At 62.0% G+C, this 110,368-nt stretch carries 114 protein-coding genes, 2 tRNA genes and 3 pseudogenes (1 of these 119 cut by a window edge); 61 read left to right on the top strand and 58 right to left on the bottom strand.

Features of this window, described 5'->3' with window-relative positions; all coding sequences use genetic code 11:
• The 4 genes from FJW03_RS10485 to FJW03_RS10470 form a co-directional block, all read left to right on the top strand.
• Positions 1-2,610 carry the 3' portion of a valine--tRNA ligase gene (locus FJW03_RS10485; RefSeq protein ID WP_140763184.1) on the top strand. The gene continues 174 nt to the left of window position 1, outside the view, so the window shows 2,610 of its 2,784 coding nt (coding positions 175-2,784); its start codon lies off the left edge, out of view; its stop codon occupies positions 2,608-2,610.
• Positions 2,611-2,967: 357 nt separating this feature from the next.
• Positions 2,968-4,134, top strand: coding sequence for an outer membrane protein transport protein (locus FJW03_RS10480; RefSeq protein ID WP_140763181.1), 1,167 nt, complete (start codon positions 2,968-2,970; stop codon positions 4,132-4,134).
• A gap of 377 nt (positions 4,135-4,511) precedes the next feature.
• A complete protein-coding gene (gene ilvD / locus FJW03_RS10475; protein ID WP_140763178.1) occupies positions 4,512-6,236 on the top strand; it encodes a dihydroxy-acid dehydratase in 1,725 nt (574 codons plus the stop codon).
• Positions 6,223-7,050 carry a tetratricopeptide repeat protein gene (locus tag FJW03_RS10470; RefSeq protein WP_140607568.1) on the top strand — a complete coding sequence of 276 codons (828 nt, stop codon included), beginning with the start codon at positions 6,223-6,225 and terminating at the stop codon, positions 7,048-7,050. Before ilvD ends, FJW03_RS10470 begins: the two co-directional genes overlap by 14 nt.
• A 61-nt stretch (positions 7,051-7,111) precedes the next feature.
• Here FJW03_RS10470 and FJW03_RS10465 read toward each other — a convergent pair whose 3' ends face one another.
• From FJW03_RS10465 to erpA, 4 genes are all read right to left on the bottom strand, one after another.
• Positions 7,112-7,429: a hypothetical protein gene (locus FJW03_RS10465; RefSeq protein WP_181173234.1), complete on the bottom strand. Its 318-nt coding sequence runs from the start codon at positions 7,427-7,429 to the stop codon at positions 7,112-7,114.
• A 73-nt stretch (positions 7,430-7,502) separates the two neighbouring features.
• A complete protein-coding gene (gene xth, locus FJW03_RS10460) occupies positions 7,503-8,297 on the bottom strand; it encodes an exodeoxyribonuclease III (RefSeq protein ID WP_140763172.1) in 795 nt (264 codons plus the stop codon).
• 7 nt (positions 8,298-8,304) lie between these two features.
• A complete protein-coding gene (locus FJW03_RS10455) occupies positions 8,305-8,697 on the bottom strand; it encodes a VOC family protein (protein WP_140763169.1) in 393 nt (130 codons plus the stop codon).
• A gap of 4 nt (positions 8,698-8,701) precedes the next feature.
• Positions 8,702-9,049 carry an iron-sulfur cluster insertion protein ErpA gene (gene erpA / locus FJW03_RS10450; RefSeq protein WP_027024881.1) on the bottom strand — a complete coding sequence of 116 codons (348 nt, stop codon included), beginning with the start codon at positions 9,047-9,049 and terminating at the stop codon, positions 8,702-8,704.
• Positions 9,050-9,152: 103 nt separating this feature from the next.
• Between erpA and FJW03_RS10445 the strand changes: the two genes are divergently transcribed.
• The 13 genes from FJW03_RS10445 to FJW03_RS10385 all read left to right on the top strand — a co-directional run bounded on the left by FJW03_RS10445 (position 9,153) and on the right by FJW03_RS10385 (position 25,298).
• The gene (locus tag FJW03_RS10445; RefSeq protein WP_140763166.1) at positions 9,153-10,367 is read left to right on the top strand and encodes a deoxyguanosinetriphosphate triphosphohydrolase; all 1,215 of its coding nucleotides are present in this window, start codon (positions 9,153-9,155) and stop codon (positions 10,365-10,367) included.
• Positions 10,368-10,429: 62 nt separating this feature from the next.
• Entirely contained in the window at positions 10,430-12,187 is a 1,758-nt protein-coding gene (argS, locus tag FJW03_RS10440) for an arginine--tRNA ligase (RefSeq protein ID WP_140763164.1), read from the top strand.
• A gap of 103 nt (positions 12,188-12,290) precedes the next feature.
• Positions 12,291-15,749, top strand: a complete 3,459-nt coding sequence (locus FJW03_RS10435; RefSeq protein ID WP_140763161.1) for an SPOR domain-containing protein — start codon at positions 12,291-12,293, stop codon at positions 15,747-15,749.
• Between the two features lie 177 nt (positions 15,750-15,926).
• Entirely contained in the window at positions 15,927-16,946 is a 1,020-nt protein-coding gene (gene nagZ / locus FJW03_RS10430; RefSeq protein ID WP_140694341.1) for a beta-N-acetylhexosaminidase, read from the top strand.
• A 51-nt stretch (positions 16,947-16,997) separates the two neighbouring features.
• Positions 16,998-17,801: a segregation and condensation protein A gene (locus FJW03_RS10425; RefSeq protein WP_140763158.1), complete on the top strand. Its 804-nt coding sequence runs from the start codon at positions 16,998-17,000 to the stop codon at positions 17,799-17,801.
• Positions 17,798-18,565 carry an SMC-Scp complex subunit ScpB gene (gene scpB / locus FJW03_RS10420; RefSeq protein WP_140763155.1) on the top strand — a complete coding sequence of 256 codons (768 nt, stop codon included), beginning with the start codon at positions 17,798-17,800 and terminating at the stop codon, positions 18,563-18,565. Before FJW03_RS10425 ends, scpB begins: the two co-directional genes overlap by 4 nt.
• 179 nt (positions 18,566-18,744) lie before the next feature.
• Positions 18,745-18,966 carry a twin-arginine translocase TatA/TatE family subunit gene (locus tag FJW03_RS10415; protein ID WP_140607559.1) on the top strand — a complete coding sequence of 74 codons (222 nt, stop codon included), beginning with the start codon at positions 18,745-18,747 and terminating at the stop codon, positions 18,964-18,966.
• A gap of 85 nt (positions 18,967-19,051) precedes the next feature.
• Complete coding sequence (gene tatB / locus FJW03_RS10410) at positions 19,052-19,822, top strand: Sec-independent protein translocase protein TatB (RefSeq protein ID WP_140763152.1); 771 nt, start codon at positions 19,052-19,054, stop codon at positions 19,820-19,822.
• A complete protein-coding gene (gene tatC / locus FJW03_RS10405; protein WP_140607557.1) occupies positions 19,819-20,694 on the top strand; it encodes a twin-arginine translocase subunit TatC in 876 nt (291 codons plus the stop codon). Before tatB ends, tatC begins: the two co-directional genes overlap by 4 nt.
• A 202-nt stretch (positions 20,695-20,896) precedes the next feature.
• Positions 20,897-22,201, top strand: a complete 1,305-nt coding sequence (serS, locus tag FJW03_RS10400; protein WP_140763149.1) for a serine--tRNA ligase — start codon at positions 20,897-20,899, stop codon at positions 22,199-22,201.
• Positions 22,201-22,959: a 5'/3'-nucleotidase SurE gene (gene surE / locus FJW03_RS10395; protein ID WP_127281111.1), complete on the top strand. Its 759-nt coding sequence runs from the start codon at positions 22,201-22,203 to the stop codon at positions 22,957-22,959. Before serS ends, surE begins: the two co-directional genes overlap by 1 nt.
• The gene (locus FJW03_RS10390) at positions 22,956-23,609 is read left to right on the top strand and encodes a protein-L-isoaspartate(D-aspartate) O-methyltransferase (RefSeq protein WP_140763146.1); all 654 of its coding nucleotides are present in this window, start codon (positions 22,956-22,958) and stop codon (positions 23,607-23,609) included. Before surE ends, FJW03_RS10390 begins: the two co-directional genes overlap by 4 nt.
• Positions 23,610-23,774: 165 nt before the next feature.
• Complete coding sequence (locus FJW03_RS10385) at positions 23,775-25,298, top strand: peptidoglycan DD-metalloendopeptidase family protein (protein WP_140763143.1); 1,524 nt, start codon at positions 23,775-23,777, stop codon at positions 25,296-25,298.
• Between the two features lie 158 nt (positions 25,299-25,456).
• Here the strand turns inward: FJW03_RS10385 and FJW03_RS10380 are convergent, their stop codons facing one another.
• Positions 25,457-26,332 (bottom strand): ATP-binding protein, encoded by an 876-nt coding sequence (locus FJW03_RS10380; RefSeq protein ID WP_140763140.1) that lies wholly within the window; start codon positions 26,330-26,332, stop codon positions 25,457-25,459.
• 295 nt (positions 26,333-26,627) lie between these two features.
• On the opposite strand from FJW03_RS10380, the gene yajC reads away from it, so the two are divergent.
• From yajC to FJW03_RS10355, 5 genes and pseudogenes are all read left to right on the top strand, one after another.
• Complete coding sequence (gene yajC / locus FJW03_RS10375) at positions 26,628-26,969, top strand: preprotein translocase subunit YajC (RefSeq protein ID WP_010909882.1); 342 nt, start codon at positions 26,628-26,630, stop codon at positions 26,967-26,969.
• A gap of 51 nt (positions 26,970-27,020) precedes the next feature.
• The gene (gene secDF, locus FJW03_RS10370) at positions 27,021-29,570 is read left to right on the top strand and encodes a protein translocase subunit SecDF (RefSeq protein ID WP_140763137.1); all 2,550 of its coding nucleotides are present in this window, start codon (positions 27,021-27,023) and stop codon (positions 29,568-29,570) included.
• 25 nt (positions 29,571-29,595) lie between these two features.
• Positions 29,596-29,991: an Mth938-like domain-containing protein gene (locus FJW03_RS10365; protein WP_181173233.1), complete on the top strand. Its 396-nt coding sequence runs from the start codon at positions 29,596-29,598 to the stop codon at positions 29,989-29,991.
• Position 29,992: 1 nt separating this feature from the next.
• Positions 29,993-30,841 carry a phytoene/squalene synthase family protein gene (locus tag FJW03_RS10360; protein ID WP_181173232.1) on the top strand — a complete coding sequence of 283 codons (849 nt, stop codon included), beginning with the start codon at positions 29,993-29,995 and terminating at the stop codon, positions 30,839-30,841.
• A gap of 39 nt (positions 30,842-30,880) precedes the next feature.
• Positions 30,881-31,537, top strand: a pseudogene (locus FJW03_RS10355) (sterol desaturase family protein); the annotation flags it as partial.
• 8 nt (positions 31,538-31,545) lie between these two features.
• Here FJW03_RS10355 and FJW03_RS10350 read toward each other — a convergent pair.
• The 5 genes from FJW03_RS10350 to FJW03_RS10330 form a co-directional block, all read right to left on the bottom strand.
• Entirely contained in the window at positions 31,546-32,028 is a 483-nt protein-coding gene (locus FJW03_RS10350; RefSeq protein ID WP_181165521.1) for a T6SS immunity protein Tdi1 domain-containing protein, read from the bottom strand.
• A gap of 29 nt (positions 32,029-32,057) precedes the next feature.
• Positions 32,058-32,348 carry a type II toxin-antitoxin system ParD family antitoxin gene (locus FJW03_RS10345; RefSeq protein WP_140607549.1) on the bottom strand — a complete coding sequence of 97 codons (291 nt, stop codon included), beginning with the start codon at positions 32,346-32,348 and terminating at the stop codon, positions 32,058-32,060.
• Positions 32,349-32,417: 69 nt separating this feature from the next.
• Positions 32,418-33,827, bottom strand: coding sequence for a methylenetetrahydrofolate--tRNA-(uracil(54)-C(5))-methyltransferase (FADH(2)-oxidizing) TrmFO (gene trmFO, locus FJW03_RS10340; protein ID WP_140763131.1), 1,410 nt, complete (start codon positions 33,825-33,827; stop codon positions 32,418-32,420).
• A gap of 570 nt (positions 33,828-34,397) precedes the next feature.
• Positions 34,398-34,538 (bottom strand): DUF1127 domain-containing protein, encoded by a 141-nt coding sequence (locus FJW03_RS10335; protein ID WP_065005581.1) that lies wholly within the window; start codon positions 34,536-34,538, stop codon positions 34,398-34,400.
• A gap of 49 nt (positions 34,539-34,587) precedes the next feature.
• Entirely contained in the window at positions 34,588-34,728 is a 141-nt protein-coding gene (locus FJW03_RS10330; protein ID WP_013531315.1) for a DUF1127 domain-containing protein, read from the bottom strand.
• Between the two features lie 237 nt (positions 34,729-34,965).
• Here FJW03_RS10330 and FJW03_RS10325 point away from each other — a divergent pair, with 237 nt between their 5' ends.
• Both FJW03_RS10325 and FJW03_RS10320 read left to right on the top strand, forming a co-directional pair.
• Positions 34,966-36,084, top strand: coding sequence for a DUF2157 domain-containing protein (locus FJW03_RS10325; protein WP_140763128.1), 1,119 nt, complete (start codon positions 34,966-34,968; stop codon positions 36,082-36,084).
• On the top strand, positions 36,081-36,665 hold the full coding sequence (locus FJW03_RS10320; protein WP_140763125.1) for a GDYXXLXY domain-containing protein: 585 nt from the start codon (positions 36,081-36,083) through the stop codon (positions 36,663-36,665). The genes FJW03_RS10325 and FJW03_RS10320 overlap by 4 nt, the downstream gene beginning before the upstream one ends.
• A gap of 19 nt (positions 36,666-36,684) precedes the next feature.
• Here the strand turns inward: FJW03_RS10320 and FJW03_RS10315 are convergent.
• Positions 36,685-36,769: transfer RNA gene (locus FJW03_RS10315), tRNA-Leu, on the bottom strand.
• 342 nt (positions 36,770-37,111) lie between these two features.
• Here FJW03_RS10315 and tig point away from each other — a divergent pair.
• From tig to FJW03_RS10290, 5 genes are all read left to right on the top strand, one after another.
• Positions 37,112-38,602 (top strand): trigger factor, encoded by a 1,491-nt coding sequence (gene tig / locus FJW03_RS10310; protein WP_140763122.1) that lies wholly within the window; start codon positions 37,112-37,114, stop codon positions 38,600-38,602.
• Between the two features lie 165 nt (positions 38,603-38,767).
• The gene (locus FJW03_RS10305) at positions 38,768-39,292 is read left to right on the top strand and encodes a hypothetical protein (RefSeq protein WP_140607544.1); all 525 of its coding nucleotides are present in this window, start codon (positions 38,768-38,770) and stop codon (positions 39,290-39,292) included.
• Between the two features lie 154 nt (positions 39,293-39,446).
• A complete protein-coding gene (locus FJW03_RS10300) occupies positions 39,447-39,827 on the top strand; it encodes a c-type cytochrome (protein ID WP_140763380.1) in 381 nt (126 codons plus the stop codon).
• A 150-nt stretch (positions 39,828-39,977) separates the two neighbouring features.
• Positions 39,978-40,913 carry a heme o synthase gene (locus FJW03_RS10295; protein ID WP_140763120.1) on the top strand — a complete coding sequence of 312 codons (936 nt, stop codon included), beginning with the start codon at positions 39,978-39,980 and terminating at the stop codon, positions 40,911-40,913.
• A 378-nt stretch (positions 40,914-41,291) separates the two neighbouring features.
• Positions 41,292-42,104 (top strand): DUF2189 domain-containing protein, encoded by an 813-nt coding sequence (locus FJW03_RS10290; RefSeq protein ID WP_140607542.1) that lies wholly within the window; start codon positions 41,292-41,294, stop codon positions 42,102-42,104.
• A gap of 53 nt (positions 42,105-42,157) precedes the next feature.
• Here FJW03_RS10290 and FJW03_RS10285 read toward each other — a convergent pair whose 3' ends face one another.
• From FJW03_RS10285 to map, 9 genes are all read right to left on the bottom strand, one after another.
• Positions 42,158-42,631 (bottom strand): aminoacyl-tRNA deacylase, encoded by a 474-nt coding sequence (locus tag FJW03_RS10285; RefSeq protein ID WP_140694380.1) that lies wholly within the window; start codon positions 42,629-42,631, stop codon positions 42,158-42,160.
• Between the two features lie 105 nt (positions 42,632-42,736).
• Positions 42,737-43,135: a cytochrome C oxidase subunit IV family protein gene (locus tag FJW03_RS10280; RefSeq protein WP_140607540.1), complete on the bottom strand. Its 399-nt coding sequence runs from the start codon at positions 43,133-43,135 to the stop codon at positions 42,737-42,739.
• Positions 43,136-43,144: 9 nt separating this feature from the next.
• Complete coding sequence (locus tag FJW03_RS10275) at positions 43,145-43,864, bottom strand: heme-copper oxidase subunit III family protein (protein ID WP_140763117.1); 720 nt, start codon at positions 43,862-43,864, stop codon at positions 43,145-43,147.
• Between the two features lie 13 nt (positions 43,865-43,877).
• A complete protein-coding gene (locus FJW03_RS10270) occupies positions 43,878-44,582 on the bottom strand; it encodes a cytochrome c oxidase subunit 3 (protein ID WP_140694386.1) in 705 nt (234 codons plus the stop codon).
• A complete protein-coding gene (ctaD, locus tag FJW03_RS10265; protein WP_140763114.1) occupies positions 44,579-46,348 on the bottom strand; it encodes a cytochrome c oxidase subunit I in 1,770 nt (589 codons plus the stop codon). Before ctaD ends, FJW03_RS10270 begins: the two co-directional genes overlap by 4 nt.
• Positions 46,349-46,368: 20 nt before the next feature.
• Positions 46,369-47,250 carry a cytochrome c oxidase subunit II gene (locus tag FJW03_RS10260; RefSeq protein WP_140694391.1) on the bottom strand — a complete coding sequence of 294 codons (882 nt, stop codon included), beginning with the start codon at positions 47,248-47,250 and terminating at the stop codon, positions 46,369-46,371.
• Positions 47,251-47,790: 540 nt separating this feature from the next.
• Positions 47,791-48,561: a hypothetical protein gene (locus tag FJW03_RS10255; RefSeq protein WP_140763111.1), complete on the bottom strand. Its 771-nt coding sequence runs from the start codon at positions 48,559-48,561 to the stop codon at positions 47,791-47,793.
• A 319-nt stretch (positions 48,562-48,880) separates the two neighbouring features.
• Entirely contained in the window at positions 48,881-49,642 is a 762-nt protein-coding gene (gene radC / locus FJW03_RS10250) for a RadC family protein (RefSeq protein WP_140763108.1), read from the bottom strand.
• Positions 49,643-49,697: 55 nt separating this feature from the next.
• On the bottom strand, positions 49,698-50,525 hold the full coding sequence (gene map, locus FJW03_RS10245; protein WP_140694396.1) for a type I methionyl aminopeptidase: 828 nt from the start codon (positions 50,523-50,525) through the stop codon (positions 49,698-49,700).
• A gap of 307 nt (positions 50,526-50,832) precedes the next feature.
• On the opposite strand from map, the gene FJW03_RS10240 reads away from it, so the two are divergent.
• The 7 genes from FJW03_RS10240 (at position 50,833) to FJW03_RS10210 (ending at position 55,227) form a co-directional block, all read left to right on the top strand.
• Positions 50,833-51,084 (top strand): hypothetical protein, encoded by a 252-nt coding sequence (locus FJW03_RS10240; protein ID WP_140763105.1) that lies wholly within the window; start codon positions 50,833-50,835, stop codon positions 51,082-51,084.
• Between the two features lie 123 nt (positions 51,085-51,207).
• Entirely contained in the window at positions 51,208-51,492 is a 285-nt protein-coding gene (locus FJW03_RS10235) for a hypothetical protein (protein ID WP_226890628.1), read from the top strand.
• Positions 51,493-51,631: 139 nt separating this feature from the next.
• Positions 51,632-51,928 carry a DUF982 domain-containing protein gene (locus FJW03_RS10230; RefSeq protein ID WP_140607530.1) on the top strand — a complete coding sequence of 99 codons (297 nt, stop codon included), beginning with the start codon at positions 51,632-51,634 and terminating at the stop codon, positions 51,926-51,928.
• Positions 51,929-52,045: 117 nt separating this feature from the next.
• Positions 52,046-52,360 (top strand): DUF6074 family protein, encoded by a 315-nt coding sequence (locus FJW03_RS10225; protein WP_226890627.1) that lies wholly within the window; start codon positions 52,046-52,048, stop codon positions 52,358-52,360.
• 30 nt (positions 52,361-52,390) lie between these two features.
• Positions 52,391-53,125 (top strand): autotransporter domain-containing protein, encoded by a 735-nt coding sequence (locus FJW03_RS10220; protein WP_140763102.1) that lies wholly within the window; start codon positions 52,391-52,393, stop codon positions 53,123-53,125.
• 416 nt (positions 53,126-53,541) lie between these two features.
• Complete coding sequence (locus FJW03_RS10215) at positions 53,542-54,780, top strand: TadE/TadG family type IV pilus assembly protein (protein WP_181173231.1); 1,239 nt, start codon at positions 53,542-53,544, stop codon at positions 54,778-54,780.
• Between the two features lie 6 nt (positions 54,781-54,786).
• Positions 54,787-55,227, top strand: coding sequence for a TadE/TadG family type IV pilus assembly protein (locus FJW03_RS10210; RefSeq protein WP_181165519.1), 441 nt, complete (start codon positions 54,787-54,789; stop codon positions 55,225-55,227).
• A gap of 108 nt (positions 55,228-55,335) precedes the next feature.
• Here FJW03_RS10210 and FJW03_RS10205 read toward each other — a convergent pair whose 3' ends face one another.
• Entirely contained in the window at positions 55,336-55,551 is a 216-nt protein-coding gene (locus tag FJW03_RS10205) for a hypothetical protein (protein ID WP_226890748.1), read from the bottom strand.
• Between FJW03_RS10205 and FJW03_RS10200 the strand changes: the two genes are divergently transcribed.
• Positions 55,505-55,825: a pilus assembly protein gene (locus FJW03_RS10200; protein WP_264296526.1), complete on the top strand. Its 321-nt coding sequence runs from the start codon at positions 55,505-55,507 to the stop codon at positions 55,823-55,825. The genes FJW03_RS10205 and FJW03_RS10200 overlap by 47 nt on opposite strands.
• A 68-nt stretch (positions 55,826-55,893) precedes the next feature.
• On the opposite strand, the gene FJW03_RS10195 is transcribed toward FJW03_RS10200, so the two are convergent.
• Positions 55,894-56,145, bottom strand: a complete 252-nt coding sequence (locus tag FJW03_RS10195) for a hypothetical protein (protein WP_140763096.1) — start codon at positions 56,143-56,145, stop codon at positions 55,894-55,896.
• A 139-nt stretch (positions 56,146-56,284) separates the two neighbouring features.
• Positions 56,285-56,830 (bottom strand): DnaJ domain-containing protein, encoded by a 546-nt coding sequence (locus FJW03_RS10190; RefSeq protein ID WP_140607525.1) that lies wholly within the window; start codon positions 56,828-56,830, stop codon positions 56,285-56,287.
• A gap of 360 nt (positions 56,831-57,190) precedes the next feature.
• Between FJW03_RS10190 and FJW03_RS10185 the strand changes: the two are divergent.
• A pseudogene (locus FJW03_RS10185) lies at positions 57,191-57,334 on the top strand (transposase); the annotation flags it as partial.
• Positions 57,335-57,739: 405 nt separating this feature from the next.
• Here FJW03_RS10185 and FJW03_RS10180 read toward each other — a convergent pair.
• From FJW03_RS10180 to FJW03_RS10155, 6 genes are all read right to left on the bottom strand, one after another.
• A complete protein-coding gene (locus FJW03_RS10180; protein WP_140763093.1) occupies positions 57,740-61,525 on the bottom strand; it encodes a vitamin B12-dependent ribonucleotide reductase in 3,786 nt (1,261 codons plus the stop codon).
• Positions 61,526-62,154: 629 nt separating this feature from the next.
• Positions 62,155-62,463 (bottom strand): PilZ domain-containing protein, encoded by a 309-nt coding sequence (locus FJW03_RS10175; protein ID WP_140607523.1) that lies wholly within the window; start codon positions 62,461-62,463, stop codon positions 62,155-62,157.
• Positions 62,464-62,578: 115 nt separating this feature from the next.
• A complete protein-coding gene (locus FJW03_RS10170) occupies positions 62,579-63,067 on the bottom strand; it encodes an NUDIX hydrolase (protein WP_140607522.1) in 489 nt (162 codons plus the stop codon).
• Positions 63,068-63,277: 210 nt separating this feature from the next.
• Positions 63,278-63,778, bottom strand: coding sequence for a xanthine phosphoribosyltransferase (gpt, locus tag FJW03_RS10165; RefSeq protein ID WP_140763090.1), 501 nt, complete (start codon positions 63,776-63,778; stop codon positions 63,278-63,280).
• 116 nt (positions 63,779-63,894) lie between these two features.
• Complete coding sequence (locus tag FJW03_RS10160; protein WP_140763087.1) at positions 63,895-64,728, bottom strand: universal stress protein; 834 nt, start codon at positions 64,726-64,728, stop codon at positions 63,895-63,897.
• An 82-nt stretch (positions 64,729-64,810) separates the two neighbouring features.
• Positions 64,811-65,554, bottom strand: a complete 744-nt coding sequence (locus tag FJW03_RS10155; RefSeq protein WP_140607519.1) for a competence/damage-inducible protein A — start codon at positions 65,552-65,554, stop codon at positions 64,811-64,813.
• 322 nt (positions 65,555-65,876) lie between these two features.
• On the opposite strand from FJW03_RS10155, the gene FJW03_RS10150 reads away from it, so the two are divergent.
• Entirely contained in the window at positions 65,877-66,161 is a 285-nt protein-coding gene (locus FJW03_RS10150) for a hypothetical protein (RefSeq protein ID WP_140607518.1), read from the top strand.
• A 98-nt stretch (positions 66,162-66,259) separates the two neighbouring features.
• Here FJW03_RS10150 and FJW03_RS10145 read toward each other — a convergent pair whose 3' ends face one another.
• The 3 genes from FJW03_RS10145 to FJW03_RS10135 all read right to left on the bottom strand — a co-directional run bounded on the left by FJW03_RS10145 (position 66,260) and on the right by FJW03_RS10135 (position 68,055).
• Positions 66,260-66,499 carry a DUF2188 domain-containing protein gene (locus FJW03_RS10145; protein WP_140607517.1) on the bottom strand — a complete coding sequence of 80 codons (240 nt, stop codon included), beginning with the start codon at positions 66,497-66,499 and terminating at the stop codon, positions 66,260-66,262.
• Between the two features lie 30 nt (positions 66,500-66,529).
• Positions 66,530-66,808, bottom strand: coding sequence for a DUF982 domain-containing protein (locus FJW03_RS10140; protein WP_032925336.1), 279 nt, complete (start codon positions 66,806-66,808; stop codon positions 66,530-66,532).
• Between the two features lie 143 nt (positions 66,809-66,951).
• Positions 66,952-68,055, bottom strand: a complete 1,104-nt coding sequence (locus FJW03_RS10135; protein ID WP_140763084.1) for an NADH:flavin oxidoreductase/NADH oxidase — start codon at positions 68,053-68,055, stop codon at positions 66,952-66,954.
• Positions 68,056-68,213: 158 nt separating this feature from the next.
• Between FJW03_RS10135 and FJW03_RS10130 the strand changes: the two genes are divergently transcribed.
• Together FJW03_RS10130 and FJW03_RS10125 are read left to right on the top strand one after the other, a co-directional pair.
• A complete protein-coding gene (locus tag FJW03_RS10130) occupies positions 68,214-68,792 on the top strand; it encodes an NUDIX domain-containing protein (RefSeq protein ID WP_140763082.1) in 579 nt (192 codons plus the stop codon).
• Between the two features lie 503 nt (positions 68,793-69,295).
• Positions 69,296-69,607: a hypothetical protein gene (locus FJW03_RS10125; protein WP_140763079.1), complete on the top strand. Its 312-nt coding sequence runs from the start codon at positions 69,296-69,298 to the stop codon at positions 69,605-69,607.
• Between the two features lie 507 nt (positions 69,608-70,114).
• Here the strand turns inward: FJW03_RS10125 and FJW03_RS10120 are convergent.
• The 4 genes from FJW03_RS10120 to FJW03_RS10105 form a co-directional block, all read right to left on the bottom strand.
• Positions 70,115-70,200: transfer RNA gene (locus FJW03_RS10120), tRNA-Leu, on the bottom strand.
• Positions 70,201-70,533: 333 nt separating this feature from the next.
• Positions 70,534-71,196: an outer membrane protein gene (locus FJW03_RS10115; protein WP_140767280.1), complete on the bottom strand. Its 663-nt coding sequence runs from the start codon at positions 71,194-71,196 to the stop codon at positions 70,534-70,536.
• 90 nt (positions 71,197-71,286) lie between these two features.
• On the bottom strand, positions 71,287-71,499 hold the full coding sequence (locus FJW03_RS10110) for a hypothetical protein (protein WP_140767279.1): 213 nt from the start codon (positions 71,497-71,499) through the stop codon (positions 71,287-71,289).
• Between the two features lie 19 nt (positions 71,500-71,518).
• Positions 71,519-72,370: an alpha/beta fold hydrolase gene (locus FJW03_RS10105; protein ID WP_140767278.1), complete on the bottom strand. Its 852-nt coding sequence runs from the start codon at positions 72,368-72,370 to the stop codon at positions 71,519-71,521.
• A 147-nt stretch (positions 72,371-72,517) separates the two neighbouring features.
• On the opposite strand from FJW03_RS10105, the gene ade reads away from it, so the two are divergent.
• On the top strand, positions 72,518-74,335 hold the full coding sequence (gene ade, locus FJW03_RS10100) for an adenine deaminase (RefSeq protein WP_140767277.1): 1,818 nt from the start codon (positions 72,518-72,520) through the stop codon (positions 74,333-74,335).
• Between the two features lie 23 nt (positions 74,336-74,358).
• Here ade and FJW03_RS10095 read toward each other — a convergent pair whose 3' ends face one another.
• Together FJW03_RS10095 and FJW03_RS10090 are read right to left on the bottom strand one after the other, a co-directional pair.
• Positions 74,359-75,513: an alpha/beta hydrolase gene (locus FJW03_RS10095; protein ID WP_140767276.1), complete on the bottom strand. Its 1,155-nt coding sequence runs from the start codon at positions 75,511-75,513 to the stop codon at positions 74,359-74,361.
• 143 nt (positions 75,514-75,656) lie between these two features.
• Entirely contained in the window at positions 75,657-76,781 is a 1,125-nt protein-coding gene (locus FJW03_RS10090; RefSeq protein ID WP_181165517.1) for an alpha/beta hydrolase, read from the bottom strand.
• 345 nt (positions 76,782-77,126) lie between these two features.
• On the opposite strand from FJW03_RS10090, the gene ilvA reads away from it, so the two are divergent.
• Both ilvA and FJW03_RS10080 read left to right on the top strand, forming a co-directional pair.
• A complete protein-coding gene (ilvA, locus tag FJW03_RS10085; protein ID WP_140767275.1) occupies positions 77,127-78,383 on the top strand; it encodes a threonine ammonia-lyase IlvA in 1,257 nt (418 codons plus the stop codon).
• Positions 78,380-78,937, top strand: coding sequence for a DUF1697 domain-containing protein (locus FJW03_RS10080; protein ID WP_140767274.1), 558 nt, complete (start codon positions 78,380-78,382; stop codon positions 78,935-78,937). The genes ilvA and FJW03_RS10080 overlap by 4 nt, the downstream gene beginning before the upstream one ends.
• Positions 78,938-78,949: 12 nt before the next feature.
• Here the strand turns inward: FJW03_RS10080 and FJW03_RS10075 are convergent, their stop codons facing one another.
• Positions 78,950-79,243, bottom strand: a complete 294-nt coding sequence (locus FJW03_RS10075; RefSeq protein WP_140607498.1) for a DUF2218 domain-containing protein — start codon at positions 79,241-79,243, stop codon at positions 78,950-78,952.
• A gap of 139 nt (positions 79,244-79,382) precedes the next feature.
• Positions 79,383-79,823 (bottom strand): VOC family protein, encoded by a 441-nt coding sequence (locus tag FJW03_RS10070; RefSeq protein ID WP_140607497.1) that lies wholly within the window; start codon positions 79,821-79,823, stop codon positions 79,383-79,385.
• A 217-nt stretch (positions 79,824-80,040) separates the two neighbouring features.
• Between FJW03_RS10070 and FJW03_RS10065 the strand changes: the two genes are divergently transcribed.
• From FJW03_RS10065 to FJW03_RS10055, 3 genes are read left to right on the top strand one after another with little or no spacing between them, the layout of a single operon-like run.
• The gene (locus tag FJW03_RS10065) at positions 80,041-80,637 is read left to right on the top strand and encodes a cold-shock protein (protein ID WP_140607632.1); all 597 of its coding nucleotides are present in this window, start codon (positions 80,041-80,043) and stop codon (positions 80,635-80,637) included.
• A gap of 24 nt (positions 80,638-80,661) precedes the next feature.
• Complete coding sequence (locus FJW03_RS10060) at positions 80,662-81,225, top strand: DUF192 domain-containing protein (RefSeq protein ID WP_140767273.1); 564 nt, start codon at positions 80,662-80,664, stop codon at positions 81,223-81,225.
• Positions 81,226-81,245: 20 nt separating this feature from the next.
• Positions 81,246-82,013: an alpha/beta fold hydrolase gene (locus tag FJW03_RS10055; RefSeq protein ID WP_181173383.1), complete on the top strand. Its 768-nt coding sequence runs from the start codon at positions 81,246-81,248 to the stop codon at positions 82,011-82,013.
• Positions 82,014-82,035: 22 nt separating this feature from the next.
• Here FJW03_RS10055 and speB read toward each other — a convergent pair whose 3' ends face one another.
• A complete protein-coding gene (gene speB / locus FJW03_RS10050) occupies positions 82,036-83,001 on the bottom strand; it encodes an agmatinase (RefSeq protein WP_140767271.1) in 966 nt (321 codons plus the stop codon).
• Between the two features lie 137 nt (positions 83,002-83,138).
• A complete protein-coding gene (locus tag FJW03_RS10045) occupies positions 83,139-83,744 on the bottom strand; it encodes a hypothetical protein (protein WP_140767270.1) in 606 nt (201 codons plus the stop codon).
• Positions 83,745-83,877: 133 nt separating this feature from the next.
• Between FJW03_RS10045 and cysE the strand changes: the two genes are divergently transcribed.
• Both cysE and FJW03_RS10035 read left to right on the top strand, forming a co-directional pair.
• Positions 83,878-84,726: a serine O-acetyltransferase gene (gene cysE, locus FJW03_RS10040; RefSeq protein WP_140607492.1), complete on the top strand. Its 849-nt coding sequence runs from the start codon at positions 83,878-83,880 to the stop codon at positions 84,724-84,726.
• A 153-nt stretch (positions 84,727-84,879) separates the two neighbouring features.
• Entirely contained in the window at positions 84,880-85,083 is a 204-nt protein-coding gene (locus FJW03_RS10035) for a DUF3126 family protein (RefSeq protein WP_140607491.1), read from the top strand.
• Positions 85,084-85,135: 52 nt separating this feature from the next.
• Here FJW03_RS10035 and FJW03_RS10030 read toward each other — a convergent pair whose 3' ends face one another.
• Positions 85,136-85,867: a hypothetical protein gene (locus FJW03_RS10030; RefSeq protein WP_140767269.1), complete on the bottom strand. Its 732-nt coding sequence runs from the start codon at positions 85,865-85,867 to the stop codon at positions 85,136-85,138.
• 122 nt (positions 85,868-85,989) lie between these two features.
• Here FJW03_RS10030 and FJW03_RS10025 point away from each other — a divergent pair, with 122 nt between their 5' ends.
• Both FJW03_RS10025 and FJW03_RS10020 read left to right on the top strand, forming a co-directional pair.
• Entirely contained in the window at positions 85,990-86,331 is a 342-nt protein-coding gene (locus FJW03_RS10025; protein WP_140767268.1) for a DUF6949 family protein, read from the top strand.
• A gap of 19 nt (positions 86,332-86,350) precedes the next feature.
• Complete coding sequence (locus tag FJW03_RS10020; protein ID WP_140767267.1) at positions 86,351-86,878, top strand: gamma carbonic anhydrase family protein; 528 nt, start codon at positions 86,351-86,353, stop codon at positions 86,876-86,878.
• 3 nt (positions 86,879-86,881) lie between these two features.
• Here FJW03_RS10020 and FJW03_RS10015 read toward each other — a convergent pair whose 3' ends face one another.
• From FJW03_RS10015 to FJW03_RS09990, 6 genes and pseudogenes are all read right to left on the bottom strand, one after another.
• Positions 86,882-87,448 carry an ankyrin repeat domain-containing protein gene (locus tag FJW03_RS10015; RefSeq protein ID WP_181173384.1) on the bottom strand — a complete coding sequence of 189 codons (567 nt, stop codon included), beginning with the start codon at positions 87,446-87,448 and terminating at the stop codon, positions 86,882-86,884.
• An 85-nt stretch (positions 87,449-87,533) separates the two neighbouring features.
• Positions 87,534-88,286, bottom strand: a pseudogene (locus FJW03_RS10010) (NYN domain-containing protein).
• A gap of 354 nt (positions 88,287-88,640) precedes the next feature.
• On the bottom strand, positions 88,641-89,249 hold the full coding sequence (locus FJW03_RS10005; protein WP_140607486.1) for a transglutaminase-like cysteine peptidase: 609 nt from the start codon (positions 89,247-89,249) through the stop codon (positions 88,641-88,643).
• Between the two features lie 297 nt (positions 89,250-89,546).
• Positions 89,547-89,792, bottom strand: a complete 246-nt coding sequence (locus FJW03_RS10000; protein ID WP_413466502.1) for a PilZ domain-containing protein — start codon at positions 89,790-89,792, stop codon at positions 89,547-89,549.
• A gap of 98 nt (positions 89,793-89,890) precedes the next feature.
• Positions 89,891-90,508 (bottom strand): PilZ domain-containing protein, encoded by a 618-nt coding sequence (locus FJW03_RS09995; protein ID WP_140766875.1) that lies wholly within the window; start codon positions 90,506-90,508, stop codon positions 89,891-89,893.
• A gap of 118 nt (positions 90,509-90,626) precedes the next feature.
• Positions 90,627-91,259 carry a PAS domain-containing protein gene (locus FJW03_RS09990; RefSeq protein ID WP_140766876.1) on the bottom strand — a complete coding sequence of 211 codons (633 nt, stop codon included), beginning with the start codon at positions 91,257-91,259 and terminating at the stop codon, positions 90,627-90,629.
• Positions 91,260-91,649: 390 nt separating this feature from the next.
• On the opposite strand from FJW03_RS09990, the gene FJW03_RS09985 reads away from it, so the two are divergent.
• The 5 genes from FJW03_RS09985 (at position 91,650) to FJW03_RS09965 (ending at position 96,034) form a co-directional block, all read left to right on the top strand.
• On the top strand, positions 91,650-92,405 hold the full coding sequence (locus tag FJW03_RS09985) for a rhomboid family intramembrane serine protease (RefSeq protein WP_140766877.1): 756 nt from the start codon (positions 91,650-91,652) through the stop codon (positions 92,403-92,405).
• A gap of 87 nt (positions 92,406-92,492) precedes the next feature.
• Positions 92,493-92,924 carry a CBS domain-containing protein gene (locus FJW03_RS09980; protein ID WP_140607483.1) on the top strand — a complete coding sequence of 144 codons (432 nt, stop codon included), beginning with the start codon at positions 92,493-92,495 and terminating at the stop codon, positions 92,922-92,924.
• Positions 92,925-93,185: 261 nt separating this feature from the next.
• Positions 93,186-94,685: an Asp-tRNA(Asn)/Glu-tRNA(Gln) amidotransferase subunit GatB gene (gene gatB / locus FJW03_RS09975; RefSeq protein WP_140607482.1), complete on the top strand. Its 1,500-nt coding sequence runs from the start codon at positions 93,186-93,188 to the stop codon at positions 94,683-94,685.
• A gap of 5 nt (positions 94,686-94,690) precedes the next feature.
• A complete protein-coding gene (locus FJW03_RS09970) occupies positions 94,691-95,191 on the top strand; it encodes a GNAT family N-acetyltransferase (RefSeq protein WP_140766878.1) in 501 nt (166 codons plus the stop codon).
• Positions 95,192-95,335: 144 nt separating this feature from the next.
• A complete protein-coding gene (locus tag FJW03_RS09965) occupies positions 95,336-96,034 on the top strand; it encodes an AIM24 family protein (protein ID WP_140699055.1) in 699 nt (232 codons plus the stop codon).
• A 136-nt stretch (positions 96,035-96,170) separates the two neighbouring features.
• Here FJW03_RS09965 and panC read toward each other — a convergent pair whose 3' ends face one another.
• Complete coding sequence (panC, locus tag FJW03_RS09960; protein ID WP_140766879.1) at positions 96,171-97,028, bottom strand: pantoate--beta-alanine ligase; 858 nt, start codon at positions 97,026-97,028, stop codon at positions 96,171-96,173.
• A complete protein-coding gene (gene panB / locus FJW03_RS09955) occupies positions 97,025-97,867 on the bottom strand; it encodes a 3-methyl-2-oxobutanoate hydroxymethyltransferase (RefSeq protein ID WP_140766880.1) in 843 nt (280 codons plus the stop codon). Before panB ends, panC begins: the two co-directional genes overlap by 4 nt.
• A gap of 227 nt (positions 97,868-98,094) precedes the next feature.
• On the opposite strand from panB, the gene FJW03_RS09950 reads away from it, so the two are divergent.
• The 3 genes from FJW03_RS09950 (at position 98,095) to FJW03_RS09940 (ending at position 99,696) form a co-directional block, all read left to right on the top strand.
• Positions 98,095-98,493: an NADH:ubiquinone oxidoreductase subunit NDUFA12 gene (locus tag FJW03_RS09950; RefSeq protein ID WP_140766881.1), complete on the top strand. Its 399-nt coding sequence runs from the start codon at positions 98,095-98,097 to the stop codon at positions 98,491-98,493.
• Positions 98,494-98,635: 142 nt separating this feature from the next.
• Entirely contained in the window at positions 98,636-99,235 is a 600-nt protein-coding gene (locus FJW03_RS09945) for a DUF2155 domain-containing protein (protein ID WP_140766882.1), read from the top strand.
• A 74-nt stretch (positions 99,236-99,309) separates the two neighbouring features.
• On the top strand, positions 99,310-99,696 hold the full coding sequence (locus FJW03_RS09940; RefSeq protein WP_140607475.1) for a hypothetical protein: 387 nt from the start codon (positions 99,310-99,312) through the stop codon (positions 99,694-99,696).
• Between the two features lie 10 nt (positions 99,697-99,706).
• Here FJW03_RS09940 and aat read toward each other — a convergent pair whose 3' ends face one another.
• From aat to FJW03_RS09910, 6 genes are all read right to left on the bottom strand, one after another.
• Positions 99,707-100,324 carry a leucyl/phenylalanyl-tRNA--protein transferase gene (aat, locus tag FJW03_RS09935; protein ID WP_140699067.1) on the bottom strand — a complete coding sequence of 206 codons (618 nt, stop codon included), beginning with the start codon at positions 100,322-100,324 and terminating at the stop codon, positions 99,707-99,709.
• Between the two features lie 12 nt (positions 100,325-100,336).
• Complete coding sequence (accC, locus tag FJW03_RS09930; protein WP_140607473.1) at positions 100,337-101,680, bottom strand: acetyl-CoA carboxylase biotin carboxylase subunit; 1,344 nt, start codon at positions 101,678-101,680, stop codon at positions 100,337-100,339.
• Positions 101,681-101,690: 10 nt separating this feature from the next.
• Positions 101,691-102,155, bottom strand: coding sequence for an acetyl-CoA carboxylase biotin carboxyl carrier protein (gene accB / locus FJW03_RS09925; protein WP_140766883.1), 465 nt, complete (start codon positions 102,153-102,155; stop codon positions 101,691-101,693).
• A gap of 26 nt (positions 102,156-102,181) precedes the next feature.
• Entirely contained in the window at positions 102,182-102,616 is a 435-nt protein-coding gene (aroQ, locus tag FJW03_RS09920) for a type II 3-dehydroquinate dehydratase (protein WP_056566522.1), read from the bottom strand.
• A gap of 145 nt (positions 102,617-102,761) precedes the next feature.
• Positions 102,762-103,565: a DsbA family protein gene (locus FJW03_RS09915; RefSeq protein ID WP_140766884.1), complete on the bottom strand. Its 804-nt coding sequence runs from the start codon at positions 103,563-103,565 to the stop codon at positions 102,762-102,764.
• Between the two features lie 73 nt (positions 103,566-103,638).
• Positions 103,639-105,030 carry a tetratricopeptide repeat protein gene (locus FJW03_RS09910; RefSeq protein WP_140766885.1) on the bottom strand — a complete coding sequence of 464 codons (1,392 nt, stop codon included), beginning with the start codon at positions 105,028-105,030 and terminating at the stop codon, positions 103,639-103,641.
• Between the two features lie 146 nt (positions 105,031-105,176).
• On the opposite strand from FJW03_RS09910, the gene FJW03_RS09905 reads away from it, so the two are divergent.
• Together FJW03_RS09905 and FJW03_RS09900 are read left to right on the top strand one after the other, a co-directional pair.
• Positions 105,177-106,325 (top strand): pyridoxal phosphate-dependent aminotransferase, encoded by a 1,149-nt coding sequence (locus FJW03_RS09905; protein WP_140766886.1) that lies wholly within the window; start codon positions 105,177-105,179, stop codon positions 106,323-106,325.
• Between the two features lie 4 nt (positions 106,326-106,329).
• Positions 106,330-107,259 (top strand): glutaminase, encoded by a 930-nt coding sequence (locus FJW03_RS09900; RefSeq protein ID WP_140766887.1) that lies wholly within the window; start codon positions 106,330-106,332, stop codon positions 107,257-107,259.
• Positions 107,260-107,362: 103 nt separating this feature from the next.
• On the opposite strand, the gene FJW03_RS09895 is transcribed toward FJW03_RS09900, so the two are convergent.
• A complete protein-coding gene (locus FJW03_RS09895) occupies positions 107,363-110,356 on the bottom strand; it encodes a ribonuclease E/G (RefSeq protein ID WP_140766888.1) in 2,994 nt (997 codons plus the stop codon).
• Positions 110,357-110,368 lie beyond the last annotated feature (12 nt).

Below are 110,368 nucleotides of genomic sequence, written 5' to 3'. Positions count from 1 at the left end.
AACACGCTGCAAGACATCCTCGTGCGCTTCGAGCGCATGCGCGGCAAGAATGTGCTGTGGCAGCCCGGCATGGACCATGCCGGCATCGCCACGCAGATGGTGGTCGAACGCCGGCTGATGGAAAAGCAGATCCACCGCCGCGACCTGACGCGTGAGCAGTTCATCGAGAAAGTGTGGGAGTGGAAGGCCGAATCCGGCGGCGCGATCTTCAACCAGTTGAAGCGGCTCGGCGCCTCCGCCGACTGGAGCAGGGAACGCTTCACCATGGATGAAGGCCTGTCCAAGGCCGTGCTCGAAGTCTTCGTCACCCTCTACAAGGAAGGGCTTATCTACAAGGACAAGCGCCTGGTGAACTGGGACCCGAAACTGTTGACGGCGATCTCAGATCTCGAGGTCGAGCAGCAGGAGGTCAACGGCAACCTCTGGCACTTCCGCTATCCGATCGAGGGCGTCACCTTCGATCCGGAGCACTCGAAGACCTTCATCACGGTTGCGACGACGCGCCCCGAGACGATGCTCGGCGACACGGCGGTCGCGGTCAATCCCGAGGACGATCGGTTCCGGCATCTGGTCGGCAAGAATCTCGTCCTGCCGATCGTCGGTCGTAAGATTCCGGTGATCGCGGATGAATATTCCGATCCTGAAAAAGGCTCTGGCGCGGTCAAGATCACGCCGGCGCACGATTTCAATGACTTTGAGGTCGGCAGGCGCCACAAATTGCCGGCGATTAACATCCTGTCCGTCGAGGCTGCCATAAAGCTGAAAGACAATGAGGACTTCCTCGCCGGGCTCGATGTGACGCCGGAGCGCCAGGCTGTCTGGGACGAGCTCGACGGCCTCGATCGTTTCGTGGCGCGCAAGAAGATCGTCGAGCTGATGGAAGCCGGCGGCTTCCTCGACAAGGTCGAGCCGCATCGCCACGCCGTGCCGCATGGCGACCGCGGCGATGTGCCGATCGAGCCGTTCCTGACCGAGCAGTGGTATGCCAACGCGGCCGAACTCGCCAAGCCGGCGATCGCCTCGGTGCGCGAAGGCCGCACCAATTTCGTGCCGAAGAACTGGGAGAAGACTTATTTCGACTGGATGGAAAACATTCAGCCCTGGTGCATTTCGCGCCAGTTGTGGTGGGGGCATCAGATCCCGGCCTGGTACGGGCCGGATGGACGCGTCTTCGTCGAGAAGTCCGAGGAAGAGGCGCTGAGTGCCGCGATCGAATATTATCTGGCGCTCGAAGGGCCGTGGAAGGCCTGGGTCGAGGACAAGCTGGAGAACTTCCAGCCGGGCGAGATCCTGACCCGCGACGAGGATGTGCTCGACACCTGGTTCTCGTCGGCGCTGTGGCCATTCTCGACGCTGGGCTGGCCGGATGAGACCCCGGAGTTGAAGACCTATTACCAGACCGACGTGCTGGTCACCGGCTTCGACATCATCTTCTTCTGGGTTGCCCGCATGATGATGATGGGCCTGCATTTCATGGACGAGGAGCCATTCCACACGGTCTATGTCCATGCGCTGGTGCGCGACAAGAACGGGCAGAAGATGTCGAAGTCGAAAGGCAACGTCATCGACCCACTCGATCTGATCGACGAATATGGGGCGGACGCGCTGCGCTTCACGCTGGCGGTGATGGCGGCGCAAGGCCGCGACGTGAAGCTCGATCCGGCGCGCATCGCCGGCTATCGCAATTTCGGCACCAAGTTGTGGAACGCCACGCGCTTCGCCGAAATGAATGAAGTCGCGCGCAATGATGATTTCTGGCTGAACGACGCCAAACTGGCGGTCAACCGCTGGATCCTGACCGAACTGACACGCGCTGCGCGCGAGATCACTGACGGTATCACCTCATACCGCTTCAACGAGGCGGCCGGTGCGGCCTACCGGTTCGTCTGGAACCTGTTCTGCGACTGGTATCTGGAACTGCTGAAGCCGGTGTTCATGGGCACGGACGAGGCCGCCAAGGCCGAAAGCCGCGCCTGCGTCGCCTTCGTGCTGGATGAGATATACAAGCTGCTGCACCCGATGATGCCGTTCATGACGGAAGAATTGTGGGCGCAGACGGCGGGCGAGGGCAAGGAACGTGACTCGCTGCTCTGCCATGCCGTCTGGCCGTCGCCGGATTTCGAGGATGCTGAAGCGGCCGCCGACATCAACTGGCTGGTCGATCTCGTGTCGGGCATCCGCTCGGTGCGTTCGGAGATGAACGTGCCGCCTGGGGCGATAGCGCCGCTGGTCGTGGTCGGCGCCAACGGCGTGACGCGTGAACGGCTGGTTCGCGAGGAGTCGGCGATCAAGCGGCTGGCGCGCGTCGGCGACATCTCGCTGGCTGACGTCGCGCCCAAGGGCTCGGCGCAGATCGTGCTGAACGAAGCGACGATCTGTCTGCCGCTCGGCAGCCTGATCGACCTTGCCGCCGAGGCCGGCCGGCTGCAGAAGGAACTGGCCAAGGTGACCGAAGAGATCGCGCGCCTGCACAAGAAGCTGTCCAACGAACGGTTCGTCGCCAGCGCGCCGACCGAGATCGTCGAAGCCGAGCGCGAAAAGCTCGCTGAATATCGCGACGCGCAGGACAAGCTTTCGGTGGCGCTGACCCGCGTCCGGGACGCCGGTTGAAGGGCAGATTCGTGACGCTTCGGCCAAGCCCCGGAGCAGGTGTTTTGCCTCGAAAACAGGCATTTCGTTGCGTTAAATTGACGTAAACGGAAACTTTTAGCCCCATTGTTGCCATAATGTAACAATGGGGCTCCTAGCCCCTGAAACCGTCGTTTTTGGGCCTTTTCGGCTGATTTTTCGTCCTTTCAACGTCCGTTGGACGCTCCAGATGCCGGTTTTCAGCATACTGGTCTGGGCTGGCACTTTCTCGAAAATGCATTCGGCGAACATGTACATGTACGCTCCAGGAATTCGTTGTTGCGGCGTTAACCTGAATTGGTTCTAGCTTGACGCACTAGTTATTCGGGGAGGACATCCATGAACAATTTGCGTCTGAAAGCACTGCTGGGGGTAGGGTGCTTTTCGCTGGCTTTGGCAGGCTCGGCGCACGCTGGCGGCTTTTCGCGCGGCACGGCCGATACCGACATCCTTTTTGAGGACGGCAATTTCAACATGCGCACCAGCGTGACCTATGTCGCGCCGACCAGAAAATATTCGGTGAACCCGATGAATCCCTATCTGGTCGGGGAGAACTATTCCGACAGCTACGCGGTCCCATCGGCTGCGGTTAAATTCAAGCTGACGGACAGTCTCTCCTGTGCCGGTACTCTTACGGAATCATTCGGTGGCGGTGCGACGTGGTCGCGTTCGAGTGGAACGCTCGGCAAGTTGAATGAAGACTTCACCATGTATGAATATGGCGCGACTTGCGGGTTGAAATTCGACCTCAGCAAGGGGCGTATCTGGCTTATTGGCGGCGTCTACAATGAAGTTACCGATTACAATCTCGTAGCCGGTGCTCCCTTGGGTACAAACATACCGGTCCTTGGCGTCAGCCTGCATGACAGCAATTTCGGCTGGCGCGCCGGCATTGCCTACGAAATCCCGGAAATCGCGCTCCGCACGCAATTGATGTATCGGTCAGGTGTCGACATCGATGCCACCGGCACGGCAAGCTTGCTGGGAGGGAATCTTCCTGGTGGAGCAACCGGGCAAGCCAACTTTCCGCAGTCGGTCGAGTTCAAGGCGCAGACTGGTATCGCTCCGGGCTGGCTCGCCTATGGCAGCGTGAAGTGGACGAATTGGTCGGTTACGGAAGCGCTGATGCTGAACGTGCCGGCGCTATCGCTGAACAGTGGGAATCTGTATTTCTGGCGCGACGGCTGGACGGTCACCGGTGGCATCGGTCACAAGTTCAACGATCAAATCTCAGGAACCGTGTTTGCAACCTATGACCGTGGCGTCAGCACCGGTTGGGATCTGACCGGCGACAGCTATACAATCGGAACCGGTGTTTCGATGAAGGACAAATTAGGCGGCGAACTCCGCTTGGGTGTAGCGGCAGTATATCTGGCCTCGGTTTCCGAAACCCAATACAACAACAGTTACGTTCCGGGCAGTCCTGACCCACGAAATGGTTTCAACCGCTCCGTTCAGGGCGACTGGGGATACGCCCTATCCACCGGCTACAGCATCAAGTGGTAACGTCTTCGATCGTCGAGAAAAAAGGCCGGCAATGTCCGGCCTTTTTCATTAGCTGAGCCTTTTGACTTCATTGAAGGTCAAGTGGTAACCATCTGAAACTGAATATCAAAGGCTGGGCATTGCCCGCCTTTTATGTTGGACCGGACGTCGTCAGGGCTCCCGAAATCCAAGCTGCGTTGCATATTGGCCGCACTGGGGTCGGCTCCTGCGATTGTGACGTTTTGGCAACACTTTCTGAACAACCCCTGCGCTACAAATCCGCCTGAGGAAATTGCCCATTTCCCGCCATAAACCCGGCGCACCTCGATCTTGTCTCGGGACGCGCGCCAAAAGGCTCGGCGATGGGGCAGGCCGCGCCGCCCGCGGCAAGGAAGAGTATGGACGCCAGAGGCATTTCCAAGGCTAAGCTCCCCAGCCGCCATGTGACCGTCGGGCCGGCGCGTGCGCCGCACCGCTCCTATCTCTATGCGATGGGCTTGTCGGCCGCTGAAATCGCGCAGCCGCTGGTCGGCGTCGCCTCCTGCTGGAACGAAGCGGCCCCCTGCAACATCTCGCTGATGCGCCAGGCGCAAGTGGTCAAGAAGGGCGTGGCCGCCGCCAATGGCACGCCGCGCGAATTCTGCACCATTACGGTCACCGACGGCATCGCCATGGGCCACCAGGGCATGAAGTCCTCGCTGGTGTCGCGCGAGGTCATCGCCGATTCAGTCGAACTCACCATGCGCGGCCATTGCTATGACGCGCTGGTGGGGCTCGCCGGCTGTGACAAGTCGCTGCCGGGCATGATGATGGCCATGGTGCGTCTCAACGTGCCATCCATCTTCATCTATGGCGGTTCGATCCTGCCGGGCAGCTATCGCGGCCGGCAGATCACCGTGCAGGATGTGTTCGAGGCGGTCGGCCAGCACTCGGTCGGTACGATCAGCGATTCCGAACTGCTTGAAATCGAGCAGGCGGCCTGTCCGTCGGCCGGCTCCTGCGGCGCGCAGTTCACTGCCAACACCATGGCCACCGTCGCCGAGGCGATCGGCCTGGCACTGCCTTATTCCTGCGGTGCGCCGGCGCCTTACGAGATGCGCGATCGTTTCAATTTCGCTTCCGGCGAAAAGGTCATGGAGCTCATCGCGAAAAACATCCGGCCGCGCGACATCGTCACGCAGAAGGCGCTGGAGAACGCAGCGACCGTGGTCTCCGCCACTGGCGGCTCAACCAATGCAGCGCTTCATCTGCCGGCGATCGCGCATGAGGCGGGGATAAAGTTCGATTTGTTCGATGTCGCCCGCATCTTCGAGAAGACGCCCTATATCGCGGACCTCAAGCCCGGCGGCAAATATGTCGCCAAGGACATGTTCGAGGCCGGCGGCATTCCGCTGTTGATGAAGACGCTGCTCGACCACGGCTATCTGCATGGCGATTGCCTGACGGTCACTGGCCGTACTTTGGCCGAAAATATGGAGCACGTTGCCTGGAATGAACACCAGGATGTGGTCCGCCCGGCCAACAGACCTATTACCCAAACCGGCGGTGTCGTGGGCTTGAAAGGAAACCTTGCCCCCGAAGGCGCGATCGTGAAGGTCGCGGGTATGACGGAGTTGAAATTCTCCGGCCCCGCGCGCTGCTTCGATTCGGAAGAGGAATGTTTCGAAGCGGTGACGCATCGCAACTACCGGAAAGGCGAGGTTCTGGTCATCCGCTACGAAGGGCCGCGCGGCGGACCGGGCATGCGCGAGATGCTGTCGACGACAGCGGCGCTCTACGGCCAAGGCATGGGCGGCAAGGTGGCGCTGATCACCGACGGGCGCTTTTCGGGCGCGACGCGCGGCTTCTGCATCGGCCATGTCGGACCCGAAGCGGCAGTCGGCGGCCCGATCGGTCTCATCCGGGATGGCGACGTGATCTCGATCGACGCGGTGAACGGCACGATCGAGGTGGCGCTGACCGAGGCCGAGCTGGCGGCGCGGGCCAAGACATGGAAGGCGCGCACGACTGACTATCAGTCGGGCGCGATATGGAAATACGCACAGACGGTCGGGTCTGCCCGCGATGGCGCGGTCACTCATCCGGGCGGTGCGAAAGAAACACACTGCTATGCGGACATCTGAGTTGTTGAGGTCCTCTGTCCTTCCGGCACTGGTCGCGGTTGCGATCTTTGGCGCCGTGGGCCAGGCCGTGGCCTTCGACGACAAGGTGTTCGACGACAAGACCGGCGTGAAGCCGCAGTCGAGCCCCTGGGCGGTGTTCCAGTTCGGCTTCTCCGCCTACAAGAACGGCCACAAGGAACAGGCCGCCGAAGCCTATAAATACGCCGCCGAGAACGGCCAGATCGGAGCCACCTGGAAGCTTGCCCGCATGTATGCCGAGGGCGACGGCGTGGCGCGCGACGACTATGAGGCATTCAAGTTCTTCTCGGAAATTGTCGACCAGGATGTCGAGCCCGGTTCGCCGGAAGAGAGCTACGTCTCCGATGCGCTGGTGGCGCTCGGCGATTATCTGCGCAAAGGTATTCCCGGCAGTCCGGTCACCGAGAACGAGGTGGCAGCCCAGGAATATTACATGCGTGCCGCCGCCAACTACCGCAACCCGAACGCCCAGTTCGAGATGGGGCAGATGTTCCTGAAGGGCGAGGGAGGCGTGAAGGCCAGCGTCAAGCAGGCCGGGCGCTGGTTCCAGCTCGCCGCCGAGAAAGGCCATGCCGGCGCGCAGGCGACGCTTGGCCATTTGCTGTTCCAGAGCGGCAAGATCGTTCGCGGCCTGGCGATGATGACGGCCGCCCTTGAACGTGCGCCGCCCGCCGACCAGCCCTGGATTCGTGGCATGCAGGAAGAGGCCTTCGCCGCCGCCGGTGAAGCCGACCGCCGCACCGCGATCTCGCTCGCCGACGACATCCTGACCAAGGGCAATAACACCGATCAGTAAAGGCGCGACGGCTGAGCCTGCCAATCTCTTCGACGAGCATGGAGACAAGCTATCGGGAAAATCAGTTCTCGGTCGGCTCTGTCGGCACCCTGCTTGGCGCCGGCGTCGAAATCGGTGTGGCGGGCAGGTGCGGCGCCGTGGTGTTTCCAGGACAGCTATCGCCGACCTTCGTCCATGATGTGTTGTTGAGCACCATGTCGCAGCGGGCCAGATGACTTTGGTCGGCAACTGTCAGGCAGGCGACCTGACCGACCGGAAAAGACTTTCCATTGGCCAGACATTCCGGGGCGGCGAAGGCCGGCACGATCGCAGCCATGGTGAAGGCCAAGCCGATCGGACAAAGAGCAAACCGAGTGGTCATGGGAACCCCAGCCGCCATGATGATTTCTCATCATGCGCCCGATTTGTGGCGATAGAAGGTCCGCCGTCGGCCGAAGGGCAGGGCTTCCCGGTCAGGCCGGCTGCAGGGCGAGGTCGATTGCCACCGGCACATGGTCGGACGGTTTTTCCCAGGCGCGCACGTGTTTTTCGATCGAGGCGGACGAAAACCGGTTGGCGGCTTCCGGGGACAGCAGCAAATGGTCGATGCGGATGCCGTTGTTCTTCTGCCACGCGCCGGCCTGGTAATCCCAGAAGGTGTAGGTGTCGGGGGCGTCGGTGACGGCTCGCACCGCTTCGGTGAAACCGAGATTGAGCAGCTGGCGGAAGGCCTGCCGGGTCTGCGGCTGGAACAGCGCGTCGCCCAACCAGTTTTCCGGAAACCGCGCGTCGATCGGCTCGGGAATGACGTTGTAGTCGCCGGCCAGCACCAGGGCCTCTTCCAGCCTCAGGCGCTCCTCGGCCCAGCGCTCCAGCCGCGTCATCCAGGACAGCTTGTAGGGGAACTTCTTCTCGTCATCGATCGGATTGCCGTTCGGTAGATAGAGCGAGGCGACGCGAAGCGCACCCTTGTCGGTCGAGAAGACGCCTTCGATGAAACGCGCCTGCTCGTCGGCATCGTCACCGGGTAGGCCTCTGATAACTTCGTCGAAGCGCAGCTTCGACAGCAGGGCAACGCCGTTGAAACCCTTCTGGCCATGGGTTTCGACATTGTAGCCAAGCGCCTCGATCTCGGCGCGCGGGAACTGATCGTCGACCGTCTTGATCTCCTGCAGGCAGACGATGTCGGGCGCGCTCTCGGTCAGCCAATGGGTGAGGTTGCCGAGGCGGGCGCGCACGCCGTTGATGTTCCAGGTGACGATTTTCATGGGGACCTCAATGTTCTTCCGGCGCAAGGCGTTCGACCAGACCGATCGTATTGCCAGCAGGATCCTTTAGGAAGGCCATCCACTCGCTTTCCCCCGCTGGACCGAAAAGACCCTTGGCGTCGCGATGGACGAGAGCTGGCGGCGCGGTGAAGGGAACGCCCGCGGCCTTTGCCTCGGCGTGGAAATCGTCAAGGTTTGATATGTCGAGATAGACGGTACCGGCCGGTATGCCATCGGTGAACAGCAGCCTGGTGTCGCCGGCCATGATGAAGGCTATGCCTGGCGGCTCGAAACGCGCGTGAACATTCATGCCGAGCACGTCGTGCCAGAAGGTCAGCGTCGCGTCGAGGTTCCGTCCGGCCGACAGCGCGACCTGACGGACCGCGCCGATGGCAGGCATACCGCTAGATGGAGAAACTGGTGCCGCAGCCGCAGGAAGCCACCGCATTCGGGTTCCTGATCTGGAACGACTGGCCCATCAAATCGTCGACGAAGTCGATCACCGAGCCGCCCATGTAGACCAAGGAGAGGTCGTCGATCAGCACCGTGGCGCCGTCCTTCTCGATGGCGACGTCGTCGTCGTTGCGCGTATCGACCAGGTCGAACTTGTAGGAAAAGCCGGAGCAGCCGCCGCCTTCGACGGAAACGCGCAGCGCCGTCTTGCCGGCCTCGCCAGAGACAATCTTGGCGATCCGCCTGGCCGCGGCCTCGGTCATGTCGACTTTCATGGCAGTCTTGGCATCCGCGCCCATGGGCGTCACCTTGCTTTCCGTTTCATATGATAGGTATGAAGCGCAAGCGGCCAAGTCAACCACATCCAAGTCAACTGCACCAAGTCAACCTGCGGCATCGATCATGACCAACGAGTTGGGCGACATCGGATTTGGCTATCGGCCACGCGCGGCCTATGCTACCGATCCGGCGCGTTCGCGCGGCCGGCTGTTCGACGAGGTCGAAAGCCCGACCCGGACGCCGTTCCAGCGCGACCGGGACCGCATCATTCATTCGACCGCGTTCCGGCGGCTCAAGCACAAGACCCAGGTCTTCATCGCCCATGAAAGCGACCATTATCGCACAAGGCTGACCCATTCGATCGAAGTGGCGCAGATTGCCCGTGCGCTGGCGCGGGCGCTGCGCGGCGACGAGGATCTCGCCGAGGCGGTCGCGTTGGTGCATGATTTCGGCCACACACCCTTCGGCCATACAGGCGAGGACGCGCTGAACGACAAGATGGCTGCCTGGGGCGGCTTCGATCACAACGCGCAATCGCTGCGTATCGTGACGAGGCTGGAAGCGCGATACGCCGAATTCGACGGGTTGAACCTGACCTGGGAAACGCTTGAGGGCCTGGTCAAGCACAACGGTCCCCTGACGGACGCCAGCGGCAAAGGCCTGAAAGGGCCGGTGCCGCAGGCGATCCGCGATTATTCGCAGCTGCAGGACCTCGAACTCGACCGGTTCGCCGGCATCGAGGCGCAATGCGCGGCGATCGCCGATGACATCGCCTACAACACCCATGACATCGACGATGGCCTGCGGGCAGGACTGCTGACGCTCGATATGCTGGAGGCTGTCTCGCTGCCGGGAGCGATCCTGAAGGGCGTGCGCCAACGCTATCCGGCGCTCGATGACGTACGCACCGGCCACGAATTGATGCGGCGGCAGATCACCGCCATGGTCGAGGACGTCATAGTCTTCGCGACTGCCAATCTGGAGCGTGCAGGGCCGCGCAGCGCCGATGCTGTGCGGGCGGCCGGCGAGACGATGGTTACTTTTTCCGCCGAGATGGCCGCGGCCGAGAAGGAATTGAAGGCCTTTCTCTACAAGCACCTCTACCGGCACGCGGAGGTGATGCGGGTGCGCGCCGGTGCCGAGCAGATCGTCAGAGACTTGTTCGACGCCTATTTCGCCGACCCTCGTGCCATGCCGGACGGCTGGCGCGAGGGACTGGACCGGGCCGAAGATCGCATCAAGGCGCGCAGCGTTGCCGATTTCCTCGCGGGCATGACCGACACCTACGCGCTGAAGGAACATCGGCGTTTGTTTGACCGGACACCGGATTTGAGCTAGGGCGGGCGCGATTTTGCCGGCCAACGAGCCGGATTCGCCATAAAGCCGCCAGAGCAATACCCATGAACATCTTCGCCGATTTCACCGCGCGAGTCACAAAGGCTGTCGAAGCGCTCGATCTGAAAGACAAGGACGGCGTTTCGCCCGACCTGTCGCGGATTGCCGTCGAACCACCGCGCGACGCCAGCCATGGCGATCTCGCGACCAATGCCGCGATGGTGCTGGCCAAGCCAACCGGCCAAAATCCGCGCGCATTGGCTGAGAAACTGGCGGAGGCGCTGCGGGCCGACAAGGATGTCGCCGCCGCCGAGGTCGCAGGCCCAGGCTTCGTCAATCTCCGGCTCAAGGACGGCTTCTGGCAGGCTCATCTGTCGGTGCTTCTCGGCGAGGGCCGCAACTATGGCCGCTCGACGATCGGGGCCGGCCGGAAAACCAATGTCGAATATGTCTCGGCCAACCCAACAGGGCCGATGCATGTCGGCCATTGCCGGGGCGCGGTAGTCGGTGACGCGCTCGCCAACCTGATGGCGTTCGCCGGCTACGACGTGACCAAGGAATATGTCATCAACGACGCCGGCTCGCAGATCGATGTCCTCGGGCGCTCGGCGATGCTGCGCTACCGCGAGGCGCTCGGCGAGGACATCGGCGAGATTCCGGCCGGACTTTACCCGGGGGACTATCTCGTCCCGGTCGGCGAGGCTTTGGTCCGGGAGTTTGGCCGCTCCCTGCTGCAGATGCCGGAAGACGAGGCGCTGGCCATCGTCAAGGACCGTACCATCGATGCGATGATGGCTATGATCCGCGAGGACCTCGCGCTGCTCAACGTGCACCACGACGTGTTCTTCTCCGAGCGCACGCTGCATGCCGACAATGCCAGGAAGATCCGCTCGGCGATCAACGACCTGACGCTGAAGGGCCACATCTACAAGGGCAAGCTGCCGCCGCCCAAGGGCGAGAAACCGGACGACTGGGAAGACCGCGAACAGACGCTGTTCCGGTCGACCGCCGTGGGCGACGACATGGACCGGGCGCTGGTCAAGTCCGATGGCGCCTTTACCTACTTCGCCGCCGACGTGGCGTATCTGAAGGACAAGGTCGATCGCGGCTTTGTCGACCTGATCTATGTGCTTGGCGCCGACCATGGCGGCTACGTCAAGCGGCTGGAAGCGCTAGCGCGGGCAATTGCCGGCGACGACGTCAAGCTCACCGTGCTTTTGTGCAACCTGGTCAAGCTGTTTCGCGATGGCGAGCCGGTCCGTATGTCGAAGCGGTCCGGCGACTTCGTGACGTTGCGCGAGGTGGTTGAAGAAGTCGGGCGCGACCCGATCCGCTTCATGATGCTTTACCGCAAGAACGATGCGCCGCTTGACTTCGACTTCGCCAAGGTGACGGAGCAGTCGAAGGACAATCCGGTGTTTTATGTGCAGTACGCCTCGGCGCGCTGCCATTCGGTGTTCCGGCAGGCGAGCGAGCAATTGGGCGAGGCGAATTTCGACCGCAAGAGCCTGACTGCCGCGGTGACGTCGTTGACCGACGAGGGCGAGATCGGCCTGATCCGCAAGCTCGCAGAATATCCACGCCTGATCGAGTCCGCAGCACTTGCGCTCGAGCCGCATCGACTGGCATTTTATCTCTATGATCTGGCGTCCAGTTTCCACGGCCATTGGAACCGTGGCACGGACAATCCGGACTTACGTTTTGTTAAGGTTAACGACCGAGAATTGACGCATGCCAGACTAGGGCTGGTGCAGGCTGTTTCGGACGTTTTGACGTCCGGCCTGACGTTGATCGGAGCCGCCGCGCCCACCGAAATGCGTTAGGTTTAACTAAAAAACCTGTCACCTTTTGCCCACATTGCGCTGGTAAGGGCCAACCCTGCGCGACGTCCATGGCGTCCGACTGAGTGCGAGTTCGGGAACAATAATGGCAGACAGAACCCAGCTGAGAATAGCCGACAACAACGACATCGCCGACGATGATCCGTTCGCGGAGCTGACCAGGATCATGGGATTCGACCCACGCCAGCCGGTCAAGCCGCAGGCGCCGGTCCCGTCACAGGTCACTGTCGCCGGTCCGTCAGTGCAAGAGGACGATTTCGATATCGATCTCGAAAAGGAACTGATGGGCGAGTTCAACGCTGTCGACAGCGTCGTCGCTCCCGTCGTCGAGGTTCATGAGCCGGCATTCGAAACGGCGGCCATCCATGCGGCGGACGACGATCTTGCCCTTTCGCTCGACGACGATTTCCATCTGGACATGGCCGATGTCGATGATCAGGCGGTCGTCGCCAGCCATGCGAGTGCCGCTGCGGCCGATGCCGCGCCATCCGTCGAGCCTGCCTTCGACGCCGATTTCGACAATGCCGTCGCCAGTTCGCTTGAAGGCGTTTCGCCCTATGAGGACGATCTGCCGATGGAGGACGAGCTTGCCGCGTCGCTCGACCGGGACTTCCATGTCGAGGATGAGGCCGCCGAGACTCAGCACGCTGTTGCCGAAGAGCCGGTGATTGAGGAGCCGGTCTCGGACCATCAGTTCGACGATGCGGTCGCCATGTCGCTCGAAGACGAACTGATGCTTGACGACCATTCGGCGGATCAGCACCACGCGGCTGCCGTCGAATACCCAGAACCGGCGCAGGCCGCCGCGAATGAGGCCCAGGCGGTCTCCGATGAGGCTTTCGCGGGCCACTTCGACGACGCCATGGCCGATGTCGGCGCGGATTTTGACATTCAGGCGGACGAGCCGGTGGCCTTTGATGAGGCGGAGGCGGACGAAGTGTTCACTCATGCCGAGGAAACGAAGGGCGAGATCCCAAGCGCCGAACCCGTGTCGGATGACGCTTTCGATGTGAACCTCGATGACGCGTTTGCCGAGCCTGCCGAAGAGCCGGCCGCCGAGCTCGCGGCTGCTGCGGTTCAACCGGCGGCGACGGCAGCCCCCGCTGCCAATATGGCCGAGCCGGCGCAAGCCCCCATGGCCGATGAACGAAGCCTCGAGGACGAGTTGAATGCGCTTCTCGGCGCCATGACCGCACGCGCGGTGCCGTCTGCCAAGGAGCCGGCCATGGCCGGACCCGTCGTGGCTCAACCTGCTGCTATTCCAATTCAATCGCCTGTCGCAGCCGCAAAGACCACCGAGGAGCCCGCCGATCTTGTTGGCGAACTCGACTGGGATCTCGACGAACCGGCATCCGAAGAGGAAATGCATCACTCCGATGCCGCACAGGCCGCCGATACCGATCCCGATAATCTGCTGCTCGATGAGCTTCAGGATCTTGGCTCGCATGCCACTGATGCTGATCAAGTCGATGTCGATATCGACAATGATGCGTTCGATGCCGCCTTGGCCAAGAGCCTGGATCCGAGTGACGGAGCAGTCTTCCGGCAGGATCAAGCTGATTCTCCCGATTGGCAGGCGGAACGCTCCGCACCGGCGGAACCGGCCCGTTCGTGGAGCCGCGTAACACCGGTTCCCCAGCAGCCGGCATTTGCCGCGCAGCCAGCCGCTTCGATGGCTGCCGGGGCCGTGGCACCGGAAGTGGCCGCGATGCCGCCCTACCATCCGACCGAGCCCGTTGCGGCCGCCCCTTATGCGACGCCGGTATCCGCGCCGCAGCCCCGCCAGTCCTCCCGCTACGAAGAGATGCCTGATGTCGAGACGGTCGACGTGCCGGAGCGCGTTGTGGCGCTGGCTGACGATCTCGACATTCCGGAGCTGCATTTCGAGGAAGATGAACCGGCGGCATCCGGCTATGACGATCTTGACGCAGAGTTCGCCAGCCTTCTGACGGAAATGAATTCGGTGGATGTCGCGCCGGCTCCCGCTGCTGCCGCAAGCAGCGCGTCCCATGCGGATGAATCCTATAATGCCGGTTTCAATTCGGGATATGAGGCGCTCAATCCGGGATATGAGGGGCTCAATCCGGGATATGAGGGCCCCAATCCGGGATATGGGGGGCCCAATCCGGGATATGAGAAGCTCAATCCGGGATATGCGCTCAATCAGGGATACGAACAACCCAAGTCGGCCTATCAGCCGGAAGCGCGGACCTATGCGGCGCGGCCGGCCGAAATGCCTGCCCGCGGGGCGGCGACCACAGGCTACGCCAATGCCGCCGACGGCTTCGACCTCGACAGCCTGCCCGGCAGCCAGCCGGTCTCGCAGGCGGACGATTTTACCGTCGATGAACTCGACTACGATCCTGAACTTGACGAGGCCATGTCTGTTCCCGGGCTCGGCGAGCGGGAAGCGGCCAGGCCGTCGGGCCGGCGCGGCCTGTTCATCGCTGCGATCGTCGGCGCGGTGGCGGTTGCAGGCGGTCTTGGTGCCTTTGCCCTGTCTCTTGGCGGCAAGGGTGGCAGCGAGGCCCCGGTGATCGTGAAGGCCGACAATTCGCCAATCAAGATCAAGCCCGAAAATCCGGGCGGCACTGTGGTGCCGAACCAGGACAACAAGGTCTATGACGCCGTGGTCAAGGGTGCGAAGCCCGCCGAGCCGGTGCAGCAGAAACTTGTCACCAACACCGAGGAACCTGTGGATGTGCAGGCGAAGGATCCGGCCCGTGCCGTCGATCTTTCTTCTGGCCAGAGCGCTGCCGCTGGCGTGACGGGCGAGGGCAACACCGCCCCGATCGCCAATGCCGTCGCGACCGCCAATGCAGCACCGGCCGCCAGTGCGCCGGCCGACAATGCGGCACCGGCGCCCAAGTCCGAGGATCGCATCGCGCAGGTGCTGCAGGATGCCGACAAGGGCACCAGCACCGACGTCGTCGCCGTTGCGCCGCGCAAGGTGAGGACCATGGTGGTCAAGTCAGACGGCTCGCTGGTGCCGCGCGAGGATCCGGCACCGGCCGCACCGCAGGTGGCCGCCACTGAACCAGCCGATCCGGCGCCCCAGCATGTCGCCCCTTCGGGCCAGTCCGATGCCGACCAGACCGGTACCGTGGCGACCGCCGCCGCCCAGGCGGACGAGCCTGCGCTCAAGCCGGCAGCCAAGCCGCCGGCGAAGGCGCAGTCGGCCAACACGCCGGCCAAAGTTCCGGTGGCGCCGCAGCGTCCGTCCGACCAGCCGGTCGACGTCGTCGGCGAGGTCAAGCCCGATCAGGTCGCTTCCATCGATCCGGCAACGGCGGCGACCGGCGGTTCATGGTCGATGCAGATCGCTTCGCAGCCGACCGTGGAAAGCGCCCAATCGACTTACCAGGATCTGCAGCGCCGCTACGGCAGCGTGCTTTCCGGCCGCACCGCCAACATCGTCAAGGCCGAGATCGCAGGCAAAGGCACATTCTACCGCGTCCGCGTTCCGGCTCAGTCGCGCAACGATGCCATCAATTTGTGCACCAGCTACAAGGCAGCCGGCGGCAACTGCTTCGTGTCGCGTTAGACGCCGATAACCATTCAAAAACCGGCGCGGCCCAAGGCCGCGCCGGTTTTCGTATAGGCTGCCCCTATGCGCCCGGCTTTTTCATGTGCCCGTTTTTCATGTGGGAGCATATCTTGTGGTCGCGGCCTGCGAGCCGAGACGATTCCCTTTGATCGCGCGAGGCCTTAGACTCCAGCCATGACCGAATCAAAATCCATGATCCTCGGCTGTGCCGGGAAATCGCTCACCCGCGAAGAAATCAACTTCTATCGCAATGAATGCCCCTGGGCCTTCATCCTGTTTGCCCGCAACATTAGCGAGACCGAGCAGATCCGTGATCTGGTCGCCGAGATGCGCGACTGCATCGGGCGTCCGGATGCGCTGGTGTTCATCGACCAGGAAGGCGGCAGGGTGCAACGCCTTCGGCCACCGCTGGCGCCAAACTATCCGGCGGGCGGCGCGCTTGGCGCGCTGTGGCGCGACGATCACGACGCCGGCGCCCGTGCGGCCTGGCTGATGGCGCGCCTGCACGCTTTTGACCTGCTGCGCTACGGCATCACAGCAGATTGCCTGCCGGTGCTCGACGTGCCGATCGAAGGTGCCAGCGATGTCATCGGCGCGCGCGCCTATGGCAAGGAGCCGCGCGCGGTCATCGAACTTGGCCGCGCCACGGCCGAAGGCCTGATGTCGGGCGGCGTGCTGCCTGTCATGAAACATATTCCGGGCCATGGCAGGGCCTTTGCCGACACGCACTTCGAGTTGCCTACAGTCGACGCTTCGCTCAGCGACCTGCAGCGGCATGATTTCGCTCCGTTCAGGGAGCTTAACCATCTGCCGATGGCGATGACCGCGCATGTCGTCTACAGCGCCATCGATCCCAAGAATCCGGCAACGACGTCCGGCAAGGTCATCGACGAGATCATTCGCCGCGACATCGGCTTTGACGGGCTCCTGATGAGCGACGACACTTCGATGAAGGCACTTTCTGGGGATTTCCCGACAAAGGCGGCCTCGATCCTTGCGGCGGGCTGCGATCTGGTCCTTCACTGCAACGGCGTTTTCGAGGAGATGGCGGGCATCGCATCGCGCACCCGGGGGCTTGAGGGCAAGTCGCTGGAGCGCGCAAAGCGGGCGATGACCTATATCAGCAAAAGCGACACGGCCGAGGAAACCGAGATACGCGCTGAATTCGCCACCTATTTCGATGCGGTGGCCTGACCAAGAGGAAGTGGAAGGACTGTGGCGGAAACATTGGAGAGCAAGGCCCCGATGGACCGCCTGTGGGCCGAGAATGACGATTCACGGCTGACCGGCGATCCGTCGCTGGTGGTTGACGTCGCCGGGTTCGAAGGTCCGCTCGATCTCCTGCTGCATCTTGCCCGCAACCAGAAGGTCGACCTGGCGCGCATTTCCATCCTTGCGCTGGCCGAGCAATATCTGGCCTTTGTCGAGACGGCGAGGGCGCTGCGCCTCGAGCTTGCCGCCGACTACCTGGTGATGGCGGCATGGCTGGCGTTCCTGAAATCGAAGCTTTTGATCCCCAAGCAGCCGGGCGAGGAGGGTGAAAGCGGCGAGGAACTGGCGGCGGTGCTGCAATTCCGGCTGAAGCGGCTCGAGGCCATGCGCGACGCGGCGGCGCGTCTCGTCAATCGCAACCGACTCGGCCGCGACGTGTTCGCGCGCGGCATGCCGGAGATGGTCATCATCGAGAAGCGCAACTCTTACTCGGCCTCGCTCTACGACCTTTTGACCACTTATGCGCAGCAGCGGCAGAAGCAGGCGATCACCAATGTGACGATCGCCAGGCGCGGTGTCTGGTCGCTCAAGGATGCCCGAGATATCCTGACGCGGCTGATCGGCTCGCTGCGGGACTGGACGGCGCTCGACAGCTTCCTCATCCAGTATCTGACCAGCCCGGAAGAGCGGCGCACGGCCATCGCCAGCTCATTCGCAGCGACACTGGAGCTGGTGCGCGAGCGCAAAATGGATATGCGGCAGGACCAGGTGTTCGCGCCGATCTATCTGCGCGACCACCGCGCACAGACAATCAAGCCAGTCGAGGTGGCATCATGAGCGAACGCGCCAACGCTTCGGTTATCCCGTTCAAGGTGGACGAGGAGCAGGAAGAGGGCGAACTCGACCAGGCTTCAGCCCTGAATCCGGAACAGAATCCGGCCGAGCGCCTGCACATGGCCGAGGCCATGCGCATGGCCGAGGCGATCGTCTTCGCCAGTGCCGAACCGGTCAGCGAAAAGCAGCTTGCCGCACGCCTTCCAGATGGCATCAACATCGCGCTTGCGATGGTGGAATTGCAGCAGATCTACGCCCGGCGCGGCGTCAATCTGGTCCGGGTCGGCGATGCCTGGGCGTTCCGCACCGCCGGCGATCTTGCCTTCCTGATGAGCCGCGACACGGTGCAGCAGCGCAAGCTGTCGCGGGCCGCGCTCGAAGTGCTGGCGATCATTGCCTATCACCAGCCGGTGACGCGCGCCGAGATCGAGGACATCCGTGGTGTCGAAACCTCGAAAGGCACACTCGACACGCTGCTGGAGACGGAATGGGTGCGTATGCGCGGCCGTCGCAAAACGCCTGGCCGTCCCGTCACTTATGGCACCACCGAAACCTTCCTTGACCATTTTGCGCTCGAGGAAATCCGTGATCTTCCCGGCATGGAGGAATTGAAGGGCGCCGGCCTGCTTTCGGGCCGCATGCCGTCGAATTTCTCGATCCCGCTGCCGCCGGCCGACCCCGACGTGCTGAGCGAGGACGAGGATCCGTTGACCGACATCGATCTCGAGGAACTCGGCCTGCTGACGCCGCGCGTCACGGAAGATTGACCACGGGCGCCTATCAAAAGCTGCTTTCCGGCTTTACATGCGCCGTTTGGTAGCGGGCCGCTTCGCCGAAAATGCGTGACATCCGCCAGCCTTTCATAAACTCTGTCGCGGTTGTGTTTGAATCCCAACGCGAAAACGCATAGATCATCGCCAGGGAAAACATTCGAGAGAGATTTGCTATGGGTTCATTTTCAATTTGGCACTGGATGATCGTGCTGGTCATCGTGCTTCTGGTGTTCGGCCGCGGCAAGATTCCGGAGCTGATGGGCGACATGGCCAAGGGCATCAAGAGCTTCAAGAAGGGCATGGCCGACGACGACGTTGCCGACGACAAGCGTACCGTCGAGCACCGCGCCGACGAAACCGTTTCGGCAGCCAAGGAAAAAGTCAGCAAGAGCTGAGCCCAACGGTGTTGCTTTGTGCATGTCGTTGTCCCAAAACCGCTTCGCACTTTCGGGCGACAAGCACTAGTCGGAACTGATAGCCATGTTTGAAGTCGGCTGGACCGAAATGCTGGTGATCGCGATCGTCATGATCGTGGTCGTCGGGCCGAAGGATTTGCCCAACATGCTGCGCACCTTCGGCCGCACGACGGCGAAGCTGCGCACCATGGCGGCCGACTTCCAGAAACAGTTCAACGAGGCGCTGAAGGAAGCCGAGCTCGACGACGTCAAGAAATCGGTCGACGAGCTCAGGGGCCTCAGCCCGGTTGCAGAGATCCGCAAGCAGCTCAATCCGTTCGAGCAGGCGGCGGCCGATGTGCGCGCCGGCGTCGACGCGGCGATGAAGCCGAAGCCGGCCGCTGATCCGGCGGCACCTGCCGCCTCGACGCCGCAGGCGGCCGAGCCGTTGAAGAACGGTGCGACGGAAATGCCTGGTGTCAACGGGCCAGATGCCGCGCCGACAACGCCGATTTTTCCGGCAATGACCGATGCTTCGGCGGTGCCGGCATCCACGGAACCTGCCGTGGCGCCGAAGGCACCTGCGGCAAAGAAGGCCGCCAGGACGGCGCCGGAGGCAAAAGAGCCGTCGAAGGCCTCGACACCCGCGAAGGCGGTGACGGCAAAAGCCGCACCAGCGCCCAAGGCGTCGGCAAAGCCCGTGACGGCGGCAAAGCCTGAGACCGCCGCGATGAAGCCCGCTGCCGCCAAGGCGACTGCTGCAAAGGCGACAGCTGCAAAGGCTGGGGCGAAAGCCGAACCGAAACCTGCTCCGGCGAAGCCGGTGACCAGGAAGACGTCGGGAGCCGCCAAGTGAGCGTTTCGGACAAGGAAAAAGACGAGATCGAAAAATCGTCTGCGCCGCTGATCGAGCATCTCATCGAATTGCGTCGCCGACTGATCTGGTCGCTCGGGGGTTTCTTCGTTGCCTTCCTGGTGTGCTTCTTCTTCGCCAAGCGGTTGTTCAACCTGCTGGTTGTCCCCTTCAAATGGGCGACGAAATGGGCCGGGCTCGATCCGCACAAGGTCGAGCTGATCTATACCGCGCCGCAGGAATTCTTCTTCACCCAGGTCAAGCTCGCCATGTTCGGCGGTATGGTCATCGCGTTTCCGCTGATCGCCACGCAGATCTACAAATTCATCGCCCCCGGTCTCTACAAGAACGAGCGCAACGCCTTCCTGCCGTTCCTGATCGCGTCGCCCGTCCTGTTCCTGATGGGCGCTTCGCTGGTCTATTTCTTCTTCACGCCGATGGTGATGTGGTTCTTCCTTGCCATGCAGCAGGCCGGTACCGACGAGCAGGTGCAGATTTCGCTGTTGCCGAAAGTGTCGGAATATCTCAGCCTGATCATGACGCTGATATTTTCCTTCGGCCTGGTGTTCCAGCTGCCGGTGGTGACCAGCCTGATGACGCGCGTCGGCATGCTGTCGTCCAAGGCGCTGGCCGAGAAGCGCAAATGGGCGATCGTCATCGCCTTTGTCGTCGCCGCCGTGCTGACGCCGCCCGATCCGATGAGCCAGATCGGTCTCGCCATCCCGACCATCCTACTCTACGAGGTCGCCATCTGGTCGTCCCGGCTGATCGAACGCAGCCAGGCGCGCGAGCGCATGGCGCGCGAGAAGCAGGAGGCAGGCGAGACCGTCGCGGACAAGACACCGGACGAACCTCCAGCGCCGGCAGCTTCGTAACGCACGCAGCCAGGCCCGAGACAGCGGCGGAAAACGACAACCGCCGCCCAGCCTCATCTTGCATCGATCAAGGATGCGGTTTACGCCCCTCAAACTGAAACGCATCGCCATCAAGGCGATGCGTTTCAGTTTTTGCTTTGCATGCCGTTGTCCCAAAACCGCTGCGCACTTGGGCGACATGCTACCTGAGGACGGATAAACCATGCTCGACATCAGATGGATTCGCGACAACCCGAAAGCCCTTGTCGAGGCGCTCACCAAGCGCTCGTGGCCGGCGGGCGAGGCGCAATCCACTGTCGACGGGTTGATCGCCAGCGATGAGGCGCGGCGCGAACATGTCACCGAGCTGCAGACCAAGCAGGAGCGCCGCAACGCCGCCTCGAAGGAGATCGGCAACGCCATGCGTTCGGGCGATGCCGCCCTTGCCGAAAAACTGAAAGCCGAAGTCGGCGAGATAAAAACCTTCATCCAGAATGGCGAGGCGCGCGAACGCGAGCTCGACAAGGCGCTGAACGACGCGCTGGCGGTGCTGCCCAACGTGCCGCTCGATGATGTGCCTGTCGGCAAGGACGAGCACGACAATGTTGTCAGGCATGTCGTCGGCAAGCTGCCGACGCGGCCGAACTGGGTGAAGGAGCATTTCGAGGTCGGCGAAGCGCTCGGCATGATGGATTTCGAGCGGGCGGCGAAGCTGTCGGGCTCGCGCTTCACCGTGCTGAAGAGCGGACTGGCGCGGATGGAACGGGCGATCGGCCAATTCATGCTCGACCTGCACACGACCGAGCATGGCTATGAGGAAGTGATCCCGCCGCTGATGGTGCGGGACGAGGTGCTTTTCGGCACCAACCAGTTGCCGAAATTCGAGGAGGATCTGTTCTTCACGCCGCACGGGGAGGGCAGGCTTGGCCTCATCCCCACCGCCGAGGTGCCGCTCACCAACCTTGTGCGTGAAGAAATCACCGCGCATGAGAAACTGCCGTTGCGCTACACGGCGCTGACGCCGTGCTTCCGGTCTGAAGCGGGGTCGGCCGGGCGCGACACGCGCGGCATGCTGCGCCAGCACCAGTTCTACAAGGTCGAGCTTGTATCGATCACCGACCAGGACTCATCACTCGCCGAACATGAGCGGATGACGCAATGCGCCGAGGAAGTGCTGAAGCGGCTGGAGCTGCCGTTCCGCACCGTGGTTCTGTGCACCGGCGACATGGGGTTTGGCGCGCGCAAGACCTACGACATCGAGGTCTGGCTGCCCGGCCAGAATGCGTACCGCGAAATTTCCTCCTGCTCGGTCTGCGGCGATTTCCAGGCGCGCCGCATGGATGCCCGCTACAAGGACAAGGACGGCAAGGGCAACCGTTTCGTCCACACGCTCAACGGTTCGGGCACCGCTGTCGGCCGCGCCCTCATAGCTGTCATCGAAAACTACCAGAATGAGGATGGCAGCGTAACTATTCCTGAAGTGCTGCGGCCTTACATGGGCGGCCTGGAAAAGATCGAATCGAAATGATGCGCATCCTTCTGACCAACGACGACGGCATTCATGCCGAGGGGCTGGCATCGCTCGAGCGCGTCGCCCGTACGCTGTCCGACGATGTCTGGGTGGTGGCGCCGGAGCAGGACCAGTCCGGCTACGCGCATTCGCTGTCGATCTCGGAGCCGCTGCGGCTGCGCAAGATCGGCGAAAAGCACTTTGCCGTGCGGGGCACGCCGACCGATTGCGTCATCATGGGCGTCAAGAAGATCCTGCCCGGCGCACCCGACCTGATCCTGTCCGGCATCAATTCGGGCGCCAACATCGCCGACGACGTCACTTATTCGGGAACCGTCGCCGGCGCCATGGAAGGCGCGCTGCTCGGCATCAGGTCGATCGCTCTCAGCCAGGGCTACAGCTATGTCGGCGAGGACCGCGTCGTTCCTTACGAGACCACCGAGGCGCTGGCGCCGGCGCTGCTGAAGAAGCTCGTCGCGACGCCGCTGCCCGACGGCGTGCTGCTCAATGTCAATTTTCCGAACTGCCTTCCCGAGGAAGTCGCCGGTACTGTGGTCACCACACAGGGCAAGCTGGTGCACAGCCTCTGGGTCGACGAACGTCGCGACGGCCGTGGCCTGCCTTACTATTGGCTGCGCTTCGGCCGCGAGCCGGTTGAAGGCAAGCAGGGCACCGACCTTTTTGCCCTGCGCAACCGTCTGGTGTCGGTGACGCCGTTGCAGCTCGACCTCACCGCGCATGAGATCCGTGACCAGCTGAGCAAGGCGCTTGCATGAACCATGGCATCGACGATCGCGAAGGCTTCGCCGGTTTCCTGCTACGCCTGCGCGGCAGGGGGACCGTGCCGAAGGCGCTGATCGCGGCTTTCGAGGCGACACCACGGCGCGGTTTCCTGGCGCCCCACTTCCACCAGATCGCCTGGTCCGACCGAATGTTACCGATCGAATGCGGCGAGGCGATCGAAGGCGCCGACATGCAGGCGGCGGTGATCGCGGCACTTGCCATCGAGCCCAGCAATCGTGTGCTCGAGATCGGCACCGGCTCGGGCTACACCGCTGCGGTGATTTCGCGGCTTGCCGCGCGCATCGTTACCGTAGATCGCTACAAGACCCTGGCCGAACAGGCAAAACAGCGCTTCGACGCGCTCGGTATCAGCAACGCCATCGCGCGCCAGGCCGACGGTTCCGCCGGTTTGCCCGCTGAAGGACCGTTCGATCGCATCGTCGCTTGGGCGGCTTTCGACAGCCTGCCGCGCTTTCTGCTCGACCAATTGTCGAGTGGCGGCATCGTCATCGCACCGATCGGCCCGGAGGAGGGCGAGCAGGTGCTGGCCAAGCTGACCAAGGTCGGCAGCCGTTTCGAGCGCGAGGACATCGGTCTTGTGCGCCTGCAGCCGATCCTGCGCAGCCTGGCAGCGGTGATGTAGCTTTTCGTCAGGCGTTGCCCGCCATTTCAGCCTGCCGAAGTGCATGATCGGCCGCCCCAAATATTTTAAGAAAATTTATGTCGGATTCCATAGGGTTAACCGACCAGTAACATTAACGCGCTTTAATCCTGACCAGTTGGTGCAGAGTTTGTGCGGGTTAGTGCGATGCAACTCAATGTTTTGAAGGCAAACAGTCGCAATCTGGCGCGGGGCTGCGCTGTTCTCATGATTGCAGGCGCGGCCGCCGGGTGCAGTTCCCAGGCTTCGCGGTTCAACAGTGTCGACGACGTCTTTACTTCCTCGACCAACAATCAGCGCGCGATCATCAACAAGCAGGATGCCGTACAGCCCTATCCGGGCGACGTCTCGGCAGCCCCGCTCGACGGCAGCCACACGCAATCGGTCGCCCGCTCCAGCCTTGAACCGGTTTCGAGCCGGCCGTTGCCGCCGCCGGTTTCAGCCCAGGCCGCTCCAGCGCTCGCGCCCGCCGCCAATCCGGTGCGTGTCGCATCGGCGCCGGCCCTGGCTCGGCCCGCTCCCCATGTCGACAGGACGACAACCGGCACCGTCGCGCCGGCCGCGAAGCCATTCAAAAATGCCCAGCCCGACGAGCCGAAGATGGCTGAGGCCGGCCGGCCGCACGCGACCGAGATCGTCGTCCGGGACGGCGAAACCATTTCCGGCCTGGCGGCGCACTACAAGGTGCCGGCCGATGTCATCATGAAGGCGAATGGCCTGAGCCCGACCAAGGGGCTGAAGACCGGTCAGAAGATCGTCATCCCGGCCTATGCCTATTCGAGCAAGGCTGAATCGAAGGTCGCTGATGCGAAGCCGGCCAAGGACGGCAAGCACGACCTGCCGGCCACCGCGCCGGACAAGGTCGCCGTTCTGCCGCAGCAGCCGAAGGTCAAGGAGGGCAAGTCCGCGGCTCAGGTCGATGCGTCGGCCGCCACAAGCCAGCCCAAGGAGCCCAAGCCAGCGCAGGTGGCCAAGGCTGGCCTCGCCGGCACCTATACGGTCCAGTCCGGCGACACGATGTCCTCGATCGCCAGGAAGACCGGCGTTGGCGTCGTTGCCCTGAAGCAGGCCAACGGCATGAAAGATGGCTTGCTCAAGATCGGCCAGACCCTGAAGGTGCCGGCCGGTGGAACCGCGACAGTCGCCAGCGCAAAGCCGGCCAAGGTCGACCCGGTGACCACGGCCACCACGCAGCCCGCCGCAAAGGCCACGCCGTCGGAAACGCTGGCATCCTACACGCCGCCGAAGAAGGATGCGAAGGTCATCCAGCAGGCCGAGGACGACGAGGCGGTGGCGCCGGATGCCACGGGCATCGGCAAGATGCGCTGGCCGGTGCGCGGCCGGGTGATCTCCGGCTTCGGATCCGGCAGGGACGGCGTCGACATCGCCGTGCCCACGGGAACGCCGATCAAAGCGGCCGAGAACGGCGTCGTCATCTATGCCGGCGACGGGCTCAAGGAATTCGGCAATACGGTGCTGGTGCGCCACGAGAACGGTCTGGTCACCGTCTACGGCCATGCCAGCTCGATCGAGGTGCAGCGCGGCCAGAAGGTCAAGCGCGGCCAGGAAATCGCACTCTCGGGCATGAGCGGCACGACGGACTCGCCGAAGCTGCACTTCGAAGTGCGCAAGAACTCGGCCCCGGTCGATCCCTCGACTTATCTCGAATAGAACAAAAAAAGCGATTTGCGGGCCGTCTGACCTCCAGTCCGGCCCGCCGGCTCAGCCCGTTCCGCAAGGAGCGGGCTTTTTCAGTTGGTTTCCTGGTTTAACTTTTTTGTTCCCCCCATGTCATAATCGCGAGACCGAGCCCGCCCGGGCGACATGGATCAATCCTTCAATGGCTTGCCGAGCCGGCCGGCCAGGTCCTGGGTGAACTGCCAGGCGACTCGGCCCGAACGGCTGCCGCGCGTCGTTGCCCATTCCAGCGCCTCGGCGCGAAGCTGCCCGGGGTCGATGTCGAGGCCATGATGGCTGGCATAGCCATTGATCATGTCGAGATATTCGTCCTGCGAGCATTTGTGGAAGCCGAGCCAGAGGCCGAAACGGTCGGACAGCGAAACCTTTTCCTCGACGGCTTCGGACGGGTTGATGGCGGTCGAGCGCTCGTTGTCGATCATGTCGCGCGGCAGCAGGTGGCGGCGGTTCGAGGTGGCGTAGAAGATGACGTTGGCGGGGCGGCCCTCGACGCCGCCTTCGAGCGCCGCCTTCAACGACTTGTAGGACGTGTCGTCATGATCGAAGGACAGGTCGTCGCAAAACAGGATGAAGCGGAAGGGAGCGGTCTTCAGTAATCCCATCAGCTTCGGCAGCGTGTCGATGTCCTCGCGGTGGATTTCGATCAGCTTGAGCGGCAGGTCGGACTTGGCCTTGGCGTTGATTTCGGCATGCACGGCCTTGACCAGCGACGATTTGCCCATGCCGCGTGCGCCCCACAAAAGCACATTGTTGGCGGCAAAGCCGGCGGCGAAGCGTTCGGTGTTGTCGACAAGGATGTCGCGGACGCGATCGACACCACGGATCAGGCCGATGTCGACGCGGTTGACCTTGCGCACCGGCTCCAGATAGCCGGGATCGGCCTGCCAGACGAAACAATCGGCCTCGCCAAGGCCGGTTTCAGGCACTGGCGGTGGGGCGAGGCGGCCGACAGCCTCGATCAGGCGGTCAAGTTTCTCGTTGAGGGCGTCGATGGTGCTGTCGGTCATTTCGGGTCTTCTTGGTTCGTCTCTTTGGGTCGGGCAGGTGGGACCCGTTCGCTTCCGGCGGTTGCGAAACTGCGTGCAACCATTTGTTCGAGCGTAATCTTTTCCGAAAACCGGCTCGCGCTTTTCGCGATCCTGCTCTAACACGGCTAAACAGGCCGGAAAAGCAGCCGATTTGCCCGGCCGCGCAGTTGCATTGACAACGTTACCGACTATATTTCGGCCAAATTTCGCGGGGCCGCCAAATTTTCACTGCATTCGGTTTGGCGGCCGTTTTTCAAAATTCAGGAGTACCTTGATGTTCGTGACACCGGCATACGCCCAAGGCATTGGCGGCGCCTCTCCCGATATGTTCATCAGCATTTTGCCGTTTGTCCTGATTTTCGTAATCATGTATTTTCTGATCATCCGCCCGCAGCGCACGCAGCTGAAGAAGCGTGGCGAGATGCTGGCGGCGGTCCGTCGCGGCGACACGGTCGTCACCGGCGGCGGTTTCGTCGGCAAGGTGACGAAGGTGATCGACGACAACGAACTCGAGATCGACCTTGGCGGTGGCACCAAGGTGACGGCGCTGCGCTCGACGATCGCCGACGTGCGCGTCAAGGGCGAGCCGGTAGCCAACCAGAACGCCAAGAAATAATCCAATTCCAGGCGGAGTGATCCGCGGGTACGCTCGGACGGACGACGCCATATGCTCTATTTTTCGCGCTTCAAGATGATCCTGATCTGGCTGGCCGTGGCCGCCACAGTGGTCCTCGCCGCGCCCAATCTCATTCCCGCAAGCACATTGGCCCAGCTCCCCAACTGGGTGCCGAAGCGGCAGATGACACTTGGCCTCGACCTGCAGGGCGGCTCGCACATCCTGCTCGAGATGAACCAGAACGACCTGATCAAGGATCGGCTCGAGACGGCGCGCGATGAAATCCGGACGCTGCTGCGCGACGCCAAGATCGGCTATACCGGCCTTGGTGGAACGGGGCGGACCCTGCAGGTCCGCATCACGGACCCGGCCCAACTCGATGCCGCCAAGAAGGCATTGAAGTCGCTGACCGACCCGGTTGCCGCTGGCCTGTTCTCCGGCGGTTCCATCCAGGAAATGTCGCTGGACGATTCCGAGCCCGGCCTGCTGAAGTTCACCGTCACCGACGCCGGCATCAAATATCGCACCTCGACCGCATTGGCGCAGTCGATCGAGGTGGTCGGACGCCGCGTCAACGAACTCGGCACGACCGAGCCTATCGTGCAGCGGCAAGGCGAGGATCGCATCCTTGTGCAGGTGCCGGGCCTGCAGGATCCGCAGCGGCTGAAGGAAATCCTCGGCCAGACTGCAAAGCTGACCTTCCAGATGGTCGACCAGTCGATGCCGGTGCAGGACGCGCTCAAGGGCCGCCCGCCCGCCGGCTCGACGGTGCTTTATTCGCAGGATGATCCGCCGGTTCCGTATCTGATCGAAAACCGCGTCATCGTTTCGGGCGAGAACCTGGTCGACGCGCAAGCGACATACAATTCGCAAAACAACGAACCGGTGGTGTCGTTCCGCTTCGATTCGAAGGGTGCTGCCCGCTTCGGCCAGGCCACCGCGCAGAATGTGGGCAAGCTGTTCGCCATCATCCTCGACAACCAGGTGATTTCGGCGCCGCAGATCCGCGAACCGATCCTTGGCGGCACCGGCCAGATCTCCGGCAATTTCACCGCCCAGAGCGCCAATGACCTGGCCGTGCTTCTGCGCGCCGGTGCGCTGCCGGCGACGTTGACGGTCATCGAAGAACGCACCGTGGGTCCGGGCCTCGGCCAGGACTCGATTCATGCCGGCAAGGTCGCGGGCATCATCGGTTCGATCCTCGTCGTTGCCTTCATGTTCGTCGCCTACGGGTTCCTCGGCTTCCTCGCCAACATCGCGCTGGCGGTGCACGTGGCGATGATTGTCGGACTGCTGTCGCTGCTCGGCGCGACGCTGACCTTGCCCGGTATCGCCGGTATCGTGCTCACCATCGGCATGGCGGTCGATTCCAACGTGCTGATCTACGAACGTATCCGAGAGGAGCGACGCAACGGCCGCTCGGTGATCCAGGCGATCGATACCGGGTTTTCCAAGGCGCTGGCGACGATCGTCGATTCCAACGTCACCTCGCTGATCGCAACGGTGGTGCTGTTCTATCTCGGCACCGGGCCCGTCAAGGGCTTTGCCATCACCTATGCCATCGGCATCCTGACCACGGTGTTCACCGCGTTCACCTTCACCCGAATGCTGGTGTCGATCTGGCTGCGCCGCGCCCGGCCCAAGGAACTGCCTCGGGCGCCGGTGACCTTCATTCCGCCCGGCACGAAGATCCCTTTCATGGGCATCCGACGGTGGACATTCGCGCTGTCGAGTGCGCTGTCGATCCTGTCGGTCGTGCTGTTCTTTACGGTCGACATCAATTACGGCATCGACTTCAAGGGCGGCTCGCTGATCGAGGTGCAGTCCAAGAGCGGTGACGCCAATCTCGGCGATATCCGCAGCAGACTGTCGGAGCTCAATATCGGCGAAGTGCAGGTGCAGCAGTTCGGCGCTCCCAACGACGTCCTGATCCGCGTCGGCACCCAGGGCGGCGGCGAAAACGCCGAGCAGACGGTGATCGACAAGGTTCGCGGCGAACTGCAAGACAACTACGACTTCCGTCGCGTCGAGGTCGTCGGGCCGACCGTATCGGGCGAACTCGCAAAGCAAGGCACGATCGCCATGCTGGTCGCGCTTGTCGGCATCCTGGTCTATGTCTGGTTCCGGTTCGAATGGCAGTTCGCGGTTGGCGCTATCGTCGCGACCGTGCACGACGTGGTCATGACGATCGGCTTCTTCGTCATCTCCGGGCTGGAGTTCAATCAATCATCGCTGGCGGCGATCCTGACCATCATCGGCTATTCGTTGAACGACACGATCGTGGTCTACGACCGCGTTCGAGAAGATCTGCGAAAATACAAGAAGATGCCGTTGCCGCAGCTATTGAACAACGCCATCAACGAGACGCTGTCGAGAACGACGTTGACCTCTGTGACGACCAGCTTGGCGCTGCTCGCGCTGGTGTTGTTCGGTGGCGAGGTGATCCGCTCGTTCACCTTGGCGATGCTGTTCGGCGTTGTCTTCGGCACCTATTCGTCGATCTTCATTGCCGCACCGCTGCTGATCCTGTTCAAGCTGCGGCCGCAGGCTTCGGCCGACGAGGAGAAGCCGGTCAGCGGCGGCAAGGCGGTCGCGACCTGACGCGCGGCCCCGAAGGGGTGACAGAATGGTGACCGGCAAAGGCATCGTCATCCGCGAGGCGCATTTCCCCGGCCGCGCCCCGATCGAGGCCTATGGTAATGGCGGGTTTCGCTTTGCCGATATGTCGCATCGCGGCTCGCTGCTGTGCCTGCCATCCGGCATCCACGGCTGGGAGCCGGCGGATCCCCTGGCGCTGACGGTGGCGGATTTCGATAAGCTTCTGGCTGAAGCGGACAAGATCGAGATACTGCTGATCGGCATGGGCAGAGATCTCCGGCCATTGCCGGCGCAGCTGCGTGCTACGCTGAAAGAGGCAGGTATCGCGTCCGATCCGATGTCGACGGGGGCGGCGGTGCGGACCTACAACGTGCTTCTGGCCGAGGACCGCGCCGTGGCCGCCGCGCTCATCGCCGTCGACTGACATGCCGCAAAACATTGAGATCGTCATGAGCGCGGTGCGCGCCGCCGACCGCGACCGCTATCTCAGCGCGCTCTATGCGCCTGCCGACAAGCGCGACGCGCTGGTTTCGCTTTATGCCTTCAATGCCGAGATCGCGAGCATACGCGACCGCATCCACGAGCCGCTGCCCGGTGAGGTGCGGCTGCAATGGTGGCGCGATGTCATAGCCGCCGGCGGCGAGGCTGGCGCCGGTCACCCCGTCGCCGAAGCCTTGAACGCTACCATTGCCGCGTTCAAACTACCGAAACTGGCCTTCGAGAACATGCTCGAAGCCCGCATATTCGACCTGTACGACGATCCGATGCCGTCGCGCACCGATATCGAAGGCTATTGCGGCGAGACGGCCGCGGCGCTGATCCAGCTTGCGGCGATGGTGCTTGATCCCGTCGAGGCGCCCCGGTTTGCCGAACTGGCGGGCCGGGCAGGCTGCGCGCAGGCAATGACCGGCCTGCTGCTTCTGTTGCCGCTGCATCGCAAGCGCGGGCAGTGTTTCATCCCGGTCGACATCCTGGCGGCGGCGGGGTCGTCGCCAGAGGAATTTGTTGCCGGCGATGGCGGGCCGGGTGCACAGCGCGCCGTGGCGGCGATGAGAGCGCTGGCGCGCGAACACCTTTCCGCCTTCGAACAGGGCGCCGCGGCGCTGCCGGTGTCGTTGCGCCCGGCCTTTCTGCCCCTGGTCCTGTCGCGTGCCTATCTCGACAAGATGGAGGGCTTGCGCCGTTCACCGCTTGATGGCGTCGTACGGCTGTCTGCGTTGCGCCGGCATTGGTTGCTGTTGCGGCGCGCGAGCAGGGGCTGGCCGGCACTTTGACGTAAACGTCAATCGTGTTAAGGAGTCGGCCCAGCCGTCTATCACCGCATCGCGCACCGGGTGCGCTGGGTGTGGGCCGAGCACGTCAACCACCATTCCAGCCAGCACTACAACCTGTCGACGGCGCTCAGGCAGAGCTGGACCGGCCTGTTCACCTTCATGTTCGTGCTGCAGGCGCCGCTGGTGCTGCTCGGCTTCCATCCGGCGGTGATCGCCTTCACCTTCGGCTTCAACCTGGTCTGGCAGTTCTGGATCCACACCGAGGCCATCGGCAAGATGTGGGGCTGGTTCGAATTCATTTTCAACACGCCCTCGCACCACCGCGTCCACCACGCCACCAATCCGCGCTATCTCGATGCCAATTTCGCCGGCACGCTGATCATCTGGGACCGCATGTTCGGCACCTTCGTCGAGGAGCTGGAGGAAGACCGGCCGCGCTACGGCATCGTCAAGAATATCGGCACCTTCAATCCGCTGAAGGTGGCGTTCCACGAATGGATCGGCATGTTCAGGGATGCGCTTGCGCCCGGGCTGACGCTGAGCGACCGCCTCAACTATCTGATCAAGCCGCCCGGCTGGAGCCATGACGGCTCGCGCGACACCTCCGAGACGCTGAAGGCGGCCTATGTGAGGCGAAATCCGAAAGAGGCGGGCAAGCCGGGGTTGCCAAGTGCGGCCGCCGAGCCGGCGGAGTAGGTACAAACCTAGTCGACGACCTTGATCCGCACCCTCGAACTATCGGGCAATTCGTTCAACTGGCGGTGAACGTTCGCCATGCCGACGAATTGCTCGCTGACCGGAGTCACGAACATGTTGTCTACGTCGAATTTTCCCTCAGCGAAGACAGGCAAGATGGTGAAGCCGTAGCATTCTCCCGCCTTGGGCTTCTTGCCCGCGGCGTGAAGGCGTTCGACAAGCGGCGGAAGGAACCATTCGTCAACCAGATCAGGAGCAGTCCTGATAATCTCCTCAAAATCCGTCGCGCTCCGAGCCACCCGTTCGACCAAGCCCGTCCCGGTGTCCAGCCAATGAACCTCGTTGTTCGGCCGCATGACAAACATGCCTCCCACCATTGAGCAGACGAGAGGGGTCCAAGGCTCTGGCAAAAGCCACGACCACGCTTTCGCCGTCGCCAGCGCGACATCGGGTTCAAATTGGAAAGCTACGTCTCGCCAGATGCCGCTCATGGGACCTCGCGCTTTGGCGGTAGTCAATCTCATGTCGCTGAATCATGGTCGGGGCTCGTATTCTCGGCAAACAGCCCTTGAAGGTGGGCACGAACCTCTTCTCCTGAGAGAGTCGGCCTCTTGTCCTCGAGCGATGCCTTCACGCGCGCCCTGATCGAAGCCATGCGTTCGGCATGCTCTTCTTCCTCACGTTGGAAGGCCCGCAACGCTGCGCGGATGACTTCACTCGCGGAGCCGAAGGAGCCATCCTCGACCTTCTCGCGGATCATGCGCGCCATGGCTGGCGTGACGGTGATGGACAGTTTCTCGGCGGATTCCACTGGATTGCTCCATGTCAATATAGAGTAGGATGATATCCTACTCTATGCCGAGTGTCCAACCCTAGGGCTTCATTCCGCGGCCTGCGCCTGGTCCGGCAACCGAAGCCATTCCCGGCAATCAGCCAGCGCGCGCGAGGTTATCGCATGGCGTTTGGCGACCGTCTTGTCCTTGCCGCGCAGGCGCTTGCCTTCGGTCGTGGGTGCTTCGACCGGCGGGAACAGGCCGAAATTGACGTTCATCGGCTGGAAGGAACGCTTGCCCGGTTCGTCGTCGGAGACGATATGGCCGCCGGTGATGTGGTTGAGCAGGGCGCCGAAAGCCGTGGTAAGCGGTGGCAGGGACGGTGTTTGGCCGAGCCGCTCGGCGGCGGCGAAGCGGCCGGCGAGCAGGCCGATGGCGGCACTTTCGACATAGCCTTCGCAGCCGGTGATCTGGCCGGCGAAGCGCAGGCCGAGCCGCGACTTCAGCTGCAGCGAGCCGTCGAGCAAGGTCGGCGAATTGATGTAGGTGTTGCGGTGCAGGCCGCCCAGGCGTGCGAAATCGGCGTTTTCGAGGCCCGGAATGGTGCGGAAGATGCGCACCTGTTCGGCGTGCTTCAGCTTGGTCTGGAACCCGACCATGTTGTAGAGCGTGCCCAGCGCATTGTCCTGCCGCAGCTGGACCACGGCGTAGGCCTTCACCGTCGGATTGTGCGCGTTGGTCAAGCCCATCGGCTTCATCGGCCCGTAACGCAGCGTCTCGACGCCGCGTTCGGCCATGATCTCGATCGGCAGGCAGCCGTCGAAATAGGGCGTGCCTTCCCACTGCTTGAATTCGGTCTTCTGGCCGTCGACCAGTGCCTGCACGAAGGCGAGGTATTGGTCCTTGTCCATTGGGCAATTGATGTAGTCCTTGCCGGTGCCGCCTGGCCCGACCTTGTCGTAGCGCGACTGGAACCAGCAGGTCTCCATGTCGATCGTGTCGAAGTGGATGATCGGCGCGATGGCATCGAAGAAGGCGAGTGCATCGGCCCCGGTCGCTTCCGCGATTGACTGGGCAAGCGACGGCGCGGTCAACGGCCCGGTGGCGATGATCGCCTGGTCCCAGTCCGCTGGCGGCAGGCCAGGCACTTCCTCGCGCTGGATGGTGATCAGCGGGTGCGCCTCGAGCTTTTTCGTCACGGTATCGGAGAACCCGTCGCGGTCGACGGCCAATGCGCCGCCGGCCGGCACTTGATTGGCGTCGCCGGCGCTCATGATCAGGGATCCGGCCAGTCGCATTTCAGCGTGCAGCAGGCCGACCGCGTTGTTCTCGGCGTCATCGGAGCGGAAGGAATTGGAACAGACGAGCTCGGCCAGCCCATCGGTCTTGTGCGCGTCGGTGCCGCGAACCGGGCGCATCTCGTGCAGGATGACGGGAACGCCGGCCTGCGCTGCTTGCCAGGCGGCTTCGGAACCTGCGAGGCCGCCGCCGATGATATGGATGGGGTCTTTGCTCATGAGCGCCGGAATATTCGCTTGCGGCTGCGATTGCAATTGCCGCGAATGGGGTGGTCAAGGGTCGACGGGAAAAACCAACCGTAAAAACAACAACACCCGCCGGGGGAGGAGGTCCGGCGGGTGTCGTTTTGGGGGTCGACCCTCGGGAGGAGGTGAAGGCCGACCGTATTCGCCATCGCCGGGGAGGAGGTCGGCTTTGACGAAATCTCTTTCGCCTTTTGAAAAGGGGCGAAACCTTTGGAGCAAATTCGCTTTGCTTCGGGGAAACAACGCCCGCCGCGGGAGGAGGTTGCGGCGGGCGCCGTTTGGGTGGCCAACCATCGGGAGGAGGTGAAGGTTGGGCCTATTCGCCATCGCCGGGGAGGAGGTCGGCTTTGACGAAATTCTTTTCGCGGTTTGAAAAGGAGCGAAACCTTTGGAGCAAATTCGTTCTGCTCCGGGGAAACAACGCCCGCCGCGGGAGGAGGTGCGGCGGGCGCCGTTTTGGTGGTCAACCCTTGGGAGGAGGATAAGGGCTGACCGTATTCGTCAAGGTCGGGGAGGAGGTCGACCCGGACGAAATTCCTTCGATTAGATCGCCTTGCGGGCGATGATCTTGATTTCGTCGCGGACGATGCCGAGATCATGCAGCTGGCGGTTCGAAAGGCGACCCAGCTCGGTAACCGTCTCGCGATAAACGCGCCAGTTACGATAGTTGCGGATCAGGTTCATTGTCGTTCTCTTTTACAGATCTGGTTCGGACCATTTGCGGTCCGAAGAATTAGACCGCCTTGCGAGCGACGTAAGGGATGTCGCTGCGGCTGATGCCGAGGTCGGTCAGTTCGCGGTTGCTCAGGCGGCTCAGCTCGGAAACGGTGTCCCGGTAGCGGCGCCAGTTGCGGTAGTTGCGGATCAGGTTCATGGTAGTTCTCGTTTCGTCTTTCTTGCGGATCATTCCGTTTGTGTACGAACCATAAATAGGCGGGCTCATATCGATTTAAAAGCGCTATGGCTGCATGGCAGCAATGCAAATTGTGCAATGCAACATTAACGCGCCTTCACGGACCTGACACAAAGAAGCCAAGAATCAGAAAGTGCCGTAACGTCAACGGTTTGGCAGCTTCGGCTGAAAAAACCGGCCAAGCAGCGGGGGGAGGATATGGCGGGCTACTCGACACGGGTCAGGTCGGACATCGCACGATGGCAACAGGCCGGACTGATCGATGCCTCGACCGCCGATATCTTGGCGCGCGACGTCGAAGCCAACACGCGCAATTCGCTCAGCTTCGGCTCGATCCTGGCGATGATGGCGGCCTTGCTGTTTGGCGCGGCCATCCTGATCTTCGTCGCCTCCAACTGGGACGCGATCCCGCGACTGGCGCGGGTGGTTGCGCTCTTTGCCGCTATCCTGGGCGGCTATGTCGGCGGCGCGGTGCTGAAGACGCGTGACCATGCAGCGGTCGGCGAAGCCTTGTGGATCGTGGCGGCCGCCGCGTTCGGGGGCTCGATCGCGCTGATCGGGCAGATGTATCATTTGTCCGGCGACGAGGCTTCCGCGCTGATCACCTGGGGTGCCGGCACGGCACTGGCGGCGGTCGCCTTGCGGTCGAACCCGCTGACCGTCGCTGCGGTCGCTATCGCCGACGCCTGGCTGTTTCTGAAAGGGTTCGACTATTTCAATCGCAGCGCGTTTCCGCATGCCTTCGTTGCAATGGCGGCCGTGCTGTTCGCAGTCTCCTTCTGCACCCGCAGCCAGGCGGCGCGCCATCTGATCCTCCTATCATTGCTCTTCTATCTCGTGCTGCTGGCCATGGACCACGCGACGCTGCCGGTGGCGATCCCATTGGTCATTGTGTCCGTGGTGCTGTTCACTACCGCCGTCTTTGCGCCGGAACCGGTCGACAGGACCGTGCAGCTCGGCGGGCGTTTGCCCCTGCACGCGCTGCTCGGCTTCCTCACCGGCCTGGCGATCATCCAGTTCGAACTGGCCGATGAAAGCACCTACAACAGCGGTTTCGCCATTGCCTCGGTCGTGGCGCTCGCCGGCATCGTGGCGGCAATCGTGCTGGCGGGGCGTGAGAGCCGTGGCCTGCGCTGGCTTGCCTATTTCGGCTTCGCCTTCGAACTCGCGATCATCTATGTCGTAACCCTGCAATCGATGCTCGACACCGCCGGTTTCTTCCTCGCGGCAGCAGTGCTGCTCGGCATCGTCGCACTCATTATCATCCGCGTCGAGAAACGCATGAAGGCCCCGGTGGCCAGGAGAGCCGTGGCATGATGACCGGAAGGAGACTTGTCATCTCGGCGCTGGTGCTTGCGCTTGTCCAGATCGGCTTCCTGAGCTGGATCATCGCTGGCCGGGCGGCGATCCTGCGCAACGGCAAGGAAGTGCTCTTGAAGATCGAGCCAGTTGACCCGCGCGACCTGCTGCGCGGCGACTACATCATCCTCGGCTACGATATTTCGCGCATGCCCGTGAAAATGATCGCCAACATTCCGCCCGACAAATTCTCCAGCGACGACACGACGATCGTGGTGCGCCTGAAGAAGGGCGTTGACGGCTACTGGACGCCGACCACCGCCTGGTTCGGCAAGGCGCCGACCCCGGCCGCTGCCGACGAGGCCGACATATCGGGTCATGTCACCGAAGGCTGGGATCTGCGGAGCGAGGGAGCGACGATCGCGCCCGACTACGGCATCGAACGGTTCTATCTGCCGGAAGGCGAGGGACTGGCGATCCAGAACGACATGCGGGTGCGGCCGTTCGGGATACGCCTTGCGCTGGCTTCTGACGGCAGCGCACAGATCAAGGCGCTGGTGGACGGCGACAAGACGCTGTTCGAGGAGCCATTGTATTAGGTGGCCAGGGTTGTCGAACTGGTGCGGATGAAGGGACTCGAACCCCCACGCCTTTCGGCACTGGAACCTAAATCCAGGGCGTCTACCAGTTCCGCCACATCCGCATGTTCCGGCAATCCCATGTAGCCATCATTCTGTCAATGTCGGAGCCGAAATGTTGGTTATTCGCCTAAACGCGAAGATGGTTGAAAATTAGCCTCGCCTGTGACAAAAGGCGTGTCGAATGTGACGGGACGCGACGATCCGCTTCTGCAGAATGTGATAAGAAGTAGGAAAAACAAGAACTTATTCACATCTTGGAACGCAGTTTGGAAGAGTTTGAGCCGTAATTTCGGTCAAATCGCCAGGTTCCGTACCAAAAGCCATTTCCGGCAAGACTATACCGGCAGGCTGTGAACGGCAGAGAGCCGTTTGGCAGCCTCATTGGTGAAAACAAAGGTTTTACGATGCAGGTCACCGAAACACTCAACTCCGGTCTCAAGCGCGAGATCAAGATCACCGTGCCGGCCGGTGACATGGAAGCCAAGCTGATGGCGCGACTCACCGACGCCAGGAACAAGGTCCGCATCAACGGCTTCCGCCCGGGCAAGGTGCCGGTGCAACACCTGCGCAAGGTCTACGGCAAGTCGTTCATGGCCGAAGTGGTCAACGAAATCCTCAACGACTCGACCCGTTCCATCATCACCGGGCGCGGCGAAAAGGCCGCCATGCAGCCCGAGGTCATCATGACCGAGGACGAGAAGGAAGCCGAGAAGATCCTGGCCGGCGGCGCCGATTTCGAGTTCCGCCTCAACTACGAGGTCATCCCGGCCATCGAGATCAAGGATTTCTCCGACATCAAGGTGACGCGTCAGGTATTCGACGTGCCGGATTCCGAGATCGACGAGCAGGTCAAGCGTGTCGCCGAATCAGCGCGCAGCTACGAGCCGAAGACCGGCAAGGCCGCCGAAGGCGACCGCGTCTCGATCGACTATGTCGGCAAGATCGACGGCGAGGCCTTTGCCGGCGGCGCCGGCACCGACCAGCCGCTGGTGCTCGGCTCCAAGGAATTCATTCCGGGCTTCGAGGATCAGCTCATCGGCACCAAGGCCGGCGACGAGAAGCAGGTCACCGTGACCTTCCCGGAAAACTACCAGGCTGCGCATCTGGCCGGCAAGGAAGCCACCTTCGATGTCACCGTCAAGGAAGTGTCGAAGCCTGGCGAACTGGAAATCAACGACGAGACCGCCAAGAACCTTGGCCTGGAGTCACTCGAGCGCCTGCGTGACATCGTGCGCGGCCAGATCGAGAACCAGTTCGGCTCGATGACGCGCCAGAAGGTCAAGCGCCAGCTGCTCGACCAGCTTGACGCGGCCTACTCGTTCGAGGCACCGTCGAAGCTCGTCGAGGCCGAGTTCAACAACATCTGGGCGCAGGTCAACCGCGACCTGGAAGCCGCCGGCCGCACTTTCGCCGACGAAGAGACGACCGAAGAAGAAGCCCGCGCCGAATATATGCGCCTTGCCGAGCGCCGCGTGCGTCTCGGCCTGGTGCTGGCCGAGATCGGCGAAAAGGCCGGTGTCACCGTTTCCGATGAGGAGTTGCAGCGTGGCCTGTTCGAGCAGGTTCGCCGCTTCCCAGCCAACCAGCAGCAGGAAGCCTTCGAATTCTACCGCAGCAACCCCGAGGCGCTGAACGCGCTGCGGGCACCGATGTTCGAGGAGAAGGTGGTCGACCACCTGCTCGGGCAGATCTCGGTCACCGACGTCAAGGTCAGCAAGGAAGAGCTGATGGCGGACGACGAGGAAGCGGAAACCGCGGCCAAGGCCAAGCCGGCGAAGAAGGCGGCGGCCAAGAAGACTGAAGCCAAGGCAGATGAAGCCAAGGCCGGCGACGAGACGGAAGAGCCGAAAAAGAAGGCCGCGCCGAAGAAGAAGGCCGCCAAGGACGCCGAATAAGGCTCCGGCGCTTGATGGAATCGACGAAGGCCGCCCTCGAGGCGGCCTTTTTCGTTGCGAAACTGCAACAGCCGATTCGCTTCGCGGGAGGTGGCCCTTGGCGATACCAAGCATTGATCATTATCTGCGCTTGTGATGCAAACCGCATTGGTCGTGGAGGGGGCGTTGAGCTTAGTCTTTGAAACGGGACGTACTGTCGCCCTGGCGCTCGTTCTGGCCTTCGCCTGTGATGTCGCCTACGCCGACGCGATTGGCGGCAGCTGGCGCTTCGCCACGGGTGCGGATGGGCTTGCCACGGCTTCGCTCCATGCCACCAACAAACTGATCACCGGGGGTGGCGCCTTGAGCTACAGCCCGGTCCTGACCATTGCCTGCCGGGCAGCCGGCGAACCGCGCTGGACCGAATGGCTGCAATTGAATGACGCGGTTTCGGCCGGCGGCAAGATCACAATGTCGGTTACCGTTGATGGTGGCGGCAAGTTCAACGAGAGCTGGTCGGTCGGGTCGCGCGGCCGATTGCTGATGCGCGACGGCGCCGACGGCATCAAGCGTCTTGTTCCCGCAAGCCGGCTGCTGCTCTCCTGGCGGTTCGGGTTGCTGTCGGGGCGCGGCCAGGCGGATTTCGACCTTGCGGGGCTCGATGAGGCGGTCGCGCAGATTGCCGGGAGCTGCAACACCGACCCGCCTTGAGCGCGCCGGGTTCTAAACCTCAGCGATGCTTGGCTTTTTCTACCCGCCGCCTGGATTCCATGGTACATTGGTACCGCAATTCCACTGGGGAGGGCGGATATTCGGCCCAGACGCGATCGTCCAAGACACAAATGACGATCAGAGAGGAAATGCCATGCGCACTATAGCGTTTTTCGCTGCGGTGTCCGTTACGATCTTCGTCGCGCATCCGTCGCAGGCACAGGATGCCGCGGCTGGTGAGAAGGTCTTCACCAAATGCCAAGTCTGCCACATCGCAAATGAAGACAAGAACAAGATCGGGCCATCGCTGCACGGGGTCATCGGCCGCACCGCCGGGACGCATCCGGATTTTAAATATTCTGATGCCATGATCGCGGCCGGCAAATCCGGCGTCAAATGGGACGAACCAACACTGACGACCTACCTTCACGACCCCAGGGCTATGGTCAAGGGGACCAAGATGGCGTTTCCAGGCCTCAAGAACGATGCGGACGTGGCCAATGTCATTGCTTATCTGAAAACGTTTTCCAAGTGACCAGGCTTCTCTGCCATCCGTCCTTGTTCTACCGCGATTTTATCCGAACCGAAGGACAGCGTAAGCAAAAGCAGGGTACCAGTTCTCGCTTGCGCGGGCGTTCAGTTCGGGATCATGGCCCAGCTTGCCCGCTTCGATCGGTGGTCTGAGATGTCGACTGGGGAAAGCCGCCTCGACGATACCGTCATCCGCCCCTCGGAAGCGACGGCGGGTGATTTCTTCGCGCTTATGAAGCCGCGGGTCATGGCGCTTGCCGTATTCACCGCTTTCGTCGGTCTGATGGTGGCGCCTAGCGGGATGAATCCGGCCATTGCCGTGATTGCAATCGGCGCGATTGCGATCGGAGCGGGAGCGGCGGGGGCCCTCAACATGTGGTACGACGCGGACATCGACGCGTTGATGTCGCGCACATCAAGGCGGCCGGTTCCGTCGGGCCGCGTTACGCCGGGCGAAGCTCTCGGCTTCGGCCTTGTGCTTTCCGGGCTTTCGGTCATGACGCTCGGCGTACTGGTGGGCTGGCTTGCAGCATCGCTGCTTGCCTTCACCATCTTCTTCTACGTCGTCATCTACACGATGTGGCTGAAGCGCTCGACACCGCAGAACATCGTCATCGGTGGCGCGGCTGGCGCCCTTCCTCCGATGATTGGATGGGCCGCCGCAACTGGCGCCATCGGCATTGAAAGCCTCATCCTGTTTCTGATCATCTTTCTCTGGACGCCGCCGCATTTCTGGGCGCTGGCGCTGTTCAAGGTTGGCGACTACGCCGCTGCCGGTATTCCGATGATGCCGAATGTGGCAGGCCCAGCTTCAACGCGAAGGCAGATCCTTGCCTATGCGCTGCTTTTGGCGCCGGTCGGCATACTGCCTTGGCTCTTCGGATTCGCCAGCGGCTACTACGGAATTGCCTCGGCCGCATTGGGTGCCGCTTTCATCTGGCACGCCTGGAAGCTTCTGGCCGCTCCCGAAGAGGAACTGAAACCGGCCAAGGCGCTGTTTGCCTATTCGATCTTCTATCTCTTCGTGATCTTCGCCGCGCTGCTTGCCGACACCATTGTCACGCGCACTTTGATCTCAGCCGGAGTTTGAGCGCAGATCGCCGCTCGCGAACCGCTCTCCGGCGGCCGGTCGGCACGTGCCGTGCTAAAGACGCTTATAGAGCTGTCGCGATCGGATCGATTTTGCTTCGCCGACCTGCGGTTGGGAAAGGATCATGCGCCAATCCAAGTGGTACAGCGTCTTTGCGTGCGTAAAAAAGGGTGCGCGGCGCTGCATAAGCATATCGAAGAAGGGCCGCCAGAGGCAGCCGAGCCGCTCGGTCCTCCTATCCTTGCCAACAACGGGCGACAAGCCCCGCGCAAGAGAGTATGTTGATGGCGGTGTAGGTCGCGGTCTTGTGTGGCCAGTCACGCAGACGACAGCACCGCCAAAACCGCGACCTTCCGGACCCGGTCTGGAGGAACGGTCATGGCAAGCTTTCATGTGATAGCAGGCGCCAGCGAGACGCTGGAACATACCAAAATTCGGAAAATCGGTGTTTCCGACCTTTTCGACGCGCTCAAACGGGGCGTCGATGATTTCATGGTCAAACCATCGCATATCGTCTTTCTCTGCCTGATCTATCCGCTCGTGGGCGTCGTGCTCGCCGCTTGGACTTCAGGCGCCAATGCTTTGCCGTTGTTGTTTCCGCTGGTTTCTGGTTTTGCGCTGATTGGCCCATTCGCGGCGATCGGCCTCTATGAAATCAGCCGTAGACGGGAGGCCGGACTCGACACCTCCTGGCGGCATGCATTCGAGGTCAGGAATTCTCCGGCGCTGCCGGCCATCGCGGCGGTCGGGATCATGCTGTTTGCGATTTTCATCACCTGGCTTTTGACGGCGCAGATGTTCTACCAATACCTTTTCGGCCCGGCTCCGCCGGAATCGATATCCAGCTTCATCAACGCAATATTCGCCACCGGACGTGGCTGGACGCTGATTATCCTGGGACATGCCATCGGCTTCATCTTCGCTGTGGTGGTGTTGTGCACGACGGTCATCGCTTTCCCATTGTTGCTTGATCGCGATGTCGGCGCCTATGAAGCGATCCACACCTCGGTGCGCGTGGTCCTGGCGAACCCGATCGTGATGGCCGTCTGGGGGCTGATCGTGGCCGTCGGCCTGATCATCGGCTCGCTGCCAGTATTCGTCGGGCTCGCCGTCGTGCTGCCGATCCTCGGTCACGCCACCTGGCATGTCTACCGCAAGGTTGTGGAGCCGCCCGCCAGACCGGCGAGTTGAGGAAGTTTCGCATCGCTCCGGCCAGGGTGCCGGGGCGAGTTTTGATCGAGCCGTCAGTAAGCCCGGTGACTGAAGCGGGCTTGGTGCGCGCCCATGGTCAGGTTGCGGAAATCCTTGCCGCTGACATGCACCAGCGTTCTGTGGTCGCCGCCTTCGAAGTAGATGTCGGCGGCATCGCCAAGGCTCTCATCGACAATCACCGGCACGTCGTAGGCTGCGCCGATCGGCGGGATGGCACCGGTGTCGCAATCGCCGAAGAGCGAAATCACCTCGTCTTCGGAGGCGAGCCCGAGACGCTTGTCCATGACGTCTTGCAATGTGCCGAGTTCGATCCTGTGCGTGCTGGGAACCACGGCCAGCGCATAGCCGAGCTCGTGGTGAACAACCACCGATTTGGCCATTATGCTGCCGGGTATATGCGCGGCAATGGCGGCCTGTCTGCTGGTGGATGTGCGATGGTGGGCGACAGTGTCGTATGAGATTCCCTTCTGGTCGATAAAGTTCTTCAGTCTGGCTGCGATCGTCATCTTGGCCTCCCTTTGCCGGAGTTCATGACGCGTGGGGAAACGAGGGAAATCATTCTCCCAATGTCGTTTCGGCTACTAAAAATGGACCAGTGCTGATGGTTCACGTCAGGGCCCGGCTCCGAAAAACGCCAGCCGCGTGAAAAGCGTGTAATCCGCTTCGAAGACCATCATTGTCACAAACACCAGGACCAATATTGGCGGCAAGATGATGGCATACGCCAAAGCCAACCGTTCCCAAGCCATGTGCATGAAGACGGCGACGATCAATCCTGCCTTGAGGATCATGAAAATCAGGATCAGCGACCATCTGAGATAGCCGTGGAGGCCGAAATAGTCGACCAGGTAGGAGCAGGTGCTGAGGATGAACAGCCACGCCCACACCACCAGATAGAGTTTGATCGGGTGCTCCTGGTGAACCTCCGTATAGGCGATGCGAGTCGCCGGCGCTTCGTGCGCGGCGTGAAGTGCGTCTTGCCCGAGGCCGTTTGCGGTTACTTCAGCCATGTCTGCCTCTCACCAAAGATAGAAGAATGCGAAGATGAATACCCAGACCAGATCGACGAAGTGCCAGTACAGCCCCATTATCTCGACGTTCTCGTAGTGACCCGTGCGGCTGGTGAAGAAGCCGCGCCGTCCGATGTCGTAGTCTCCGCGCCAGACCTTGCGCGCCACGATGATCAGGAAGATCACACCGATGGTCACATGCGTGCCGTGGAAGCCGGTAATCATGAAGAAGCATGAGCCGAATTGCGCGGCACCCCAGGGATTGCCCCAAGGCCGCACCCCTTCGGTGATCAACTTGGTCCATTCGAAAGCTTGCATGCCGACAAAAGTCGCACCGAGTGCGGCAGTCAGAAGCATGAGAATCGCCGTCTTGCGGCGGTCGCGGCGGTAGCCGAAATTGACTGCCATGGCCATTGTCCCGCTGCTGGAGATCAGCACGAAGGTCATGATGGCAATAAGGATCAGCGGGATATCCGAGCCGCCGATACGGAGCGCAAAAACCTCGCTCGGATTGGGCCACGGCACGCGTGTGGAAATGCGCGCGGTCATGTAGGAGAGCAGGAAGCAGCCGAATACGAAGGTGTCGCTGAGCAGGAAGATCCACATCATGGCCTTGCCCCAGGACACGTTCTTGAACGCGCGCTGATCCGAGGACCAGTCGGCGGCAATGCCTCGCCAGCCTGCTGGCGGTGGCTCCGTCTGGCCGATATGTGTCAGTGTCTGTGCCATGCGCTTGATCCCCTTAGGTCAGCAACAGCCGGCAAATGTCGACGAACGTCGCGGCCCAGCCGGCCAGCAGGGCGAAGATGGCAAGCCAGACGAAAAGCAGGAAATGCCAGTACATGGCACATAGCTCGACGCCGAGGCGAAGCCGCTCCGGCCGCGCTCCAGTCCAGGCGCTGGTGGTGGTTCTGCCCAGACCCACCAGCCCTCCCAATATGTGCAGGCCATGCATGCCGGTTATCAGGTAGAAGAAACTGTTGGCCGGATTGGAGGCCAGAAAATAGCCGTCGGCGGTCAGCTGCCGCCATGCCATGAGCTGTCCGATCAGGAAGGCGAGCGCAGTCAGCCCGGCCGTGGCAAGGCCGAGCCTGACCGTGTCGATCTGGCCCCTTCGCGCCGCGACCGAGGTGCATTGCAGGGCTATGCTGCTCAGGACCAGCACGCCGGTGTTGAACCAGAGCAGCCGCGGCAGCGGCAGCGGCTGCCAGTCTGGCACCGCCATCCGCATGAAATAGGCGCTGGTAAAGAGCGCGAAAAGGCAGCCGACGACGGCGAGGAAGACGCCGAGGCCGATCTTGGCGGTTGGCAGCGTTGACCGGTTGAGGGCGACAACATCCCCGGCCAGACCTTGCTCGAGCCATGGCTTCGACATCAGCCCCTGATGTGAAAGCCACCATCCGGCAAAGCCGGCGACGACGAACAGGAAGACTATGATGACGCTCATGCCGGCGCCCTCGATGGGCCGAAGGAGCCCGGCATGTTCTGCGGGATGAAATCCTCTTTGGCGCCCGGCACGCTGTAATCGTAGGCCCAGCGATAGACGATCGGCAGGTTCTTGCCGAAATTGCCGTGGGCCGGCGGTGTTTGCGGCGTCTGCCATTCGAGGGTCGTAGCCCGCCACGGATTGCCGCCGGCCTCGCGGCCGTGCCGGATGCTCCAGATCAGGTTGAACAGGAACACCATTTGAGCAAAGCCGACAACGAACGCCATGATGCTGATGAACGAGTTCAGGTGGCGGGCCGACTCGGTCATGATCGTCATGTCGGTCAGTTCAGCGTAGCGCCGCGGCACGCCCATCAGGCCGAGATAGTGCATGGGGAAGAAAATCAGGTAGGCACCGAGGAACGTGACCCAGAAATGGAACCGGCCCAACGTCTCGTCGAGCATCCGGCCTGTGACCTTCGGGTACCAATGGTAGATCGCGCCAAAAACAACGAGGATCGGGGCGACACCCATGACCATGTGGAAATGGGCGACGACGAACATCGTGTCGGACAGTGGAACATCGACGACGACATTGCCGAGAAACAACCCGGTCAGCCCGCCGTTGACAAAGGTAACGATGAAGGCCAGGGCAAAGAGCATAGGTATGGTGAGATGGATGTCGCCGCGCCACAGGGTCAACACCCAATTGTAGACCTTGATGGCGGTCGGAATGGCGATGATCAGCGTCGTGGTGGCAAAGAAGAAGCCAAAATAGGGGTGCATGCCGCTGACATACATGTGATGCGCCCAGACCACGAAGCTCAGGGCGCCGATGCCGACGATGGCCCAGACCATCATCCGATAGCCGAAGATGTTCTTGCGGGCATGGGTGCTGATCAGGTCGGACACGATGCCAAAGGCCGGCAGCGCCACGATATAGACCTCGGGATGGCCGAAGAACCAGAATAGGTGCTGGAACAGGATCGGACTGCCGCCATTGTGCTGCAGTTGCTGGCCCAGCTCGGAGATTGCCGGCATGAAGAAGCTGGTGCCCAGGACGCGATCAAGCAGCATCATCACGCTGGCAACGAACAGCGCCGGAAAGGCGAGCAGCGCCATGACGGTCGCAGTGAAGATGCCCCAGACGGTCAGCGGCAGGCGCATCATTGTCATGCCGCGCGTGCGGCCCTGCAGCACGGTCACCACATAGTTCAGGCCGCCCATGGTGAAGCCGATGATGAACAGGATCAGCGAGGAGAGCATCAGGATGATGCCCCAGTCCTGGCCGCCTGGCGTGCCGCTCATAATGGCCTGCGGCGGGTAGAGCGTCCAGCCGGCCCCAGTCGGTCCGCCGGGCGCAAAGAAGCTCGACACCAGGACCAGCACGGCGAGCAGATAGACCCAGTAGCTCAGCATGTTGACATAGGGAAAGACCATGTCGCGCGCGCCGACCATCAGTGGGATCAGATAGTTGCCGAAGCCGCCAAGGAAGAGGGCGGTGAGCAGGTAGATCACCATGATCATGCCATGCATGGTGATGAACTGGTAATAGGCTTCCGGGGTGATGAAGTTGAACGTACCGGGGAAGCCGAGTTGCAGCCGCATAAGCCAGGATAGCACCAGGGCGACCAGGCCGATTCCCGTTGCTGTCGCCGAATACTGGACGGCTATGACCTTTGCGTCTTGCGAGAAGACGTATTTGGTCCACCAGCTATGAGGATGGTAAAGTTCCACTTCGGCGACTTCGGCCGGTGGGATTCCATCTGCTGGCGTGATGTCGACCATGGGAACACTCCGTGTTCTTTTCAGCGAGACCCGACCGTTTCGAGCTTTGCTGCAACGTTCAAACCTGACGCCATCGTGCCCGATGCCTGGTCTGCCGAGCCCGTTTTCTGGGGTGCCGACAGCTGAGCGAAAGTCTGCTGCTGACCAAGCCAGGCCAGGTAGTCTTGTTGCGTGTCGACGACGACCACACCATGCATCAAAGGATGCCCTTGGCCGCAAAGTTCGGCGCAAAGGACCTGAAAGGTTCCGGTCTTGGTCGGGGTGAACCAGAAATAGGTGACCGAGCCCGGGACCATGTCCATCTTGGCGCGGAATTCCGGCACGAAGAAATCGTGCAGCACATCAATGGAGCGAAGCAGCATCTTGACCGGTTTGCCGACCTGCAAATGCAGATCAGCGGCTTCGACCACGACATCGTCCTGACCATTGGGATCGCCGGGGATGATCCCCAGCGGATTATCGGCACTGACGTCGCGGGTCTCCGACGTGCCGAGCTTGCCATCCTTGCCGGGCAGGCGGAAACTCCATTGCCATTGCTGGCCAATGACCTCGACCTCGGTCGCGTCGCTTGGAACGGTAACAAACCGGCTCCAGACGAACAGGCCGGGAACCAGTAACGTCGTGACCCCAACTGCGGTGACGATCGTTAGCCACGATTCGAGCCGCTTGTTTTCCGGTTCGTAGGCAGCCCGGTTGCCTTCCCGATGACGGAAGCGGAAGACGCAATAGGCCATGAATAGAACCACGGCGGCGAAGACGACGCCGGTGATCCAGAAGGTGATGATGATGGTGTTGTCGATATAGTCCCAGTTCGAGGCAATCGGCGTCCACCACCATGGGCTCAGGAGGTGAAACGACACCGAGCCCACTACAATCAAAACGAGTACAAGCGCTACGGCCATGTCCCGTCCCTCCGGCATTCCAGGGGCGCGAAGCCGTCCCGAAAAATACCAAACCCATCATAGCTCGATTTGGGGTCGCAATTCCAGCGCCGACTATCTTGACGGGAAAAAATGCAGCTTTTGCCCTTCGAGACCGGCAATTCCCCAGGTCGGCACCAGGTCCTTTATCATGGAATGGCGTTTCTCCGCCCAACGATGATCTGATCATGCGGTAATGCCTTGCCGCTTGGCCGGATCGACAATCTCCTTGGTCACCTTGGTATCGGCACACGATGGCGTCGGGCGCCGGGTTGTCCATCAACCGGGTCGAAGGACGGGAAGATCTTCAACCACCGGGATCGGCAACGGTTTTCGCGCTTGCGCTGGCGGAAAAGTACCTCCGATTTCGTGGGAAGATGTCCGGCGGGACAGGTGCGCGGGACAGCGGCAGACGGACTTCTTTGGCCAGTTTTCTTCCCAAGGGCCAGAAACGGCAATGCCGCCGGGGGAGGCCCAGCGGCATGTTTCTTGGCTGGCTATCGCCGCTTCGGGCGCGATGCGCTACGGCGTCGTCCCCGCTTGGATCGTGGCGGCCGCCTGATCGATCTTGCCGGCAAGGACGCCCTGGGCCCAGGCACTGACCTGGGCATCGACGGGCTTGTTGGCCATACCCGCCAGTGCTGCGTCAAGCGATGTCTGATCGGTGCCGACGGCCGCCGCGGTGGCTGCCGCCTCGGCCTGGGCCGCCGCCGCATTGTCGGCGTCGACGATGGCCTGCTGTGCGGTGATCTGGTCTTTCACAGCCTGGATCTGGGCAGTCGTGGCTGACGAATCCGCCTGCAGCGCGGTCAGCTGCGCGTTCAGAGTATCCAGTTGGGTCTGGGCTGTGGCCGCTGTCGCGGCCGCCGCGTCAGCCGCGGCCTGGGCGACCTTGGCTTTCGCGGACTGTGTCACATACGCCTGAATGGCAGCGAACTTCTTGCTCTTGGAATTCATGTAAGCGTTGATATTGCGCTGCAGCGAGTTCAGCCGGCCGAGCTTGGCATGGATGTTCTTGTCGTTGGGCACGGACGCGACCTCAGTCGTATCGACCGTGGTGTCGGTCGTTGTGTCCGTTTCCGTCCTGGCCGCATGCCCTGGAGTCGACGCAGACTTGCCATGCGAAGCGCCACTGTTGCCATTGCCATTACCCTTGCCGCCGCCGTTGCCTTGGCCGCCGCCGTTGCCGCCGGCATTGCCACCGCCATTGCCGTGCCCGTTGCCGGCGAGCGCCGGGGACGCAAGAAGCGCCAATGCGGCAAGTACCGCGAACAGAGTTTTTCGGTTTGTCATGGTGTCTCTCCTCGGGAATCGCCACTCCGCCCAACCGCTAAAACAGCCTCGTGTGAGAAATTGCTAAAAGTACAGAATAAACTTTGGCTAAATGTGTTTCCTATCCGTTGGCCGGATCCAGAAGATGCCGTAACCTCCTGAGATTGCTTCAAAATCGGTGCAGTAAAACTGCTGCTGTACTGAAGTCCCATGCTGGCCGGACGATGGTCCTAACCATCAACCCCAGCGGTAAGGCAGAAGTTGTGGGCTGGTCTATGGAAAGCGCGCTGAATTGTTGAAAGCCTGGCCACAGCCCGATGCGCCATGCCAGCCACATGCGCTAGATCAGCAGCAGACCCTTCATGCTGGAATGGCCTTTGCGCCCGATGATGATGTGGTCGTGCACGGCGATGCCCAGCCGCTTGGCCGCGTCGACGATCTCCTTTGTCATCTCGATATCGGCGCGTGATGGCGTCGGGTCGCCGGAGGGATGGTTGTGCACCAGGATGATCGCGGTCGCCGACAGTTCGAGCGCCCGCTTGACCACTTCTCTGGGATAGACGGGTGTGTGGTCGACAGTGCCGGTCTGCTGCACTTCGTCGGCGATCAGCGCGTTCTTCTTGTCGAGGAAGAGGATGCGGAACTGCTCGCGTGCCTCGAACGCCATGGCCGAGCGACAGTAGGCGAGAAGCTGCGTCCACGACGACAGGACTTCGCGGCCATGGACTTCGCCGCGCGCCATGCGCTGCGCTGTCGCCGCGACGACCTTGAGGTCGAACGCCACCGCCGGGCCGACACCCTTGACCTCCTGCAACAGGTTGACGGGCGCGCCAAGTACCTCGGCCAAAGTGCCGAAGCGCGCCAGCAGCGCCTTGGCGGTCGGCTTGGTGTCGGCGCGCGGGATCAGGCGGAAGAGCAGGAGTTCCAGGAGTTCATAGTCGGGCAGGGCATCCGGACCCGCGGAGGCAAAGCGCTCGCGCAGGCGGTCGCGATGACCGAGATAGTGTGGTTTCTCCTCGGGTACCGGCCTGGCTTTCGCCGCGAGTGGTACCTGCACCTCGGAGAAGAAACTCCGCTCGTCGTCGTCGCTGACTTTCCCCATGCGCCCCCGCATCCGGCAATCAATCGGGCAAACAGCCGCCCGACATGTCAAAATATCAGGCCGGCAGGCCGGGGCGGTCGAGTTTTGCGGGCGAGAGCGTGAAAATCTCGCAGCCCGCGTCGGTCACGCCGATCGTGTGCTCATACTGCGCCGACAGCGAGCGATCGCGCGTCACCGCCGTCCAGCCGTCCGACAGGACCTTCACATGCGGCCGGCCGAGGTTGATCATCGGCTCGATGGTGAAGATCATGCCGGGCCGCATTTCCACGCCTTCACTGGCGTTGCCATAGTGCAGGATGTTGGGCGCATCATGGAACAGCTGGCCGACGCCATGGCCGCAGAAGTCGCGCACCACCGAGCAGCGTTCCGCCTCGGCATAGGTCTGAATAGCGGCGCCGATGGCGCCGGTGCGGGCACCCGGCCTGACCGCGGCAATGCCGCGCATCAGGCATTCATGGGTGACCTCGAGCAGGCGTTCCGCGGCGCGCTTGATGGTGCCGACGGGATACATGCGCGAGGAGTCGCCGTGCCAGCCATCGAGGATGTAGGTGACGTCGATGTTGACGATGTCGCCATCCTTCAACGGCTTGTTGTCTGGAATGCCATGGCAGACGACATGGTTGATCGAGGTGCAGGACGATTTCGTGTAGCCGCGATAGTTGAGCGTCGCCGGCAGCGCGCCATGGTCCATGCCGAATTCGAAGACGAAACGGTCGATGGTCTCGGTCGTGACGCCGGGAGCGACCATAGGCACCAATTCGTCCAGGCAGCGCGCGGTGAGGTCGCATGCCTTGCGCATGCCGGCAAACCCTTCCTCGCCATAAAGGCGGATCTGGCCGGTATTTCTGAGCGGTGCCGTGGCGGCGTCGAGATAGGTGACCATTTCGTCCGTGTAGAAGGTGGGGCGCTGCAGGAGTGCTGGCGTGAAAATCCTCCCAGATTTGGCACTTGGGGGCAAAAGGTTCAAGGAAGAACTGCCTGATGCCGCCCGAGTGGGCAGGATATTCGTCTGGTCGGGGTGATCTCTGCTCGGTTTTGCACGGTTTGCTTTCCTTTCCGCCCATCTGCGTTAGGGCGGGTTACGTTTTGGAGATCGCCTCCTTCACGCAAGCGCGCCAGATCGCTTGAAGCACCGTTGACGGCAGCCTGCTCATGTCTGAGGGGCCTGGTGCTGCTGGCGATGGCCTGATGTGCCCATCTTCGCGGACCCTGCACAGGGCGGCGCCAGCGTTGGTCTGGAACGGTCGGGCGAGATGGCGGCGCTGCTGCGTGTCACCAGCAAGGCACAGGCGCTGGAGGTTCGCGGTGCCCGGCCGGTGCTGGCCAAATTCGCCAGCGGCCATCCGGCCCTGCCGGCGCCGCAAGCTGCCTTCTTCGGTTCGATCCGACATTACCCGCCGTATTTATTGCCGACCATGGGGCGATCGGCGCGCCCAGCGTAAGCAGCAACCAGCCGCGCGCGCCGCCGTCCACGCGGGCCTGAGCGGTCCAGGACCGCAGGTTTCACCATCATTTCCCATGCCATTCGTGTCGCGACCCGTGCGGCGGCCGTTAGCCGCGCATTGGTGGCGCGCGGCGCGTCATTTCCGGATCAATTCAATGCAACGGATCAAGACTTTAAAAAGCCTGTTGCCAAAAGCCTGTTGCGGGCGGCTTCGGCCGCCTCGTTCCTCTCCGTCCAGGCGCTCATCTGCATCGGGACCGTTTATTGGGCGATCGCCGAGACGCTCTATTTGTCCGGAGCCGGAGCGCTTGTCCTTGGCGTGCTATTCGCATTGCTGTCGGCGTATGTTCTGCTGACCGTGGTGCGCATGGCCTTCGACGCGGAGACCGACCCGGCCAACCAATGATCACGCTGCCGGGATGTCCGCCCGTTGCGGCAAAACGGCCGTTTCCGCAGTGACGACACATTTGCGTGGCACGTCAGACAAAGCAACTTTTGGCGACGAACGGCGTTGCTTGGGGCGACGCCAGTTCGGGAGATGTCAGATGGACAGATTGCAATTCGAGGTGCCGGTGCGGATCGCGCCAGGATCCGGCTTGCCCGTCGAGGAGATCTACAGCGTCGAGCAGGCGCTCGATTTTCTCCAGGACTGGCCGGCACGCCGGCAGGGACCGGTATATCAAAAGGCTTTCAATGCCTGCTTCGGCGCCACGGTGGATGTAGTCAAGACCGAGGATGCCTGCCGGGCATTCATGGCGTTCTGCCGTGTCACCGGACTGATGGCCAGCGACATGATGGCGCCGCGCAAGCGTGGCGGTGAGGCCAGGGTGCTGCAGGCCTGAGGTCCGCTCCGTCTATCCCGATCAAACCAGCTCGATTTGATTGCACATGACGATCCGGCGACCGGATCGTCTCGATAGCGGCGTTAAGCTTCCGTTTCCATCTTCGCGGCTAGGCCATTGTTTGTTCAGCAATGGTTGATTCGTTGCGTCAGTCTCATGGTTCGGAAGATGTCCCCAGAAAAAGTCCGTGCATTCCCGATCGACCGTCAGCTATTCTTGGTTAAAGAAGTTGCAGCCAATCTTGGCAATCTGCACGGCGAGACCGCCACCTCCTTCTGGAGGGCAAAAGCGGTCGAGTTGCTTGATCTCGTCGTTGGATCCGGCAGGGACAGGGCGGCAGCCAGTGACGAAGTACGCAGGTTTTTCCTTGCCGTACAGAGAGAACTTTCGGCTGGCACGATCGCCGAAGCGACACCAGTTCTTTCAGCCTGAAGCAAATCCAGTCGCCGATAACTTCACGCTATTTGCAACGATAGCGCACGAAACCGCGGGCGGCAATTCCGGCGCGGTTTCCGGCGATCCGGTGGTCGGCAGCGCCGCGCTTGGCTACAGGTCCGGCAATTTCGCCGTCGGCCTCGACTCGCAGGGCGATCCCGACACGCTGATGGGCTTCGCGCTTGGCGGCGTCGCGGGATCCTTCTCGGTGCCGGACGCGAGACTTCGGGCAACATCATCGGCGGCCATGCCGGCGCCTATGGTGCGCACAAATGGGACCAGTTCTACATCAACGGCTCGCTGGCGATGGATCTCTACAGCAACACGACCGACCGCTTCACCTCGGTTCCGGGCGCGTCCGGTCCGCTCAATCCCGTGCCGGCGATCACGAGGGAGCACTGGACCGGTGATTTCATGAGCGCCGGCTTCGGCACCAGCCTCGAGGCCGGCTGGCGGCAGCCGATCGGTGCCGGCGCCCTCACGCCGTTCGCCGGGCTGCAATTCCAGGCGCTGTCGATGCAGGCCTTTTCAGAAAAGTCGGCCAGCGACGGAGCGCTCGGCCTCGACTTCGACAGTCGCACGGTTATCTCGCTGCCGGTCTCGCTCGGCCTGCAGCTCGACACGACGGTCGCCGTCGGCGGGACGACGACGCTGCAGGCCTGGGGCCGCGCGGCATGGCAGCATGAGTTCAAGCCGGACCGCTCGGTGGAACCCCACCTTCCAGGCAGCGCCGGGCTATGCCTTCGTCGTCCAGGGCGCTAGCGCTGCCGAGGACGCGGTCGCCGTCAACGCCGGCGTCAAGCTGAACTGGGCTCCAACACATCCGTCTTCGCCAGCTTCGATGGCAAGTTCGCCGACCGGGTGCAGACCTATGGCGGCAATGTCGGGTTCAGGGTGAACTGGTAGGGGACGGCGTCGCTACGAACCAGGCTGGCAGCTCTGAGACTCGCCGTCACTGCCCGCATCTTGCCTTCGTGGCGGCTGTCCCGCTCGAAAAGCATGGACCATGCCATAATGTCGTCTGTCGGACCTTGGTCCCAAGTTTGCTGGACAAAAGTCCTATCGTGCGCCGATCGGCCGACGAAAATTCTTTCTTTTTGAGGCCAATAAGCCATCGATCAAAAAATGAACCGAACTTTTTAGCCGTTCGTTCATATGTGCATGTCTTCTAATTTCTCATGACTTTCAAACGCTTCACCCGAATTCGGCTTATAGCGGACGGTATACGCCGGGGTACGAGCGCGAATGTTGCCACCATCTTCGCCCTGACCTTACCGATCGTCGTCGGCGCCGCGGGTTTCGGTATCGAGACGTCCTACTGGTATTACAACAGCCTCAAACTTCAGGCGACGGCCGACGCCGCGGCCTATGCCGGGGCGCTCGAACGGATCTCGGGGTCAGACAAGCCGACGATCACCGCAGCCGCGACCCAGTCGGCCGCTTCAAACGGGCTGGGTTCAGGCACGATCGTCGTCAACACGCCACCAGCATCTGGACCGAACACGGCGAAGAAAGCGGTCGAGGTCATCGTCAGCCAGAACCTCGACCGGATGTTCACTTCGATCTTCACACAAGGCCAGGTTCCCGAACAGGCGAGGGCGGTGGCGCTTATCACCGACGCCTCCAAGGCATGCATGACCGCGCTCGATCCAGCCGCTTCGAAGGCGGTGTGGTTTTCCGGCAGCACTAGCGTCAAGTTCTCTCACTGCGTTATCATGGCCAATTCGACCGCCTCGGACGCCATCACGCTTCAGGGATCAGCGAGTCTCGCTGTCGATTGCCTGATATCAGCGGGCGGTGTCTCTCTCAGCAATCCCGTAACGACCGTCTGTGCGACGCCGATCACTCAGGCGCTGCCTGCCCCCGATCCGTTTGCCGACCTGCCGGCGCCTGCGGCGACCAACCCCTGTCAGAATATCAACGGCAACAAGACGACGCAAACGATTCAGCCGGGGACCTATTGCAGTGGACTCAGTCTCAGCGGCAACGTTACCCTTTCGCCTGGCGTCTACGTTGTCCAGGGCAATTTCAAGATAAACGCCAACGCAATCGTCGCTGGTGCCGGAGTTACCATCTTCATGGCAGGCAGTTCGACCGTCAGCATGAACGGCAACGCCACTGTTAATCTGAGCGCGCCGACATCCGGCACCTACTCCGGCGTGCTGATGTATGGGGACAGAATGGGTACAGGCGGACAGAACACCTTCAACGGCACCGCGGATTCGTTGCTGACGGGCGCTCTCTACTTTCCCAAACAGCAAGTGAACTATCTTGGCAATTTCTCGGGCAACGGCGGCTGCACTCAGGTCGTCGCCGATACGATCCAATGGTCAGGCAACTCAACCATCAATCAGGATTGCTCGAGCCTCGGAATGCGCAACATTCCGGCCGCGCAGTCCGTGGCGCTGGTCGAGTAGTCTGCCGTGGAGCGTCGATCGATCTCGTATCTTAAAGATGAGGCGGGCACTGCGGCCGTCGAATTCGCAATGGTTCTGCCCTTTCTGTGCGTTGCGCTGCTCGGCATCCTCGACGGTTGGTCCTACGTGACGAGTTCGCTGTCGATGCGCGCCGGCGTCAAGACTGCCGCGAACCTGGTCATGGCAGGATCGACCAACGATACGGCGACCCAGGCCGTTGCCATTTCGAGTTGGGAGAAGCGGCCGGCGGATGGCCAGGTCACGCTAAGCCGGATTTACATGTGCGGGGCGACCGTGGTCGACGCCGCCACCCTGTGCAGCGGGCCCAAGGCGCCATCGGTCTATGTCCAGATCCAGGCGTCGGCCACCTGGGTGCCGCCCTTCACCTTCGGCGTCTTTTCCACGTCCAGCGTCATCGGCCACCTGGAGGTGATCCGTGTCCGCTAGAGCCGTTCTTCGTTTCGCGGAAACGCAGGCCCGCACTATGTGCTTGCTTGGACACAATTCCGGACGGAAAACCGCTTCGCACTTTTCCTGGAATTGCGTCAGAGCGGTTCAGCGTTTGATGGAATCATTGACCCGCTCTAACTCTTTGTTTCTGCGCAATTCCGGACGGAAAACCGCTTCGCACTTTTCCTGGAATTGCGTCATGGCAGCCGCGTTCAGGCGGGATCGATCGGGCGGTGCCGGCTTGGAATTCGCATTGATCGCCCCCTTTCTCATCATGCTTTTGTTTGGCATCTTCGCCTTCGGCTGGTCGATGAACTCCATATCCAGTGTTCGCTATACGCTGGAGATGTCGGCACGCTCGCTGCAGCTTCAGAACACGCTGACCCAGGCCGACATCCAGGCCATCGCTACACAGAAACTTCAGGCCCTGGGTTTGAAGGATGTCGTCGTCACGATCGTCATGGATCCGGCGAGTGGTGGCTTCCGCATGGCACATCTGACCGCCAGCTATGCCTTCGTCATCGACTTTCCCTATTTCAGCGCCTTCCCGATCAACTACGCGACGACCGTTACCGTGCCGCTGGTCGGCGCGTAGGCCACGGTCTGCCGGGCATGGGCTTTGATGTTCAAGTGATGCACGGCCTGCCTTACCCTGCCGGGTCGTTATTGCGCGGCCGTCCGCAGGATTGTTGTCGCAATCGGCCTCGTCGCCTCAATCCGCCTTAGACAATGATCCGGAATATTGCGCCACATCGCCTGGGTGCATTCTCTGTCTACGGCCGCAACAGCTTCGCCAGGCGCTACGTTCGCCGCGTGGGTGGTGGTGGATGACGCGAAAAGAACCGTCTGGGTTATGAGAGCCGAAAAGGCGGCGACCTGGATCAGAACGGCGGCAAAGGCGATCTTCTTGAGCATGCGGCGAGAACGCGCGGCACTTCCTCTGGTTCCCTCCAGGTCGCGCTGTTCTCGCGCGGGCGGGCCGACTACCCACTATCCCAGGACGGACCGCCATTGCCGTCAAACGAACGGCGGATCCTTTGCAGCAGCAAAGGATTCATGCGCCACGGACGTCGCGGTCCAATAGTCGGATGGCGGGCTCACGACGGTGTTCGGCATTGGCGCGATCGATGCCCTCCACGGTGATCGCGAAGGTGCCGTTTTCGACCCTACCTATCCAGCCTTTTGCTTTCAGATACCAGAGATGAAACTCGAGATGCTCACGGGGGCAGCCTGATAGGCGTTCAAGTTCTGTATCGCCAATGCCAGGATCATTGACGTCTTGTCGGCGTTTGACGTAAAGAAGCGAGAGAAGTTTTGCCTGAATTACGACGTCACGCTCTATACCTTTATTATTGCCGGTTTCCTCAATCAGCTCGCGGCGAAGCTTCAAGTGGTCTTTGTACTTGATGTCGTACTGAGCGCGTTTGACCGGGTCTTTCAGGATGTTATGGGCTTCCACGATTTCGCTAAAGCGTGCTTCATCGCCGGTGTCTTGATTGTCGGGATGGTAGCGCATGGCAAAGTAACGAAATACCCGCTCTAACGTTTCCGAGTTGGCATTCGGGCTAATTTCGAGAATTTCATAATAGTCAATGAACATAGAGTTGTGTCCCCCGTGGCGCGCTTTATATGCCGATTTGCCAGAGTACGGAATATCTGACGGCTAAGGACAAAGTCTGGATGGAAATGTCAGACCTTTGCTTTGCAAAAACCAAGACCTTGGTCCGGTGGCAATGGATGGTCTCAATCACTGCCACGGACAGATGTCGGGCGCCTGTTGGGCGAGAGGCTTCAGGGTAAGCGCTTGCCAAGTAGACACCAGATTCGCGCCCCTGCACAGATCGGTAAGTCAGGATAATGTGCTGAGAGTCCAGCAAATTCGCCGAGAGAGGCGGTCATGGCAGACTGGTGATGTTCAACGTCACCTGATTCCCGCGAAGGAACGCCACCATGACCAAGGCTGACTGCCAGCGCTGCCGTCAAAAACATTCTGCTATCGAACCCGGATGGGCCGCACGAAGTGATCCGCGCGGTGATGCAGGAGGTGCTCGAGGCCGAGATGGACGAGGCGCTGCGGGCTTCAAAGAGCGAACGCACGCCGGAGCTCGCGGCCGGCGGCCATCTCGTCGTCATGATGACGGAATCGCGCGCGGGATCCAACGTCAGGGCCAAGTCAGAGCTCGGCTGGAGCCCGCGCCATACCTCGTGGCGAGAGGGGTTTGCCGAAATCGTGCGGCCAGATGCGGGAATTGCCGCATGACATGCCCTGCGCACGTCAGGCTATCGTCATCGAGATACCAGCAGTCGGCGTTGCCGGCGCCAAAGCGGAGGTCGAGGTCGCTGGGAGAAACGTGGTTAGGTATAGGGCATTCCCGGGCGCGGAAAGCGCCCGGGAGATTGTGTTTTCGGCTTACCGCCAGAGGTGAGCAGACTTCGTGTATCGAACGAGCGATCTACCTTGACGTTGAGCGAGATTCAGTGACGCATCAGGGCCATAAGGCAAAGGATTTCAGCTGCACCCGCTCGTGGCACCGCACGTGTCGCACTTCTCGCACGTTCCGTTCCGCACCATGGTGAAATTCTGGCACTCGGAGCAGGAATTGCCGGTGTAGCCCTGAAGCAGTGACTTGGCGCGGCGGTCGGCGGCGAGTTTCTTCGCCTCGGCTGCTTCATTGGCGGCCGCGTCGGTGAACAGGGCCGCGGCGCCGGAGGCCTCGGAGGCCGCGTCGGCGGCTTCCTCGAAGGCCATGTCCTCGGCCAATTCCTTGGCCCGCTCCTCATAGTCGCGCTTGTAGGCGATCGCCTCGTCGCTGGCCGGTTTCAACGCCAGCACGTTGGAGCCGGAGAAGGCCGACGGCGCCGAGCGGGCAGGGGTGCCGGAGGCGGAGCCGGCAAAACCCTTCGGCTCACTGCCGCTTACCCGGGAAACCAGCTTCACCGGTGAACCGCGCGTCAGGCCCTTGGAAACGGCGTCGGTCTTGCCTTCGCTGATGCCACGGCCAAGTGCGGTGTTGGAGAAGTCCGACTGGTCGACATGGGCGAGGTCGTTGCGGCCGAGATAGGAGATCGCAAGTTCGCGGAACACGTAGTCGAGGATCGACGTCGCGCTCTTGATGGCGTCGTTGCCGATCACCATGCCGGCCGGCTCGAACTTGGTGAAAGTGAAGGCATGCACATATTCGTCGAGCGGCACGCCGTATTGCAGGCCGAGCGAAATCGCGATGGCGAAGTTGTTGAGAAGGCCACGCAGCGTCGCGCCTTCCTTGTTCATGTCGATGAAGATCTCGCCGAGGCGGCCGTCATCATATTCGCCAGTGCGCAGGAAGATGGTGTTGCCGCCGATCTTGGCCTTCTGGGTATAACCCTTGCGGCGACCGGGCAGCTTCTCCTGCTCGCGCGACACGCGCTCGATGATGCGCTCGACGATACGCTCGGTGATCTGCGCCGCCCGCGCCGCCTGCGGCGCCGCGATCAGCTGCTCGACCGCTTCGTCCTCGTCATCCTCGCCATCGGCGAGCAGCGAGGCATTGAGCGGCTGCGACAGTTTCGAGCCGTCGCGATAGAGCGCGTTGGCCTTCAGCGCCAGCTTCCACGACAGCATGTAGGCGTTCTTGGCGTCCTCCACCGTCGCATCGTTGGGCATGTTGATGGTCTTGGAGATGGCGCCGGAGATGAAGGGCTGTGCGGCGGCCATCATCTGGATGTGGCTGTTGATCGACAGCGAGCGCTTGCCGATCTTGCCGCAGGGGCTGGCGCAGTCGAACACGGCAAGGTGTTCGGCCTTGAGGAAGGGCGCGCCTTCCAGCGTCATGGCACCGCAGACATGGATGTTGGCTGCCTCGATGTCTTTCCTGGAGAAGCCCATTGCCGGCAGCATCTCGAACGAGAAGTCGTTGAGCTGCTCGTCGGTGAAGCCAAAGGTCTCCTTCACCCAGTCGGCGCCGAGCGTCCACTGGTTGAAGACGAACTTGATGTCGAACGCCGACTTCAGCGCCGCGTTGAGCGCGCTGATCTTCTCGTCGGTAAAGCCCTTGGCCTTGAGCGAGCCGGGATTGATACCGGGTGCCTGGTTGAGGTTGCCGTGGCCGACCGCATAGGCCTCGATCTCGGCGATCTGGCTCTCGGAATAGCCGAGCGTGCGCAGCGCTTCCGGCACGGCGCGGTTGATGATCTTGAAATAGCCGCCGCCGGCGAGCTTCTTGAACTTCACAAGAGCGAAGTCGGGCTCGATGCCAGTGGTGTCGCAATCCATGACCAGGCCGATCGTGCCGGTCGGCGCGATCACGGTCGCCTGCGCATTGCGGTAGCCATGCTCCTCGCCAAGCTCGATGGCGCGGTCCCAGGCGGCTTTCGCATGCTCGGCAAGCGCCTGCTGCTTGAGATCGGCGGCGACCAGCGGCACCGGATTGACAGCCAGCTTCTCGTAGCCGTCCCTGTCGCCATAGGCGGCGCGGCGATGGTTGCGCATGACGCGCAGCATGTTCTGGGCGTTGCGGTCATAATCCGGGAAGGCGCCGAGCTCGGAGGCCATTTCCGCCGAGGTGGCGTAGGCGACGCCGGTCATGATCGCGGTCAGCGCGGCGCAGATGGCGCGGCCCTCGTCGGAATCGTAAGGAATGCCCGAGGTCATCAAGAGGCCGCCGATATTGGCATAGCCCAGGCCGAGCGTGCGGTAGTCGTAGGAGAGCTTGGCGATCTCCTTCGACGGGAACTGCGCCATCATGACGGAGATTTCGAGAACGACGGTCCACAGTCTGACCGTATGCTCGTAGGCGGCGATATCGATCATGCCGTCGGCTTTGCGGTAAGGGAGCAGATTGATCGAGGCGAGATTGCAGGCCGTGTCGTCAAGGAACATGTATTCAGAACACGGGTTGGAGGCCCGGATCGCACCAGCCGAAGCGCAGGTATGCCAGTCGTTCATCGTCGTGTTGAAATGCAGGCCGGGATCGGCCGAAGCCCAGGCGGCGTAGCCGATCTTTTCCCAGAGGTCCCTGGCCTTTAGCGTCTTCAGCACCTTGCCGTCCTTGCGGGCGGTCAGCTGCCAGTCGCCATCCTGCTCGACAGCGCGCAGGAAATTGTCCTTCAGCGACACCGAATTATTGGAGTTCTGGCCCGAAACTGTGAGGTAGGCGTCCGAATCCCAGTCGGTGTCGTAGGTCTTGAACGACATCGAGGTATAGCCCTGCTTGGCGAACTGGATGACGCGGTAGATGTAGTTCTCCGGCACGGCCGACTTCTTGGCCGCTTTGATCTCGCGCTTCAGCGCGGTGTTGATCGACGGGTCGAAGCAATCGTCATCCTGACCTTCGCAGTTGACGCAGGCCTTCATGATGGCTTCGAGATGCTTCTTGACAATTTTGGAGCCGGTCACCAGCGAGGCGACCTTCTGCTCTTCATTGACCTTCCAGTCGATGAATTCCTCGATATCGGGGTGATCGGCATCGACGATGACCATTTTTGCGGCGCGGCGCGTCGTGCCGCCCGACTTGATGGCGCCCGCAGCGCGGTCGCCGATCTTGAGGAAGCTCATCAGGCCGGAAGAACGGCCGCCGCCCGACAGTTTTTCACCTTCGCCGCGCAGCAGCGAGAAGTTGGAGCCGGTGCCGGAGCCATATTTGAACAGGCGCGCCTCACGCACCCAAAGGTCCATGATGCCGCCCTCGTTGACGAGATCGTCCTGCACGCCCTGGATGAAGCAGGCATGCGGCTGCGGATGCTCGTAGGATGATTTCGACTTGGTCAGCTTGCCGGTGAAGGGGTCGACATAGAAATGACCCTGGCTCGGACCGTCGATGCCATAGGCCCAGTGCAGGCCGGTGTTGAACCATTGCGGCGAGTTCGGCGCCACGCGCTGGGTGGCCAGCATGTAGGCGAGTTCGTCGCGGAAAGCGCGCGCGTCGTCTTCCGACTTGAAGTAGCCGCCTTTCCACCCCCAATAGGTCCAGGTGCCGGACAGACGGTCGAAGACCTGGCGGGCGTCGATCTCGGAACCATAGCGCTCGACTTCCGGCAGCTTGGCAAGTTCGGCCTCATCGGCGACCGAGCGCCACAGGAAGGAGGGGACGTCGTTCTCCTCGACCTTCTTCAGCCGCGCGGGGACACCAGCCTTGCGAAAATATTTCTGCGCCAGGATGTCGGCCGCCACCTGGGAGAACTGCGCCGGCACATCGATATTGTCCAAGCGGAACACCACCGAGCCATCCGGATTCTTGATCTCGGAAAGCGCCTTGCGGAATTCAATCTCCGCATAAGCAGATTGCCCCGGCTTGGTGAAACGACGCTCGATGCGCATTGGTCCTGTCCCTTTTGTCTATATATAGCGCTTTCGTCAGGGGATTTCTGCCCCAAATGCGAAAAGCACAGTCCGCCGTTTGCAGGCATCGCGAACAATGCCGGCATCTCCTCTTCGCAAGCTGCTGCCGCGCGCGCAACAAGACGCCTTGCCAGGCGCTTGCCGAGGCTGCCAACCGACCTTGCGGGTCCTTCGAAACTGAATTTTTCGATTCCCTCGATCGAGGGAAATTCACACTATCTAGCGCCGAACCTACCTGCAAACACTAAATATAGTATTAACAGACAATTTATTCCAGTCCGACAATTCTCCCTTTCGTCGCCCCATGCCCCACAATCCCAACGCTTCCGCCGGCCTCGTAACAGGCGGAAATGCGGGAAAAAAACACACATAATCCGGGAAAAAGACCGGGCTCAGAACTTTCCGGTCGCGCTCTCAACAGGAGCGCATGGCCTATAAAAGGCGACTCGTTTTGCGCCGTCAAGGATTCGTTTGCGTAGCTTTTGTGACCCCAACATCTTGTGTGTCACACATGTGGATAACGGGGATAGAAATGCGCCGCCGCGATGGTCGTCTGGGTCGCCGGTTTGCGAATTGCCGACGTTGGGAGGCGCCGGGCAAATCGTGGTTCAGCCGTAATGCAACCTCGGTTTCGGCTCGGTGCCGGTGAACTGCACGCCAATCCTGTCTTTGCGGCGCCAGCGGACCTCGCAGCGATAGCCGACGCCGTCGAGCGGCACGTAAAGAAGGAAGCGATCGGGAATCCGGGCCTCGAGCGGTATTTTCAGTTCGGCGCCGCCCGCATGCTGGTTGCGCAGCAAAACGGCGACTTCCGAATGGGAACCGGTGATGATGCTTGCACCCTTGAGCACGCGAGGGCGGCGCTCGCGCTTGGGCTTGCCCGGGTCTTGCTGAAGTGGGTCTACAGGTTTCGCCATCGATCAAACGCCAGATTGGCCGCTTCCTAGCGAAGAAAAATTAGCAAACCATTCATGCGGCACATCACAGGCGTGTGAATCCGCCGTGGCGCACGCGGCACAGGCCGGCGGCGGTCTAGGAAAATTTGTGCGGGTCGGCGCAGAAATAGGCGATGATCTGGCACAGGTCGGGTTCATGGACCATGCGCACCGCTTCGCTGGAATTGACCCATTTGCGGGTGCGGGCGTGTTTTTCTTTCCAGCGGTCGGCGATCTTGTCGACATGCAGCGGAAACACCAGCACCTCGCAGGGTACTTCTTCGCCGGAGGCCAGCACCTTGGCATAGAAGTAGCGGCCGGCTTCGAGATGAGAGACGCTACCGCGCAATCCGGCTTCCTCGCCAGCCTCGCGTGCGGCCGCCTCGCAGAGCGGCTCCCTGGCCTCAGGCCAGCCTTTGGGAAGCACCCAGCGGCCGGTGTCACGGCTGGTGATCAGCATGATCTCGACACCGTTCCCCACATTGCGCCAGGGCAGGGCGGCAACCTGCAGGCGGCATGGAGCCATACCAAAGAGCCGTTGGACCCGTTCAGCCAGATGGTTGTGCGTCGTTGGCCTTATCAACATCGGAGAAGTTAGCCCCAGCCTCCAGAATCGTTTGCCGCCTCACGGATTCTACGACTAATCGTGACCAATAAAAGTAAAAACTTTGATCAGGCTGGCCGGTTCCCTCAACAAAGGTCGATTTCACAGGACATTCTGCCTCCGCGGGCCTGGCCGCGCAGGCAAATATTGTCGCTGGTGACGGCTTAAACTGGAAAAAGCGCCCGTTCCGAATCAGCCGGCGTGATCGTCAGCGATCGGCTTCTGATAGGTGAAGCCCATATCCCAGGGAAAATAGATCCAGGTGTCCTGGCTGACCTCGGTGACGAAAGTATCGACCAAGGGCCTGCCCTTGGGCTTGGCGTAGACGGTGGCGAAATGGGCCTTGGGCATCATCGCCCGCACGATACCGGCGGTTTTGCCCGTGTCGGTCAGGTCGTCGATGATCAGCACCCCGGCGCCATCATCGGCAAGCAGCGCCGGCGTGACTTCCTTCAGCACCTGCAACTGCCCCTGGCTGGTATAGTCGTGATAGGAGGCGACACAGACCGTCTCGATGATGCGGATGCCCAACTCGCGCGAGATGATCGCCGCTGGAACCAATCCGCCGCGCGTGATGCAGACGATCGCCTTCCATTGCCCCTCGTTGGTGCCGGCAAGCCGCCAGGCGAGCGCGCGGGCGTCACGATGGAACTGGTCCCAGGAGACCGGGAAGGCTTTTTCGGGAAGGGACATGTCTCGCGCACTCCGCAGCACGCGAGGACCGCGTGCAAGAAAACAGGGGAATGCGCGCGGAATTAACTGGAAACCCTTGGGTTTGGCAAGGGTGGCCACCAGCGATCGTTGTGGACTTATCGCGACAGGAAGGCCGCCACCTGCGCCGTGCGCAGGACCGTGCGCGTCACCCCGCCGAACAGAAGCTGACGCAGCCAGGAGTGGCTATAGGCGCCAAGAACCAGGAGATCGGCACCGCTTTCGGCGACCCTGTTCTGGATCATGTCATCGACAGACGTGCCGCCCGATTTCAGCACCGAGACGCTGACGGTGGCGCCGTGGCGTGACAGGGCGGAGGCGATTTCGGCACCGGCGGCCTCCGAGCTCTCGTCGAGCGTATCGGGCGGATCGATGACCAGTATGTCGGTTTTCTCGGCCTCGATGATGAAGGGCAGCGCGTCAAAGGCGGCGCGGGCGGCTTCCTTGCTGCCGTTCCAGGCGAGCAGCACGCGTTTGAAGGTGGTGACCAGCGGGCCGGCGTGGGGGACCACCAGGACCGGCCGGCCGGCGTCATAGACCAGCGTATCGACGTCGGCACTGGGGTCGCCGCCGGTCTCGCGTTGGGCGGCTATGATGAGATCGGCGGCGCGCACGCTTGAAATGCCCGTCAGCGCGCTGTCGCCGGAAAAGCTCTCCAGGCTGCGCCACTCGAAGGAGAGGCCGGAATCCTCGATACGCCTGAGAAAGACGGCCTGGAGTTTGTTGGCCCGCTCGCGGTTCATGTCGGCCGAGACCTGCAAGAACTCGGTATCCGGGAACCCGGTTGCCGATGTGTAGGGTACAGGAAGCGCCTCGGCATGGATGCCGATCAGATGGCTCTCGAAGCGGCTGGCAAGCGGAATGGCACAGTCGAGCACGCGCTCGGCATCCTGCTCGTTCTGCAGAATGGCAACCATGGTCTTGAAGCGCATGATGATCCCTCAATCTTGCGAGCGCCCGAACCCGTCGGAAAGAAACGTGGCCGCGCCGTGCTTGGTTCCGGCCTCGAGCCGATCAGCCCACCTTGCCAGCCAATCCCGCCACCATAGCCTCGACATCGGCGCGCGCGGCGTCGAGTGCCTCCTGGCTGCGGGCACGAACGACCAGTTCAGTCCAGAACTTGCCATCGCCATATTTCGGATAGGAGCCGATGATCGTGTCCGGATGCGCTTTCTGGATCTCGCCCAACGGCCCGCCGACAAGGCCTTCACCGAAGGGGCAGTGCACCGCCGCCGACAGCATCTTCGTGCCGGTCTTCAGCGTCGGCACGACATTGTCGAGCATGGCCTGGAAGATAGCGGGCACACCGGCCATTACATGGACATTGCCGATGCGGAAGCCGGGCGCCACCGACACCGGGTTGTCGATATGGTCGGCGCCGCGCGGCATCCGCGCCATGCGTTTGCGGGCCTCTGTATATTCGATGCCACGCGCGGCATAGCTCGCCTCCAGCATCGCGTAGGCCTTGGCGTCGTATTCGCAGGGCACGCCGAACGCCTTGGCGATCGAATCGGCGGTGATGTCGTCATGGGTGGGGCCGATGCCGCCGGTGGTGAACACATAGGTGTAGCGTGCGCGCACGGCATTCACAGCCGCGACGATCTCGTCTTCCTCGTCGGGGACGATGCGCACCTCCTTCAGGTCGATGCCGATCGCCGTCATGATGTCGGCGAGATGGCCGATGTTCTTGTCCTTGGTGCGGCCGGACAGAATCTCATCACCGATGACAAGCATGGCGGCGGTAACGATTTCGGGCATGAAGGCTCCGGCAAGACGGGTCGTCTGGGAAGGCGATGTCGCCTGAGATAGCGCGGCGCGCGGCCTGCTGCAATGCCACGCGGCCGGCGCTGTGTTTCGACCGGCCGGCGGCATCTGCATTCGCAATTCAATGTGAACGTGTCGACGGTGCCGGCCACATGCCGCAGTTCGTCGAACCGAAGCGGGTCGTTGATTTCATAGAGCGGATTGCAGCCCGCGCATTCCATCACCGCGGCCTCACAACAATTTCAATGAACCATCCCGCTGATCGCCGGGTTTACCCCGTGTCGCACCCAAGGCGGCCAAGATACGGAGTGATTCAATGTATACGAAACTTCTCGCGGCGTCGGTTCTGACAATCGGGCTCGCAACATCGGCGATGGCCCAGCCGTCGGACGGCACGTATTCCAGCCATCACAACTGGTGGCTGTTCGGCAATGAGGATTCCCAAGGCGTCGACCAGAGCACCACCGGAAGCATCAATGCGGATGGCAGTGGGCTGAACAGCCTTGGCAACCCTGGTCCGGTCGGGCCTTGTGCGTCCAGCACCCCTGGTCCCGATGCCAATGCCGGGCTGAACGTCAACGATCAGTACTGCGGCAAATAATTCCGCTGGGGTGGCTGCTGACCGCAGGACGTCGTCTCTCCTGACGTCCGCGGTCGGCACCCTGTCTTTGTGCAGGCAAGTTTTCTTCTGCTGGCAGTTTAGTCGGAAACTTCGGTCTGCGGTCGGTCGCGGCCATCGGCCAATTCCTCGTGCCATTTGCCCTCGGCGTCCTCATACTGGATGCCGTCCGTGGCGCCCGCGACTTGCTGCTCGGCCGAAGCGATTTCGGCGGCGCGCAACGCGTCCTGGTGGGTGGGAAACGTCTCCGAGAAGGTCGAGCCGACCTTGTAGGCCCAGCCACCGTCATGTTCGACGATCTTGTAAGTCAGCTTCGCCATTAAAAACCTCCGGTTGAAAGCTCCGCCTGCTCAATGCAGCCGGTCGTCGGATAGCCTGTCGTCGGGCACAAGCACTTCCGATTCCCTGGCGGCCTCGATCAGTGCCCGTCGTGCATCCGCTGTCGAACGATAACCTTCCAGCACTTTGAGGCAAGTGTCGAGAGCATCACGGTGACGCGGGCCGCGATTGAGCGGCCAAACCGTCATCAGGCACTCCGCCGCTTCCTGGGTGCTGCGGATATGGCGATATTTGCCGACATGGCCAAGCTCGACCACCACAGGCGTTTCAAAGGGTTTGTTGTCCATCATGGCCGCAACGCAAAGCAGCCAATTTGGTTTCAAAAATGGCCTTCAGGCTGCGCCCAAAAGTCGCGTCGCGTTTGCGACGCGACTTAAGTTTGTTCGATGCATGTGCTGGGCAGGACCGCGACGGCATTGGGAGGTGGGATCGGTCAGCCCGCCGCCTTCATCCAGTGTTCCATCGTCGTCACCGAGCGGGCGAGCTGCGGCGCCGGATGGATCTTTTCGCTGAACGTGGCGGCCGCACGCCAACCCCAGCGCGGGTCGGCCAGGAAGGCGCGCGCCAGCGCCACCATGTCGGCGCGGCCCTCGGCGATGACAGCCTCGGCCTGCTTCGGATCGTCGATCAGGCCGACCGCACGGGTCGGGATCCCGGCGCCCTTGCGCACGGCTTCCGCCAGGTGCACCTGATAGCCGGGGCCGGTAGGCAATTTCTGCAACGGCGAGTTGCCGCTGCTGGAGCAGCAGAGATAGGCGACGCCCTCGGCCTTGAGCGCTTTGGCCACCTCGATCGCGTCATCGACGTCAAAGCCGCCATCGACCCAGTCCTTCACCGACAGCCGCGCGCCGAGCATCAGGCTTGGTGCTGCTTTCTTCACCGCCCTGGCGATCTCGACCGCGAGACGCATCCGGTTTTCCAGCGAGCCGCCCCAGCGGTCCGTGCGCTGGTTGGAGAGCGGCGACAGGAACTGGAAGATCAGGTAGCCATGCGCGGCATGCAGTTCGATGAAGTCGAAGCCGGCGCGTTCGGCCCGCCTTGCGGCCTCCGCGAACCGCTCGATGAGCTGGAGGATCTCGTCGTCTTCCAGCGCTCGCGGGACGTTCCAGCCGGTGTCGTAGGCTATGGCCGAGGCTGAAACGGTCTGCCAGGGATCTTCGTTTGGCTGCAACGGCCCGCCGCCTTCCCAAGGCTTGCGGTTCGAGGCCTTGCGGCCGGCATGGGCAAGCTGCGTGCCGAACTTGGTGCCCGAGGCGGCAACGCGTCTGGCCGCGTCCAGCGCCCGCCGCGCGGAGGCTTCATTGTCTTCGGAATAGAGGCCGAGGCAGCCATGGGTTATACGGCCGCGCCGCTCGACATCGGTCATCTCGACGGTGACCATGCCGGCGCCGGACATGGCCAGGTTCATCCAGTGGTAAAGATGCCAGTCGCTGGCCGAGCCGTCCTCGGCGGAATACTGGCACATCGGCGCCACGGCAATGCGGTTGGGAAAGCTGAGCCCGTCGAGCGTGATGGGCTGGAAAAGCGATGTCGTCATGGAAGAAACTCCGGGGAGGGAACCTGCTATTTAGGCAACGGATCTCCTCCATGCCACACACGAGAGAGTGAAACGCCTGCTGGACCAATCGCTGGCCCGATTGCGCCGCAGCCGGTTCGCCGCTAGGGCTGCCTGCGCCAGCAGCTCAGAGGTGTCCGATGGAAGACCGCGTTCGCATCCGCTCGGAAGAGGTTCTTTCCGACGATTGGGCGGTCCTGAAGAAGACCGTGCTCGACTATCGCCGGCGTGACGGCCAGTGGGAAACGCAAATCCGCCAGACCTATGACCGTGGCGACGGGGCGGTGATCCTGCCATATGACCCTTTGCGTTCGACCGTGCTTCTGGTGCGCCAGTTCCGCTATCCCGCCTACGTGACCGGCCATCGCGAACCGCTGATCGAAGCCTGTGCCGGACTGCTGGATGAAAACGATCCGGAGACTGCCATCCGCAAGGAAGCCGAGGAAGAACTCGGCTACCGCCTGCAGGATGTCGAGCGGCTGTTTTCGCCTTACATGAGCCCGGGCAGCGTCACCGAGCGGCTCTGGTTCTTCGTCGCCCGCTATTCGCCCGCCGACCGCATCTCCGCCGGCGGCGGCGCCCCGGAAGAAGGCGAGGACATCGAAGTTCTGGAAATGCCGCTCGACGAAGCGCTCGCCGGCATAACCGCCGGCCGCATCGTCGATGCCAAGACCATCATCCTGATCCAGCATCTGAAGCTCAACCCGATCGCGGCTTGAATCGTGTTCTGGCGCCCTCCAGGCTCCTGGCTTGGCAAATCTGGGGCCAGACAGTGCGTCAACCGAGCGGAACTCGCTCTGGAACGCGCGGTAGAAACGTTGGACGAGGACTGTGATGTCGGGATTACATCGCGGTTTGCAGCCGGATCAGGTCCGCGCAGCGGCGTGATCGAGGTCAGCGCCTGACGAAGCTCGATCCGCCAAATGCGGGATAACATTGGGATTGCTCAGGACGATTGCGATATTTCATCGCTGCCCGGACGCTCCGCTGCCCGACCGTGGCGAGCCTTTATGCCAACCCTACCGAGATGACGCTGACACGAACGATTTCTGAGGAGCAGCGGGCGTCGTCCGACGCGCGCACCTGGCTCCTGCAAGCTATTATATTAGCAATAAACGATATATTAATGACTGAGATGCAGCTTTGACACAGGGAGGGAACACGTTCTCGTCGACGTTCCAACGCGTCCTGGAGCGCCGGAAACGCTATGCGGAGCAAACGCATGAGTGTCGGAGCAGCTCTCGAACAATTGCTGCGGTTGATTCATCGCCGAGCCATGAGATTAGCGGCGTTGCCGGAGGATGAAAGGGATTCGCACTACGATCTCATCCGCCTGTCATGTTGCGCGGCCGCCGAGCACATTGGGCAGAGTCCCGACAGGGCAGCCCTCACTGCAAACGATATGGTTGAGTTTGTTCGCGCGCTGGTCGGAATCATTGAGATGGGCGGTGGGCCAGACCATGGGCGAAACACCGATCAGCGGCCGCCGGTACGACATTTTGGTGGCCAAGAGAATGGCACCACGCGCATCTAACAAGCGGGGACGAACGCCACCGTAAGTCAACGGGAACGAAGCTCCTATTGCTCGTGCGGTACGACATAACTGCTCGTGACGGCGTCGTCGTCCAGGCCGCGAGTCACAAGAACCGTTGTAAGACCGACGGATAGCGCACCGGTGACGGCCGCATCAACTGGGCGACATCGCCCAACGGTTTCGCCGTTCGGAGAACTTGCGAGCCTTTCCTTCAGTGAAGCCATGCATAGATCGAGCGACGCGTAAATTGTCGACCCCGTGTCGATAGGTTTGCAGATAGAGGTATCGCCCGGGCTGCACGAGAGCAAAACCATCACTGCCGCAGTTACCGGATCCATTTTCTGAAATCTCCGTCGTTTTGACGAACCTCAACGTGGAAAAGCAGCCTTCGTTTCGCTTCGGCTAAGAAACGAATTCGGATGGCCGTCCTTGGTACGGCTACCGAGCCAGCCTTTTTCAAGGGTGGCGAGCTGTGCAGGGCAGCCGAATTTTGTTTTGATTTCAAAGTGGTGCGGACGACGGGAATCGAACCCGTACGATCAGAGATCGAGGGATTTTAAGTCCCTTGCGTCTACCAATTCCGCCACGTCCGCAGGCCAGCCCTTTTCAGATGCCAGACACAGGCCGTCAAGTCGTGTTCTCGCGTTCTCGAACGCGCAACCCAGAGGAGGGGGGCGTGGCGATACTGGCGCGATCGCGGAATTATCAACGGCGCAGGCATTGCTAAACATCCTCGCGGTGGATTTGATCCGCCAAGGCCGGCGCCTCTCAGGCCCACCCCATTCCCCCGCCCCCTGCGGGCGTCGGCCGCCCCTCATCCGGCAGGATTGATCCGCGCGCCACCTGTCCAGCAGCGGCGTTGTCAGAGCAATTCCAGGAAAGGTGTGTAGGCGTTTTCCCTTCGGGATAGCGTGGAAGAGCCACGCTCAGAACTTGTAGCTCAGATTGATGCCGACAGTGTTCAGCTTCACGTCCTGATCGCGGTCGGTGAAGCCGTTCGACCCGTCATAGTGCTCGGAGCCGAAATCGTAGTAACGATATTGGGCGCCGACGACGAACTTGTCCGTCAGCGCGTAGTCGACGCCGGCGCCCACGGTCCAGCCGACATTCGTACGTGTGTTGGAGAACGCTGGGCCTGCCGCCTGCGAGGTTTCGACGCCGGCGAAGGCGACGCCGCCTATGCCATAGACAAGCACGCGGTTCATGGCATAACCGGCCTTGGCATTCATCGATCCGAACCACTTGATGTCTGTGCCGAACACGTTCCCCGGTTCGGGTTCCGCCGTGCCGTCGATCGAGGAATAGTTGAGTTCGGCCTCGGCACCGATCACCGCCTGGTCGAACTGCCACAGACCGGCGATGTGGCCGCCGACGAAACCGCCATCGATGTCGGGCGAGGAAAACGCGCCGCCACCTGTCCCGGTGATATCCGATTGCCCCCAGCCATATCCGGCCTGCAGGCCGGCGTAGTAGCCGGTCCAGTCGAAGCCGGGCGCGGTCATCGGCAAACCGGCACCAACGTCCGCGGCCGAGGCCGGCCCGGACAGCAGGGCAAGAAAACCGGCACTGGCGAGCGTTAATCGACGCATCGAGCACCCCGAAATGGCGGTTTCGAAAGACTCCTGGCGCAACCTAACCTTATTCGCCGCGAAACGGAATTGGCTTCAGGCAACAGCGGTTTACGTTGGCGGGTCGCGCGCCCGGTCCTCCAAATCGCGCTGCTTCTCCAGCGGCGATGCCAGCCGGTTGAAGGCGTAATCCGCAAGCACCGAGCCGGCGATGAAAATCAGTATCGGCGCCAGCCATATCCAGAACGAATGCAAAGCGAAGAAGACCAGGCCGGCGAGGCAGGCCGACACCGCGAAGATCGCGAACCTGATCGTCTGTGCCATCGACAAGGCTCGTCTCCGGCTATTTGGCGTCGATGAAATCCAATACAGCCTGGCTGTATTCGTCCGGCGCCTGCAGCATGGCGAAATGGCTGGCGTTGGGCAGGATGATCAGCTTCGCGCCCGGGATGGCGGAGGCCATGTACTCGGTGTGTTCGCGCTTGACCGCCTCGTCATGGTCGCCGGCGACGATCGCCGTCGGGGTTGTTATCTTGCCGAGCTGTTCCTTCGTCCAGGCCGGCTGCGATTCCCACATATGGCTGATCTGCGCGACAAAGGCATCATACTGGTCCGGGGTCTTCGACAGCTTCTTGTAGTCACGGCCTGAGCGGTCGATGTAGGCGGCGAAGGTCTTGTTAGTCATGACGCCCGGGTCGACGCCATCCGTGGTGACGTTGGCGGCCTGTGCAAACAGCCGCGTCAGACGTTCAGGATGATGAAGCGCGATGTCGATGCCAATGATGCCGCCATCGCTCCAGCCGACAAGGGCGGTCTTGTCGATCTTGAGGTAATCCAGCAGCGCCAGATAGTCCGAGGCCATAAGGTTGTAGCCGTAAGGCTCGTCCGTGCGGGTCGAGCGGCCGTGGCCGCGGCTGTCGGCGACGATCACCTTGTGGGTCTTGGAAAGTATCGCCACCTGGCTCGCCCAGACGTCCGCATGGCCGAGGCCGCCATGGATGAGCAGCACCGGATCACCCGTCCCGAAAACGGCATAGTACATCTGGATGCCGTTGACCGGCGCATAACCGCTCTGCTCGGCCTTGGGCATGGCCGCTGCCTCCGGCAAGGTCTGCCAGCGCTCCTCTGCGACGGCAAAAGACGTCGATACAATGAACAGGATGATGGTGGCGAACGCTTTCCAGTAACGGGTCATGGCTCCCTCGTATGGTTCGGGTTCGACAGTCAGCATCGCCTTTTGGCTGGAATAGTCAACGCGCGGCTTTCCGGCGGATGGCAGGCAAACGGCTCTGGCTCCGCGCTCCGAGATTTGCCAGACTGGCCGCAGCAAAGGAAGCTCCCCATGACGCATGCCAAACCCGCCAGCCCCACAAAACCCAAGCCTTGGACCGAGATGGCGAGGCATCTGGTCGATGTCGCCATGGGTCGCAAGCCCGCTGATCTCGTCATCCGCAATGGCCGCTGGGTGAACGTTCACTCCGGCGAGATCATCGCCGGCACCGATGTCGCCATTGCCGGCGGCCGTTTCGCCTATTGCGGGCCGAACGCCGGCCATGCCATCGGCCAGGGCACCAAGGTGGTCGATGCCGGCGGGCGCTATCTGGTGCCTGGCCTGTGCGACGCGCACATGCATGTCGAGAGCGGCATGGTGACGGTGACCGAATTTTGCCGCGCGGTCATCCCGCACGGCACCACGTCGATGTTCATCGATCCGCATGAGATCGCCAATGTGCTGGGCCTGCCTGGCGTGCGGCTGATGCATGACGAGGCGGTGGCCATGCCCATCAACGTGCATGTGCAGATGCCATCCTGCGTGCCCTCGGCACCTGGGCTCGAACATGCCGGCGCCGAGCTGACGGTTGCCGATGTGACGGAGGCGATGACCTGGGAAAACATCATCGGGCTCGGTGAAGTGATGAATTTTCCCGGCGTCGCCGCTAACGATCCGGTCATGTCGGGTGAGATCGCCGCGACGGTTCATGCGGGCAAGACGGTTGGCGGCCACTATGCCTCGCGCGATCTTGGCCTGCCCTTCCACGGCTATGTCGCCGGCGGACCCGAGGACGATCATGAAGGCACGCGCGCCGAGGATGCCATCGCCCGCGTGCGTCAGGGCATGAAGGCGATGCTGCGATTGGGCTCGGCCTGGTACGACGTTGCCTCGCAGATCAAGGCGGTGACGGAAGGCGGCATCGATCCACGCAATTTCATCCTGTGCACCGACGACAGCCATTCCGGCACGCTTGTCCACGAAGGCCACATGGACCGGGTAGTGCGCCACGCGATCCAACAGGGGCTGAAGCCGGTGACCGCGATCCAGATGGCGACGATCAACACCGCCCAGCATTTCAGGCTGGAACGAGAGATCGGTTCGATCGCGCCGGGCCGGTTGGGCGATCTGCTGATTGTGTCCGATCTCGCCGCAATGACCATCGACGAGGTCTATGCGCGCGGCGTGAGACTGGCCAAGGGCGGCAAGCTCGATATCGACATTCCGGCCTATGATTACCCGAAGACCGCGAAAAACACCGTCAAGCTCGGCAAGAAGCTGAAGGCCGCCGATTTCGACATCGTGGCCCCCAAGGGCGCCAACGAAGTGCGAGTGCGGGTGATCGGCGTTATCGAGAATCAGGCACCGACGCGCGCGCTGGAGGCCGACCTTGCCGTCGAGGACGGGCTGGTCGCCATGGATCGCCGCAACGACATCTGCCAGATCGCGCTGGTCGAGCGTCACCGGGGTACCGGCGGCGTCACCAACGCCTTTGTTTCCGGCTTCGGCTATATGGCCGATTGCGCCATGGCCTCCAGCGTGGCGCATGACGCCCACCACATCATCTGCGTCGGCACCAACAAGCAGGACATGGCGCTGGCGGTCAACCGACTGGGCGAAGTCGGCGGCGGCGTCGTGCTGTTCTCCAAGGGCAAGGAGCTGGCGCTGGTCGAAATGCCGATCGCCGGGCTGATGTCTGACGAGCGCGCCGAGATCGTCGCCGCCAAGGCCGAGAAACTGACCGAGGCGATGCGCAAGATGGGCTGTTCGCTGAACAACGCCTACATGCAGCACTCGCTGCTGGCGCTGGTGGTCATTCCGGAGCTCAGGATTTCAGACGTCGGGCTGATCGACGTGACGAGCTTCCAGAAGGTCGATCTGTTCGTCTGAGATCAGCCGCCGGCGCTTCGCTCTCAGCCGCCAGTGGCGATGGTCAGCACCTTGAACGGCGTTGTGATGACGACCTCGGCGACCGAGCCGACAGCCTTGCCGAGACCTTGGCCGAGATCGTCGAGTTGACCCTCGTCTGAAGCCAGGCCAGCCGGCGCCCGCAGGCGGTCGCCAAGCAATTGCACCAGGAAGGGGTTGTCGGCGAATTTGGCGTGGTTCAGTTGGTCGCCGCCCTTGGTTTTGGTCAGATCGACGACCGCCACACCATAGCTGGCAAGATCCGCCGCATTGCCGTAGTCGCCGACGCGCGGCTTGTCGCCAGAAATGAACGACGAGAGCTTCAGTGCCCGATCGTCGCCCGAAAGCAGGATGGCGAAAGGCTTGGTCGGTTTGCCGTAGCGGATCATCTGCTTCTTGAACACATCGACATCGATGTCCGGCGAGGCCAGGATCACATAGCCGAGCTTGCCGCCAAGATCGCGGTCGCCTGTGATGGCGAGCTGGCGCAGCGCTTCCATGGTCAACCAGGTTCCCATCGAGTGGGCGATGATGTCGATGCTCTTGACGCGGGTCTTGGCCAGCATCCGCAGCGTCGCCTCGAGGTCGTCGCGCGCGGCATTGGCGCTGTCCTTGTCGTAGAGATAGCCGGTCGTCTTGGCGCTTGAGGCCCATGAGAACAGCACCGGTGTGCCGGGATATTTCGTATCGTGGGCGATCTGCGTCAGGCGGTAGATGCCGTCGTCGAAACCATTGTTGAAGCCGTGCACGAAGACCAGCGCGCGGTCGCCGCGCATGGCGATGTCGGTCCCAAGCGCCTTGGCGAATTGCGGTGCATCCTTGTAGTAGATCACGTCCTTCGCGGTGAAGTCCTTGGCCGGATTGCTGTTTGAGGACCCCTTGGCGCGCTCGATGGCGCCGACCTTGTGGCTCTTAGGAACTGTGACATCGACCCGGGCGTAGCTGGTGGTGAGCGAGCGATCACCATCGAACACCTGCCGCGGCTCCTTGGTCGCCTTCTGCCGGGTCGTGGCGACGAAGATCTCATGCGTGGCCGCGATGTCGGATGCGGGCACCGCGACAGTCGTCCTGTTGAGCAGGTCATGCGTGTTCTGGCCGGCACAGCCGGCAACGGTGAGCGCAAACGCGGCGGCGACGACATTCTTGAAGCGAAAGCTCACGCGCCGGCTCCCGTAGGGGACGTCAAACGCCTGACGTCGCTCCTATCCCCGATAAAGCCAGAGACCGGCGCGGTCCAGTTCAAAGTGGGCCGATATGTCTCAACGATGGTGAAGCGGATACGGCGAAACCCGCGGCGCCGCATCTATTGGCCGAGCAGGCTGATGCGGTCGGTCACGTCTCGATCGCTGGCAAAGCCGTCATCCTCGCGCAGCCGCTGGCCGATCATCTTCACCAAAGCGGGATTGTCGGCGAATTTCGTATGGTTGAAACTGTCGCTGCCCTTGACCTTGGAGAGATCGACGACCGTAACACCATAGGAGGCAAGATCGGCGGCATCCTTGTAGTCGCCGACGCGCGGCCGCGCACCGGCGATCAGGCCGGAGAGCCGGAGCGCACGATCATCGTCCGACAACAGCAGGATGAACGGCTTGTTGGGCTTGCCATAGCGTCGCATCTGACTCTTGAATACATCGACGTCGATGTCAGGCGAGGCGAGCACCACGTCGCCGAGCTTGCCGCCGAGATCGCGGTCGCCGGTGATGGCGAGCTGGCGCAGCGTCTCCATCGTTACCCAGGTTCCCATCGAGTGGGCGACGATGTCGATGCGCCGCGCGCCGGTCTGTGCCAGCATCCGCAACGTCACTTCAAGCTGGTCGCGCGCGGCACTGGCGCTTTCCTTGTCATAGACATAGTCCGTCGTCTTGGCGCCCGAGGCCCAGGAGAACAGCACCGGCGTGCCGGGATAACCAGAATCGTGAACGATCTGGGTCAAGCGGTAGACGGCGTCGTCAAAGCCGGTGTTGTAGCCGTGGACGAAGACCATGACGCGGTCGCCGCGCGCCGCGATATCGGTGCTCAGCGCGCTAGCGAATTTCGGCTGCGTGTCGTAGCCGACGACCTCGGAAGCCATGAAATACTTCGTCGGGTCGTTCGATTTGCCGCGTGAGCGCCGCTCGATCTGGCCAGTTGTGTGGGTGCCCGGAACAGTGACATTGACGCGCGCGTAGTTCAGCGTCGCCGAGCGTTCACCGTCGAAAACCTTGTTGGGGTCGTCGGAAGGCTTGCGCGTCGTGGCAATGAAGATCGAGTGGTTGCCGGCGATTTCTGTCACCGGCACGGACATGACCGCGCTGCCGAGCAGTTCCTCGGTTTTGCGGCCGCCGCCACAGCCTGCCACCAGCAAGGCAAGTGCAAGAATGCAAATAGTCTTCAAATGCACGTCAAAATTCCACTCGAGCCCAAAAGGGCCTTCCACTCTCCGCGACATCTCCCCAGCAGGCGAAGTGCGGCGGAAGTAAGTCGTTTCCCGCCGAAATGTCGTTGGCGTCCGGCAGCGGCCATCGCACTGTTGCGCGAAAGCCAAAATGTCGGCGAGAGCGGCCACAACAGGAGAAGGTCAGCGCTCTGGGTCTGCGCCGGAGATGCCGCACAATGCCCGTGAAGGTGCCGAAACCTCGATCCGGCTGGCATGAACAAACGCTTCCAAGCGCCTGCAAGCATGGCGGGAATGCCCGTTGCACGCGTAAGCCCAACCTGGCAATGGTCTTGCGGGGCCGGATGTGCGATAGCCTTCCGTCTAACGCGCCTGCGGGCGGACCGGGATGATCTTGCCATGACCAGTTTTGCCTCGCGCGTCGCCATCGCTGCCTCCGCGATCCGCCAGATCTTTCCGGAGACGCCGCTGCAGGAAAACGACTATCTGTCAAAGAAAACCGGCGCCCGGATTTTGTTGAAGCGCGAGGACCTGAGCCCGGTGCGCTCCTACAAGATCCGCGGCGCCTTCAACTTCTTCCGCAAGGCGCTTGCCGCCGGCAGTCAGGCCGAGATGTTCGTCTGCGCGTCCGCCGGCAACCATGCGCAGGGCTTCGCGTTCGTCTGCCGTCATTTCGGCAAGAAGGGCGTGGTCTTCATGCCGGTGACGACGCCGCAGCAGAAGATCGACAAGACCCGGCTCTTCGGCGGCGATTTCGTCGAAATCAGGCTGGTCGGCGACTTTTTCGACGACTGTTATCGCGCCGCCTTCGAATTCACCGAAAGCTCCGGTGCGCACATGGTGCCGCCTTTCGACCACAAGGACATCATCGAGGGGCAGGCCACGGTCGCCTACGAGATCGTCGATCAGATGCCGGGCGCACGCATGCCCGACATCGTCATGCTGCCTGTTGGCGGCGGTGGCCTCGCCGCCGGCGTAACCCACTATTTCGCCGACCAGGGCCGGGAAGCGCGTTTCGTCTTCTGCGAGCCTGCCGGGGCGCCGAGCCTGCATGACAGCCTTGCAGCGGGAAAGCGGCTGAAGCTCGCCAAGGTCGACAATTTCGTCGATGGCGCGGCGGTGGCCGAAATCGGCCGCGAACCCTTGCGGTACCTCAAGGAATTCGCCGCTGACACGGTGCGGCTGATCCCGGAAAACCGGCTCTGCGCGACCATGATCGAGATGCTCAATGTCGAAGGCGTCGTGCTTGAGCCGGCGGGCGCTTTGGCCATCGACGCGTTGAAGGATTTTCCCAGGAAGGAGATCCGGGGCAAGACCATCGTTGCCGTGGTTTCGGGCGGCAATTTCGATTTCGAGCGGCTGCCCGATGTCAAGGAACGGGCGCTGCGCTTCGAAGGCCTGAAGAAATACTTCATCATCCGCTTCCCGCAGCGGCCGGGCGCCTTGCGCGACTTCCTCGAGATGCTGGGTCCCGACGATGACATCGCGCGCTTCGAATATCTGAAGAAGTCGGCGCGCAATTTCGGTTCGGTGCTGATCGGCATCGAAACCAAGGACCGCCGCAATTTCGACCTGCTGAAGGCGAATTTCGAGGCCGAAGGCGTCCAATATCAGGACATCACCGACAACGAGACATTGGCGGGGTTCATCATATGAGCGGAAAGGTCTTCATCGCCCTTTTTTCGGGCATCAATGTCGGCGGCAATCGCATCGTCAAGATGGCGGAACTGCGTTCGTTCTTCGAGGATCTCGGCTTTTCCGACGTCGCCACCTATGTGCAGAGCGGCAATGCCGTGTTCCGGGCTGACAAGGACGATGCCGCCACGCTGACGAAACAGATCGAAGCAGCCTTCGAAAAGAAATGGGGTTTTCATTCGCGCATCATGGTGCGCGACGCGGATTGGTTCGAGCGGCTGGTCGCGCAAAATCCCTATCCGGAAGTTGCCGGCGAGCCGACCAAGCTCCACGCCTACGCGCTGGAGCGGGAACCGACCGAAGAGGAGGCGGCCCGGTTATCGGAAAAATGCACAGGTCCGGAAAAATTCGAGATCAAGGGCGACGTGCTTTACCTGCATGCCCCCGATGGACTTGGAAAATCTGTGTTCGCCGGCCTGATCGGGCGCACGCTGAAAGTACCAGGCACCAAGCGCAATTGGCGTTCGGTGCAGGCATTGTTGGAGATGGCCGGTAAAGCCGGCAGCGGCGGCTGACTTCGGATATTTTTACGCTGCCGGAGCCTGCTTCCAGTCGAACACCAGCTCTTCGCGGAAAGCGAAGCGCTTGATGTGATCGGCGACGACGCTTTCCAGGCGTTCGAGCGATCCCGCTTCGTCGGTCGACACGATGATGTGCAGCGCGCTCGCATCGGCATCCATGACCGTGCGGCCAAGCGACAGTTCGATCGTGCCATGATGCGGATCGAACTCGACCGGGAATTTGTGCGCCCAGTGCTTGCACAATTGCTGCAGGTAGCGGCTGGCATGTTCGGTGGCGACGTCGGCACGGCTGGACGGCATGACTGGATTCTCCTCGGGCGGGCGCCCGGTTGCATGACAATGCGCCGGCGCCGGGGCCGGCGCGACTTCAGGCAGATAGGCGCCGGCTCGCCGAAAGGCAAAGGCCGGCGATATCCGCGCCCGGCAAGGGGCTATAGCCTTACCAGCTTCCGGTGTTCGCCATCGACGCCCAGGGTTCGGCCTTGGCCTTGGCAGGGCCTTTCTGCAAAAGCTCGATGGAGATGCCGTCCGGAGACCTGATGAAGGCCATGTTGCCGTCGCGCGGCGGCCGGTTGATGGTGACGCCCTTGTCCATCAGGTTCTGGCAGGTCGCATAGATATCGTCGACCTCATAGGCGAGGTGGCCGAAATTACGCCCGCCCTTGTAGTCTTCGGGATCCCAATTGTAGGTGAGTTCGACCAGCGGCGCCTTCTCGTTGATGCCGCTTTGCTCGTCCTCCGGCGCGGCGAGGAAGATCAACGTGAAGCGGCCTTGCTCGTTTTCGTAGCGGCGGACTTCCTTCAGGCCGAGCTTGTTGCAGTAGAAATCGAGCGAGGCATCGACGTCGGCGATGCGGACCATGGTGTGCAGATAGCGCATGTGTTTTCCTCGATTTGTTGGGTTGCGGCGCAACATAGGGTCGGCCCGGTCAAAGGGCAATCGCCCGGCGGCCGGCAATGCCGGCAAAGAACAAATCCGGTATTCCCGCAATGAACCGTGAAAAAAGGCACGGTAGGTCTTGCACACACCGGAAGCCGCAGTGTTAATCTGATATCAAGAATCAGTTGCAGTGTTCTTGAACAAAGGGGGCATTCTTATGGGGGAAAAGGCCTCTTTGACGGGGCGGGCCGGAACCCTTGGCGACGCTGTGAAGCGCGACGAAGGCGGCGAGGCCGCCGACCTGACCGAAATTGCCGGCGCCATCAAATGGTTCGATGTGGCCAAGGGCTACGGGTTCATCCTTCCGGATGATGGTGTTTCGGGCGATATCCTCCTCCATGTGACATGTCTTCGACGGGACGGTTTCCAGACAGCTCTGGAAGGCGCGCGCGTGGTCTGTCTCGTCAAACAAGGCGAGCGCGGACTGCAGGCCTTCCGTGTGCTTTCCATGGACATCACCACTGCCGTCCACCCCGCCGAAATGCAGGAACAGCGCACCCATGTTTCGGTGACGCCGGAGAGTGGGCTCGAACGCGCGCTGGTCAAGTGGTTCAACCGCACAAAGGGCTTCGGCTTCCTGACGCGCGGCGAGGGAACCGAGGACATTTTCGTCCATATGGAGACCTTGCGCCGCTACGGCATCACCGAGCTTCGGCCGGGGCAGGTGGTGCTTGTGCGTTTCGGACGTGGTGACAAAGGCCTTATGGCCGCCGAAATTCACCCCGATATGGGCACCTTGCCGGTTTCGCACTAGGGCGACCCCGGCCGAGGATTTCGCATGACTCACATGAACAGGCTGACGGCGGGCGTGATGTGCGCCGTTGCCGCCGTCATCATCGCCGCGGGCGCCTTCTTCTATTTCCAGGCACCCAGCTCGGCCAATGGCCGGGCGATGATCCTTCCCGTCGATCCGGCGCCGCTGATCGCGGTGACGAAAAATGGGGAACGCTCCTTCTCTATCGAAGTCGCCGATACCGATGCCGAGCGGGAAGCCGGCCTGATGTTTCGCGAGGACATGGCCGCCAATCATGGCATGCTGTTCGTCTTCGACGAGACACGCGACGTCAATTTCTGGATGAAGAACACGCCGATGCCCCTTGACCTGATCTTTGTCGGCCAGGACGGCAGGATCCGTGCGATCAAGCAGGGCGAGCCGCAATCCGAGGCGATCGTGTCGCCGGGTGAGCCGGTCCGCTTCGTGCTCGAGCTCAAGGCCGGCACCGCAGCCCGCGACGGCATCAGGGATGGCGATCTGCTGCGTCATCCCGTGATCGGCACCGCACCGGAGCCCGGCATGCCGCCGGCGAACAAGGGCGATTCTCCGAACGTCGATTCCGACTGAACGCGAGGGGATCGCTTCCCATGCAGTTTTTCTCCCATGATGGATTCGATCTCGTCTTCCTCGACCGCCAGCCGGCATCGGGCGAGGGCGATCCGGTGCTCATGATCCACGGTTTCGCCTCGAGCCACTACGTCAACTGGGTGTCGCCGGGCTGGTTCAAGACGCTCAACGACGCCAGCTATCGCGCCATCGCCTTCGACAATCGCGGCCACGGCTCGTCGTCGAAGAGCTATGACGAGGCCGATTATACACCAGCGAAAATGGCTTCGGATGCCGCCGCCCTGCTTGACCATCTCGGTATCGAACGGGCCCATGTCATGGGCTATTCGATGGGCGCGCGGGTCGCGGCGTTCATGGCACTGTCCGATCCCGACAAGGTGGCGACGCTGGTCTTTGGCGGCTTGGGCATCGGTATGATCGACGGGGTTGGCGATTGGGATCCGATCGCGGAGGCCCTTCTTGCCGACGATCCGGCCGCGACCACCCATCCGCGCGGCCGCTCGTTCCGCGCCTTCGCCGACCAGACCCGCAGCGATCGCCGGGCGCTTGCCGCCTGCATCGCCACGTCACGCGAATTGCTGGGCGAGCAGGATATTGCCCGCATCGCCCAGCCGACGCTGATCGCGGTCGGCACCACCGACGACATTGGCGGCTCGCCCGACGAGCTTGCCGCCCTGATGCCGAACGCCAGGGCTTTTCACATCGAGGGCCGCGATCACATGCTGGCGGTTGGCGACAAGACCTTCAAGCAGCGCGTGCTGGAGTTCTACGCCGAACATCCGCTTTGATCCTGCGCAGGCATGCTTGGGGTCAGTCCGGCGCTCTCGCTTCTTGAACCGATTTCGCCAGCACACACAACAGTTCGAACATCATCGTTGCACCCGCCAACGCCGTCATACCGCCAAGATCGAAGGGTGGCGCCACTTCCACCACATCGGCGCCGATGATGTGCAATCCGTCGAGCAGGCGCACCATTTCCTGCGCCTCGCGGGTGCTGAAGCCGCCGAGCTCGGGCGTGCCGGTGCCCGGTGCCATCGACGGATCGATGCAATCGATGTCGAAGGTCACATAGGTCGGTCCGCTTCCGGCGATGGCGTGCGCTTCTTCCATGACGCTGGCCGCGCCGCGCCGGACGAACTCTTCCATGTAGATGATGCGGATGCCCTGGGCGACCGCCCAATCATGCTCGCCGGGTTCATAGATCGAGCCGCGAATGCCGATCTGCACGACCCGTTTGGGATCGAGCAGGCCCTCTTCGATCGCGCGTCGGAACGGCGTGCCATGCGTGTAGGGGTTGTCGCCGAAATAGCGGTCATTGGTGTCGGAATGGGCGTCGAAATGGATCATGCCGACCGGCCGGTTCCTGGCAACGGCACGCAACACCGGCAGCGTCGTCAGATGATCGCCGCCCGCCGCCAGCGGAATGGCGCCCGCCGCCACGATTGCCGCGATGCCCTCCTCGATGCGCTTCAACCCATCCAGCAGGTTGATCGGATTGACCGAGAGATCGCCGACATCGGCGACATTGGCGATGCTGAACGGCTCGATGCCCGAGACATGGTGGGCGCGCCGCATCAGGCTCGATTGGCTGCGGATCTCGCGCGGGCCATGCCGCGCGCCGGCGCGGTTGGTCGTGCCGCCGCCCCACGGTATGCCGACCAGCGCGATGTCGAGCCCCTCGGCGGTTGTCACCGCTGGCAGCCGCATGAAGGTCGAGAGCCCGGCAAAGCGGGGAACGGCCGAGGCATCGACCGGCTGGAAGAAATTGCTGCTCATGATGTCGGCACCTCAGAAGAATTCATGTTGGACGATACCCTCGGAAAGCGTTTTTCGCAGCCCGCTTCGATACTGTGCCCCCGCAGCAAGGTCGATACAGGGCCACATGCAAGCGCTATGATATCTCCCGACAAAAATCATGCGGAGCTTTCCAGGGCCTCCAGCGACCGCGCCATGTTCAGCCTGGCTTGAGGCTCGAAACGCCGGCGAAATTCCTCGGTGTGGAAAATGTGCGGGCGGGCAAGGAAAGCCTTCAGCACGGCGGCACGTCCGGCACGCCACATCGGCTCCTCCACCCAGTCATATTCGCGGCGGACCGCGCGCTCATAAGCGTCGAACGCGGCCGGCGCGGCCCCCAGGATCGACAGGTCCATGTCGAGGAAAAGACCGGCGTCGCGCATTGCCGCTGCGTCTTCGAAGCGGGGCAAATGATGCGTGGCTGTGGCGAGGATCATCGCGCTGATGCGGGCCAGGCGACCGGCATCGCCGCGGCCCGCGAGCCTTGTCTCGGCAAGGGCGGCACTTTGCGCCTCATTGTCCTTGGCCTTGCTGTCGTAGATGGCGTCGTGGAACCAGATCGCCGCTTCGACGGCTTCCGGGTCGCCTAGTAGCCCCCGGTAGTCGCCGGCCAGCGCAAGCATCGCCTCGATATGGGTAAGATTGTGGTAGTGGCGATCCCCGGCCCGGTAGAGCGCTGAAAGCTCGGTTTTCAGGGCTTCGTCGATCAGGGGTTCGTTTTCCATCGCGGCTTGAATTCCTGCCAACCAAATCCATTTGACAAAGCACTAAGGAAAATTGAGTTCAACCGTGCTATGATCTGGCTTATATGTGCGGCCGCACAACAGGCAAGCCCGCAGGACGCAGGACAAGACGTCGATGAACAGCATCAGCATTTCCCGCCACGGCGCATTGCAGCCGGTCGATCCGATCTGGCGCTCCATCCGTGACGAAGCCATGGAAGCGGTCAACCGCGATCCGTTGCTGGCCGCGTTCCTCTATTCGACGATCCTCAACCAGGAGAGTCTGGAGGAAGCGGTCATTCATAGGATCGCGGAGCGGCTTGCCCATCAGGATATCGGTTCCGATCTCATCCGCCAGACCTTCAAGTCGATGCTGGCCGATGACAAGGACTGGCCGACGACGGTGCGCGTCGACATCCAGGCCTATTATGACCGCGACCCGGCCTGCGACCGGTTCATCATGCCGGTGCTCTATTTCAAAGGCTTTCACGCCATCCAGACCCATCGGCTGGCGCACTGGCTGTGGAACCAGGGCCGCAAGGATTTCGCGCTCTACCTTCAAAGCCGCTCATCGTCGGTCTTCCAGACCGATATCAACCCGGCGGCGCGCATCGGCAAGGGCATCTTCATCGATCACGCCACCGGTCTTGTCGTCGGCGAGACCGCGGTCATCGAGGACGACGTGTCGATCCTGCACGGCGTGACGCTGGGCGGTACCGGCAAGGCCGGCGGCGACCGTCATCCCAAGATTCGCCGTGGCGTGCTGATCGGCGCCGGAGCCAAGATTCTCGGCAATATCGAAGTCGGCCATTGCTCCAAGATCGCCGCCGGATCGGTGGTGCTGTCGCCCGTGCCGCACAACAAGACGGTCGCCGGCGTGCCGGCCCGCGTCGTCGGCGAAACCGGCTGCGATCAGCCTTCGCGCCAGATGGACCAGCTCCTGCCGTCGCAGTCGATGGACCAGGTCGTCAGCTTCGACATCTGATTTTTCACGCCGGCGCGTCCTCCGCCCGTGACCGTGTTTTGCCCGGCGGCGCTGCCGCTTCCGGTGCAATACGGCCGGCTTGCCTTTACATCGCCATTGTCGACGTGCCAGAAGCGCCGTTCAAACCAGCAAGCCGATGATCGGAGAAGACTGTTGAAGCCGGACGAAATCAGAAAGCTGGACGCCTATTTCAAGCGCGTCTTCCAGAACCCCAAGCTTATGGTCAAGGCACGGCCGCGCAAGGAAGACTCGGCCGAAGTCTATGTCGGTGAGGAGTTCCTCGGCATCGTCTTCAAGGACGAGGACGACGGCGACTACAATTTCTCGATGGCGATCCTCGACATCGATCTGGGCTGAGCCCGCAATCCGAGGGCGGGCCACGCCGAGCGCGGCCTGCCCCACCGGTCCGTCAATGTCCGGTTTTCAGGATACGTCCTGCCTCGGCCGTGATCGCAGCGTCGAGCGCCTGCCAGTCGCCAAGGAATTCCCTGGGAAAACGGTAGGTGAGGCTGAGATCGTCGCCGACATGGATGTCCCGCTCGCAGGGCGCCAGCGATTCCCCGGCACTCGGTCCGCTCAGGCAGCGGGCCACGAAGGGGTCCTTGCCCCCGCGCTTGCCGACCACCAGCACCTCGTTCAGATAGCCTGATTTTTCATTGAAGCCGTAGACCGTCGTGGCGCCAGGTCCCGGAATGCCGGGCTGGACGATCAGCGCACTGTAGATCGGCGCGAACCGGCCGCTCATGTCGCGCGACATCATCCGCGGTTCGAAGGACAGAAAAATGATGTTCCTGTTGGTTCCGGAATGGTTGAAATCGTCGCGGGCCGCCTCGCTGTAGCCGTCCATCTGGGGATAGCGCAGATAAAGATCGAGACGTGAGGCAATACCGTCGCGGCGGGCCTGCTCGAAACGGATGAAATTGGCCGGCACGGAAATCACATTGTTGCCGATCACCACCTCGCGCACTGTCGTATCGTCGGTGTATCCGGCCATGGCGATGGAACGGCCGAACCATTTGCCGCCAAGACTGATCGCCACCGACAGCAGCGCCAACGCCGCGAAGGCGTAGAACACCCGCTTCATCAGCATGGAATCGACCACGGTGAGTTCAGGGCCGTCGGCGATCGCTGCCTGCTTCATCTCGGTCCTCGGATCCAGCTTGCTTGCGCCCTTGGGTGTCCCTCGGCGGCACACAGCGCTCGGCATGGCTCTTGCAGCCTTGTGGAGCGACTGTGCAGTTTCATGGTAAATGGACGGTAAAGATGGGCCAGATCGAACTCACTCTGTTTGCTTTTGTCGTCGGGCTGACGGCGTGCGGGCTGGCTGGCTCGGCGATGGAACTGGTGTCTGGCCGCAAGGTCGCCTTCGCCGAACCTTACGTCTCGCCTTCGCATGTGGTGCGCTCGCTGGCGGCGACCGCTTGTGCGGGGCCGTTCATGCTGGTCAACGATGCCCTCGATGCCCGGCGCGAGAACCGCATTTCGACAATGGCGCTCTTGTCATGCGGCTGTACGGCGATCGCATGGTCCCTGGCGCTGGGCATCGTCGTGCTTGCCATTGCCTCGTGGACGATCCGTCTCCTAGGGTCCGGCATTCCAGCCTGAGACGATTCGGAGACCAACAATGCCGCTTTATGCGATCAATGGAACAGAACCCAGCTTCGCCGACGCAGAATCGAACTGGGTCGCGCCCGACGCGACGCTGATCGGCGACGTCAGGGTCGGCCGCAATGCCGGCCTCTGGTTCGGCGTCGTTATTCGCGGCGACAACGAGCCGATCGTCATCGGCGCCGACACCAATGTGCAGGAACACACGGTCATGCATACCGACCCCGGCTTTCCGCTGACGATCGGGCAGGGCTGCACGATTGGCCACCGGGCCATGCTGCATGGCTGTACGATCGGCGACAACAGCCTGATCGGCATGGGCGCCATCGTTCTGAACGGCGCCAGGATTGGCAAGAATTCGCTGGTCGGCGCCGGTGCCTTGGTCACCGAAGGCAAGGAATTTCCGGACAATTCGCTGATCGTCGGCTCGCCGGCCAAGGCGATCCGTGTGCTGGACGACGCGGCCGTCGAAAGGCTGCGCGGCTCGGCCGCGCATTACGTCGCCAACGGCAGGCGCTTCAAGGCGGGGCTGAAAAAGCTTTGAGGCCTATCGACTGGTGTCGTCGGAGCCACGCCTGGCCATCGCCTCGCGCAGCAGCGTGGCGCCAGCATCGAAGCCCGCATGCTCCGCTCCTTCCAGGGCTGTTGCATGGTCATCGACGCGCGTTTTGAGCGAGGGGTCGGCGCCGGCCGACAGAAGCAGGCGGATCGCATCGGCGTCGCGGACCGCCACCGCATAGTGAAGCGGCGTCCAGTCGTTCACGCCCCGCATGTCGAGATCCGCGCCAGCATCAATCAAGATCCGCATGATTTCCAATTTGTCAGCGCGCTCCGTGGAGAGCACCGCAATGATCGACGGAAATCCGCCGTGATGGCTGTAGTTCGGATTTGAACCCGCGCTCAGCAGGGTGGAAATGAAGGCGAGGGGACTCCAATAGATCGCGTATTCCAGAGGATGCCCGAGGCCGAGCTCGAACGGCATCTGTTCGTCAAACCAGCGTCGTGAGCCGCCCAGAAGTGCGCCCAAAGTCCCGAAATCTCCGACCTTGAAGGCGTCGTCGATGGCCCTGAACAGCCGATGGTGTTCGCACCGATCTTCCGGGATTTCCAACATAACCATGATCCGAAACGGGATGGACAGCCGATAGTGCATTGGTTGACTGTCCCTGGGAAGCCGGACAGGAACAGAACTCCGGCACCTATCCGAATTTGTTTTTCGCCTTTTTCGGGGCAGCAGGTTGGAGGCGTATTCGCATAGCCCCGCCTTTAGGTTTTTCGATTTCGAATGCAGCGGTTTCTCTCACCAGATCGCTTAGCTTGCTGAAGCCATAGGTGCGGGGGTCGAAATCGGAAAAGAGATTTGAGAGTTGCTTACAGAAGGTGCCGAGAAGCACCCACCCATCCTCGCTATCCATCTGGCCGATGGCTTTCTTCAACATTGGGGTTGCTGCGCTTGGCGACTGAAGTGGCCTTTTTGCCGGCGCCGCGTCTTGAACGTTCGCCACGCCAGGGAGAAGGTTTTCGGTGCAAACGAAACGTCGACATGCCTGCCGGAAACTCTCCGGGGTTTTCTGTTCTCCAAAGCCGAACACATCGACGCCTTGTTCGCGGATACGAGCGGCAAGTCTCGTGAAGTCGCTGTCGGACGAAACCAGGCAGAAGCCATCAAGGCGACCGCTGTGGAGTAGGTCCATGGCATCGATCACCAGAGTAATATCAGACGCATTCTTTCCCGTCGTATAGGCGAACTGCTGTTGGGGGATGATCGCGTGCTTCGATAGAACGTCGGCCCACCCCTTGGATCGAGCGCTCGAGAAATCGCCTTAGATGCGGCGGACACTGGCCTCGCCGATCCTCGCGATCTCTTCGAACAAGCCATCCGCAATCTTGGCGGAAGCATTGTCTGCATCGATGAGAACCGCAAGGCGTGGAGATCTGGCTTCTGTCGGCATGCGGCGCTTTCTTTGACTGGCGTCTCCAGAGTTGCTCTGGCCGAGCCTTCCGGCAAAACATAGCGGCCGCCGATGCGACCGTCGGGTGACCGGAATAGTGGGAGGAAGACGGTTGTCAGTCAGATCTTTCAGCTAACAAAGTCTAAACCGTTGGAAACTTGCCATAGTAAGGTCCTGGTCCAGAAATGGCGGAGCCGGCCCGGGGACGGGGCCGGCTCCTTTGACCCGGTCGTTGGGGACGGGGAGGGTGGGGACTCGACCGGGTTTCTCCTTAAGCGCGTCGCGTCAAGGTGACGCGCTTGATCTCGGTTCATGCATGCCGCTGTCACAAAGCCGCGGCCTGCATCTGCATCCCTAGCGGACGCTGGCGACCGCGTCGGAGCGGCCGTCGTTGATCGTCACCCAAACGCCGGAATTCTCCGTCGATTGACGCTTGAGATAGGTGTAGTCGGTGTCCGTCCAGGACAGCACCTTGGTTTCCAGATTGTCGAGAATGAACTCACCAAGGCTGGTGCGCACGGTCAGCACGGCGTGGCCGTCGCCATTGGGTTGGCGCGCGACAGTCATCAGCAGGTCGCCGGCGGCCACGCCAACATCCATGAGTTCGCGGCGCTTTTCCAGCGCGTAGTCCTCGCAATCGCCATAGCCATTGTCCGGATAGGCCCAGTACTCCTCGACACCATAGTTTTCCATGTCGGTGCGCGGCTTGATGCGGGTGTTGACTGAATTGTTGATATTGACGATCGTCGCCCAGAGCTTGCGGGTCAGCTCGACCGGCGCGCCCTTTGGCGTCTTTTCGTTGCATTCGCCAGGGATGCGCTGGCAGAATTCATAATGGCCAACGGGCTGAGTGGTGCGGCCGGCGGTGTGCATAAAGGCCGGTCCCGCGGCATATGCTGATCCCCAAGCGGAAAGCTGCATCGCCATTGCCATCAGCAACAGCTTGCCCCTCGTTTTTTTCATTTCTAGTCTCCCCGTTCGAAGGAGACATTGCCACAGGCGGATTTATTTGACGCAAAGGTGCGAAGTAGATATTAAGTAAAACGTCCATATAATAAACCTAAAATTTGAATCATTTGAGTATTGATTTGTTTGGATCGCGTCCAGCCCGTTAGGTATGGGGTCTTGCATCAGGCACCACAGATGACGCTCGGGCTGTCAGAGCGGTTCTGGCGCTTCCGAGAAATTTCAATGGCGGTTGCCACAACAAAAAACCGGCCCCGAAGGGCCGGTTTGATTGAGGCGTGCTGCCCGATCCGGTCAGGCGCGCGGCGTGTTGAACTCGGAATCAAGCGTTTCGGGGCGCTGGATGACGGCGAACTCGATGGCGACGCCATCCTCGAAATGACGAACGATCTGGCCGCGCATGGTGCCCAGCATGACCTGGACGCCGATCGCCGGCTTGACGTCGATCTCGATCGCGGCGCCGGACAGCGACAGGTCGATGATCCGGCACTGGTACTGGGGTCTTGCATCAGGCACCACAGATGACGCTCGGGCTGTCAGAGCGGTTCTGGCGCTTCCGAGAAATTTCAATGGCGGTTGCCACAACAAAAAACCGGCCCCGAAGGGCCGGTTTGATTGAGGCGTGCTGCCCGATCCGGTCAGGCGCGCGGCGTGTTGAACTCGGAATCAAGCGTTTCGGGGCGCTGGATGACGGCGAACTCGATGGCGACGCCATCCTCGAAATGACGAACGATCTGGCCGCGCATGGTGCCCAGCATGACCTGGACGCCGATCGCCGGCTTGACGTCGATCTCGATCGCGGCGCCGGACAGCGACAGGTCGATGATCCGGCACTGGTACTGGCGGCCGTCGGTGAGCTGCAGCACGCTGGTCGGGTTGCGCGGCGCCACGCGCTCGTGGCGGCGGTCTTCCGGCAAGTCAAGCTCGTGCTTGTTGGCAAGCCAGGTCAATTGCGCGGCAAGCTTGTCCTTCTTGCGGTCGGACGCAATCACGGTCATCGCGAAGCCGTCCTGCAACGTACGTGTGACGACGCCCTCGATGCGGCCGATATGGTCGATATACGCGATGACCTTTTCGCCAGGCATGCCGACGCGGTCAGTGCGCAACGCAACGTTGCCGGGCGACATGTCGACGACCTGGCAAGGATGCTCGGTGCGGTCTTCCAGCATGAATCGCCCGTATATCTTGACCCGGACGCGCTGAAAGTTACGCCTTTCAGCTTGGGACGGCGAATAGTCGACCGCCGCTGACCTCATGACTGCCTACACCCTGTTGGCATTCCCGCGCGTGGATGCGAGGAACTTCAGCAGAGAACTACAGCAAAGCGGGTTAACAAAGGGGAAAAACGGGCTGGCGGGACGGTAGGATCGTCAATTATTCCTCGCGCCCGCCATCGAAGACGACGAGATGGCGGATGCGGCGCGCGCGGCCGAGTGCCGAGATCGTTTCGGGCGCCTCGATGTCGTCGGGAACGAGCGAGGGAACGCTGATCGCCGGACGGTTGTTTAGGAGCTCCTTCTCCGGGTCGATGACGCGGATAGAATCGATCAGTGCGTCCGTGATCGGATCGGCACCCAGCCAGAATGGCTTCTCCGCGGCGCTGACCACGCCGAGGCAGCGCGGGTTTTCGACGCCGCCGTCAAGCGGCAAGGCAAGCAATTCGAACTTGTTGGAACGGCCGTTGTGGCTGAACCCCTCGAACATCATCAGCACGACGGATTTCTGGTCGAAAACTCCTTGAATCAGCCGCGAGACCAGCCGCTGATCCTTCTCGCGCCACAGTGACGGAAAGGAGAACCCCTTGAGTTCGCGGCCATAGCAGGCGCAGAGCCTGGTGCCGGCGAGGCGGAATACGGCTTGCCCGCGGGTGTCCCTTTCCAGGATGAACGTATCGGCCAACAGCGACTTGATATCGGCCGGCTCGACTTCCGATCGCATCGGAGCAGGGCGCCCGTCACGCAGTCGGTTCCAATAATGGAACAGCGTGATCGATCCGTTTTGGTTCATGGTATGCTGCTCCGCGCATTCTGTCGTCTGATGTCCCATCGGTGAACAGAAGGGCGCCCTCCGATGACCTACATGCGTTGCGGAGCAGGAAGCGTGCCAGCGTCGTTAACACTTGTTCACGGGTCGGGGCCGTTAAGGTTAACAAGTGGTTTACGTTGCGCCTAGGCGAGCCCTGTGGCACACCAAAACCACTCCAAAAGCGGTCGTTTCGCGACGATCGGCAGCACTTCAGTCAAGAGTTTCGGGGTAACAGGGGACTCGACCAGCCGTTCAAGGGAAACCTTGGACGGCTTCTTTTTTGATTCGCACCGGGACGATTCGCCGTTTGCGGTTCCATTGGCGGTGATCTAGATGCTCGCCAGATCGAACCAGCACCGAGTGCGATTGCAGATGAGCGAACCGGTAAATCCTTCCGAGACCGAACAGGTCGAGAGCGTGCCTCCGCCGGCGCGCGAGCCGGTATTCAACCTGCCGCCGATCGTGCTGGCGGTGATCGGCATTTGCGCGGTCGTCTATCTGCTGCAGCAGTACGTACTCAGCGATGCACAGCAAATGACGCTGCTGTACGACGGGGCCTTCATCCCTGTCCTTTACACCGGGCAGTACGGCTTCGACTGGTTCCTGTTCACCCGCCCCTTCACCTATGCCTTCATGCATGGCGGCTTTGCCCATATCGCCATCAACATGGTCTGGCTTGCCGCCTTTGGCTCGCCACTGGCCAATCGCCTTGGCGGGCTCTGGTTCGCCCTATTCTTCGCTGTCACCGGGCTGGCTTCCGTGGCGCTGTTCTGGGCCATGCACCCTTATGGCGAGGCGCCGCTGGTGGGTGCATCTGGCGCCATATCGGGCATGATGGGTGCGGCCGCGCGTTTCGGCTTCCGCACCGACCGTTCGGCCGGCAAGGCGGCCTTCGCCGGTCCCGTGCTGCCGATCGCGAGTGTTTTGCGCTCGCGCGGCGTCGTGATCTTCCTCGCCATGTGGATGATCATCAATCTTGCCACCGGCCTGCTTGGCTTTGCCCCCGGTGTAGAGGGCCAGATCGCCTGGGAGGCCCATATTGGCGGTTTTGTCACCGGCTTCTTCGGCCTGCGCTGGTTCGACCGGCGATGGCAGGCGCCCGAGTGGGAAGCCCCCGATCACACTTGAAATGCAACCGATCACGGCGCACGATGTTCACTCTCAAGTGAAAGCCGGCCAGGGCAGGAACCGGTTGGCAAAGTAGAGGAGGACGCCATGACGGTTAAGGCCATTCTGGAGCAAAAAGGCCATGACGTGTTGACGCTCGGGCCAAACGAAAAACTCAGTGAAGCCATCCGCATCCTCACAGAACACAAGATCGGCGCACTGGTTATCACCAATGGCGATCGAAAGATCGTCGGCATCCTCTCCGAGCGCGACATCGTGCGGGTGATCGCCAAGGAAGGAGCCGCCGCACTCGACATTGCAGTGCGCTCGGCAATGACGCCGAAGGTGAAGATCTGCAATGAGAACCACACCGTCAACGAGGTGATGGAGATCATGACCAGGGGGCGCTTCCGCCATCTGCCCGTGGAGAAGGATGGCCTGCTGGATGGCATCATATCCATCGGCGACGTGGTCAAGCGTCGCATCGAGGATGTCGAGCGCGAGGCCGAGGAAATACGCGCCTACATCGCCACCGCCTGAGGCGATGAAAGAAAACCGCCGGTCGGAGGGCTGCCGGCGGAACCGATGGTCTACCGGTTGTCGAGTTCGGAGCGGACGAGCTCCAGACCCCTTGTGATGCTGTAGGGACCGCCGTGCGAGCTGGTGGAGGATGCGCTGTCCCCACAGCGCCGAGGGTTTGCGCTTGTCTCTTTTGGCGGTTTGCACTAGCGAAGCGGGTACGATTTGTACCTGCTGAATGTGCAGCGCATTCGGCATTCATCCGAAATTTGACGGCAGGCTATGAGCATCATCGATACCCGCACACCCGACGCAAAACGCCTGATATCAGGCGCCACCGGCGACTGGGAGATCATCATCGGCCTCGAGGTGCACGCGCAGGTCATTTCGGAGGCAAAACTTTTCTCTGGCGCTTCGACCGCTTTCGGTGCGGCACCCAATGCCAATGTCAGCCTGGTCGATGCGGCGATGCCGGGCATGCTGCCCGTGATCAACGAGGAATGCGTCAAGCAGGCGATCCGCACAGGCCTCGGCCTGAAGGCGCAGATCAACCACAAGTCGGTCTTCGACCGGAAGAACTATTTTTACCCCGACCTGCCGCAGGGCTACCAGATCTCGCAGTTCAAGCAGCCGATCGTCGGCGAGGGCACCGTGATCGTGTCGGTCGGTCCCGACCGCCAGGGCGAATTCGAAGACATCGAGGTCGGCATCGAGCGGCTGCATCTGGAACAGGATGCCGGCAAGTCGCTGCACGACCAGCACCCGACCATGTCCTATGTCGATCTCAATCGCTCCGGCGTCGCCCTGATGGAGATCGTGTCGAAGCCCGACATGCGCTCCGGCGACGAAGCCAAGGCCTATGTGACGAAGCTGCGCACCATCATGCGCTATCTCGGCACCTGCGACGGCAACATGGACGAAGGCTCGCTGCGAGCCGACGTCAATGTCTCGGTACGCCGCCCAGGGGGGGCCTTCGGCACGCGCTGCGAGATCAAGAACATGAACTCGATCCGCTTCATCGGCCAAGCCATCGACTATGAGGCGCGCCGCCAGATCGCCATTCTGGAGGACGGCGGCAAGATCGAACAGGAGACACGGCTGTTCGACGCCGTCAAAGGCGAGACCCGCTCGATGCGCTCCAAGGAAGAGGCGCACGACTATCGCTATTTCCCCGATCCCGATCTTCTGCCGCTGGAGTTCGACCAGGCCTATGTCGATGCGCTGGCCAGGGAATTGCCGGAACTGCCCGACGACAAGAAGGCGCGGTTGGTCTCCTCGCTCGGCCTGTCGACCTATGATGCCTCGATCCTGGTGTCGGAAAAGTCGATCGCCGACTATTTCGAGAAGGTGGCTGCCGGCCGCGACGGCAAGCTAGCCGCCAACTGGGTTATCAACGATCTGCTCGGACAATTGAACAAGGCCGGCAAGGACATTGAAAGCGCTCCGGTTTCACCAGATCAGCTTGGTGCCGTCATCGACCTGATCAAGGATGGCACGATTTCCGGCAAGATCGCCAAGGATCTGTTCGAGATCGTCTGGAACGAGGGCGGCGATCCGCGCGAGCTGGTCGAAAGCCGTGGCATGAAGCAGGTCACCGACACGGGCGCCATCGAGAAGGCGGTCGACGAGGTGATCGCGGCCAATCCGGACAAGGTCGAACAGGCGCGCGCCAAGCCGACCATGGCCGGCTGGTTCGTCGGTCAGGTGATGAAGGCAACCGGCGGCAAGGCCAACCCGCAGGCGGTCAACGACCTCGTCAAGGCCAAGCTCGGCATAGAGTAGCCGCCATGTTCGTGCGCACCGCCGGAGAGCGCGACCTCGGTGCCATCCGCACGCTGCTGGTCGAAACCTGGCATGCGACTTACGATGCGATCTACGGTGCCGGGCGGATCAATGAGGTCATCGATATCTGGTATTCGCCGGCGAAACTGAAAGCGAGCCTGGAACGGCCCAATGCCGAGTTCCTGGTCGCGGACGATAGCAAACGCATCGGCGGCGTCGCCCATGCCGAAAGCGCTGAGGGCGGCGCCGTGGTCGATCTGCACCAGCTTCTTGTCGCACCCGATCTGCAAGGCCGAGGCATCGGCGGCATGTTGCTCGACGAGGTGATCGAGAGCTTTCCGGAAGCCCGCGCCATACGTCTTCAGGTCGCGGAACAGAACAGGCGCGCCGTCGCCTTCTATCTGGGGAACGGTTTCGTCCAGATCGGCCGGACCGACAACCACGGGTCGGGACAGTCCGGCATTGCGGAGCTTATCCTTGAGCGGTCGCTGAGCGCTGAGCGCTGATTCTCCCGGGGACTGCATCACGTTGTTGCGAGCAGCTCCCTCGACCGCAGCTTTCATTTGACGGTCGTCCTCGGCAAATGCTGCTGTGGCTGACGCGCCTGTGACGGCCTGTCGTCGACCGGCGGCATGGCGCTGGGGGGAATCATGCCAAGCTTGCCGGAACTGATGCCGACACAGGTGTCGGACGAAACCTTTGGCGGCGTCACCTATCACATAGCGGGCGAACTTGTGCCCGTGCTTTCGGTCGATGTGACGCGCATGCCTGTCTATTTCGAGCACCACATCCTGTTGTGGAAGAATTCCAGCATCACCATCGGCCTGAAATCGCTGAAGGGCGCATTGAAGCGCATGATGGCCGGCATGCAGATTTTCGTCACCGAAGCGTCGGGGCCGGGCATCATCGCCTTCAGCCGCGACGGGCCAGGTCACATCGTGCCGATCCATCTCAGGCGCGGCGAGGAAATCCAGGTGCGCGAACATCAGTTTCTCGCCGCCACCGGCAATATCGACTACACATTCGAGCGTGTACGAGGCTTGGCGACGATGCTGTTCGGCCAGAGCGGCTTCTTCATCGACCGGTTTCGCGGCGATGCCGGCGACGGCATCGTCTGGCTGCACGGTTACGGCAATGTCTTCGAAAAGACGCTCGCACCGGGCGAGACCATCGACATCGAGCCGGGCGGCTGGCTCTTCAAGGATGCCTCGGTCAGGATGGAAACCAAGATCGACCGCCTGTCGAGCGGCTTCTTCGGCGCCAACATGAACTTCATCGTCAATCGCTTCACCGGCCCGGGTCGCGTCGGCATCCAGTCGATGTACCTGCATATGCCGACCGAGGAATAGATCGAGGGGTGCAGAGCACGAGAAGGGTACAGGGCGAGGTCAGCATGAGCGCAGCGGCGGCGACAGTTCCCGTACCGGCAAATTCGGGTTTCATTTTGCGCATGCCGATTCGCGAACCGGATCGAGAGGCTGAAGCTCACACGCGGGCGGCGGGAACTGCCACATTGTCGATCAGCCTGGTTTTTCCCAGCCAGGCGGCGGCGAGAACGCGGCCCGCGCGGTCGTGCCGCCATGGCGCGAGTGTCAGGCTTTCGCGGGCCTCGACATAGTCGACCTTCCGGAAACCGGTGGCGATCAGGGCGCGGATGGCTTCGGCGATCGCGTCTTCCTGACCGGCACCTGTCGCCAGCGCCGCTGCGGCCTTGCGCAGGATCACGTTGAGCTCCCGGGCGATCTGGAGTTCGTCCTCGCCGAGATAGGCGTTACGTGACGATATGGCGAGGCCATGCGTATCGCGTATGGTCGGCGCGCCGATGATCTCGACAGGCAGGTCAAGGTCGCGGCAGAGCTGCCTGACGACGCACAGCTGCTGGTAATCCTTTTCGCCAAAGACCGCATAGTCGGGCGTTGCCTGCAGGAAGAGCTTGGCCACCACGGTGGCGACGCCCTCGAAAAATGTGGGGCGAAAGTCTGATTCGAGCCCGGCGGATGGGCCGCCGACCGAGATTCTGGTGGCAAAGCCGGCGGGATACATCGTGGCAACCGTCGGTGTGAAGGCAAGATCGACCTTGACCATTGCCAGCAGGTCCAGATCGCGGGCGAGCTGGCGCGGGTATTTGTCGAGATCCTCGCTCGGCGCGAACTGCGCCGGGTTCACGAAGATCGACACCACGCAACGCTCGGCTTTTTCCCTTGCGATCCGGATCAGGGAGAGATGTCCGTCATGCAATGCGCCCATGGTTGGCACCATGGCGACGCGCAGGCCATCGCGCCGCCAGTCGCGGACCCGCGCCCGAAGTGCGGCGACGCTGTCGACCACATCAGGCCGGTTCATGCCTCATCTCCGCCGTTCGTGCTCGAAAAGATGTGGGAGGGGCCGGGGAATGTCCGGCTTCGCACCTCCGATGCGTAGCGCTGCGCGGCTTGCGCGATCACGCTGCGCAGATCGGCGTATTCCTTGACGAATTTCGGCACGCGGTCGACCGTCAGCCCGACCATGTCGTCGATCACCAGGATCTGGCCGTCGCAGTCGCTGCTGGCGCCGATGCCGATGGTCGGTATGACGATGCGGCGTGTGATATCGGCGGCGACAGCCTCGATCGTGCCTTCGATGACCACGGAGAACGCTCCGGCCTTTTCGACCGCGAGCGCGTCGGCGATCAGTGCCGCGACATTCTCATCCGTGCGGCCCTTGATCTTGTAGCCGCCATCCTTTTCCACGGATTGCGGCAGCAGGCCGATATGACCCATCACGGGAATGCCGGCGGCCACGATCGCCGCGATCTGCCCGGCCATGCCGACGCCACCTTCGAGTTTCACTGCCTGGCAGCCGGTCTCGCCAACGATGCGCCGCGCCGAGACGACTGCCTGCGCCGGCGAGTCCTCATAGGTCCCGGCCGGCATGTCGACAACCACGCAAGCCCTGGCAGAGCCCCGCATCACGGCTTGACCGTGCGCGATCATCATCTCGAGCGAGGCGCCCAGTGTCGTCTCATGGCCATGCAGAACCATGGCGACGCTGTCACCGACCAGAAGCAGGTCGACATGGCGGTCGAGCAGGCGAGCGACGGGATAGGTGTAGGCTGTCAGGCAGACCAAGGGCGTGCCGCCCTTGCGGCAACGAATCAGCTCGGCGCCGATGCGAATGTCGGTGGTCGGCAGTTGCGTGGCCAATCGTCACCTCCTTCGGCCCGTGGCCGGATGGATACCCGCAGCGGCGCTGAGCTTTAGAAAGAGCGGAAAGGCTTGGCAAGCGCGCATCCTGCCGCTTGCAGGGATCACAGGCTCGTATCCGGCCTCTGGCGCGCCATTTGCGCACTCCCGGCGGCAAAACCCTTGCCTTCGCGAAGGGCTGACGCCATAAGCAGGAAATAGGCGCCGCCAGCGCGAAGGGTTCCGAAATGAAGACTTTCCTGACGCAGTTTTTCACCTGGTGGAACAGCCAGACGCTGGGGACGCGCCTGCACACCTGGCGATTCGGCAAGAAAGTCGGCCAGGACGAGACCGGCAATATCTATTACGAGGGCGGCATCGATTCGGAAGGCCGCACGCGCCGCTGGGTCATCTACCGCAACTATTCGGAAGCCTCGGCGATCCCGCCCGGCTGGCACGGCTGGATCCATCACCGGGTCGATACGGCACCCCCGAGCGACAATTATAAGCCGCGCGATTGGCAGAAGCCGCATGAGCCCAATCTGACCGGTACGCCGGCGGCCTATCGCCCGAAGGGCTCGGTGCTGACCAACCAGCATCGCCCGCAGGTCACGGGCGACTACGATGCCTGGACACCCGGGTCGTAACGGCCCCGGTTTGTAACGGCGCAAAGGTGCAGGCCGGTCCTTTATCGCCACAATTGGCGTTTAGCTGCTTGCTGATCAGAAAACGGCGATTAGCCTTGGCGATCGACGGAATCACCTGGGCGCGAACCTCCGGTACCCCTGTATGAGTTTTTTCAACCTGATATCGACGGGCGGTCTCACGCTAGCCGCCGGCCTTGCCGTCAGCACCGCCGCTTTTGCGGCTTCGGCTGCACCCGCCGCACCCGCGCCGGCGCCGCCCGCGGGATCCGATCGGATCACCAATCCGGTCGCCGAGTTCGCTGGCATCGACAAGATCACCGGCCGCATCATCACCTTCGATGTCTATATCAATGAGACGGTGCAGTTCGGCGCTTTGCAGGTGACGCCGCGCGTCTGCTATTCCCGGCCGCAGAACGAGGAGCCGAAGACCGATTCCTTCGTCGAGGTCGACGAGATCACGCTCGACCGCAAGATCCGCCGCATCTTCACGGGCTGGATGTTTGCCGAAAGCCCGGGTCTCAATGCCGTCGAACATGCCGTCTATGACGTCTGGCTGAAGGAATGCAAGCAGAAGTCGGATGTACCGGCGCCAGATGCCACCAAAGCTGACGCCACCAAGGCTGACGCTTCGAAGCCTGTCGCGGCCAAGCCCAAACCCGCTTCGGCCAAGCCGACGCCCGTGGCCACTCCGGACGTGGAACAGTCCGACCCCACGGAACCGGATACGACCACGACCAACTGATCCCCGGAACCGTCGCGGCCACCACACGTTGGACCACGCACGACCGCGCATCGGTGCGCGTGGAGGATATTGCGATGTCAGACAGCAAGCGACTTACGGCCAACAAGGCGGAATTGCTGGAACTCGAAAAGGGGTTCTGGACGGGCGATGAGGCCTACTACGCGGCCAATGCCGATACCGAGTGCCTGGTGGCGTTTCCGCAGATGGCGCAGGCCATGGATAACGCCGATCTGGCCAAGACCGCGTCGAAGCCCAACCGGTGGCGCAATCTGGACATCGAGCTCAAAGGAATAATCGAACCCGGCAGCGACATCGTCATGCTGACTTATGAGGCCCATGCGACGCGCGAGAATGGCGAACCCTACGCAGCGCTGGTCAGCACAGGCTACGTCCATCGCGTCAACGGCTGGAAGATGATGTTCCATTCGCAGACGCCGCTGGAAGCCGCCGCGGTGAAGTAAGGCAGATCCTTTACGGGAAAAAGGCCGCTTCGCCCTTCAGAGCCTCCGCCAGCATCTTCTCATACTTGCCGCGCGGCACGTCGACCGCGCCGAAGCGCTTGAGATGCTCGGTGGTGAATTGCGTATCAAGCAGCGCGAAACCGCGTGACTTCAGGCGTTCGACAAGGTGCACGAGGCAAATTTTCGACGCATCCGTCTCCTTGGAAAACATGCTTTCGCCGAAGAACACCCGTCCGAGCGAGACGCCATAGAGGCCGCCGACCAGCCGCTCTTCGCGCCAGGCCTCGACCGAATGGCAATGACCCATGCGGTGCAGTTGCACATAGGCCTCGCGGATCGGCGCATTGATCCAGGTCGAGCGGCGCTCCTCACGCTTTTCGGCACAGCCGTCGATCGTCGCCTCGAAATCGAAGTCGAAGCGAATGTCGAACGGGTTCCTGCGAATCGCCTTCTTCAGGCTTTTGGGTATGTGGAAATCGTCGAGCGGTATGATGCCGCGCGTCTCCGGCCGCACCCAGAACACCTCCGGATCACCGGCACTTTCGGCCATCGGGAAGACGCCCGAGGCGTAAGCCTTGAGCAGAAGGTCGGTAGGTATGCGATAGCCAGGCGCGTAAGGACGGGTCATCGCGTCCCCGAACTATTCTTCCTTGGCCAGATATTTTTCCAGCCAATGGATGTCATAGTCGCCATTGGCGATGTCGGCATTGCCGACCAGGTCGCGAAACAGCGGCAATGTCGTCTTGATACCGTCGACGACGAATTCGTCAAGCGCCCGGCGCAGCCGCATCATGCATTCGACGCGATTGCGCCCGTGCACGATCAGCTTGCCGATCAGGCTGTCGTAGTAAGGCGGGATCTTGTAGCCGGAATAGACACCGGAATCGACGCGGATGCCGAGACCCCCAGGCGTGTGGAAATGGGTGATGGTGCCGGGCGAGGGCGTGAACGTGCGCGGATCCTCGGCATTGATGCGGCATTCGATGGCGTGGCCATTGAACTTGATGTCTTCCTGCTTGACCGAAAGTCCGCCGCCGGAAGCAACGCGGATCTGCTCGTGCACGAGATCGATGCCGGTGATCGCTTCCGTCACCGGATGCTCGACCTGCAGGCGTGTATTCATCTCGATGAAATAGAACTCGCCGTTCTCGTAGAGGAACTCGATCGTGCCGGCACCGGAATAGCCGAGATCGGCGATGGCCTTGGCGCAGATGCCGCCGATTCGGGACCGCTCCTCGGCATTGAGTGCTGGCGAATTGGCTTCTTCCCAGACTTTCTGGTGACGCCTTTGCAGCGAACAATCGCGCTCGCCGAAGTGCACGCCGCGGCCAAAGCCGTCGCCGAACACCTGCACTTCTATGTGGCGCGGCTTCTGCAGGTATTTCTCGATATAGACGGCGTCGTCGCCGAAGGCGGCGCCCGCTTCCGAGCGCGCAGTCTGCAAGGCGACTTCGAGGTCGGCCTCGCTGTGGGCCACCTTCATGCCGCGCCCGCCGCCACCGGCCGATGCCTTGATGATCACGGGGTAGCCGATCTCGGCGGCGATCCGCTTGGCTTCCTTCTCCTCGCTCACCGCGCCATCGGAACCTGGCACGACCGGAATGCCGAGACGCTTGGCGGTACGCTTGGCCTCGATCTTGTCGCCCATGATCCGGATATGGTCGCCAGACGGGCCGATGAAGGTGATGTTGTGCGCGGCCAGGATATCGGCGAACTTGGCGTTTTCGGACAGGAAGCCGTAGCCCGGATGCACGGCGTCGGCGCCGGTGATCTCGCAGGCCGCGACGATCTGGTGGATGTTGAGATAGCTATCGCGCGATGGCGGCGGGCCAATGCACACGCTCTCGTCGGCAAGCCGCACATGCATGGCGTCGGCATCGGCGGTCGAATGCACCACCACCGTCTGGATGCCGAGTTCCTTGCAAGCGCGCAGAACCCGAAGCGCGATTTCGCCGCGATTGGCGATGAGGATCTTCTGGAACATCCGACCCGCTCTACTCGATCACGACGAGCGGCATGCCGTATTCGACCGGCTGCGCGTCCTCGAACAGGATCGCCGTCACCGTGCCGGCGCGCGGCGAGGGGATCTGGTTCATCGTCTTCATCGCTTCGATGATGAGCAGCGTCTGCCCTTCCTTGACCTTCTGGCCGATCTCGATGAACGCCTTGGCGTCCGGCGACGGCGCCAGGTAGGCGGTGCCGACCATCGGCGAGGCCACCGCGTTTTTCGATACGTCGACCGCTGCCGCCGGGGCGGCCGCGTTGGCAGGCTGGCCCGCAGCCGCCGGCGCATAAGTGGGCTGGGGCGCCGCAATCGCATGGACGGCAGGTGCCTGCCGTGACACGCGCACCTTCAGGTCGCCCAGTTCAACCTCGATCTCGGTCAGGTTGGTGTCGTTCAGTATACCCGCAAGATCGCGGATAAGCTGCTGGTCAACACCGGTCTTCTTTATGGACATTTTCGAGCCTTCTGTTTGTTGACCGGTCATAGGCGTGCGGCCAGCGCCTGCAGCGCCAGCGTGTAGCCGAGCGGCCCAAAACCACAGATCATGCCGACGGCGACCGGCGCGACCATGGAGACATGGCGGAATGATTCCCGCGCGTGGATGTTAGAAAGATGAACTTCGGCGACCGGCAATGGCGCCACCGATCGAATGGCGTCGTGGATCGCGATCGATGTATGGCTGTAGGCGCCCGGGTTGATGACGATACCGGCAGCCTTATCGCCGGCTTCCTGGATCCAGTCGACAAGATCGCCCTCGTGGTTCGACTGGCGAAAATCGATCTCGAGCCCGAGTGATGTGCCCGCCTGCTTGCAGTCGTCGGCGATCGCGGCAAGCGTCTTGCCGCCATAGATGCCCGGCTCGCGCTTGCCGAGCGCGTTGAGATTGGGACCGTTCAGGACGAAAACCGTTTTCAAAAAAGCCGACCTTTTCCGGCGCCGGTATCAAACCGCCGCGCTGGCTCTCTATAATGGGCATAGCCGTCCGCGAAAAGAGCGCAAGTGCGTTCTTTCACTGTCCACAACAGGCCGAAATGCGACCGTGAGCAAAACCCGCGGCGGATCAAAGCGCGGCTTTCGCCGCCTCGATCTTTTCCGCAAGCACTTGCTGCCCGAGAGCTCCGAACACGACCTCGTTGCCGACGACATAGGACGGCGTTCCGGTGATCGACAGCTTGTTGGCGAGATCATAGGTCTTGGAGAAGGCCTCGGGGATCGACGGGTCCTTCATCTTCTCGCGCAATGTCGCCTCGTCGGCACCGAGCGAAAGCGCGATCTTGATCGCGGTCGCCTCGGTGGCGCGTCCCTGGCCGCCAAGCAGCGCGTTGTGGAACTCGCCGTACTTTTCCGGCATCATCAGGTGAAACGCCATCGAAACGAAGCTCGCCTTCTGCGAATCCGGGCCGAGGATCGGGAATTCCTTGAGCACGAAGCGCAGATCCGGATCGGTTTTGGTCAGCGCCCGCATGTCCTCGATGGCGCGTTTGCAGAAGCCGCAATTGTAGTCGTAGAACTCGACGATCGTCACCTTGCCGTTCGGATTGCCGACGACGCCGTCGAAGGCGGAGTTGAAGATCTGGTCCTTGGCGTCCTTGATGACGCCAAGATGAGCGATGCGCTGCTCTTCCTTCTGTTTGGCCTCCAGCGCGTCCTGCACCTCGAGCAGTACTTCCGGGTTCTTCAAGAGATAGTCGCGGATGATTCCTTCGATCTCGGTGCGGTCGATCTTGGTATCGGCCACAGCCGCCTGGACAGGCTGTACCGTGCCGGCCTTCGCGACCTGTGGGCTGCCGGCCACGAAACCGAAAGCCAGCATGGCAAGGGCTACAGCGATCCCCGTGGTGCCCAGCAGCAGTGCCTTTTTCATCGTTTTCGTTCCTTTTACCTGTTTTCCCGGTCCGGCTGTGTCGTAGCGCGTGGCCGGAAGGTTCATGAGATTACTAGATCTTGCCTGACGATTTGTAATTTATGATGTCCTGGGCGCGTATCCAGCGCGGCTCGCCGCGCTTCATCCGCTGCTGCGCCCGCATGGCGAAGATCTTCGCGTCCTTGTAGTTGCCGGAATAGAAATGACCTTCGGCCGTGGCAAGCTCAGCACCCGGTATGTCTCCCAGTTCGCCGTAAGCCTGCGCCAGATAACGGTACCCCTCGGAATTTTCCTTATCGCGACCCAGGCCATTGTTGATCTGAACGATCGCCTTCTTGAGCGAGTCAGGTGTACCGACGGCCATCAGCGCCTGGCCAAGCGAGACAGGCAGCAGGCCGGACCGCGCCGGGTCGAGGCTGACCGCCTTGGCGTAGGCGTCCGCCGCTTCCCCAGGCTTGTTCGCCTTCATCAGTATGTCGCCGCGCAACTCTTGGAAGTAGGCATTCTTGGGCTGCGCCTTGATCAGGGCGTTGGTCTTGACGAGCGCTGCGGGAAGATTGCCGTAAAGGTAGGTCGACTGGGCATCGCCATATTGCGCGGCCAGGCTGCCCCGCATCTTTTGCATCAGCCGCGCCGCGGCGGCCTGGCCACCCATGTAGACGGCGATCTTAACCCGCATCATGTCATGGCGCTGCTGCAGCGCCGGCGGATCGAGCTTGTCGACATTGGGGCTCTGTTTGACCAGCACTTGGAGGTTGGCGATTCGCTCTTGCGGCATCGGATGGCTGATCCGGTAGGGATCGATCTGGGCGCCCGACAACGACAAGGCCGTCTGGAAGCGGGCAAAGGTCTTCAGCATGCCCATGCCGGACTGACCGGTGGCATTGAGATAGGTGATCGCGGAGCGGTCGGCCGTGATCTCCTCGGTGCGCTGGTAGGCAAGGATGCTGCGCTGGGCCATCTCGCCGCCGCCGGCGGCGACGCCCATGCCGGCGCCGGCAAGGCCGCGGCTGTTGGTGGTCGCACCGGCGACGATCGCGCCGGCACCAAGCAATGTCGCGATGACGGCCATCGTCTTGGCGCGCTCGAGCTGGTCACGCAATTTCTGCTGGTGACCGCCGGCCAAATGGCCGGCTTCGTGCGCGATGACGCCAATGATTTCGTTGGGCGTCTCAGCCATCATCAGCGCGCCCGTGTTGATGAACATCCGGCGTCCGGTGACGAAGGCGTTGAAGCTGGAATCGTTGACCAGCACGATGTCTATGCCATCATTCGCCAATCCGGCAGCCCTGAAGATCGGCCGTGCGTAATCGCGCACCAGAGCCTCGATCTCGGCATCACGTATCACAGGCACGCCTTGGGCAAAGGCGGTGACCGAACTCGCCACGGCAACGGCGAAGCCGAGCGAAAGCGTGGCGAAGACACGCGCTGCCTGGGCTATCGTCGGTCTGGGTCGGCTCAACATAATGTGTCCACTGGTAGACGAGCGGGCGAAAGATGAAAAGTCGGCACCGGAAAACTTCCTCAACTTGTGATCCTCACATCAATCGGGCATTTGTGCGGCGTGTGCGTCAGGGGCACGGCATCCTCAATCATCGGGGCAGGGATAAAATGGTCGTTTCACTCTCACGCCGCGGCAATGTCGAGCCATTCCACGCCATGGATGTGCTGGCCGAAGCGAACCGGCTGAAGGCCCAAGGCGTGCCGGTGATTTCCATGGCGGTCGGCCAGCCGTCCGACCCGGCACCCGCACGCGTTCGCGCCGCGGCGGCCAAGGCCCTGGAGGGTGGCCGCATAGGCTACACCGACACGCTGGGTCTGGCCGGTCTGCGCAAAGCGATGGCGGAGCACTACGCCGATCATTATGGGCTCGATGTCGATCCTGGCCGGATCGCGGTGACGACGGGATCGTCGGCGGCCTTCAATCTCGCCTTCCTGGCGATGTTCGATCCGGGTGACCGCGTCGCCATCGCCGCGCCCGGCTACCCCGCCTATCGTAACATCATGGCGGCGCTCGGCATCGACGTGGTCGAGATCGAACTCGGCGATGAGGCTTACTTGCATGCCGATCATCTGAAGGCCGCGCACCGCGAAAAGCCACTGAAGGGCGTGCTGTTTGCAAGTCCTGCCAATCCGACCGGCGCGGTCATACCGGCCGACGAACTGTCGGCGCTGATCAGCATGGCGGAGGCCCTGGGGATCGCCGTCATCTCCGACGAAATCTACCATCGCCTGGCCTACGCCGCGCCCGATACGACGGCGCTTCGCTACGGCAACAGCGTGACGGTGATCAATTCCTTCTCGAAATACTACTGCATGACCGGCTGGCGCATCGGTTGGATGGTCTTGCCGGAAGAGTTGGTGCGGCCCGTCGAGCGCATCGCCCAGAGCCTCTACATCTCGCCGCCGGAACTGTCGCAGATCGCCGCGATCGAGGCTTTTGCCGCAACCGAGGAACTGGAAGCGGTGAAGGGGCGGTACGCCTGGAATCGCGAGCTCCTGATGAAACGTCTGCCCGAACTCGGTTTCCCGCTGGCCGCGCCCATGGACGGCGCCTTCTACGCTTTTTGCGATGTCACCCGGCACACCAATGACAGCATGGCCTTCGCGCGCAGGATGCTGGCCGAGGCGCATGTAGCGGCGACGCCGGGCCGTGACTTCGACACACAGGCAGGGCACCGCACAATGCGGTTTTCCTATGCCGGCAGCCACGACGACATGGTCGAGGCGCTGGCGCGCATCGACCGCTGGTTGAGGTAGCGCCATGCCGGAACTGAAGCAGGCGCTGGCCGAGGTCGCCGCCGAAATGGCCGAACGCACCGATCGCGGCGAGGTCGCTTCCTATATCCCGCAGCTGGGCAACGTCGATCCTGGGAAATTCGGCATCGCCGCCGTCACCAATGACGGCCGCGTGCTGATGGCGGGCGATGCCGAACAGGCCTTTTCGATCCAGAGCATCTCCAAGGTATTCACCCTGACGCTCGCGCTCGGCAATGTCGGCGACGCATTGTGGAAGCGGGTAGGGCGCGAACCCTCGGGCAATCCCTTCAACTCGATCGTCCAGCTCGAGCACGAGAACGGCATTCCACGCAACCCGTTCATCAATGCCGGTGCCATCGTCGTTTCCGACATCCTGCTTGCCGGCCACCAGCCGCGCGAGGCGATCGGCGAGATCCTGCGGTTCATCCAGTTCCTCGCCGACGACGAGACGATCATCATCGACCGCGATGTCGCCGCGTCCGAGCGCGCCACCGGCTATCGCAATTTCGCACTCGCCAACTACATGAAATCCTTCGGCAACCTTCATCATGCGCCGGAGCTGGCGCTTGGCGTCTATTTCCACCACTGCGCCATAGCCATGAGCTGCCGGCAACTGGCCATGGCCGGCCGCTTCCTCGCCAATGGCGGCAAGAACCCGGCGACCGGCCATTCCGTGGTGTCGGCCGAGCGGGCGCGGCGCATCGGCGCCATGATGCTGACCTGCGGCCACTATGACGGCTCGGGCGACTTCGCCTTTCGCGTCGGTATTCCCGGCAAGAGCGGTGTCGGCGGCGGCATATTGGGCATCGTGCCGGGCATCGCCTCGCTTGCTGTCTGGTCGCCGGGTCTCAATGCCAACGGCAATTCCAAGCTGGGTTCGATCGCGCTGGAAAAGCTGGCCAGGATGATGAAGTGGTCGATCTTCGCGCCTTGAAAACGTCGCGCCGTGTTGGGCCGCCAGATATGAAAATCCCGCGCCGTATGTCGATTGGCGCGGGATTTTCTTATCAAAAAATCATTTCAATCCGTTGAAAGGCTTAGAAAAAGCCTTTCCGCTGCCACCAGCCGGCACGCTTCGGCTTTTCCTCGGTCTTGACTTCCCGCTCATCGTCGACGGTCGACGAAACCACCGGCGCGACCGGTGCATCGATGGCGGCCGGCTTGCGTCGCGATGGCCGAGCCTTTGAAGGCTCCTCATCGACGGCCGCGACCACTGTTTCCTCAGCGGCGGTCGCCGGAGTCTCAACCGGCGTTTCCGCGGCCGCTTCGACAACGCTTGTCTCGGCGACGGCCTCGGCGGTTGCCTTCTTCGGTTTGGCCGCACGGCGCGCCCGCTTGGGCTTCTCTGTGCTTGGCACCTCGTCGCTGACCGGAGCCACTACCGGCTCTTCCACCGCGGCAACGGCAACCGGTTCGATCGACGCGGGCTCGCTTTCCGAAGCATCAGCCTCGGACGCCTCGGTCGTTTCGCCGGCACTTGCCTCGGCCTCGCCTTCGCCGTCTTCGCGACGGTTGCGCTTGCCGCCGCGCTTGCCGCGCCGGCGCTTCTTGCCCTGGCTGTCATCCGACGCCTGCGTTGCCTCATCCGACGCACTGGCAGCGACCGGGGCGGCATTGTTGGTTTCGGTCTCGTCATTGACCTCCGCGTCTGCCTGATCGGAGAAATCTCCGGCCGGAGCAGAGATGGACGAGCCGTCGGCCGGCGCGCCATGCTCACGGTCGCGATCCCTGCCGCCACGACGTCTGCGGCGCTTGCGTCGCTTGCGGTCGCGGCCTTCGCCATCCTCGCCACCGGCAGGCCGCGGCTGTTGATGCTGCTGCGGCTGTTGGCGAGGCTGCTCTGCCTGCGCCGATACCTCATCCTCTTCCTCAACGACGACAATCTCGTCCTCGGGCTCTTCCGGCTCGACATAGGCCGGCAGGCTGCGCACCTCGACGAAGCCTTCGGGCTTTTCGGCCAGAGCGCCGCGGAAGATCGCGTAGTGCTGCGCGCCTACCGCATCGTCGGCCTCGATGGTGATGGTCAGGCCGAAGCGGCTTTCCAGTTCCACCAGCGTGCCCCGTTTGTGGTTGAGCACATAGAGTGCTGTCGCCGCCGGCGTGCGAACCGTGATGTGGCTGCGCGAATCCTTGAGCAGGAATTCCTCGATCGCCCTGACCACCATCAGCGCCACCGACGAATCGGAGCGCACATGGCCTGTGCCGCCACAATGCGGGCACGGCTTCATGGTCGATTCCAGCACGCTGGCGCGGATGCGCTGGCGCGACATCTCCATCAGGCCGAAATGCGAGATACGCCCGACCTGGATGCGGGCACGATCGTTCTTGAGGTGGTCCTTCAGCCGCTTCTCGACGGAGCGGTTGTTGCGGTTCTCCTCCATGTCGATGAAGTCGATGACGATCAGGCCGGCAAGGTCGCGCAGCCTGAGCTGGCGGGCCACCTCTTCGGCCGCTTCCAGATTGGTGTGGAGCGCGGTGTCCTCGATCGAGTGCTCCTTGGTGGAGCGGCCCGAATTGACGTCGATGGCGACCAGCGCCTCGGTCTGGTTGATGATGATGTAGCCGCCGCTCTTCAGCGTCACCTGCGGCTGCAGCATGCGGTCGAGCTGCGCCTCGATACCGTTGCGCACGAAGATCGGTGTCGTGTCGCGGAACGGCTGAACCACCTTGGCGTGGCTCGGCATCAGCATGCGCATGAAGTCCTTGGCCTCGCGATAGCCTTCCTCACCCGAGACAAGGATCTCGTCGATATCCTTGTTGTAGAGGTCGCGCACGGAGCGCTTGATCAGGCTGCCTTCCTCATAGACGAGGGCAGGGGCTGTGGATTGCAGCGTGAGACTGCGCACGTTCTCCCAGAGCCGCATCAGATATTCATAGTCGCGCTTGATCTCGGCCTTCGTGCGGCTCTCGCCGGCGGTGCGCAGGATGACGCCCATGCCTTGCGGCACTTCGAGATCGGCAACGACTTCCTTGAGACGCTTGCGGTCGACCGCGCTGGTGATCTTGCGGGAAATGCCGCCGCCGCGCGCCGTGTTCGGCATCAGCACCGAATAGCGGCCGGCAAGCGACAGATAGGTGGTGAGCGCGGCGCCCTTGTTGCCGCGCTCTTCCTTGACGACCTGCACCAGCAGGATCTGCCGACGCTTGATGACTTCCTGGATCTTGTACTGGCGACGCACCGGCTTGCGGCGGTTGCGCACTTCTTCCAGCGCATCCTCCGCACCGACCGATTCGACCTCATGATCGTCGGGATGCGAGGACTGGACCTCCTCCAGCATGCCACGATCATTGTCGGTGGAGGTGGCTTCGCTGCCCTGTTCCGCCTGCGGGGCGGGCTCGGAAATCACATCGGCTTCGACGGAGGCGGCGATCGAAGTAGAACCGCCGTCGCGGGTCTCGTTTTCGCCCTCCTCGGAAGAAGAGTCGCCCTGTTCGGAAGGACCTTCATCATGATGGGATTCATCGGCGTGTTCGGATGCATCGACATGTTCGGAGGTATCCGCCGCATGTTCGATGGTTTCCGAAACGTGGGAGGTGTCCTCGGCGATGACGTCAGCGCCACGGCCGTTGTCCTCACCTGTCTCGCCGGCGGCGTCGTTTGCCTCGTCGGAATCGGCTGAACCGGCATCGCGCTTGTGCTCGGCACGGTCGCGGCTCTTGCCGCCGCGCCGGCGTCCGCGCCGTCCGCGGTCACGGTTCTGGCGATCGTCGCCATCGCCATCCTCGTCCTCCTCGTCTTCGGCCTCCTGCGCTTCCGCGCGCAGCAGTGCCTGACGATCGGCGACCGGAATCTGGTAGTAGTCGGGATGTATTTCACTGAAGGCGAGAAAACCGTGACGGTTGCCGCCATATTCGACAAAAGCTGCCTGAAGGGAGGGTTCGACGCGCGTTACGCGGGCGAGATAGATATTTCCTTTGAGCTGCTTCTTGTCCTGGGATTCAAAGTCGAATTCTTCGATACGGTTACCGCGTACGACGACAACGCGTGTTTCCTCCGGGTGGGAGGCGTCTATCAGCATTTTGTTGGGCATTATTTCGTTTCC

The organism is Mesorhizobium sp. B4-1-4 (assembly GCF_006439395.2).
Classification (GTDB): Bacteria; Pseudomonadota; Alphaproteobacteria; order Rhizobiales; family Rhizobiaceae; genus Mesorhizobium.
Note: the sequence above shows the minus strand (reverse complement) of the source record. Positions and strands in the feature narration are given on the sequence as shown.

Bases quoted from the DNA above. Each gene is read 5' to 3' on its own strand.
- FJW03_RS09980 (WP_140607483.1), top strand. From the start codon at position 92,493: ATGACGGTTAAGGCCATTCTGGAGCAAAAAGGCCATGACGTGTTGACG.
- FJW03_RS09990 (WP_140766876.1), bottom strand. From the start codon at position 91,259: ATGAACCAAAACGGATCGATCACGCTGTTCCATTATTGGAACCGACTG.
- secDF (WP_140763137.1), top strand. From the start codon at position 27,021: ATGCTCTATTTTTCGCGCTTCAAGATGATCCTGATCTGGCTGGCCGTG.
- tig (WP_140763122.1), top strand. From the start codon at position 37,112: ATGCAGGTCACCGAAACACTCAACTCCGGTCTCAAGCGCGAGATCAAG.
- FJW03_RS10285 (WP_140694380.1), bottom strand. From the start codon at position 42,631: ATGACGATCGCAGCCAGACTGAAGAACTTTATCGACCAGAAGGGAATC.
- FJW03_RS10465 (WP_181173234.1), bottom strand. From the start codon at position 7,429: ATGGCGGCTGGGGTTCCCATGACCACTCGGTTTGCTCTTTGTCCGATC.
- FJW03_RS10390 (WP_140763146.1), top strand. From the start codon at position 22,956: ATGAACCATGGCATCGACGATCGCGAAGGCTTCGCCGGTTTCCTGCTA.
- FJW03_RS09895 (WP_140766888.1), bottom strand. From the start codon at position 110,356: ATGCCCAACAAAATGCTGATAGACGCCTCCCACCCGGAGGAAACACGC.
- FJW03_RS10470 (WP_140607568.1), top strand. From the start codon at position 6,223: ATGCGGACATCTGAGTTGTTGAGGTCCTCTGTCCTTCCGGCACTGGTC.
- speB (WP_140767271.1), bottom strand. From the start codon at position 83,001: ATGAGCAGCAATTTCTTCCAGCCGGTCGATGCCTCGGCCGTTCCCCGC.
- FJW03_RS10290 (WP_140607542.1), top strand. From the start codon at position 41,292: ATGGCAAGCTTTCATGTGATAGCAGGCGCCAGCGAGACGCTGGAACAT.
- scpB (WP_140763155.1), top strand. From the start codon at position 17,798: ATGAGCGAACGCGCCAACGCTTCGGTTATCCCGTTCAAGGTGGACGAG.
- FJW03_RS10115 (WP_140767280.1), bottom strand. From the start codon at position 71,196: ATGCGTCGATTAACGCTCGCCAGTGCCGGTTTTCTTGCCCTGCTGTCC.
- accC (WP_140607473.1), bottom strand. From the start codon at position 101,680: ATGTTCCAGAAGATCCTCATCGCCAATCGCGGCGAAATCGCGCTTCGG.
- FJW03_RS10060 (WP_140767273.1), top strand. From the start codon at position 80,662: ATGACTCACATGAACAGGCTGACGGCGGGCGTGATGTGCGCCGTTGCC.
- FJW03_RS09985 (WP_140766877.1), top strand. From the start codon at position 91,650: ATGAGCGAACCGGTAAATCCTTCCGAGACCGAACAGGTCGAGAGCGTG.
- FJW03_RS10075 (WP_140607498.1), bottom strand. From the start codon at position 79,243: ATGCCGTCCAGCCGTGCCGACGTCGCCACCGAACATGCCAGCCGCTAC.
- FJW03_RS10015 (WP_181173384.1), bottom strand. From the start codon at position 87,448: ATGTTGGAAATCCCGGAAGATCGGTGCGAACACCATCGGCTGTTCAGG.
- FJW03_RS10025 (WP_140767268.1), top strand. From the start codon at position 85,990: ATGGGCCAGATCGAACTCACTCTGTTTGCTTTTGTCGTCGGGCTGACG.
- FJW03_RS10365 (WP_181173233.1), top strand. From the start codon at position 29,596: ATGGTGACCGGCAAAGGCATCGTCATCCGCGAGGCGCATTTCCCCGGC.
- FJW03_RS10215 (WP_181173231.1), top strand. From the start codon at position 53,542: ATGACTTTCAAACGCTTCACCCGAATTCGGCTTATAGCGGACGGTATA.
- FJW03_RS09915 (WP_140766884.1), bottom strand. From the start codon at position 103,565: ATGAAAAAGGCACTGCTGCTGGGCACCACGGGGATCGCTGTAGCCCTT.
- radC (WP_140763108.1), bottom strand. From the start codon at position 49,642: ATGGGGAAAGTCAGCGACGACGACGAGCGGAGTTTCTTCTCCGAGGTG.
- FJW03_RS10385 (WP_140763143.1), top strand. From the start codon at position 23,775: ATGCAACTCAATGTTTTGAAGGCAAACAGTCGCAATCTGGCGCGGGGC.
- FJW03_RS10380 (WP_140763140.1), bottom strand. From the start codon at position 26,332: ATGACCGACAGCACCATCGACGCCCTCAACGAGAAACTTGACCGCCTG.
- FJW03_RS10330 (WP_013531315.1), bottom strand. From the start codon at position 34,728: ATGAACCTGATCCGCAACTACCGCAACTGGCGCCGCTACCGGGACACC.
- FJW03_RS09970 (WP_140766878.1), top strand. From the start codon at position 94,691: ATGTTCGTGCGCACCGCCGGAGAGCGCGACCTCGGTGCCATCCGCACG.
- cysE (WP_140607492.1), top strand. From the start codon at position 83,878: ATGAACAGCATCAGCATTTCCCGCCACGGCGCATTGCAGCCGGTCGAT.
- ilvD (WP_140763178.1), top strand. From the start codon at position 4,512: ATGGACGCCAGAGGCATTTCCAAGGCTAAGCTCCCCAGCCGCCATGTG.
- FJW03_RS09965 (WP_140699055.1), top strand. From the start codon at position 95,336: ATGCCAAGCTTGCCGGAACTGATGCCGACACAGGTGTCGGACGAAACC.
- FJW03_RS09945 (WP_140766882.1), top strand. From the start codon at position 98,636: ATGAGTTTTTTCAACCTGATATCGACGGGCGGTCTCACGCTAGCCGCC.
- FJW03_RS09940 (WP_140607475.1), top strand. From the start codon at position 99,310: ATGTCAGACAGCAAGCGACTTACGGCCAACAAGGCGGAATTGCTGGAA.
- FJW03_RS09950 (WP_140766881.1), top strand. From the start codon at position 98,095: ATGAAGACTTTCCTGACGCAGTTTTTCACCTGGTGGAACAGCCAGACG.
- FJW03_RS10255 (WP_140763111.1), bottom strand. From the start codon at position 48,561: ATGACAAACCGAAAAACTCTGTTCGCGGTACTTGCCGCATTGGCGCTT.
- FJW03_RS10110 (WP_140767279.1), bottom strand. From the start codon at position 71,499: ATGGCACAGACGATCAGGTTCGCGATCTTCGCGGTGTCGGCCTGCCTC.
- FJW03_RS10320 (WP_140763125.1), top strand. From the start codon at position 36,081: ATGATGACCGGAAGGAGACTTGTCATCTCGGCGCTGGTGCTTGCGCTT.
- surE (WP_127281111.1), top strand. From the start codon at position 22,201: ATGCGCATCCTTCTGACCAACGACGACGGCATTCATGCCGAGGGGCTG.
- FJW03_RS09905 (WP_140766886.1), top strand. From the start codon at position 105,177: ATGGTCGTTTCACTCTCACGCCGCGGCAATGTCGAGCCATTCCACGCC.
- FJW03_RS10105 (WP_140767278.1), bottom strand. From the start codon at position 72,370: ATGACCCGTTACTGGAAAGCGTTCGCCACCATCATCCTGTTCATTGTA.
- FJW03_RS09995 (WP_140766875.1), bottom strand. From the start codon at position 90,508: ATGAGGTCAGCGGCGGTCGACTATTCGCCGTCCCAAGCTGAAAGGCGT.
- FJW03_RS10415 (WP_140607559.1), top strand. From the start codon at position 18,745: ATGGGTTCATTTTCAATTTGGCACTGGATGATCGTGCTGGTCATCGTG.
- tatB (WP_140763152.1), top strand. From the start codon at position 19,052: ATGTTTGAAGTCGGCTGGACCGAAATGCTGGTGATCGCGATCGTCATG.
- FJW03_RS10175 (WP_140607523.1), bottom strand. From the start codon at position 62,463: ATGGCGAAACCTGTAGACCCACTTCAGCAAGACCCGGGCAAGCCCAAG.
- serS (WP_140763149.1), top strand. From the start codon at position 20,897: ATGCTCGACATCAGATGGATTCGCGACAACCCGAAAGCCCTTGTCGAG.
- FJW03_RS10435 (WP_140763161.1), top strand. From the start codon at position 12,291: ATGGCAGACAGAACCCAGCTGAGAATAGCCGACAACAACGACATCGCC.
- FJW03_RS10160 (WP_140763087.1), bottom strand. From the start codon at position 64,728: ATGCGCTTCAAGACCATGGTTGCCATTCTGCAGAACGAGCAGGATGCC.
- FJW03_RS10230 (WP_140607530.1), top strand. From the start codon at position 51,632: ATGGACAGATTGCAATTCGAGGTGCCGGTGCGGATCGCGCCAGGATCC.
- FJW03_RS10150 (WP_140607518.1), top strand. From the start codon at position 65,877: ATGTATACGAAACTTCTCGCGGCGTCGGTTCTGACAATCGGGCTCGCA.
- FJW03_RS10360 (WP_181173232.1), top strand. From the start codon at position 29,993: ATGCCGCAAAACATTGAGATCGTCATGAGCGCGGTGCGCGCCGCCGAC.
- FJW03_RS10170 (WP_140607522.1), bottom strand. From the start codon at position 63,067: ATGTTGATAAGGCCAACGACGCACAACCATCTGGCTGAACGGGTCCAA.
- map (WP_140694396.1), bottom strand. From the start codon at position 50,525: ATGGTCACCTATCTCGACGCCGCCACGGCACCGCTCAGAAATACCGGC.
- FJW03_RS10480 (WP_140763181.1), top strand. From the start codon at position 2,968: ATGAACAATTTGCGTCTGAAAGCACTGCTGGGGGTAGGGTGCTTTTCG.
- aat (WP_140699067.1), bottom strand. From the start codon at position 100,324: ATGACCCGTCCTTACGCGCCTGGCTATCGCATACCTACCGACCTTCTG.
- FJW03_RS10070 (WP_140607497.1), bottom strand. From the start codon at position 79,823: ATGCGCTATCTGCACACCATGGTCCGCATCGCCGACGTCGATGCCTCG.
- FJW03_RS10325 (WP_140763128.1), top strand. From the start codon at position 34,966: ATGGCGGGCTACTCGACACGGGTCAGGTCGGACATCGCACGATGGCAA.
- gpt (WP_140763090.1), bottom strand. From the start codon at position 63,778: ATGTCCCTTCCCGAAAAAGCCTTCCCGGTCTCCTGGGACCAGTTCCAT.
- FJW03_RS10005 (WP_140607486.1), bottom strand. From the start codon at position 89,249: ATGAAAAAAACGAGGGGCAAGCTGTTGCTGATGGCAATGGCGATGCAG.
- FJW03_RS10270 (WP_140694386.1), bottom strand. From the start codon at position 44,582: ATGAGCGTCATCATAGTCTTCCTGTTCGTCGTCGCCGGCTTTGCCGGA.
- FJW03_RS10350 (WP_181165521.1), bottom strand. From the start codon at position 32,028: ATGAGCGGCATCTGGCGAGACGTAGCTTTCCAATTTGAACCCGATGTC.
- FJW03_RS10425 (WP_140763158.1), top strand. From the start codon at position 16,998: ATGGACCGCCTGTGGGCCGAGAATGACGATTCACGGCTGACCGGCGAT.
- gatB (WP_140607482.1), top strand. From the start codon at position 93,186: ATGAGCATCATCGATACCCGCACACCCGACGCAAAACGCCTGATATCA.
- erpA (WP_027024881.1), bottom strand. From the start codon at position 9,049: ATGGGCGCGGATGCCAAGACTGCCATGAAAGTCGACATGACCGAGGCC.
- FJW03_RS10135 (WP_140763084.1), bottom strand. From the start codon at position 68,055: ATGACGACATCGCTTTTCCAGCCCATCACGCTCGACGGGCTCAGCTTT.
- nagZ (WP_140694341.1), top strand. From the start codon at position 15,927: ATGACCGAATCAAAATCCATGATCCTCGGCTGTGCCGGGAAATCGCTC.
- FJW03_RS10155 (WP_140607519.1), bottom strand. From the start codon at position 65,554: ATGCCCGAAATCGTTACCGCCGCCATGCTTGTCATCGGTGATGAGATT.
- panC (WP_140766879.1), bottom strand. From the start codon at position 97,028: ATGAACCGGCCTGATGTGGTCGACAGCGTCGCCGCACTTCGGGCGCGG.
- FJW03_RS10275 (WP_140763117.1), bottom strand. From the start codon at position 43,864: ATGGCACAGACACTGACACATATCGGCCAGACGGAGCCACCGCCAGCA.
- FJW03_RS09910 (WP_140766885.1), bottom strand. From the start codon at position 105,030: ATGTTGAGCCGACCCAGACCGACGATAGCCCAGGCAGCGCGTGTCTTC.
- FJW03_RS10200 (WP_264296526.1), top strand. From the start codon at position 55,505: ATGCTTTTGTTTGGCATCTTCGCCTTCGGCTGGTCGATGAACTCCATA.
- FJW03_RS10130 (WP_140763082.1), top strand. From the start codon at position 68,214: ATGGAAGACCGCGTTCGCATCCGCTCGGAAGAGGTTCTTTCCGACGAT.
- FJW03_RS10140 (WP_032925336.1), bottom strand. From the start codon at position 66,808: ATGATGGACAACAAACCCTTTGAAACGCCTGTGGTGGTCGAGCTTGGC.
- FJW03_RS10045 (WP_140767270.1), bottom strand. From the start codon at position 83,744: ATGGAAAACGAACCCCTGATCGACGAAGCCCTGAAAACCGAGCTTTCA.
- FJW03_RS10145 (WP_140607517.1), bottom strand. From the start codon at position 66,499: ATGGCGAAGCTGACTTACAAGATCGTCGAACATGACGGTGGCTGGGCC.
- FJW03_RS09900 (WP_140766887.1), top strand. From the start codon at position 106,330: ATGCCGGAACTGAAGCAGGCGCTGGCCGAGGTCGCCGCCGAAATGGCC.
- FJW03_RS10195 (WP_140763096.1), bottom strand. From the start codon at position 56,145: ATGCTCAAGAAGATCGCCTTTGCCGCCGTTCTGATCCAGGTCGCCGCC.
- trmFO (WP_140763131.1), bottom strand. From the start codon at position 33,827: ATGAGCAAAGACCCCATCCATATCATCGGCGGCGGCCTCGCAGGTTCC.
- FJW03_RS10280 (WP_140607540.1), bottom strand. From the start codon at position 43,135: ATGGCTGAAGTAACCGCAAACGGCCTCGGGCAAGACGCACTTCACGCC.
- FJW03_RS10090 (WP_181165517.1), bottom strand. From the start codon at position 76,781: ATGTCGCGGAGAGTGGAAGGCCCTTTTGGGCTCGAGTGGAATTTTGAC.
- argS (WP_140763164.1), top strand. From the start codon at position 10,430: ATGAACATCTTCGCCGATTTCACCGCGCGAGTCACAAAGGCTGTCGAA.
- xth (WP_140763172.1), bottom strand. From the start codon at position 8,297: ATGAAAATCGTCACCTGGAACATCAACGGCGTGCGCGCCCGCCTCGGC.
- FJW03_RS10205 (WP_226890748.1), bottom strand. From the start codon at position 55,551: ATGGAGTTCATCGACCAGCCGAAGGCGAAGATGCCAAACAAAAGCATG.
- ctaD (WP_140763114.1), bottom strand. From the start codon at position 46,348: ATGGTCGACATCACGCCAGCAGATGGAATCCCACCGGCCGAAGTCGCC.
- FJW03_RS10065 (WP_140607632.1), top strand. From the start codon at position 80,041: ATGGGGGAAAAGGCCTCTTTGACGGGGCGGGCCGGAACCCTTGGCGAC.
- FJW03_RS10260 (WP_140694391.1), bottom strand. From the start codon at position 47,250: ATGGCCGTAGCGCTTGTACTCGTTTTGATTGTAGTGGGCTCGGTGTCG.
- FJW03_RS10080 (WP_140767274.1), top strand. From the start codon at position 78,380: ATGAGCGGAAAGGTCTTCATCGCCCTTTTTTCGGGCATCAATGTCGGC.
- FJW03_RS10295 (WP_140763120.1), top strand. From the start codon at position 39,978: ATGTCGACTGGGGAAAGCCGCCTCGACGATACCGTCATCCGCCCCTCG.
- FJW03_RS10030 (WP_140767269.1), bottom strand. From the start codon at position 85,867: ATGAAGCAGGCAGCGATCGCCGACGGCCCTGAACTCACCGTGGTCGAT.
- ilvA (WP_140767275.1), top strand. From the start codon at position 77,127: ATGACCAGTTTTGCCTCGCGCGTCGCCATCGCTGCCTCCGCGATCCGC.
- FJW03_RS10180 (WP_140763093.1), bottom strand. From the start codon at position 61,525: ATGCGCATCGAGCGTCGTTTCACCAAGCCGGGGCAATCTGCTTATGCG.
- FJW03_RS10055 (WP_181173383.1), top strand. From the start codon at position 81,246: ATGCAGTTTTTCTCCCATGATGGATTCGATCTCGTCTTCCTCGACCGC.
- FJW03_RS10125 (WP_140763079.1), top strand. From the start codon at position 69,296: ATGAGTGTCGGAGCAGCTCTCGAACAATTGCTGCGGTTGATTCATCGC.
- FJW03_RS10020 (WP_140767267.1), top strand. From the start codon at position 86,351: ATGCCGCTTTATGCGATCAATGGAACAGAACCCAGCTTCGCCGACGCA.
- yajC (WP_010909882.1), top strand. From the start codon at position 26,628: ATGTTCGTGACACCGGCATACGCCCAAGGCATTGGCGGCGCCTCTCCC.
- FJW03_RS10335 (WP_065005581.1), bottom strand. From the start codon at position 34,538: ATGAACCTGATCCGCAACTATCGTAACTGGCGCGTTTATCGCGAGACG.
- ade (WP_140767277.1), top strand. From the start codon at position 72,518: ATGACGCATGCCAAACCCGCCAGCCCCACAAAACCCAAGCCTTGGACC.
- accB (WP_140766883.1), bottom strand. From the start codon at position 102,155: ATGTCCATAAAGAAGACCGGTGTTGACCAGCAGCTTATCCGCGATCTT.
- FJW03_RS10445 (WP_140763166.1), top strand. From the start codon at position 9,153: ATGACCAACGAGTTGGGCGACATCGGATTTGGCTATCGGCCACGCGCG.
- FJW03_RS10300 (WP_140763380.1), top strand. From the start codon at position 39,447: ATGCGCACTATAGCGTTTTTCGCTGCGGTGTCCGTTACGATCTTCGTC.
- FJW03_RS10190 (WP_140607525.1), bottom strand. From the start codon at position 56,830: ATGTTCATTGACTATTATGAAATTCTCGAAATTAGCCCGAATGCCAAC.
- FJW03_RS10455 (WP_140763169.1), bottom strand. From the start codon at position 8,697: ATGCCTGCCATCGGCGCGGTCCGTCAGGTCGCGCTGTCGGCCGGACGG.